Here is a 115,343-nt window from a genome sequence, read left to right as displayed (position 1 = left end):
AGCGTGCCGATGACGTTGCCGAAGGCGTCGGTCTGCTGTCGCGCCTGCTGGTGCAGTTGGTGCTTGGCATCGGTCGCGAGGTCCTGGACGTGGTGCATCGCCTCGTTGGCGACGGTCCCCGCCTGCTCCTTCGCGGTGCCAGCGACCGCACCGGCCTGCTGCTTCGCGTCCTCGGCGACCTGGCGTCCCTCTTCCTTGGTGAGATCGACGGTCTCTGACGTGCCGCTGTCGGGAGTTGCCCCGTAGGTCTGTGGCTGTGCCACGGTGTCCCTCCGTTCTCGGTGTGGCCGAGCGCCTGTTGCCTCGGCCGGGCATCCAGCAAACGAGGTTTCGGCAGCGTCTGCGGAGCGGGTGGGGTGGCCCGACGTCGGGGGCGGTTGCCCCCTGGCATCGACGGCGCCGCGCCGGGGCCCGCTGGGGTATGGTCGGACGACCACATCGCCGGGCGCGGCGGGCCTCAGAAGCCCGAATTCGCCGTCTCAGCGGCAAGCGGCGGGCAACTGGTCGGGCGAGGGGCTACCTCGTCCAGTTCAGGGCCCCAATCCGCGACGCCGTCGACCGCCGCGTGGTGATTCGCGCACACGAGCCGCACGTTTCCGATGGCCACGGCGGTCCGAATTCGCTGCAGACCGGCCGGTTCCGGCCGACGGGTGCGAGGTCGTTCCGCCGGGTGATCCCACGCCCGCTCCCCCGCTTGCTTCCTCGATCGAGATCCTGCCGTGCCCGACGTCCTCCCACTCGACGTCGCCGCCCTGTGGCAGCTCGCATGGCCCGCCGTGGCCATCGCCCTGCTCCGGGTCGCCGACGTGTCCCTCAACGTGTTCAAGGTCGTGTTCGTCGTCCAGCAGCGACGCTGGCTGGCGGCGGTCACCGCCGGACTCGAGGCCGGCACCTGGCTCGCGGCCGCCGGCATCGTGTTCGCCGACGTCACCCCGGTGCGTGCCGCGGGATTCGTCGTCGGCGTCGCCCTCGGCACGCTGATCGGGGTGCAGTTGACCGGTCACCTGCGGCTCGGGATGGCCACGGTCCGGGTCTACGCCGACGCGACCCGGACGGACGCCGACGGGCACCCGCTGGAGCTCGGCCACGCCATCGCCCGGGCGATCCATGCCGCCGGGTTCGGCGCCACGGTGTTCCGCGGCACCGGCTACAAGGGCGACGTCGACATGGTCCTGGCCACGGTGCGCCGCCGCGACGCCGACCACGTGCTCGCGATCGCACGCGACGTGGACGCCAGCTCGTTCGCCGCGATCGACAACGCCGTGCACCCCGCCCCCGTGCCGGGCGGATCACCCAGCGGACGGGTCTGATCAGGCGCCGACGGCGGGTCGCCAGCCGACACGGAGTTCGACGGGCAGGTGCGCGACCTCGTTCCAGCGCTCGAGCACGACCCGCGGGCCCTGCCAGGCCACCAGCTCGGTGACCGAGGCGTTGTGCACGGTGCCGAGCGTCCCGACAGGGAGCCCGAGCAGGGCGTGGCTGCCGTGCCAGATCGGTCCCCCGTGGGTCACCGCGATGGTGACTCCGCCCTCGTCGGTGCCGGCGAGCAGCTCGCGCAGCAGCGGTTCGACCCGGGCGAGAAAGACGCCGTCGGGCTCGCCGCCCACCTCGGCCAGCACGTCGTCGTCGTGGTCGCGCCATCGGCGCCACCGGGCCGGGTCGAGGCGCTCGACCTCGTCGCGCGTTCGACCTTCCCAGTCACCGAAGCTGCGTTCACGCAGACGGGGATCGACGACCGGGTCGATCGAGAGCGCGTCCAGCAGCGGTTGCGCGGTCTGTCGGCAGCGCCGGAGGTCGGAGACGACGACCCTGGCGGTCGGGTAGGCGTTCGCGAGGGCGCCCCCGACCTGGCGTGCCTGGGTCATGCCGCGGTCGGACAGTCCGGCGCACTGCTGGCCCTGGATCCGGCTGGCCGCGTTCCAGTTGGACTCGCCGTGGCGGACCAGGACCAGACGCCTCACACGTCCTCGCGGTGGCTGCCGGCACCGATCGGCGCCGGCGCTCCGCCGAGGCGCTCACCCGTCCGCGGGTCCCGCCGTGGCACGTCGGCCCAGAGCTTGTCGAGGGCGTAGAAGTCGCGCTCCTCGGTGGAGAACAGGTGGCAGACCAGGTCGCCGTAGTCGAGGACCAGCCAGCCTCCTTCGGCGGTGCCTTCGCGGCGGAGGGGCTTGCGGTCGTGGTCGAGCTGCAGGCGCCGCTCCACCGCGTCGGACACGGCCTTGAGCTGCCGGTCGCTGGCCGTGCTGACCAGCAGGAAGACGTCGACCAGCGCGAGCAGGTCGGCCACCTCGAGGATGGTCAGGTCGGTGGCCTTGAGGTCGTCGGCCGCATCGGCGGCGGCGACGGCGAGCGCGACGGCTTCGTCGGTTGCAGGCACGGGCGAGCTCTTCTTCGTCGGGTGGTGCAGGAAGGTCCCCGCGGCGGCGCGGACCCGGACAGGGAACCACAGCGGCGCGTGCCGTGCGAGGCCGCCGACGTCCTACCGCGAGGCGGTGTCGGCGGCGTAGTCCGCCCCGACGACCACCGTGAGGTCGATCCCCTCGGGTGCCGCCGCGACGCGTTCGATCACCCCGAGACCGAGCAGGTCGCGCAGGTCGGCGGCGGCGGCGACGACCTCCGGTGCGTCGCGATGCACCAGGATGCGCGTGCTCTCCGCGCCCTCGCCCCGCGCCGGGCCGGCGAAGGTCGAGAATCCGCCGGGGGCGGCCAGTTCGGCCACCTCGACGGCCAGGTCCGGCCGGCCGCTGTGGTCGACGACGCGGACCACCAGTTCGCGCTGGCGTGACACCTCGGTCGGGCTGGCCGAGGTCGCGGCCCGCGTGGTCGTGAGCTCGGCCGGCAGGACGAAACGCCCGGTCGCCGTCGCCACGACCGCCATCAGTGCCAGCGCGGCCAGGAGTACGGCAAGCGCCGTCGCCAACCGCAGCAGCGGTGAGCGCCCGCGACGTTCCGCCTGTCGCTGGAGTCGCTGCAGCCGGCGTCGGCGCGCGGCGGACATCGTCCGCCGGGCTGGTTTCGCGCCCCGCTGCTTCACCACTCGACTCCGTACAGGCGTTGTTCTCGCACGTACCTGTCGACACGATCGGGAACGAGGTAACGGGTCGCGCGCCCCGCGGCGTACCGGTCGCGCAACTCGGTCGACGACACCGCCACGGCGGGCACCGCCAGGCGCTCGACGCCCGCGGAACCGGCGAGGTGCAGGTCGTGCCCCGGGCGCGTGACGACCACGAAGCGCGCCAGGGGACGGGCGTCGTCGATGCGGTGCCACTCCCCCATGCGCGCGGTCGCGTCGGCCCCGAGCAGGAAGCACCACTCGGTGTGGGGCTCGCTGGCGTGCAGTTCCTCGAGGGTGTCGACGGTGTAGGTCGGCCCCGCACGGCGGGTCTCGCGGGCGTCGACGGTGAGGAAGCGGTCCTCGACGGTGGCCAGCCGCGCCATCTCGACCCGGTGGCGGGCCGGCGTGACGACGGGTTTCATCCACGGGTCGCCGGCGACCAGCAGCCGTACCTCGTCCAGCTCGAGGTCGATCCGCGCCGATTCGGCGACGACCAGGTGCCCGAGGTGTGGCGGATCGAAGGTCCCACCGAGCAGCCCGACGCGGCGCAGCATGCTCAACCGTTCCCGGTGGCGGCTTGGAACCGGAACCGCAGCTGCTCCCGTACGTCGCCCGGCAGCGCCGGCAGCTCGTCACGCGGCACCGAGTAGGTGGCGAGGTCGAACAGGTCGGTGAAGACCCGGTGGCGACGCGCGGCCGCCTCGAGGTACTCGTGTCCGGAGGTTCCGCCCGTGCCGATGCGTCCCCCGATGGTGCGGTGGACGAGCTGGGCATGGGCGTTGCGGAACGCGTTGAAGCCGATGTCGAGGTCGACCAGGGTGCGCAGCAGCCGGTGGGGGGTGTGGAAGGCGGGCTCGTCGCGGTAGAGCGAGATGAGCAGGGCCGCCAGGAAGGCCTCGTGCGACAGGCGGCGCTTGCCCTGGGCGCGCAGTTCCTCCCAGCGATCGCGGTCGAACAGGGTCGCGAAGGTCTCGACCGTGGTCTCGAAGGCGTCCAGCTGCTGTTGGCGGCTCACCTCGTCCAGGCTGGCGTTGGAGGCGATCAGGGCGCGGTCACGTTCGATCATGGCCGTGACCGCGTCGCGGTAGGCGGACCAGAAGTCGAAGTCGCCGAAGCGCAGGAACGGGGTGCGGGCCAACCAGGCGTCCAGGGCACCCAGCAGGGTCGGCTCGGATTCGGAGGCGGCGACCCGCTCGGCGTGTTCGCGCGACAGGCGCGACGTGTAGTGGGATCCCTGGATCTTCATCCGCTTGGCCGGGTCGAGGCCGAGGCGGTTCTCGACGAGGCGGAACTGCAGCGACTGGAACCCGCTGGCGGGGATGAGCAGGTCGCGGAAGTCCAGGAAGTCCAGCGGTGTCATCGTCTCGAGGACCGCGAACTGCTGGACGAGCAGCGGCTGGATCTCCTTGATGCGCTCGAGGCGGTGGAGCACCTGCCCCATCTCGCGTTCGTCGACGGGCGCGGCGGCCAGCGTGTCGACGACCGCGTCGAGTTCCCACAGGATCTGCTTGAACCACAGCTCGAAGGCCTGGTGGGTGACGATGAACAACATCTCGTCGTGCGCCGGGGCTCCGCCGTCCTCGATCGACGCGAGCCGCTGCGCGCCGAGCAGGTCATCGAGTCCGAGGTAGTCCCAGTAGTAGCGCACCGATCCGACTCTCCCGCTGGACGAGGATCCGGATCGCGACGCTATCGCGTGGGGGTCGCTGGCCGGTGCCGAGCCGCGAGCCGATCACTCAGTCGCGTCCCACGATGGCGGTGACGGCGACGGCCCCCGCGACGAGCACGCCGGCGAGCGCGACCCACAGCCACGCCGGCGGATGCAGGCCGCCGTCGTCGCCCTCCCCGGAAGCCGCCGGCACCACACTGATGCGCTCCGACCCGACCGTGAGCACGACGCCGGGTGCCGGTTCGTCCAGCTGTGCCACCAGCCCGTCGACCTCGTCGGGCGCGACCGGGGTGATCGGTTCGCAGCCCATGATCGCGTTCGGCTCGTGCCGGATCGGGACGAAGTAGGTCGTGCCGACCTCGAAGGGATAGCCCGACATCCACCCGGGGTCGGACATCTCGATCCGAACCGACTCGGCCCCGACGTCGCCGTAGGTCGCGTGCACCTCGAGATGGACGGTCGTGGCTCCGTGGGTCGCGCTGCCCTCGCGCTCGTCGGTGTCGACGTCGGTGACCGTGCCGAGCACCGCCCCGCGGTAGTCCTCGTCGAAGTCACGCAGCGTTCCCAAGCGCTCCTCCCCCGCCAGGATCGCCGCCGCCGACGCATCCTCGTGCCCCACACACGACAGCGCCGTCGCAGGGCTCGCCGCAACCAGCACGACCAGCGCGACTCCCACCGCCAGCACCGCCCACCGAACCGTCACCACGGCAACACACCTCCACGGGCCCGTCCCCCGTGGGACGTCGGCGACCCGACCCCGGTTCCCCGCCGACGAGCTAGGCGATCCGCTCGACGAACGCGGCCAGCTGCTTGAGGTTGCGCACCTCCACCATGTCCTCGACGAAGCGCGCGTACGACGAGGAGATCGAGTCGCCGGTGTCCCAGAACTGGATCGGTTCGGGATTGAGCCAGTACAGGCGGCGAGCCCGCCGGGCGAGATCCTGCAGCACCCAGGCATTGGCCTGGCGGTAGTTGTTGCGCGCGTCGCCGAGGATGATGACGGTGGAGCGGGGGGTGAGGTCGCGGGCGTACTCGGCGTGGAAGCGCTCGAGGGAGTGGCCGTAGTCGGAGTGCCCGTCGAGCCAGACCAGTTCGGCCTCGGACATCATCCGCCGCATCGCGTCTGCGGCGTCGCCCTGTTCGAACAGGGCGGTGACCTCGTCGAGGGTGTCGATGAACGCGAACGAGCGCACCTTGCTGAACTGTTCCTGCAGCGCGTGGACGAACATCAGGGTGAACCGGGCGAACGAGGCCACCGATCCGGAGACGTCGCAGATGAGGAACAGCTCCGGCTTGTGGGGCCGGCGCGGCTTGAACTTCGGGTCGAACGGCACCCCGCCGGTGGCCAGCGACTGGCGCACCGTGCGCCGCACGTCGAGCCGGCCATCCTTGCCGTGCCGCCGCTTCACCGACACGCGGGTGGCCAGCTTGCGCGCGAGCGGCCGGATCTGGGCCCGGAGCTGGGCCTGGTCCTCGGCGGAGAGGTGGAAGAAGTCGAGTTCCTCGACGGGCGGACGCGTCATGCGGTCGGCAACCTGGTCGAGGCCGCGTTGGGCGGCCGCACGACGCCGGATCTCGGCTTCGACCTCCTGCTGGAAGGTGCGCAGCCTGGCCTCGAACTCGTCCCGGTACAGCCGCTCCTGCAGGGGGGTGAGTTGGCCTTCGTCGTCGACGGCACGGCCGAGCATGTCCCGCAGGAGCTGTTGCAGGTCGACGGCGCGGAACACCTTGTACTGGAAGTAGGACACGCCGCCGTCCCGCCCCTCGACCCTGCCGAACTGGTCGACGGCGAGACGGGCCATGCGCCGGACCGCCTCGTCGCCGCCCTCCATCAGTTCGTCGAGCAGGTCCTGGAGGTAGTCGTCGGGATCGGTCTCGTCGGCCGGTTCGTCGGTGACCGGCGGGGTGTCGTCCGCGGCCGCCTTCCGTGCCGGGAAGTACAGCTCGAACAGGTCGTCGAAGGCGCGTCGCTGGGTCTGGGAGGTGACCGTCACGGCGGCCAGCGCCTCACGTAGCTGGGTGCGTTCGAGCAGGTCGAGATGGGGCAGGGTCCGCACCGCGTCGATCGCCTCGGACTGCGTGGGGCCGACGCCGGCACGGCGCAGCGCCTGCACGAAGTCCAGCACCCGCTGGAGGAAGCCGTTGAGCGGCGGCGGGCCCTCGGCCAACACGTGTGCGACACGCTCGTCCACGACTGCCTCCCGGTCCGTGTCCAGCCTACGGAGCGGCGAACACCACGGCAGCCGCACCGTCACCACTGGCCACGAGCAGGACCGTGGCCCCGTCGACGACGACGGCGTCGACGAGCAGTGCCGGCTCGACGTCGTGGGCCAGCAGCGTCAGCTCGTCGGCCCCCGCGACGACCAGGCCACGCCCCACGGTTGCCAGTACCTCTTCGCCGCCGGGGACCACGGCGCCCCGACCGTCGAAGCCGCTGCCGTCGGGATCGGGCTGTCCGGCGCTGCCGCGGTCGCTGCCGTCGTCGGCCTCGCGAATCACCACGTCGATGTGGTCGCCGCGGTCGAGCAACACCGTGACCGCGTCGGCGTCGACGTGCGCGGCGACGGGCACGGAACCGTGCACGTCGGTGGCCCAGCGCATGGCGCCGTCCGCGGCGTCCATGGCGACCAGGGTCGATCGGCCGCGGTCGTCGTCGCGCGAGAGTGACACCAGCACCGTGTCGCCGCCGACGGCGACCACCTCCGCCCACACGGGGGTGTCGCCGTCGGGCGCGACCTCGGCCACCGCGTCGAGTTCGACGCTCCAACGGAGCTGGCCGCCGTCGCGCGTGAAGGCGCTCAGGATCGGCGCGGTGTCGTCGAGGGTGGCCCGCCGGCCGACGACGACGAGGTCGAGGCCCATGGCCCCGTCGAGGCGCGCGCCGCTGACGCCGGGTGGGATCGCCGGTGTGTCGAGATCGGCGATCCAGACCTGGCCCTGCTGTGCGTCCCGGAGTTCGACCGTCGGGACGTCGCCGTCCTCCTCGACCCGGAACAGCAGCAACTGCCCCTCACCGGCGGCGAGCAGGAAGGCGAAGGGGGTGGCGACGGTGGCGGTGTCGAAACAGTCGCCACCCTCGAGACGCACGTCCAACGGCATGACCGCGTCGGTCTGACCGGTGCCGGGATTGGTCAGGGCGAGCGAGTAGAGGGTCGCGCCGTCGCCGACGACCGTTCCGTCCCCGACGTCGGCCGTCGCGCGGACGTCGGCTGCGGGGACGCCGAACACGGTGGTGGTGGCGCCGGTCGCCGCCACGAGCCCGGACCCCGGACCCCCGGCCGGCGAGAGGCCCTCCGCACCTGACACGTCGAGCGCACCGGCGAGCGGGCCGAGCCGGTCGGCGAGCGGACCACGCAGGTACTCGGTCAGCGCCAGCCGCTCGTCGTCGAACAGGTCCGGGAGCGCTTCTGCGAGCACACGGTCGACGTCCTCGCCGGCGGCGCGGGGCAACACGGGGTCGGGGCCGATGCGCCCGCAGGCCGAACGCGTGAAGAAGGCCGCGGTGACCGCCCCGACGAGCATCAGGACCACCATGGAGACGGCCCCGATGACCAGCACGCGCCGGTCGGCGGACAGCGGGTCGTCGCTGTGGCCGCGGACCGGGTCGAGGTCCGGGGGAACCGGGGAGTCAGTCACCTGGCGCGCGCCCTCAGTTCATCTCGGGACGTGGCGGCAGGCGCAGGTGCCCGACGGCCTTCTCGACGTCCTGCTGGTACTTGAGCAGCACGTTCATGGTGCTGCGTGCGACGGGCTCGTCGACGGTGTCGAAGCCGAGCTCGAGCAGGGTGCGGGCCCAGTCGAGGGTCTCGGAGATCGACGGCGGCTTCTTCAGCTCGAGCTGTCGCAGGCTCCGGACGATCCGGACGAGCTGGTCCGCGAGGTGCTCGGGTGCCTCGGGTACGCGGGAGAGCACGATCTGCTTCTCGCGCTCGACCGACGGGTAGTCGAGGTGGAGGTAGAGACAGCGCCGCTTGAGCGCTTCGGACAGCTCGCGGGTGTTGTTGGACGTGAGCACCACGAAGGGGTGTCGCGTGCCCTTCACCGTCCCGAGTTCGGGAATCGTGACCTGGAAGTCCGAGAGGATCTCGAGCAGGAGGGCCTCGAACTCGAAGTCGACCTTGTCGACCTCGTCGATCAGGAGCACGACGTCACCGGGATGGCGGAGCGCACGCAGCAGCGGGCGCTCCAGCAGGTAGTCCTCGCCGAACAGGTCGTCCTCGACGGCGTCCCAACTCGCGCTGCCGTTCCCGCCGTCGCCGCCGCGCGCGTGGGTGATCCGCAGCAGCTGCTTCTTGTAGTTCCACTCGTACAGCGCCTTGGCCTCGTCGAGGCCCTCGTAGCACTGCAGGCGGATCAGCTCGGCGCCGCGCGCCTCGGCCACCGCCTTGGCGAGCTCGGTCTTGCCGACGCCGGCCGGGCCTTCGACCAGCACCGGCTTGCGCAGCCGCTCGGCCAGGTAGGTCACGGTCTCGATCGCGTCGTCCGGCAGGTAGCCGACGGCCGACAACCGCTCGCGGACGTCGACGACGCCGCTGAACTCGCTCGGGGAGGTGGGCACCACGGGGCCATTCGCTACGGCGGGAGGAGCCGGCCACCAGGGCCGGCGGAAGCAGGCGATCGCCCCGCAGGCTACGGCAGGTCGGTCACGGCCCACCAACCGGATCCGCCCCCCGCCCGGCGTGCTTCACCGGGAGGCCGCGGCGGGTGCGGGATGTGCCCACAGATGCGCCAGCAGCGCCGGCACCACCTCACCGTCGACGTGCACGGGTGGAAGGTCGTGTCCCATTCCCGCCACCACCTCGAGCCGGGCACCCGCCACCGCTCGGGCGGTGGCCTCGCCGCCGGAGACGTCGATGAGTGGATCGCGGTCGCCGTGCACCACCAGGGTCGGCAGCTGGACGGCGGCCAGTCGGGCGGTGCGGTCGCCGTCGGCGCGGATCGCCAGGAGCTGCCGGGCCGTGCCGTGCGGGTGCACGCCCCGGTCCCAGCTCACGGCGGCCCGGGCCCGCGCCGCGGCGTCGACCCGGTCCGGGGTGCCGATCGTCGTCGCAACGGCCACGACATGGTCGAGGTAGTCGTCGCGGTCCCGGACGGGGGTCGGCGTGGTCAGCACCCACCTCGCCTGTGGGTGCGTGCGTCCGACGCCGTGACCCCCGGTCGTCGACATGATGGAGGTGAGCGTGGCGACCCGGGCACCGTGGCCGAAGGCGAGGTGCTGGGCGACCATGCCGCCCATCGACAGGCCGACCACGTGCACTTGCGCGACCCCGTACCGGTCGAGAAGGCGACGAGGTCGCTGGCGAGGTCGGCCAGGCCGTAGGGCGGCATGGGCCAGCCGTCCGGCGCACGCGGCAGCTCCAGCACCGTGCCGGGCAGCACGCTGGAGCGACCGCTGTCGCGGTTGTCGGCCGCGATGGTGCGGTAGCCGGCGGCGTGCAGGCCGTCGAGGAACTGCGGGGTCCAGGCCGTGCGCTGCATACCGAGCCCTGCCACCAGCAGCACGGTCCCCGCCGCCTCGTCGGCCTCCGGTCCGCCGACCCAGACGTCCAGCACGACGGGCCGAGCAGCCACCGTGCCCACCACGACGGCGTCACCCACGAGCGGACCCGCGACGAGATCGTGGCCGGGACCGGAACCGGCCCTCACGGGCCTGTGCCCCGCTGCGCGTCGTCGCGATCTACCAGGGCGTCGAGCACGAGCTCGGCCGTGACGAGGTTGGTTGCCAGCGGGACGCCGTGGATGTCGCACAGCTTGAGCAGCGCCTGGATGTCGGGTTCGTGGGGATGCGCCGTCATGGGATCGCGCAGGAAGAGCACGCCGAGGACACCGCCGACCACCAGCCGTGCCCCGATCTGCACGTCTCCCCCGACCGGGCCGGACTCCACGCGTTCGACCTCGAGGCCGGTCGCGTCGGCGATGCGCCCGCCGGTCGTGCCGGTGGCCAGCAGGGGGAACCGGGCCAGATCCGCCCGGCGACGCTCGGCGAACGCGACCAGGTCGTTCTTGCGCGCGTCGTGGGCGATCAGCGCGAGCGCGGCATCGGGCTGCACCGTCGCCAACGAGGGGTCTCCTGTCCGGGCGGCGGCACCGTACACGTCGCCGGGCGCCTCGCCGGCCCGCCGCGCCGAGGCGGACTACCGTGCTGGGCGTCCCCCGCCCCGATCAGGGAGAGTCGAAGTGCGCGCGGTCACGTTCGAGGAGTTCGGCGGTCCCGAGGTCCTGCGGTTGCAGGACGTGGAGGAGCCGACGCCGGGTCCGGGCCAGCTGCTGGTCGAGGTGGCGGTGGCCGGGGTGAACTTCATCGACACCTACCAGCGCACCGGCGTGTACGCCCTCGACCTGCCGAGCGGTCTCGGGCTCGAGGGCGCCGGCATCGTCCGTGCGGTCGGCGAGGGGGTCACCAACCGCCGCGAAGGCGACCGGGTGGCATGGACCGACCAGCTCGGCTCGTACGCCCAGCTGGCGACGGTCGCCGCCGAGCGGACGGTCCCCGTGCCGGAGCGGGTCGACCTCGACACGGCCGCGGCGCTGATGCTGCAGGGCCTCACCGCCCACTACCTGACCAGTTCGACCTTCACGCTCGGCAGCGACCACACCGCGCTGATGTACGCGGCGGCGGGGGGCGTGGGCCGGCTGCTGCTGCAGCTCGCCAAGCGGCGTGGCGCCCGGGTGCTCGCGTGCACGTCGACCGACGAGAAGGAGGCCGAGGTCCGGCGTCTCGGCGCCGACGAGGTCATCCGCTACCGCGACGTCGACATCGCCGCCACCGTCCGCGAGCTCACCAACGGCGTCGGGGTCGACGTGGTCTACGACTCGGTGGGGGCCGACACGTTCGAAGCCTCGCTGGACTCGCTGCGACCGCGCGGGATGATGGTGCTCTACGGCGCCTCGTCCGGCCCCGTGCCCCCGATCGACCCGCAGATCCTCAATCCCAAGGGATCGCTGTTCCTGACCCGGCCGACGCTGAAGGACTACGTCGACACGCCGGACAGCCTCGAGTGGCGGGCGAACGCGCTCTTCGAGCTGGTGGCCCAGGAACAGCTCGAGGTGCACATCCACGACCGCTACCCCCTCGACGACGTCCAGCAGGCCCACATCGACCTCGAGTCGGGGAACACGGCCGGCAAGCTGCTGCTGCACCCGTGACGCCACCGCACCCGTGAGCGACGAGACGGCGGCGACGCTCGATCCCGACCCGGACGAGGAACCGACCGCGCGCGAGCGGCTGGCCGCGGTCGTCGAGCGGCGCCTCGACCTGCCCATGGCGGCACTGGCCGTCGTCTGGGCCGCGCTGGTCGGCTACGAGCTGATCGCGCCGGGCCGGATCCTGCCGGTGCTGACCACGGTCGGCAACGTCATCTGGGTCGTGTTCGTCGCCGAGTTCGTGCTGAAGCTGGTGCTGTCCGGACATCCGTTGCGCTTCCTGCGCCGGCGCTGGCCCTCGGTGCTGTTCCTGGTGCTCCCGGTACTGCGCGTGCTGCGCATCGCCCGTGCCCTGCGCGTCGTGCGCGTGCTCCCGGCCGCACGCGTGCTCGGGTCCTCGTACCGGGCGCTCGGGACGGCCCGCGGGCTGCTGACCGGCCGATTGCAGTTCCTCGGCGTCACGACCGGGATCGTGACCCTGGGCGGTGGGCAACTGTTGTACGTGCTCGAGCGGGGCCGCGAGGGCGGCGTGGCGTCGCTGGGTGACGCGTTGTACTGGTCGGCCAACCTCGCGATCGCCTCGAACCTGGTGCACCAGCCGGTCAGCCTGGCCGGCCGGCTGCTGAGCCTGGTGCTGTCGATCTACGCGCTGGTGGTGTTCGCGTCGCTCGCCGGGACACTCGGCGCGTTCTTCGTCGAGTCGCGCCAGGAGCGGGCCGCCCTCGAGGACGAAGGAGAACCGTCATGAGCGACACGACCCCCCGAACCGCCGCGGTGGAGGCGGCCGAGGCGCTCGGCCTCGCGCACGAGGTCCGCGTCATCGAGCGCGCCCGCAGCGTCGAGGAGGCAGCCGACCGGCTCGGTGTGCCGGTCGAACACCTGTACAAGACCCTGGTGGTGCGTCGCGGCCAGGACGACCACCTGCTCGTGCTGGTCCCCGGCCCGTCGCAACTCGACTGGGCGAAGCTGCGGGCGCACCTCGGCGTGTCGCGACTCTCGCTGCCCGACGCCGACGAGGCGCGCGAGGCCACCGGCTATGAGCGCGGCACCATCACCCCGCTCGGGACGCGGCAGCCGTTGCCGGTGATCGTCGACGCGGCGGCCACCGGTGCCGAACGGATCGCGATCGGCGGCGGTGCGCACGGCGTGTCCCTGCTGCTCTCGCCCACCGAGCTGGTGGCCGCCGTCGCCGCCGAGGTCGTCGACGTCACCCGGAACTGAACCACCCAGAGGAGTGCTGCTGTGCGTGCCATCCGCATCACCGAGTTCGGCGGGCCCGAGGTCCTCCAGGTCGTCGACGACGAACCCGAACCGTCACCCTTTCCCGGCGGCGTCGTCCTCGACGTCGCCCACGCCGGGCTGAACTACGCCGACACCCACCAGGCGGAGAACTCCTACCTCGCCCCCGCCAGCCTGCCGCTGGTGCCGGGGGCGGAGGTCGTCGGAACCACGCCCGACGGCCGGCGTGTCGTCGCGCTGCTGGCGGGTGGCGGCTACGCGCAGCGTGCCGCGGCGGCCGAGGCACTGACGTTCGAGGTACCCGACGGCGTCGACGACGGCCAGGCGCTCGCCCTGGTGCTCCAGGGCGCCACGGCCTGGCACCTGTTGCGGACCTCGGCGCGGCTGTCGGAGGGCGAATCCGTGGTCGTGCACGCCGCCGCCGGTGGCGTCGGCACCCTGGCGGTGCAGCTGGCGCGGCACTGGGGGGGCGGGCGGGTGATCGCGGTCGCGTCGTCCGAGGACAAGCGCCGGCTCGCGCTGGACCTCGGTGCCGACGTCGCGGTCGACGCCGGCGAGGCCGACCTCAAGGGCGCGATCGAGGACGCCGCGGACGGCAAGGTCGACGTCGTGCTGGAGATGGTCGGCGGCACGACGACCGACCAGAGCCTGGCGGCGCTGGCACCGTTCGGCCGGCTCGTGTTCTTCGGCATGGCGTCCCGCACGCCGCCGTCGCCGGTCGACCTCGGTCAGCTGATGCGTCGCTCGCGCGGCGTCATCGGCTTCTGGCTCGCCCACGCGATGAGCGATCCGCAGCGGCACCTCGCCGCCCCGATGCAGGAGCTGTTCGCGCTGACCGCGTCGGGCACGTTGCGCCCGGTGGTCGGCGGCACCTATCCGCTCGCGGACGCCGCGCAGGCCCACCGCGACCTGCGCGAACGGCGCTCTGTCGGCAAGTTGCTGCTCGACCCGAACACATGAGGAGTGACGGCCGTTCACCGCGGGAGCTGGCGGAGAAGTTCGGCCGGTTCGCCCCCGCCTGCGAGCAACGCAGCCCGCTGTACGGCCACCTCGCCCGAGCGGCCGCCCACGACCTCGACGTGGCTGGCCTGCTGGCGGCCGCGCCGACGTCCGGACTCGCCCACCCCACCCTGCTGTTCGCGGCGGTACACGACCTGGTCCTGCGGGGGGAGGCTCCCGAGCTCGCCGCCTGGTACCCGACCGCTGGCGGTACGCGGTCCCTGACCGACGGCGACCCGTGGCCGGTGTTCCGCGCCGCCGTGTTGCAACGCCGTGCCGCCGTCGAGGAATGCATCCGCACCCGCCGCACCCAGACCAACGAGGTGGGTCGCAGCACCGCGCTGCTCGCGGCGTTGCGACTGGTCGAACGCGACGCCGGCCGGCCGCTGGCGTGGCTGGACGTCGGCACCTCGGCCGGCCTGACGATGCGTCTCCGACACTTCCGCCACGACCTCGTCGGCGACGGCGTCGTTTCGGCCAGCCTCGGCCCGGCGGACGCAACGGTGCGACTGCGGTGCGACGTCGAGGGACAGCCGCCGTTCGACGCGTTGCCGGAGTTCGCCTGGCGGGCCGGCCTCGACGCGGCACCGGTCGAGGCCGCCGACGCCGACGCGGCCGGCTGGCTGCAGGCCTGTGTGTGGCCGGAACAGACCGATCGGCTGGATCGGCTGCGCGCCGCGCTGCAGGTCGCCGCTCGGGATCCGGTGCCGATCCACGCCGGGGACGCGGTGGGCGACCTCGCGGGCGTCGCCGCGCAGGCACCGTCGGACGCGCACCTGGTGATCAGCCACACCTGGGTGCTCGCCTACCTCGAGCGCGACGCGCGGGAGGCGTTCGACGACGCCGTGGCTTCGATCGGCGCCGACCGCGACCTCGACCGCATCGGCATGGAGAGCGGCGGGATCGTGCCGGGGACCAGGCCGGACGAGGTCGCGCGGTCCTGGCTCGGGCGCACGACGTGGCGTGACGGTGACCGGCACGACGCCGTGGTCGCCGAGGTCGACGACCATGGACGCTGGCTGCGGTGGGGTGTCGGCCCACGCTGAGATCTCTCTCAGCCTCCTGTCAGCGAGCGCTCAGCTGCGGCGGGCACGGTGTCCTCAAGCAACCAGGAAGGGACCTCCCCCATGAAGCACCTCTCCCGTTGGAAGACCGTGACGGCCGCGACGGCCACCGCGGCGCTCGCCGCCGGCGCATTGGGCCTGACCGCCGCCGTGGCCGGCAACGGCCCCGAGCCCGAACCGATCGCGCTGCAGGCCGAGGACCGACTCGGCGACCGGGTCGGCGCCGACTCGGCCGACTCCCCCGCCAGCCCGGCTTCGGCGGTCTCGACCGACTCGGTCACATCGCCACGCTCGGCCCCGTCCCCCGCCTCGACCGCCTCCCCGGTGTCGGCGGCGACGGCGGCCAGCCCGCCCTCCGCGCCGAGCCCGGCCTCGATCGACTCGCCGGATGCCGTCGCCGCGCCGACGGCCCGCGACACCGCCCGTGCGCAGGTCTCCGCCGACAGCTCGCCGAGCGTTGCCTCCCCGGCATCCGCGCCATCGCCCGCCACCCCGGACTCGCCGCCGAGCCCCGACACCCCGCCCTCGCCGGACAGCCCGCCGAGCGCCGACAGCCCCGACTCGGTCGACTCCCCGGACTCGATCGACAGCTGAGCCACCCGACGGGCCCAGGTGGCCCGACGCGATGCCCCGTCTGCCCCGGCGGGGCATCGCCATGTCCAGCGCCGGACACCGACGGGACGCGTCACCGCGCTGCGGCGAGCGCCTTGGCGACACGCACCTCGGTCTCGGTCTCCCACCCGGGGTCCTGGGCGCGGTGGGGACCGGTCGCCAGGGCGATCCAGGCGCCGGCGGTCGCCAGGGCGAGGGGACGGTCGCCGACCACGGGTCGGTAGGCCTCGGCGACCGCTGCAGCGTAGTCGCGCGCCCGGTCCGCCAGCTCGGGCCAGACGTGCCCGATGACCTCGAGGTGCGCGACGAGGTTGCCCGCATCCGTCACGAGGTGTCCGGGGCCGGCACCGTCGACGTCCAGCACGCCGGTGACGGCCCCGTCGGCCAGCAGCAGCTGCCCGTCGTGCAGATCACCGTGCACCGGCACCAGCGGCGCATCGAGCCCGACGATCTCGGCGGCGAGCCGCTGCAGGTCGGCGGCCGCCCCGGGCACGTACCGGCCGAGGAAGTCGAGGTGGCGGGTGGGATCCGCGAAGGCACGCGGATCACGCCGGCTGCGCAGCCCACTCGCCGCGAACTGATGGGACAGCTCCAGCAGCGCCTGCGGCTCCGGCAGGGGCAGTCCGCCGACGACCGCCTCACGCAGGGTCGCCCCGGCCATGGCCTCGAACGCCACGATGCCCTGCCGCGACGCGACCCCGACCACGCGTGGCACGGGCACCGTCGTCCGCAGCTGTCGGTGGAGTTCGGCGAGCTCGTCGGCGCGGCGTCCCGCCAGGACCTTCAGGTAGAGCAGACGTCCGCTCGCGCGCGCGTCCGCGCCGGTGGTCGCCGGATCGGTCACCGTCACCTCGACCACGGCACGACGCGTCGGCCGGTAGGCGCGGGTTCGTAGACCTACCTCCCCGGGCGGCCCGTCGAGGGTGTCGAGGAGTTCGCGGACCCGCTGGTAGTGCACCGCCGGCGCGAGCCCGGGCAGGAACGGATCGTTGGGGAAGCGCCACACCGCGACGGCGTCGGCGCCCTGCTGCAGGACGAAGCTGTCGGCCGGCAGCGGCTTGGCGTCGACGTGGGCGACCAGGAGCACCTCGTGGTGCTGGTCACCCGTCGCCAGGGTGGCGGCGTAGACGTGGGTCACCGACCGGCCCGGGCGGTGGTGCACGCTCCGGAGGGTGGCCTGGACGAGCCGGGCTCCGGCCTGACGGCTGGCCTCTCGCAGCACCTCGAGAGCGCCGTCGCCCTCGAGGTGGCGGGCCGCCGCCAAGGGGTCGCGCCCAGCCGTCGGTCGTTCGCCCACGCGCGCTCCTGTCGTTCGGTCCGGCCGCAGGGCGCAGCCAAGTCCCCGCCGCTGGCCCGCGCCTGAGGGTGGGATGAGAAGCTTCTCAGCTACCGCGCCGAACGTCGGCGGGTCCTGCACACTGCCACCATGAACGTATTGATCGTCGAGGACGAAGCGCGCATCGCGGCCTTCGTCGAGCGCGGGCTCAAGGCCGAGGGGTTCGGGGTACAGATCGCCCCCGACGGTGAGACCGGCTATGCCCTGGCCTGCAACGAGGACATCGACCTCGTGGTGCTCGACCTGATGTTGCCCGGCCTGTCCGGCGAAGAGGTGCTCGCACGGTTGCGGCAGCGGCGTCCGGACGTCCCCGTGATCATCCTGACCGCCCGTGACGCGGTCGAGGACCGGGTGCGCAACCTCAACAACGGCGCCGACGACTACGTCACCAAGCCGTTCAGCTTCGTCGAGCTGCTCGCGCGCATCCATGCCCGTCTCCGCGCCCGGGACCAGGTCAGCGCCACCGAACTGACCGCCGGTGGCGTCACACTGGACCTGAGGACGCGCACAGCCCGGATCGAGGGCCACGAGGTCTCGCTGACCGCGCGCGAGTTCGCGCTGCTCGAGAACTTCATGCGTCACCCCAACCAGGTGCTGTCCCAGGTCCAGTTGATGGACCGGGTCTGGGGCTACGACTTCGATCCCGGTTCCAACGTCGTCGAGGTCTACGTCGGGTACCTGCGCCGGAAGCTGCGCAAGGACCTGATCGAGACCGTCCGGGGTGCCGGCTACCGCCTGCGGACCTCGTGATGGACCGCCTGCGCCGCTCGCTGCGCTTCCTCCGGGTCCGGGTCCCGGCCACCGCGATGGCCGTGTTCGCGGTCAGCCTCGCCGTGGCGGCGGTGCTCGCCTACGAACTGCTGCTCCAGGACGGCCGTCGCGACATCGACATCGTCATCGCCCGCGAGCAGGAGCGCTTCGCGCTGTCGATGTCCGAACTGCTCGCCGACGCGCAGGAGGACCTGCCGGGGGCGAGCGACGACGAGGCGCTGCGCGCGGCCGTGACCCGCTACCTGCAGCTCAATCCCGCGACGCCGTCGTACTGGGCCATCGTGACGTTCGCCGACGGCCATCAGCAGGCCGCGGCGAACGGGCCGCCCGAGCTCGAGCCGCTCTTCCACGCGGGCGCACTGCCCCAGGGCCGGCTGAACGTGCGCGAGACGATCCCGACCGAGGCCGGTGACGTTCGCACGGCCACGGTCCCGATCCTCCTCGGCGGCGACCGGGTCGGCACGCTGCAGATCGTCGCGCCGTTGGCGCCGGTCCGCGCCGAGGCGATGGAGGCCGCCGGACTGGTGGCCGCCGCGGCCGGCGTGTCGCTGCTGCTCGGGGGCATCCTGCTGGCGGCGACGCTGTGGCGCTCGCTCGCCCCGCTGGGCCAGCTGGCGGCGACCGCCCGCAACACCAACCTGCGCTCCCTCGACGCCCGCGTCGACGAGCCCGACGGCGACGACGAAGTCGGCCTGCTCGCGCGCGAGTTCAACACCATGCTCGCCCGCCTGGCGGCGGCCTCGGACCAACAGCGCGAGTTCATGGCCAGCATCGGGCACGAACTCCGCACGCCCATCACGATCGCTCGAGGCCACCTCGAGGTGCTCGAGAGCGTCGGTGCCGGCGACCGGGCACTGACGTCCGAGACCGTCGCCATCCTGCAGGACGAGTTGCGGCGGATGGGCCGGCTGGTCGAGGACCTGATGGCGATCGCCCGCTCGGGGATGGACGACTTCGCCCGCCGACGGCCCGTCGAACTCGTGCACTGGTTCGAGGAGCTCGAGCTGCGGCTCTCGGGGACGCCGAGCGGCCGTCAGGTCCGCATCCAGCCCCCGCCACCGGTCACGCTGCAGGCCGACCCCGACCGCCTCGCCCAGGCGGTGCTGAACCTGGTCTCCAACGCCGAGGTGCACACCCCGCCCGGCACCGACATCCGGGTCGAGGCCGGTCTCCGCCCGCGACACGTGGTCGTGGCCGTACACGACGACGGACCCGGCATTCCCGAGGAAATCCGTGACCAGGTGTTCGCCCCCTTCGTGCGCGCCGGCGAGGCACCCTCGTCCACCGGGCTGGGTCTGAGCGTCGTCAAGGCGGTCGTCGACGCCCACGACGGCGAGGTGGTGCTCGACACCGGGGCCCACGGGACCCGGATCGAACTGCTGCTGCCCTGGCAGCCGGCGGCGGACGAGACAGAACTACTCGAGGACCGACCTCGTGAGGCGACCGCGCCGAGCGTGCCCGCGCAGCCGCCGTCGACGACGGCGCCGGTCCAGACGCTGGTGCCCGACACGTCGGCCGCTGCCGCGGAGCAGCGCGCGCCGAGGGCGCCGACGTCCGACACCCTCCGCCTCCCACGCGAGGCCGACGACACCCTTCCCACCCTGCGCGTCCGACGCCCCGACTGAGGGAGGCTGCTGATGGATTCCGCACGCCGCTGGCAGGTCGCCTCGCTGGTCACCGCCGCCGCCAGCATCGGCATGGGCGCACTCGCGATCCAGCGCCCGTCGGTGCAGACGATCGAGCCGATCGACCTCGACGTGAGCAGCGCGCACGCGGCCGAGCGGATCGAACTGGTGCCGCAATTGCCCAGTGAGCGCAACGCCGTCATCGTCGCACCGGACCTGCTGGAGCGGGCCCCGACCCCGGCGACCCCGACGACCGCGGCGTCGACGACGACGCCGGCCTCCACGGCCACCCCGGCCACCGCGGCCTCGATCGACTCGCCCGACGACGGCCCCACCGCGACCGCGTCGCCGGCCCCTTCGCCGACGGTCCGCTCCCCCGCGCCCGCACCGACGCAGGCGGCCGACAGTCCGGACAGCGTGGACAGCGTCGACAGCATCGACAGCTGACACACCCGGCCGTGCCGGGCGGTGCCAGGGCTATCCTCGCCGGCATGCGCCCCTGGGTCCTGCCGTTCGTCGCCGGCGCCACCGCGGTGGCGTTGATCGCCACCAGCATCGGCCTGATCGTCCAGACCCGCAGGGCGGCGGCGGCAGAGGAACGGGCCGAGCAGCTGGCGAGCGAGGTCGACCAGCTGCGGGAGCGGGTCCGGGACCTCGAGGCCGGGCGCGCTCCCGACGACGACGGGGCAGGTCTCGGCGGGCTGCTCGACGGGCTGCTCGACGGCAGCGACGGGCTCGGGGGGCTGCTCGGCGGCCTGCTCGGTGGTGGCGACCTCGGCGGTCTGATCGGCGCCGACGCCCAGCCCGGCATGGCCTGCATGGTCGCCGACGGCGGCCTGTCCGGTGGTCTGCCGGGGTTGCTGGGTGACGGGGGCCTCGACGGACTGCTCGACGGCGACCTCGGTGGTCTCCTCGGCGACGGCGGCCTGGGCGGGCTGCTCGGGCGGGAGGGGAACACCGGTGCGTCGCCGGCCGAGCCGCTCCCCGACGATCCCGATGCGCTGGTAGCGGCCCTGGTCCCGCAGGTGGCCGCGGACCGCGGGCTGGCGTGGACCGATCCCGTCGAGGTCGACTTCCTCACGGGAACGCAGCTCCGGGAGCGCCTGGACGCCCTGTTGGCCGAGGACGCCGACCCGGCGCGCGACGACGCCTACGAGCGGCTGCTCGTCGCGTTGGGAGCCGTCCCCCCGGACACCGACCTCGCGGCGGTCCGTCGAGAGCTCCTGGGTGAGCAGGTGGCCGGCTTCTACGCGCCGGACACCGGCGAACTGGTGGTGCGGGTCCCCGACGACGGCGCGGTCGGCACGCTCGACAAGATCACCCTGGTGCACGAACTGCAGCACGCCCTGGCCGACCAGGCGCTCGGCCTGCCCGACCTCGAGGCGCTCGAGGGCTCGGACCGCATCCTGGCGGCGCAGGCGGTCGTTGAGGGCGACGCGACACTGTTCATGAACCGGTGGGCACTGCGCAACGTCGCGGTCGAGGACCAGCTCGAGGCGGCGACCGGCGAGGACGCGGCCCGCGCACAGGCCGGGCTCGACGGGGTGCCGCCCTACCTCCAGCGCGAGCTGCTGTTCCCCTACACCGAAGGCCTGGACTGGGTCTGTGACCGCTGGCTCGAGAATGGCTGGGACGGCGTCGACGCGGCCTACGCGGACCCGCCGACGACGACTGCGGAGATCCTGTTCGGTGCGCATGCCGGTCCGCCCGACGATCTCGCGGGTCCCGCCGCGCCCGACGGGTTCGATGAGCTGCTGCGGGACGAGTTCGGCGCCGCCCCGCTGCTGTGGCTGTTCGAGGCGCCAGGGGGCGACGAGACCGCGGCCTTGCCCGAGGCCCGCCTCGCGGCGTCCGCCTGGGCCGGCGGTGCGGTGACGGTCTCCGGGAACGGGGACGCGACCGCGGTCGGCGTGACGCTGGGCGACGGGACCGGGACCCTGTGCGAGGACGTGGCGAGCTGGTACGCCGCCGCCTTCCCCGACGCGTCGGGCACCACGTCGGGAGCAGAGCGCACGTTCCGTTCGGCCCGGCAGGCAGCCGTCCTGGTGTGCGAGGACCGGTCGGTCCAGCTCGGGATCGGACCCGACGCGGACGTCGCCCGGGCCGCCGCCGGTTAGCGACGGACGGTCACAGCAGGACCAGGTCGTCGCGGTGCACGACCTCGCGCGCGAAGCCGGACCCGAACGCCTCGGCGGCGGCCGACGTGGAACGTCCCGCGATGCGCCGCAGGTCGGTGACCGCGTAGTTGCTCAGACCGCGGGCGACCACGCGTCCGTCGGGACCGAGGACCTCGACGGCGTCGCCGACGGCGAAGTCGCCGTCGGCGTGGACGACCCCGACCGACAGCAACGACGCCCCACCGACCCGCAGCGCGTGGACGGCGCCCTCGTTGACGCTGATCTGCCCGTGAACGCGCAGGGCGAAGCCGATCCACAACCGCCGGGCCTCGAGGCGCTGTTCCTGGGCGACGAACCAGGTACCGACGTCGCGCCCGTCGAGCACGTCGGCGAGGACGTCGGGGCGGCGGGCGTTCGCGACCACGGCGTGCGCAGCCGAACGAACGGCGACCCGCGCCGAGCCGACCTTCGTGCGCATCCCGCCCGAGCCGACGTAGGAACCGACGCCGCCGATGGAGGCGTCGTCGAGCGCATCGACGTCGTCGACGCGGGCGATCAGGCCGACCTCGGACGAGACGCGTGGGTCGCCGTCGAACAACCCGTCGACGTCACTGAGCAGGACCAGCAGCTGCGCCTCGAGCATCGAGGCGACCAACGCCGCGAGGTGGTCGTTGTCGCCGTAGGACAGCTCCTCGGTGGCGACGGCGTCGTTCTCGTTGATGACCGGCATCGCCCCGAGCTCGAGCAGGCGCCGCAGGGTCGTACGGGCGTTGAGGTAGCGGGCCCGACGGACGAAGTCGTCCTGGCTGAGCAGGATCTGCGCCGCGGCGCGGTCGTGCCGCGCCAGCACCTGCTGGTACTCGTGGATCAGCTCACCCTGTCCGACGGCGGCACAGGCCTGCAGTGTCGGCAGGTCGGTGGGGCGGCGCTCGAGGCCGAGCAGTCCCATGCCGGCGGCGACGGCCCCCGACGAGACCAGCACCACCTGCGTGCCGGCCTCCTGGGCGGCGACGAGCTGTTCGGCGACGGCCGCGACCTGGGCCCGGTCGAGCCGGCCATCGGGACCGCGGAGCGACGAGGACCCGACCTTGACCACGGCCAGCCGGGGGCGCTCGAAGCGAACGCCCGTGCCCGTCACGGTGTCGCCCCGCCGAGGTCGTCGGGCTCCGACCCGGGGGGCAGGGACGTCGTCGTGTCCCACTCCGGCTCGAGCTCGTCGGGGTCGACGTCCTCGGGGTCGTGTTCACCGGCCAGGATCGCCTCCCGTTCCTCGGCCGGGAGATCGTCGAGATCGGGATCGAAGTCGAAGACCAGCTCGCTGATGACGACCTCGTCGCCCTTGCGGGCGCCCGCGTCGACGAGCGCCTTCTCGACGCCGGCGCGGCGCAGGCGACCCTGCAGATAACGGACCGCTTCCCAGTCCTCCAGCGGCAGCATCTGCACCCAGCGCTCGATGCGGGCTCCGGTCACCTCGTAGCCCTCGTCGGTCCGGGTCACCTCGAAGTCGCGCCGGCGCTGACCGAGTCGCAGCACGACCTCCTCGTCGACGACCGGCGTCTCGACCACGATGTCGCCACGGACCTCGCGCTCGGCGGCCACGAGGACACCGAGGCGGTAACGCAGCGTGTCCAGGCCCGTGCCGGCGACGGCGGACACCGGCAGCACCTCCTCGCCGGCCTCCTCCAGCTGTTCGCGCACGAGGTCGGCCATCGCCTGGCCGTCGGGCAGGTCGAGCTTGTTCAGCACCACCAGCTGGGGACGCTCGAGCAAGGACGGGTCGTGCTTGCGCAGCTCCTCGCGCAGCGCCGCGAGGTCGCGCACCGGGTCGCGGTCGGGGTCCATCGGCACGGCGTCCAGCACGTGGAGCAGCACCAGGCAGCGCTCGATGTGACGCAGGAAACGGATGCCAAGGCCCTTGCCCTCGGCCGCGCCCTCGATCAGGCCCGGGACGTCGGCGAGCACCACGTCGATCGGTTGCCCGTCGGCGTCCTCGCCGGCGCGCATGACCCCGAGGTGGGGGGTCAGCGTCGTGAACGGCCACGCCTCGATGCGCGGACGCGCCGAGGACAGCCTCGCGACCAGCGACGACTTGCCGGCCGACGGGAAGCCGACCAGTCCGACGTCGGCGATCATCTTCAGTTCCAGCCGCAGCGAGCGGTCGCCGACCTTCTCCCCCCGTTCGGCGAAGCGGGGCAGCCGCCGGTAGCGCGTCGTGAACGCGGTGTTGCCGCGGCCGCCACGCCCACCGCGACCGGCCACCCAGCGCTGACCGTCATCGACGAGGTCGGCCAGGACGGCGCCCGTGTCGCGGTCACGCACGACCGTGCCGAGCGGCACGCTGATGACCTCGTCGCGCCCCTCGGCGCCGGTGCGGTTCTGCCCCGACCCGTGGCCGCCGTCACCACCGCGACGGTGCGGGGTGCGGTGCAGGTCGAGCAGCGAGGTGGTGTTGCGATCGGCCACGAACACCACGTCGCCGCCGCGGCCGCCGTCGCCACCGTCTGGCCCGCCGCGCGGCACGTGCGCTTCACGGCGCATGGAGACCGAGCCGTTGCCGCCGTCGCCGCCGCGCACGTGCACCGTGCACTCGTCGACAAAGCTCGGGGTGTCCACGTCAGGCTCCGCTCGTGTGCGTGGTGGGTCGGACAGCGACGGAAAAGGGCGGCCACGACGGGCCGCCCTTGATCCGTTGCTGCAACGTCGCGGTCGTCAGTCCTGGGTCGGCAGGACCGAGACGGTGGTGCGGGTGCGCGTCTTGTGGAAGCTGACGGCACCGTCGGCGAGCGCGAACAGCGTGTCGTCGCCGCCACGGCCCACGTTCTCGCCGGGGTGGACCTTGGTGCCGCGCTGGCGGACGATGATGCCGCCGGCACGGATGGTCTCGCCGCCGTACTTCTTCACGCCGAGGCGCTTCGCGTTGGAATCGCGGCCGTTGTTGGACGAGCCGCCGCCCTTCTTGTGCGCCATGTCAGATCTCCTCGATGCGGACGGTCGTCCGGTGCTGGCGGTGCCCCCGCCGCTTGTGCTGCCGGGACTTGTTCTTGTAGGTGAACACCCGGATGCGCTGGCCCTTGTCGTGACCGGTGATGGTGCCCTTGACGGCCCGGCCGTCGAGGTCACCGCCGGTGGTGACGTCACCGTCGTCGCCGACGACGAGCACCGGGACGAGCTCGACGGCGTCGCCGACCTCGCCGGCCAACTTCTCGATGACGACTTCCTGACCGGGCTTGACCCGGTACTGCTTGCCGCCCGTGGCGATGACCGCGTACACGGTGGCCTCCTGGCTTTCGATGCCGCCCCGAGCACGAGGCGAGTGGACGTGAAAAGGTCGGTCCGTCGCGTTCCCGGGAGCCTTCCCGGCCGCATGCCAGCGCACAGGGCGTGGCGGAGTCGGTCGTGCGAGGACCGGGCGTCGGGCGAAGGGGCGAGACGGGCGCGCGAAGCAACCGCGTGGGACGACGCGCGTCGGAGCAAGGTACCGGCGGCACGTACGGCTGGTCAACCGGGGCCCGTAGTCTGCCGTCCACACGCGCACGGGCGTCCCGCCGCCCCTGACCGAAGGACCGACGTGAGCTCCACCTGCGCCGACGCGACCCGCCTCGCGAAGGAGGCGCCGGCCGGCACCGCGCCGACGGCACGGGGCTGGGTGTGCGTGGAGCAGGGCGGCGCATGGGGTCGCAAGGCGGAGCGCGAATCCGGTCTCGACCCCGAGGTCGCCGCCCACCTGTCCGGCGCCGTCGAGGACCTGCCGGTCCGCCTGCAGCTGATCCGGCGTCCCCGCCGACAGGCCCGTGCGACGCCGGGTGCCATGGACCGGGTCGCCCAGCGGCGGACCGTCCTGCTCGCACATGCCGGGCCGCAGCCGTGGCTCGAGGAGCTCGAGGTGGACGACGTGCGCATGTTGCTGGCGCTGGATCCGTCCGTGTGCGACTCCCCCACCCCGCCGGGCCTCGGGCGTCGCGTCGACGAGCCGCGCTACCTCGTGTGCACGCACGCCAAACGCGACCGTTGCTGCGCCACCTACGGACGTCCGATCGCCGACACCCTGGCCGCCCTGCACCCCCACCGGACATGGGAGGTGTCGCACGTCGGCGGCCACCGGTTCGCGGCGAACCTGCTGGTGCTGCCGTACGGCACGGTGCACGGGGGACTCGACGTCGCCGCCGCGGTCCGCGTCGTCGACCTGCTCGCCGCCGGGCGCCTCGAGCTGTCCACCGCCCGTGGCCGCTCCGGCCTGCCGCGCCCTGCGCAGGCCGCCGAGCTGCTGGTTCGCGAGCGGCTCGGGCTGGACCACCTCGACGCGGTGGTGGTCGACGGGGTCGCCGACCTCGGCGACGACCGGGCCGAGGTCGGCCTGCGGGCGGAGGGCACCGACTTCGTCGCCGAGGTGGTCCGCGAACCGACGGGCGTCCCACGTCCGCTGTCGTGCGACAGCGACGACGCCGAGGACCCCGGCGTCTACCGGCTGGTCGCGCTCACGCCGGCCGGGGACCGCTGATGTCGCGGCTGCCGCTCCGTGTCGCGCCGATCGCGCATCGGTGCGGGATCTGCGCGACATGGACCGCCAGGCGCGACAGGGTCAGCCGCGCAACGCGTGCCAGCTGATCGCGGGCAGCAGGCGCCGGTCCCCCGTCGCGGTCAATTCGACCAGCTTGGGCGCGAGCTTCGCCAACGCCCGGTGGCTGTGGAACCACACCGGCTTGAGCGGCGGGCGGAACGGTCCGCGCACGACCGCCTTCTCGACGTCCTCGAGCAGGAAGGTGTTGTGCACGACGCCGGTTCCCGACTGGATGTCCTGCGGGGTCGAGCCGGGGTAGGGACCCCAGCTGGTGGAAGCCATGCCGTAGGGCACGGCCGACCAGTGGTTGACCACGACCGACCCGTAGCGCAGGCGGTCGATGGCACGCTCGACCGCCATGGCGATCTCGGGGTCCTTCATCGAGTCCGGGTGGACCAGGATCGACGCCGACAGCGTCCCCCACAGGGTCTCGTTGCAGAATTCCACGGCGGCGTCGAGGTAGTCGCCGACCGCACGCGGCGCGTCCAGCGCCACCTCGCCGAACACGCCACAGAACGACTCGGTGGTGAACGCCACGTCGTCGAGGTCGTCGGGATCGAGGTCGGGGATGAGGGTGAACGGCAGCCGGTCGTCGTCGCCCTCGCCGGGGGCGGTCCCGTACCACTCGGCCGTGGGATGGGCGGCGGTGAACTGCCGCCACCGCTCGACCGCGCCCGGGTAGTAGGGCACGCGGGGCTCGGCCCGACGCAGTGAGTCGCGGATGGCGTTGACGAGCTTGCGCCGCTTGGCCCACTGGCGGTGCTGGACGACGACCCGTGCGGCGACACAGTTGAAGCCGCCGTTGTTGACCAGCATCGACGCGATGTTCTCGCCGTGGAAAGCGAGGTCCTTCTCGCTCCAGGGTCCGGGTACCACGATCACCGGACTGACGTTGCCGAGCTCGGCCGTGACGGGTTTGGTCGACCTCGGCTCGCCCGCCGCCTTGCGACGTGCGCCCTCCTCGCCGGTGCCGAAGACGATGGCCTCGTAGGTCTTGTCCGACCCCGTGACGTGGATGGTGTCGACCGCGTCGTGTGTCGTCAGGTACTCGCCGACCTCCTGCCCGCCGTAGACGATGCGGAGGAACCCTTCGCGCACCAGCGGCTGGAACGCGGCCCCGATGTGGGGGCCGAGGTGGGCGTTGACCGGGTTCATCTTCAGCACGACGACGCGGTTGCGGGCGAACAGTTCGTACAGCGCGTCCATCGGCCCGATCGACGAGACGTTGCCTGCCCCGAGGACCAGCGAAACGGTCGGCGCGGACGTCTGCGGGTCGCGGTAGACGCGGCCGATGCGCGCGACGGCCTGGTCCAGGGAGACGTCCGGCTGCAGCCGCACCTCGCCGGTGAACCCGGTGAACAGCAGCTGGTCGACCCAGTCGACGGGAAACACCTTCGCGACGACCTGCCCGTTCGGCGCGACCTCGAGCGACGGCGGCTGCGGACGCCCGGTGTCACGGACCTGTTCGAGGGTGCGGACCAGCAGCTGCAGGTTGCGGATCACCAGGAGCGGACCGGAGATCCAGTCCTCGCCCATCAGCGGCGAGTCCCGCCGGATCCCCTTGGCCTCGGCCGCGGCCAGCGTCCACGCCGGGGCGGCCTCCAGGGCGTCGTCGACGAGCTCCGCCAGGAGTTCGAGGCGGGCGTCGACGTCGGTGGCGATCCACGCCGCGGCGCGCTCGCGCAGCGTCGCGAGGGCGGCGTCGAGGTCGTGTGTGGCGGTCGGTGCGACCTCGTGCCCGGGTTCGGGGATCGCCAGGGTCCCCGTCGAATTCGCCGTCGCCACCACAGGCTCCTCGCCCACCCGTCCCACCCCCGCGGTGGGTCCGGGGCGAGGGTAGCCAGCCGCTGCGACGCCCCGACACCGAGGGTCATCCGGCGCGGTCGCGGCTCGCAGCCGTCAGCTGGAGGTGCCCGCCCGCCAGCTCAGGTGCAGCCCCGCGTAGACACCACCGGCATCGACGAGGTCGCGGTGGGGTCCGCGCTCGACGACCCGGCCCTGGTCGAACACCAGCACCTCGTCGGCCGCCTCCGCGGTGGACAGGCGGTGGGCGATCGTGATCGTGGTCCGTCCGCTGGTGAGACCGACCAGCGCCCGCTGGAGCCGGACCTCGGTGGCCGGGTCGACCGCCGAGGTCGCCTCGTCGAGGACCAGCAGGTCCGGGTTGGCCACGTAGGCCCGCGCCAGTGCGACCAGCTGCCGTTCACCGGCGGAGAGCGCGTTGCCGCGCTCCCCCACCGGGGTCTGCAGACCCCGGGGCAGCTCCGCGACCCAGTCGGCCAGGCCGAGCTCGACCATCGCCAGCTCGAGGTCCTCCGCGTCGATGCTGGGCTGTCCCTGGCGCACGTTGTCGGCGATCGTGCCGTCGAAGAGCATGCCGTCCTGGGGCACCATCACCACGCGTCGGCGGAGCGAGTCGAAGCGGACCCGGTCCAGCGGGACCCCGCCGAGCAGGACCCGTCCCTCGGACGGATCCATCAGCCGCGTGAGCAACTTGGCGAAGGTGGTCTTGCCCGAGCCCGTCTCACCGACGACCGCGACCCGCGTCTGGGGCGCGATGACGAGATCGATGTCATGGAGCACCTGGGGGCCCGTGGCGTTGCGCCCGGTCTCCCCGGGACGCGGGTAGCGGAAGGCGACGTGCTCGAACGCGACCCCGATGGGTCCCTTCGGCAGCGCCTCGCCCTCCTCGCCCGGGTCGGCGACGTCGGGATCGAGGTCGAGCACGTCGAGCACCCGCCGCCAGCCGGCGACGGCGTTCTGGCCCTCGTTGATGACCTCGGTCGCCATCAGGACCGGTTCGACGAACAGCGCGATGAGGAACAGGAACGCGAGCACGGTGCCCGGCGTGACCTGGTCGTCGATGCCCAGCGCCACGCCGGCGATGACCACGCCGGCGGTCGCGATGCCGGCGAACACCTCGCCGCTGCCGGAGAACGACGCCGACAGCCGGCCGGCGCGCAGGGCGGCGAGCCGGTGGTCCTCGATGCGCCGGTCCAGGCGGCTCTGGGTGCGGCGCTCGATGCCGTAGGCCCGGACCACCGGCGCGCCGACCACGGTCTCGGCCAGCGCCCCGAGCATGACGCCGACGCGCTCGCGGACGGCGAGGTAGGCGTCGGTGAGCCGGACCTGGAACCAGCGGGCCAGGAACAGAAACGGCAGGAAGACCACCAGCACGACGACGGTGAGCCGCCACGAGTAGTACAGCATCACCAGCAGCGACACCGTCAGCTGCCCGGTCGCGGTGATCAGGTTGAGGCCGGCCCACTGCATGAACCGACTGATCTCGTCGATGTCGGTCGTGACCCGGGCCGTGAGGCCGCCGCGTTGCTGGGTCGCCTGGTGCAGCATCGACAGGTCGTGGATGTGCCGGAAGGCGCGCACGCGCAGATTCGACAGCGCCGTCTCGACCACGGTCGCCAGACGCCAGTTCATCCAACCGCTGGCGAGCGCGGTCAGCAGCACCGCGACGCCCGCCAGGATCACCGCGTTGCGGACGGCGAGCATGTCCACGCCGCCGGCGGCGGGATTGAGACCGTCGTCGATCGTGCGTTGCACGGCGATGGGGACGATCGCGCGCCCGGCGGTGGCGAAGAACGCCAGCACGAGCGTGCCGGGCAGCCCGACGCGCAGCTCGGGGCTGAGCGAGATGCCGCGGACCAGGGTTCGCCACGCACCCTCGGTGGGGGCCGGCTGGACGACCTGCGGGGGCGCCGTCATCGCGTACCTCCCTCGGCGTGCGCGCGACGTTCCTCGTGCGCCTCGAGGGCCTGCCGCTCGTAGGCGGTGACCAGGGCGGCGTAGGCGGGCACCTCGCGCAGCAGGTCGTCGTGGGTGCCGCGCCCCTCGATGCGTCCCTCGCGGACGAAGACCACCTCGTCGGCCAGCGCGATCGAACCGCGCCGGTAGGCCACGACGACCACCGTCGACGGCAGGGCCGCGTCCGAGAGGCCACGCAGGATCTCGGACTCGACCGAGGGATCGACCGCCGAGGTGGCGTCGTCGAGCACCAGCAGCCGGGGTTTGCGGATCAGGGCCCGCGCCAACGCGATCCGCTGCCGTTGGCCGCCGGACAGGGTCGCGCCGCGCTCGCCGACCTCGGTGTCGTAGCCGGCGTCGAGGGTGCTGATGAAGTCGTGCGCCTGGGCCAGGCGGGCGGCTGCCTCGACCTCTTCGTCGGTGTAGTCGCCCCCCAGGGTGATGTTCTCGCGCACGGAGTCGTCGAACAGGAACGCCTCCTGGAACACGATCGCGACGTCGGCGGCGAGCTGGTCGCGGTCGAGGTCCTTCACGTCGCGACCGTCGAAGCGGACCAAACCGGCGTCGGGGTCGTAGAGGCGCACCAGCAACGACGCGACCGTGGACTTGCCCGCCCCGGTCGGCCCGACGAGCGCCACCGTGCTGCCAGCCTCGACGTCGAAGGTGACCGCCTCGACCCCGCGGGTGGTCGCGGCGTCGGGGTCGACGGCGAGGTCCCCGGTCCCGGGCGGGACCTGGCCGGCGACCGGCTCGGCCTCCGGACGGCCGGCGGCGAGGTCGGGCGAGCCCTCGGAGAGGTCTTCGCGGGCACTGCTCGGATGCAGGAAGCTGACGTCGTCCAGCCCGCTCTGGGCCCCGCCCTCGCGGCGCTCACGGTGGCGGCCGTAGACCATGTCGCCGACCGCGTCGAGGACCCGCTGCACCCGGTCCCAGCCGACCACGGCACGGGGCAGCTCGCCGAGCAGCCAGCCGAACACCCGGATCGGCAGGGCGACGAGGCGGAACAGGTAGGCGAAGGTCACCAGCGCGCCGGCGTTGAGTGCCCCGTCGCGGACCCGCATGGCCCCCACCAGCAGCACGAGCAGGATCGCGACGTTGGGCAGGGCCTCGATCACCGGGTCGAAGAACGCGCGCAGGCGTCCGACGACGATCATCTTGTCGCGCAGGTCCTCGGAGATGCCGCGGAACTTGTCCGCCTCGGCCGCCTCGCGACCCATCGTCTTGACCACGAGGGCGGCGTCGAAGGACTCATGCGCGACCTCGGAGACGTCGGCGCGTGCCTGTTGGGCGACGGTCGCGGCGTGGCGCATGCGACGCTGGTAGTACCAGTTGGCGAGCGCCAGCAACGGCCCGACCGAGAACCCGATCGCGGCGAGGAACGGGTCGGTGAACACCAGGAGGCCGGCGGTGGCCACCAGCATCAGCGAGGCGCCGAACGCCATCGGCAGCGGGGCCGCGACGAAGAAGGCGGACTCGACGTCGGCGTTGGCGTTGGACAGCAGTTCGCCGGTGGGATGGCGCCGGTGCCACGAAATCGGCAGTTGTAGGTACCGACGGGTGACGCGGCGGCGGTACATCGCCTGCAGGCCGTACTGGGCCACGTAGGCCCCGTAGCGGCGTCCGAAGACCCCGATCGCCTTCAGCGTCGCGACGCCGACGATGGCCGCCACCGCGGTCACCAGCAGGCCGCGGTCGGTCTCACCGGCCGCGAACGACGGCAGGATGACGTTGTCGGTGACCCAGCCGAGCACCAGCGACGACGCCACGGTCATGCCGGCGAAGACGGTCGAGCCGGCCATGCCCCAGGCGAACGGCTTGGGCGCCGACCGCAGCGCCTGGGCGATCACGACCGCGCCGCGACGGATGACACCGTCGCGGGCGCGTGGGGTGGGGCGGGAGTTGACAGCGCTCATCGTGCGGAGATTACCGGCTCGGTTCGAAGGGTCTCGACGCTGCCGCCCCGTTGGTTCGGGAACGGTCGAACGCCAGGCGGGGGCGTCGGCGACACTCGTGCGGGTCACCCCGTGGTTACGGTCGGGGTGACCCGCACACATGCGAACATGGGTGGGTTCAGTCGATCTCGCTGACGATGCCGCGACCCTCGCAGGCCTTGCAGCTGTGGCTGAACGACTCGACCAGGCCCTGGCTGACGTTCTTGCGGGTCATCTGCACCAACCCGAGTTTCGAGACGTCGGACACGCGCGTCTTTGTCCGGTCGCGCAGCAGTTCACGCTTCAGCCGGCGGACGACCTGCTCCTGGTTCGACTTGAGCAGCATGTCGATGAAGTCGATGACGATGATGCCGCCCATGTCGCGCAACCGCAGCTGGCGCACGATCTCGTCGGCGGCCTCGAGGTTGGTCTTGAGCACGACCTCCTCGAGGTTGGTGTCGCCGCTGCCGGTGAACTTGCCGGTGTTGACGTCGATGACCTTCATCGCCTCGGTGGTCTCGATGATGAGGTAGCCGCCGGACGGCAACCACACCTTCTTGCCCATCGCCTTGCGCAACTGGTCGGACACGTCGTAGGCGTCGAACAGTGCCGGCAGGTCCTTGCGCCGCTCGCGGGCGGCCTCGAGGTCGACGGTCCCGCGGTCGAGCTCGGCCTGTACCTCGGGGGCCGGCGTCTTGTCGGCCGGGTCCTCACCCTCCCCCGCGGTGGCGTCGGCATCGGCGTCGTCGGCCGGGCTGGTGCCGTCCGCCGACGGCGCACCGGCGGCCTTCGACCGCGCGTCCGTGGTCGGTGCGCCGTACAGCTCGACCTTGTCCAACAGCTCGGGCGCCACCTCCTCGAGGTAGTCGCGCACCTGGGTGTAGAGGTCCTCGTCGTCGACGATGCAGCGCTCGAACTCCGGACCGAAGTTGTCGCGGATCACCTTGACGACCAGCGGGGGCTCCTCGTAGACGGTCGTGAGCGCCTTCGCCCCCTCGGCGGCGTCCTCGACGCGCTGCCACTTGGCGAGCAGGCGCTCGAGGTCGGCCGTGATCTGCTCGTCGGTGGCGCCCTCGGCCGCCGTGCGCACGATGACGCCGTGCTCGGACGGCTTGACCTTCTTGACCAGCTTGCGCAGGCGGTCGCGCTCGCGATCGGTGAGCTTGCGCGAGATTCCGAACAGGTCGGAGTTCGGCGCCAGCACCATGTAGCGGCCGGCGAGCGACAGGTGCATGGTCAGGCGGGGCCCCTTGGATCCCATCGGGTCCTTGGTGACCTGCACCAACACCTTCTGGCCCGGCTTGAGGACGTTCTCGATGCGCTCCTCGGCGCCCTCCTCGAGGTCGAGCTCGTCGTAGAGGACCTCACCGGCGTACAACACGCCGTTGCGACCTTTGCCGATGTCGAGGAAGGCGGCCTCCATGCCCGGCAGGACGTTCTGCACCCGTGCCATGTAGATGTTGCCGACGTAGGTGACGTCCTCCTTGCGGGTGACGTAGTGCTCGACCACGGTGCGGTCCTCGAGCACCGCGATCTGGGTCCGGTCGGCCCGGGCGGTCACCAGCATGGTGCGCGGCGGCCCCTCGAGGATGGCGCGGCGGACCTCCTCGGACACCCCACCGGGGCGTTGCCCGCGGCCGCGTCCGTTGCCACCGCCGTTGCCACCCCCGCCGTTGCGGCTCTTGCGCTTGGCGGCGAGGCGGGTGCCGCCCTTGGCCATGGCCGCTTCGACGCTGTCCTCGTCGTGATGCGCGTCGTCGTCGGAGGACGTCGACACCTGCTCCTTGCGACGGCTCCCCGCCGTCCGCGACGCCGGTTCGTCGTCCGCCCGCGTGTCGTCGTCGGACGGCCGTGCCTCACCACCGTTGCCGTCGCCTCGGCCGTTGCCGCCCCGGCCACCGCCGCGTCCGCGACCGCCCCGTCCGCGACGCCCACGCCGGCGTCGGCGTCGGCCGCCCTCGTCGTCACCGGCGTCGTCCGTGGTGTCGCGGTCGGCGGACGACCGCTGGTCCGTGTCGCGGCCGGCATCGCCGCCGCGCTTCCCGCCGTCGCCGCGTTCGTCGGCGTCATCGCCGTCGCTGCCGTCGGTGTCCGTCTTCGGTGCGGCCCGGCGGCCTCGCCCTCGAGGCGTGTCGTCGCGGTCCTGCGAGGAAGACGCGACCTCGGGCGCGTCGCCCTCGGGCGCGTCGGTCGTGTCCGCCGTCGCCTTCTTCCTCGACGTGGTCTTTCGCCCGCTGCTCTTGCGCGACGAGGTCTTGCGCCCGCGCGCCGGCGCATCGGAGACGGCTTCCCCGGCACCAGCAGCGTCGCCCGCCGCCGCAGCGTCGGACGACGCGTGCTCGGAGGACGCGCTCGCTTCCTTCGCGGCGTCGGAGGCACGACTGCGCGAACGCGTGCGCGTCGAGGTCGTGCCGCGTGAGCGGCTGCGGTTGCGGGTGCTCTCGGTGCGGGGGGACTCCTCGGTGTCGGGGGTCTCGGACTCGGTGGGATCGGTCACTTGGGGGCTCGCTTGGTCAGGCGGCCTCCGCATCGACGTGCAGGACCAGCGGTTCGACCTGGCCACTGAGGGCCTCGCGCAGGCCGTCGGTGACGTGCTCGCCCTGCGCCACCCTGCGGGTGGTCGGAGGGTCGGCGACGTCGCCGCGTCCGAGCGCGGACAGCAGGTCGTGGGGTCGAACGGTGGGGCCGTCGTTGCGGAGCACCGCACGGAGAACGGTGCGGGCGCTGGCCGGCGCGGCGGTGCCGCCCGGCTCGGCGCGATGCGACACGGCGATGGCGAGTACGGCGGGTCGCACGTCGATCGTCCGGTCGCCATCAGGGCGGTGTCGGACGACCTCGGCGTGCTCGGCCGCCAGCAGCTCGTCGCTGCGTCGTCGGAGCAGGTCCGCCAATGCGGCGGCGTCGGCACTGGGCCATTCCTGCTCCCAGAGGGTGGCCCGCAACATGCGTGCCAGCTTCGGCGCGCCGTCGGGCACTTCCAGGTAGGTCGTGATGTCCATGCCCTCGGGGAGGGTCGCGGACAGCCGCGCCAGGTCCCGGTCCGGGACGATCGGGGCGGCGAAGGTCAATTCGGCGTACTCGCCCGTCGAGGTGTAGCCGACGGACAACGCATCGGGGAACGACACCTTCGCGTGCGGGGTGAATCCCTCGGAGTACGCGATCGGAAGATCGACCCGGCGCAGTGCCCGCTCCCAGACCGAGGTCAGGTCGCGCGCCGAGACGAAGCGCGTGCGACCTTCCTTGGTCCACCGGATGCGGATCCGCTGCTGCGGCACGGGTCCTCCAGGTCGGGTTGATCCGGCGCGGCGGTCGCCGCGCGTGACCGGCGGTGCGGGTTGTTCGCTCCCCTGGGCTCGTGGCACCGGGCGGAGCGCGAACCCTAGCCGCCGGAGGCGTATCGCTCGGGCGTGGTCGGCAGGGTGTCCTTTCCACCCAGGCCGGAGGGGAGCACCGGAAGCTGGAAGCCGCCGGTGTAGCCGGTGTCGTGCTCGATGCTCAGCCCCGGGCAGACACCGCAGTCGTAACAGGGCGACCAGCGGCAGTCGTCGAGTTGCTTGTCGGCGCGGGCATCCTGCCAGTCCTCCCACAGCCAGCCCTTCTCCAGGCCGCTGTCGAGGTGGTCCCAGGGCAGGGCCTCGTTCTCGTCGCGCTCCCGGTAGCTGAACCAGTCCAGCGACACGCCGGTCTCGTCCATGGCCTGCTGCCAGGTCGCCAGGGTCGGCATCTCGTGCCAGCCGTCGAAGCGGGCGCCGAGACGCCAGGCACGCTCGACGGCGGGCGCGACACGACGGTCGCCGCGTGCGAGCAGGCCCTCGATGACCCCTTCCTCGGGATCGTTGGTGCGCAGCTTCAGGTTCCCGTGGTCCTTGATGGCGTGACGGATCAGCGACAGCTTCCGCCGGATCTCGTCCGGCGAGTCCTGCGGCGCCCACTGGAACGGCGTGTGGGGCTTGGGCACGAAGCCGCCGACCGAGATGGTGACCTTGTTCGCGCGGCCGTAGCGGCGCGCGACCTCGTAGGTCTTGATGCCGAGGTCGGCGATGGCGAGCACGTCCTCGTCGGTCTCGGTGGGCAGCCCGACCATGAAGTAGAGCTTGATGTGACGCCAACCCTCGCTGAAGGCGGTCTCGGCCGTCCGCAGCAGGTCCGCCTCGGACACCATCTTGTTGATCACGGCGCGCATGCGCTCGGAGCCGGCCTCCGGCGCGAACGTGAGCCCGGTGCGCCGACCGTTGCGCGACAGCTCGTTCGACAGGGTCACGTTGAAGGCGTCGACGCGGGTCGAGGGCAGCGACAGCGACGTGACGGTGCCCTCGTAGGCGTCGGCGAGGTCGCGGGCGATGGGGCCGATGGCGGAGTGGTCGGCCGAGGACAGCGACAGCAGGCCGACCTCTTCGAAACCGGTGTTGCGCACCCCTTCCTCGACCAGCTTCTGCACCGTCTCGGGGCGACGTTCGCGGACCGGGCGCGTGATCATGCCGGCCTGACAGAAACGGCATCCGCGGGTGCAGCCGCGGAAGATCTCGACGCTGAAGCGCTCGTGCACCGTCTCGGTCATCGGCACGATCTGCTGCTTCGGGTACTGCCACTCCTCGAGGTCCTGGATCGTGCGCTTCGGCACGATCGACGGGACCCCCGGCTCGGTCGGGACCGTGGCCTTGAGCCGGCCGTCGTCGGTGTAGCGGGGGGTGTAGAAGGCGGGGACGTAGACCCCCTCGACCCGGGCGAGTTCGCGCAGGAGCTGGCGGCGGTCCGCACCGTCGGCGTGCTTCCACGCGCGGACCACGTCGTCGATCTCCAGCGTCACCTGCTCACCGTCGCCCATGACGGCCGCATCGATGAAGGGCGCCAGCGGCTCGGGGTTGTAGGCGGCATGGCCACCGACGAGGACGACCGGGTCCTCGGCCGTGCGCTGGTCGGCGTGGATGGGGACGGCGCCGAGGTCGAGCAGGTTGAGCAGGTTGGTGTGGCCGAGCTCGTGCGGTAGGGAGACCCCGAGCACGTCGAACGCCCACACCGGGCGGTGCTCCTCGAGCGAGAACGCCGGGATGCCGTGCTCGCGCATCAGCGCCTCGAGGTCGGTCCACGGCGCGTAGAGGCGCTCCGCCGACGACGTCGCCCGTTCGTTGAGCAGCTCGTAGAGGATCTGGATGCCCTGGTTGGGCTGGCCCACCTCGTAGGTGTCGGGGTAGCACAGCAGCCACCGCGTCTGGACCGCCGTCCACGGGGTCACGACCTGGTTGTGCTCGCCGCCGACGTACTGCGCCGGTTTGCGCACCAGCGGCAGCAGCGGCTCGAGGGCGGCGTAGTACCCGGGCGGGACCCGGGCGGCGTCACCCGGACGGCGGTACGCGGCCCGCTCGCCGCGCGCGGGAGTGGCGGGTACGGGCGTCGTCGGCGCGGTGCCGAGCATGGTGCCTCCGAGACCGGTGAGTGGGTGCGGCCGGTCCGGGACGATTCGACGACGCATGGACCGTGGGCGGCGCACCTGGCAGCGGGACCCCGGGCCGGCGAGCGCGTGCGATGCCCTGGCCGGGGTCTCGATCGCCGTTCAGCGTACCAATGCCCTCGGTACCCGCACACGGGCCGCGGGGCGTCAGCCGTGCCCCAACCTCGTGCCGACGGTGCGGGCCACGACCGCGGCGAGCAGTGCCAGCAGGGCGAGCGCGACCGGGATGGCGGCCAGCCCGATGAGCGAGCCCACCAAGCCGACGAGGAACGGCGACAACGACGCGCCGATGATGGCCGCCAGGATCGCGGCGGTGGTCGCGCCCTGGGCATCCGGCAGGGCCCGCGGCAGCCACACCATGGCCGTCGGGAAGACCGGGGCGAAGAACAACCCGGCCGCGACCAGCGCGTAGGGCGCCAGCCTCGGCACGCTCGCCAGGCCGAGCGCCACGGCGGCCAGGGGCAGCACGATCTGCACCAGTCGCCCCGGACGGATGCGGTGGAGCACGAGCGCGAACAGGAACCGTCCGCCCGTGATGGCGAGCCAGAAGCCCGACGTCCACCTGGCGGCCGCGCCCTGGTCCCAGCCGCGGAACTCGACGTAGGTCGCGAGCCAGGTCGCCGTCGCGGCCTCGACCGCGACATAGGTGCCGAACACGAGCGAGAACGCCAGGACGTGACGCCGTGGGGTCGGCGACCCCCGCAGGTCGATCGCTGCCGCCGGCGGGGTGGCGGTCGCCGCCATCGGCACGATCGCGAGCAGGGCGAGCATTCCGACGACGAGGAAGGCGACGCGGTGACCCACCAGCGACAGCACCAGGGGAAGGGTCACCGCCCCGACGCCGAACACGCCGTGCATGCACACCACGACGGTCGGCGTGCGCGGCCCCGTGTCGCGCGGATAGACCGAGTTCATCCCGTTGGAGAGCACCCCGAAGCCGACCCCGACCAGTACCGCGGTGGCGAGCACGAGCGCCATCGACGGTGCCGCGGCGAGCGCGACGGCGCCGATCGCGAGCACGCCCGCGCCCGCGGCCAGCAGGCGCGCCGAGACACCACGTCGCGTCGCGGCGGCCCACCCGAGGACGCCGACGAGCGCGGCGAGCGGATGGACGGACGCCGGCAGCCCCGAGGTGAACTCGCTGACCTCGAACAGGCGCCGGAACGCCGGCGCGGACGGACCGTAGAGGGCGGCGACGCCGCCGGAGACGAAGAAGCCGAGGAAGCCGCCGAGCAGCGCGGCGCGGGGCAACCGGAACGCGGTCGGTTCCGTGACGGTCCGGCTGTCGGTCACCGGTTCAGAACCGACGCATGTGGACGTTGAGCAGCAACCCGACCAGGCCGAACCACACGATCAGCGACGTGCCGCCGTAGCTGATGAAGGGCAGCGGGAGCCCGGTGACCGGCATGATGCCGACGTTCATGCCGACGTTGATGAAGACCTGCAGTGCGAGCATCGCCACGACCCCGGAGGCGAGCAGCGTGCCGAACAGGTCCTTGGACAGCATCGCGATCCGCAACCCGCGCCAGATGAGGACCAGGAACAGGGCGAGCACGATGCTGGCGCCGAAGAACCCGAACTCCTCGCCCACGACCGTGAAGATGAAGTCCGTGTGGTTCTCCGGGACGAAGGCCAGCGACGTCTGGGTGCCCTGGAACAGGCCCTTGCCGAACACCTGCCCGGAACCGATCGCGATCTCGGACTGCTCGGTCTGGAAGCGCAGGTTCCGATCGAGGCTCGGGTCACCGGCCCGGGCGAAGGCGGTCAACCGGTTGAGCTGGTACTGGTCGAGCAGGTCCTGGGTGATGGCGAACACGGCGGCGGCGATCCCCGCCACCCCCAGTCCCGCGAGGTAACGCGTCGGGACCCGCCCGACCAGGAACAGCACCGCGAGCATCCAGATGAACACCAGCGAGGTGCCGAGGTCGGGCTGGAGGAAGACCAGCCCCATCGGGATCAGGGTCAGCACCAGCGAGACCGCCACCGTGGGCAGCCAGGGCTCTCCCTTACGCTCGTGGATCCAGGCGGCCACCGTGATCAACACGGCGACCTTCGCGATCTCCGAGGGCTGCAGTTGGAAGCCGCCCAGCACGATCCAGCGCTGCGACCCGCCCCGCGCGGTCCCGAGCCCGGTCAGGACCAGGACCAGGAAGCCCAGCGAGGCGGCGTACAGCACGACCGCGTAACTGCGCAGGTGGCGGTAGTCGATGACCGCCGCACCGACCAGCACGACGATGCCGATCACCAGCGCCATCAGTTGGCGGCTGACGTACCAGGTCGTCGGCAGGCCCTGTTGGTTGAGCGCCGCGAGCTTGGCGCTGTAGATCATCACGAGCCCGATGGCGCTGAGCCCGAGGGCCGTGAGCACCAGGATGGGGTCGAGGTGCTTGACCGGCGCATAGGCGTCCTGCCAGCGAGCCTGCACGCGCTCGCGCATCATCTTCTCGGCGCGGTCCTGCCCGAATCCTGCTTCCACGGTCACCTCCCTCCTCTCCATCACTCGTTGCCACGTGCGGTCGCCCGTGGCGGGATCGCCTGCGCGATCGAACCACCCGGTGTCGAGAAACGATCAGTCGTAGATGGGGTCGCCCGAGTCGAACTGGTTGTCCTCGGCGTCGACGATGCCGAAGATGTGCTCGAAGATGTTGCGTGCGATCGGAGCCGCGGTCTGCGAGCCGCCACCACCTTCCTCGACGTTGACGACGACCACGTACTGCGGGTCGTTCGCCGGGGCGTACGCGGCGAACCACGCGTAGGGCACCTTGGGCTTGAGTTCGGCGGTCCCCGTCTTGCCGGCGATCGGGATCTCGTCGAGCGGGAACGGGGTGCCACGCTGGAACGCGCCGTACGCGGTGCCGCGCTCGTGCATGACGACCTCCTCGAGGCCGCGCCGGATGGCGGCGAGTTCGGCGTCGTCGAGGCCGAGCTCGCTCACGACCTCCGGGACGATCTCACGGACCACCTCGCCGTCCGCCCCGACGATCCGCATCCCGAGCAGCGGTTGGTGGATCGTCCCGCCGTTGGCGATCGCGGCGTAGTGCGCCGCGACCTGCAGGGGGGTGGTCAGGATCTCGCCCTGTCCGATCGAGCTGTTGACCGCGTCCCCGCCGCGCCAGGCACCGCCGGAGACGCAGTTGTCCTCGAGCACCGCGCGACGGTACGAGCCGGGCTCGGACTCCTCGGCCTGCGCGCACCACAGGTCGCGGCGCTCGAGCCAGCGCTGCTGCTTCAGGGCACGGCTTGGCACGTAGCCGGTCAGCTCCGAGGGCAGGTCGATGCCGAGGCGCCGGCCGAAACCGAACCGCTCGGCGACCTCGGGCAGGATCTCGTTGGGTTCGGTCTGGCTCTGCTCACGCTGCCACTGGCGATAGGCGAGATCGTAGAAGTAGGTGTCGCAGGAGCGCCGGAGCGCCTGCGCCAGGGCCATCGGCCCCTCGTCGACGTTGTTCCAGTTGCGGAAGGTGATCCCGCCCACCTCGTAGGAGCCCGGACACGGCACCGTCGTCTCGGGCCCGGTCAGGCCCGCCTCCATGAACGCGGCGCCGGTGACCGTCTTGAACACCGACCCGGGTGGGTACTCGCCCTGGATGTTGCGGTTGAGCATGGGCGCGTGGGTGTCCTCGTCCCCGGCGGCGAGGTCGGGGAACAGGTAGCGCGCGTACTCGCTGGACAGCCCACCGACGAACTCGCTCGGATCGAAGGTCGGATACGACGCCATGGCGAGCACCCGCCCGTCGCGCGGGTCGAGCACCACCGCCGAACCGGCGGGCGAGGGCAGGTTGCGGCCGCTGGCGGTGTGGATCTCGTCGCGGCTGGCCACGATCCCGTCGGCGAGCAGGGTCTCGACCGCCTGCTGCAGGTCGAGGTCGAGCGAGGTGACCAGGTCGTTGCCGGACCTGGCCTCGGTCTCGGCCACGACGTCGATGACGGTGTTGCGGGCCGTGACCTCGAGGGTGCGCCGGCCCGGACGCCCCCGCAGGTCGGCCTCGTAGACCGCCTCGAGCCCCGTTCGGCCCACCTGCTCACCGCCGCGGTACTCCGCGAAGGCGGGGTCGGCGAGCTGCTCCCGGCTGATCTGGTTGAGGTAGCCGACGAGGTGGGCGGCGAGCTCGCCGTGCGGATACGTGCGGACCGGCAGCACCTCGGCGATCACGCCCGGGAACAACTCCTGCTGGCTGCGGACGGCGTACACCACCTCCTGGGTCACGTCGAAGGCGATCGGGATGTGCCCGAGGGGGCTGTAGTGCTGGCTGGTCATCCGCTCGACGACGGCCTCGCGGTCGAGCTGCAACAGCTGCGAGAGGCGCTCGAGCACCTTCTCGGCGGTCTCGTCGGCCGGTTCGCCGGCCCCGTCGAGCAGCAGCTGGCGGTCGGCGCTGATGGTCAACGATGGCCGGTTCTTGACCAGCTCGTCCCCCTCGCGGTCGAGCATCCGCCCCCGCGGCGCGTCGACGTAGACCGTCCGGAGCCGGTTGGTGTCGGCCAGCTCGGCGAAGCGGTCACCGGCGAGCACCTGCAGAAACCACAGCCGCGAGAACAACGCCAGGAACAGGGCGATCACGAGGACCGTGAGGAACGTCAAGCGCAGGGCGGACGAGGAATCGGAGTTCGCCATGTGGCTCACTGGAGGGGTGCGAGGGGCTGCACGAACACGGATGACGGAGGGGCCCGCCGGTGGGCCACGGACCGGCGCGGCCCACGGTACCAAGCCCGGTCAATCCACCAGACCCGGCCCCGACAGCGGGAACCGACTGGAGAGGACGCGGACGGCCGCCAGCACGATCGGCGCCAGCAGGGTGTTGTAGAGCGCGACGGCGAAGGAGCCCTGCAGCAGCAACAGCGGGGTGATGCGGTCCTCGCCGAGCAGCAGAGCGAGCACGCCGTAGGAGGCCGTGCCCAGCAGGCCGGTCAGGAAGGCCAGGATCACGGGGGCGGTGACGGATTCCGGCGCGACGTAGGGGCGGGCGAGCCCGACCGTGAACCCGATGGCGGTGTAGACCAGCGCGGCCAGACCGACCGGCGACTGGGACACGAGCAGGTCGACCAGCAGGCCGGCCGAGAAGCCGACCCGCAGCCCGGCGAGGGGCCCGTCGCGCAGGCCGATGGCCAGCGTCACCAGCAGCAGCAGGTCCGGACGGAACCCACCGAGGCTGACGAACGGGAACAGCGCGGTCTGCAGCAGCGCGGCGGTCACCAGCAGCAGCGCGACGACGAGCACGCGCAGGATCACGTTCCGTCCTCGCCGGCGTTCCCGTCACCGTCGCCACCCTCACCCTCGCCGTCCTCATCGTCGGCCGCGGCGTCCTCGTCCTCGCGCCCGTCCGCCGTGGCGGGTCCCGGCGGCGGGGTGAACACCGGGTCGGGCGCCTCGTCGAACGGCGGCAGGTCCGCCACCGGTTCGCTGGTCACCACCAGTACGTGGTGGATCCGGGTGAAGTCCACGAACGGGCGCACCTGCACGTCGAGCACCAACCCGGCCGAGACCTCGCCGATGGCGGAGACGGACCCGATCGGGATGCCGCCGGGAAAAGCGCCCGACTGGTAGGCGGACGTGACGATCTCGTCGCCCACCTCGAGGGTGGCCTCGGGGTCGAACGGCTGGAACAGCATCGGTTCACCACCGCGCCCGATGACGGTGCCGGTCTCGCCGTTGGCGGCGTGGCGCGCCGGCGCTCCGAAGTTGGGGTCGATGGCCAGCAGCACGCGTGAGGCGCGCTCCTCGACCTGGATGACGCGACCGACCAACCCGTCGCCATTGATGACGGGCATGTCGCGCTCGATGCCGTCGGCGCGACCGACGTCGATGACCACGGTCCACTCGAAGCCGGTGGGACCGAGGGCGACGACCCGGGCGGCGACCGCCTCCACGCCGGTGTGGTCGCGCATCCCGAGCAGTTCGCGCAGGTCGTCGTTCTCGCGCTGGATGTCGGCGACCGACCGCCGGCGCTCGCGCAGCGCCTCGACCTCACGGCGCAACTGCTCGTTCTCCGAGCGGGCGCGGAAGAGTTCACCGACGCCGCCGGCGGCGTCACCGATCGGGCGGACCAGCGTGACCAGACCGTCCTGGACGGGCCGGAACAGGGCGGTCAGGCCGCCCCGCAGCCCTTCGAGCGGCCCGTCGTCGCCGGACCGGAAGTCGACGGTGACCAGCACCAGCGACAGCAGGACCAGGACGACGAGCAGCAGACGTGCACGTCGACGTTGGAACACCGCCCGGTACTAGTGGCGCGACGAGGAGATCAGGACCTTCTTCAAGGCTTCGAACTCCTCGAGGCACTTGCCCGACCCGATGGCCACCGAGGACAGCGGGTTCTCGGTGATGTGGATCGGCATCCCGGTCTCGTGCTTGAGCCGCTCGTCGAGCCCGCGCAGCAGACCGCCGCCACCGGTGAGCACGATGCCCTTGTCCATGATGTCGGCCGCGAGTTCCGGCGGCGTCTTGTCGAGGGTGTTCTTGACCGCGTCGATGACGGCGTTGACCGGTTCCTCGATCGCCTTCCGGATCTCGTCGGCGCTGACGATGATCGTCTTGGGGAGCCCCGAGACCAGGTCGCGACCGCGGATCTCGGCGTGCGGCTCGTCGGCGAGCGGGAACGCCGAGCCGATCGCCATCTTGATCTCCTCGGCGGTGCGCTCGCCGAGCATCAGCGAGTACTCCTTCTTGACGTAGGAGATGATCGCGTCGTCGAGTTCGTCGCCGCCGATGCGGATCGACTGGCTGGTGACGATGCCGCCCAGCGAGATCACGGCGACCTCGGTGGTCCCACCACCGATGTCGACCACCATGTTGCCGGCCGGTTCGTGCACCGGCAGGCCCGAGCCGATGGCGGCGGCCATGGGCTCCTCGATGATGTAGGCGGCGCGGGCGCCGGCCTGAATGGTGGCTTCCTCGACCGCACGCTGCTCGACGCCGGTGATCCCGGAGGGCACACACACCACGACGCGCGGCTTGGCCAGGAACCGGCGCTTGTGCACCGCCTGGATGAAGTAGCGCAGCATCTTCTCGGTGACGTCGAAGTCGGCGATGACGCCGTCCTTGAGCGGCCGGATCGCCATGATGTGGCCGGGCGTGCGGCCGATCATCCGCTTGGCCTCGGCGCCGACGGCGAGGATGGCGCCGTTCTTGGTGTTGATGGCCACGACCGAGGGCTCGTTGAGGACGATGCCCCGGCCACGCACGTACACGAGCGTGTTGGCGGTACCGAGGTCCACGGCCATGTCACGGCCGAGGAACTGGAAGGTGTTGCCGATGTTCGCAGCCACGGGAAAACCTGCCGGGCTCGGGGAATGGGGGACGAACGGCCGCTGCACCGACGCGAGCGGGGACCGCTGTGCCGCACCGGGGCACGCGCACCAGCGTACGCCCCTTGGGCCGCGGCGATGCTAACACCTGCAGGCAGGACCCGCGTCCTAGTGACGGCCCGCGCGGGTCGCCGTCCGTCGGGTCGCGCCGGAGGGTGCGGACGTGGGCCGGGCATCAGATCACGCCGCGTCGGGCCAGGCTGACCCAGTCGGCGCCGCCGACGACGAGGTGGTCGAGCAGGGCGACCCCCAGCAGCTCCCCCGCCCGGGCAAGTCGCCGGGTCACCAGTTCGTCGTCCTGCGACGGCTCGGGGTCACCGGAGGGATGGTTGTGCGCCAGCACCAGCGCCGAGGCGTTGGCGAGCAACGCGTCCCGGAAGACCTCGCGCGGGGCCATGAACGTGTGGTCGATCGAGCCGATGCTGACCGTCGTCGTGCCGAGCAGCCGGTGCTTGGTGTCGAGGAACGCCGCGACACAACGCTCGCGGTCGCGCACGGCCAGCTGGGGGACGAGCACGTCCGCCGCCGCTTCGGGGCCGGTCACCGCGGTCCGCCCGGGCGGTCCGGCGACGAACGCCGTCGGGGCGCAGGCCGCACAGGGGGTGTCGAGGTGCGCCACGGCGCCCGAGGCGGCGCCGTGGCGCCAGACGGCGGCGGATGCGGGGTGGGTGGTGGCGGCGACGGTGTCCAAGCGCGGGCTCCTGGGCGGTGGAACAGGCCGAAGCCTGCCCCACGGCCGGTCACCCCCGTGCCCGGGCCGTCGTCAGCCTGTGGACCGCGGCCACCGCGTGGCACGGCAGCCGCGGACCGCGACGACCGTCACCGCCGCCGGCTCAGAACCGGCCGGGGAAGAAGATGCCGAGCTCGCGCTGGGCGCTCTCGGTCCCATCGGAGCCGTGCACGATGTTCTCGCCGATCTGGGTCGCGAAGTCGCCGCGGATGCTGCCGGGCGTCGCCTCGAGCGGGTTGGTGGCGCCCATCAGCGTGCGCATGCCGGCGATCGCACCCTCGCCCGAAACGCACATTGCGACCAGCGGCGCCGAGGTGATGAAGTCGACCAGCTCACCGAAGAACGGCCTGTCCGCATGCTCGGCGTAGTGCTCCTCGGCCTTCTCGCGCTCGAGGGTGCGCAGTTCCATGGCTTCGAGCGTGAAGCCCTTGCGCTCGATACGGGCGACGACCTCGCCGACCAGGCCGCGCTTGACGCCGTCGGGCTTGACGAGGATGAGGGTGCGTTCGATGGCCACGGGGGCAGTCCTTGCATCGGGAGGAAAGGGATGGGGCGCGGAAGCGTGCCCGGTCGGGCACGGCGGCGACAACTCGCCGATCAGGGGTCCTCGTCGATCAGCCGGTCGAGGGCCCGCTGGAAGGCGTCGTCGTCGGCGAGCAACGCCGACAGCTCGTCGGCCTCGTCGGCGAGGTCGCCCCGCATGTCGGCGTCGTCGAGGTCGTCGGGTTCGAGCACGACCTCGTCGCCGTCGTCCTCGACCGGCAGGTAGCGGTCGCGGGCGGCGCCCACGGTGTGCAGCGAGCCGACGACCAGGATGCCGTCGCCCTCGCCGGCGACGCTCTCGGCGAGCGCCAGCGCGGCGCCGACGTCGTCGGCCACCTCGACGGCGGTGCCCGTGCCGTCCCACACCTCGACCGCCGCGTCCCGCATGCGGGCGAGGTCGGCGGCGCGCGGCGAGTCGGCCACCGTGACGACCACGTGCGAGGCGACGTCGCGGAACGCGCGCAGGATGCCGGGGATGTCCTTGTCGTCGAGGCACGCGGCGACGAGCACCAACTCGCGGAAGCCGAACGCCTCGTCGAGGGCCGCGGCGGACGCCCGTGCACCGTGCGGGTTGTGGGCGCCGTCGAGGACGATGGTGGGCTCGCGGTGGACGATCTCGAGCCGACCCGGGACGACGACCGCCCCGAGGCCGTGGCGGACGACGTCGTCCTCCATGGCGGCGAAGCTGTCGCGTGTCAGTGCGACGAAGGCCGCCAGGGCCAGCGACGCGTTGCGGGCCTGGTGCTCGCCGAACAGGGGCAGCAGCACGTCGTCGACGGTGCGCTCGCCGACCCGAAGCTCGAGCAGTTGTCCGCCGATGGCGACGCGACGGTCGACGACGTCGAAGTCCTCGCCGGCGCGCCAGAGCGTGGCGCCGGCGGCGGCTACGGCCTCGTCGATGACCGCGTCGACCTCGGGGTGTTGGCGCGCGACGACCACGTGCGCGCCCGGCTTGATGATGCCGACCTTCTCCGTGGCGATCTCGGCGGGTGTCCCGCCGAGCTGGGGGTGGTCGAGGTCGATCTCGTTGATCACGGCGACCTCGCCACGGACGAGGTTGGTCGCGTCCCAACGGCCTCCCATGCCGACCTCGAAGATGCCGACGTCGACGGGGACGTCGGCGAACCACCAGTAGGCCATGGCGGTCAGCTGCTCGAAGAACGTGACCCGGTCGGCGCCGGGACCACCGGCCTCGCGGGCGGCCTGGTCGAGCAGGTCGGTGAGCAGCTCGACCTCGTCGTGGACTGCGGCGAAGCGCGCCTCGGAGATCGGGCGGCCGGCCAGCGACAGGCGCTCGCGGATGGTCTGCAGGTGCGGCGAGGTGTAGGTGCCGGCCGACAGCCCGGCGGCCGAGCACAGGGCGCCGACCATGCGCACGACCGACCCCTTGCCGTTGGTGCCCGTGACGTGCACCGAGGGATAGGCGAGCTGGGGATCGCCGAGGAGCTGGGCCAGGCGGGTGATGCGCGACAGGTCCGGGATCATGCGTCCGGGCCCACGGGAACCGAGCACCTCGAGGGCGCGGGCGAAGTCGGGGTCGGTCGGGGTCAACACGGGCCTCGGCAGGAACGGTGGGAGTTGCGTCCGAGGCTAGTGGGTGTCGGCGTCAGGCCCGGGCGCCCGCCGTCGCGGCGGCCGCGGCCCGGCGCGCCTCGCGGGCGGCACGCTTGTCCTCGTAGCGGGTCGCGAGCTGGTCGAGCCCCTCGAGGAAGCCGGCGAGTTGCTCGCGTGCCTGTTCGGCGGCCTCGTCGAGCCCCTCGAGCTCGAAGATCCGCCAGTGGCGCAGCAACGGCCACACGACCTCGTCGTGGTGGACCCGCAGGTCGTAGATGCCGGCCGTGGCGATCTCGACCGACTTGCGCTGGAAGTTGCGCATGCCCGCCCCCGGCATCTCGAAGGCCATCACCTCGGCGGCGATGGCTTCCACCGCGCGCGACGGGTCGAGCCGCATGGAGGCGGTCAGCAGGTTGCGGTAGAAGATCATGTGCAGGTTCTCGTCCTTCGAGATCCGCGCCATGATCCGGTCCGCCACGGGGTCCTGCGAATAGCGGCCGGTGTTGCGGTGACTGATCCGGGTCGCGAGCTCCTGGAACGACACGTAGGCCATGCCGCGCAGGGTGTCCTTGCCGTCCTTGTCGTACCCGGTCATGACCTGCTGCATCCGGCCGCGCTCGAGTTCGACCGGATCCATGGCGCGGGTGACGACGAGGTAGTCGCGCAGCACGATCGAGTGACGGCCCTCCTCGGCGGTCCAGCGGTGGACCCAGTTGATCCAGGCCCCGTCACCGTGCCCGAACATCTCGTGGATCTCGCGGTGGTAGCTCGGCAGGTTGTCCTCGGTCAGCAGGTTGACCTCGAAGGCCGTCTGCGCGACGCCGGTGAGGCGGGACTGGTCCGGCGTCCACGGGTCCTTGTCGAAGTCACGACCCATCGAGTACGGGATGTAGTCGTGCGGGAACCACTCGTCGGCGATCTGTTCGTGCCGACGCAGCTCCTCCTCGGCCACGGGCTCGAGCTCGGCGAGCAACTCTCGGTCGGTCAGGCGGACGGCCATGCACGGCTCCAGGCGGGGCGGGAGAAGGGGCTACGTCACCGTAAGTTACGGGACCGTAGCCCCATGTCAACCGTCCAACGCCGACAGCGCGTCGACCTGCTCGCGCAGCTGGCCGATCTGCAGGCGCAGCTCCTCGCGGCGCTCACGCTCCCGGTCCACGACCTCGGCGGGCGCACGTTCGACGAAGGACGCGTTGCCGAGCTTGCCCTCGACCCGCTGCAACTCCCCCTCGGCCTTGGCCAGCTCGCGGTTGAGCCGGCCGAGCTCCGCCTCGACGTCGATCAGGCCGGCGAGCGCCACCTGCGCGCTCCCGCTGCCGAACACGATCGTCGACGTCCCGGGACGCTCCTCGATCGCGTCGACGAACGTCAGGCCCGACAGCCCCGCCAGCCAGCGGACCAGGACCTCCTGCGACTCCAGCAGCTCGCGCTGCCCGCTGGCGATCGTGATCCCGAACCTCGCCGAGGGCACGATGCCGTTCTGCGAGCGGAACTTGCGCACCTCGGACACCAGGTCCTGCACCACGTCGAAGTCGTGCTCGGCCTCGGGGTCGTGGCTGTCGCGCGCCGACGGCCACGACGCGACCATCAGCGAGTCCGTCCCACCCTCGGCTCCCGTCAGCACCCGCCACAGCGCTTCGGTGACGAAGGGCATGACGGGCGCGAGCAACCGGAGCAGGTCGTCGAGGACCACGGCCAGGACCCGTCGGGCCACGTCGGCGGCCGCCGCGTCGTCACCGGACAGGCGCACCTTGATGGCCTCGAGGTACCAGTCGGCGAGCTCGTCCCAGGCGAAGTGGTACAGCGAGCGGCTGACGACGGGCCAGTCGTAGGCGTCGTATCCGGCATCGGCTTCCGCGCGCACCGACGCCAGCCGCGACAGGATCCAGCGGTCCTCGAGGGTCAGGTCATCGGCCGGCGGCAGCGCACCGGGACGGGTCCCCTCCAGCCGTTGCAAGGCGAACGAGCCCACGTTCCACAGCTTGTTGGCGAACCGCTTGGCACCCTCGACCCACTCCTCGGCCAGCGGCACGTCCGCACCCGGCCCCGCGGAGCGCAGCAGCGCGAAGCGGGTCGCATCCGCGCCGTAGCGGTCGATGAGGAGCAGCGGATCCATCACGTTGCCGAACGACTTCGACATCTTCTTGCCGAACTCGTCGCGGACCAGGCCGTGGTTGTGCACCACCCGGAAGGGGACCTCGTCGTGCAGCCACAGGCTGATCATCACCATCCGACTGACCCAGAAGGTGTTGATGTCGTAGCCCGTGACCAGCACCGAGGTCGGGAACCAGGTGTCGAGCTCCGGCGTCGAGGTGTCCGGGCCCTCCCATCCCAGCGTCGTGAAGGGCCACAGCTGTGAGCTGAACCAGGTGTCGAGGACGTCGGCGTCCTGCACCCAGCCGTTCCGGTCGAGGTCGGTCCGCGACACCTCGATCTCGCCGTCGGGGCCATACCAGGCCGGGATGCGGTGACCCCACCAGATCTGACGCGAGATGCACCAGTCATGCAGGTTGTCGAGCCACTCGAGGAACGGCTTGGCGCGGCTCTCGGGCACGAACGCGATGCGACCGTCCCGGATCGCCTGCGCCGCCTTGTCCGCCAGCGGCCGCACCGACACGAACCACTGGTCCGACAGGCGCGGCTCGACCGGGGTCTTGCACCGTTCGCAGCGGCCGACCGCGTGGGTGTGGTCCTCGACGCCGACGAGCAGGCCGAGGTCGTCGAGGGCCGACTTCACCTCGCGGCGCGCCTCGAAGCGGTCCATGCCGGCGAACCGGTCCCCCACCACGTCGGTGAGTCGCGCGTCGTCGTCCATGATGTCGATCATCGGCAGGTCGTGACGTTGCGCGATCGCGTAGTCGTTGGGGTCGTGGGCCGGGGTGATCTTGACCGCGCCGGAGCCGAACTCGGGGTCGACGTAGTCGTCGGCGACGATGGGGAAGGTGCGGTCCTGGAACGGGTGGCGGACCTCGCGGCCGACGAGGCCGGCGTAGCGCTCGTCCTCGGGATGGACCGCGATGGCGGTGTCGCCGAGCATCGTCTCGGCGCGGGTCGTCGCCACCTCGATGGCGTCAGGACCGTCGCCGGCGCCCTCGGTGTCCACCAGCGGGTAGCGGAAGGTGGCCAGCTCGCCGGTCGTGTCCTCGTGTTCGACCTCGATGTCGGACAGGGCGGTCCGGCACCTCGGACACCAGTTGATGAGGCGGTTGCCGCGGTAGATCAGGCCCTGCTCGTACAGCGAGACGAACACCTCGCGCACCGCCCGTGAGCGCGCCTCGTCGAAGGTGAACGCCTCGCGTTCCCAGTCGCACGACGCCCCCAGCCTGCGCAGCTGCTGCAGGATGACGCCGCCGGATTCCTCGCGCCAGCGCCAGGTGCGCTCGAGAAAGGCTTCGCGTCCCAGTTCGTGGCGGTCGGTGCCCTCGTCCGCGAGCTGCTTCTCCACCACGTTCTGGGTCGCGATCCCGGCGTGGTCGGTGCCCGGGATCCAGACCGCGTTCTTGCCCTGCATGCGGGCCCGCCGGACCAGGACGTCTTGGATGGCGTTGTCCAGCGCGTGCCCGATGTGCAGGGAGCCGGTCACGTTCGGTGGCGGGATCACGATCGCGTACGGCTCGCCGGGCGCGTCCGGCTCCGCGTGGAACAGCCCCGCCGCGATCCAGTCGGCGTACAACGCGGGCTCCACGGCGGCGGGGTCGTAGGCCTTGGACAACTCGGTCACGGCGGCTGGCTTTCGGCAGGCTCGAACGTCGGCGTCCCGCGCGATGCGCGGCATCGGTCGAGCGTAGCGATGGCCGCCAGCCCACCCGAGCCGATCCCGGTCGATGCGCGCACCGCCGGACTCGCGGGCCCGGGCCCCGTGCGTCAGCCCTGGGCGCGCGACCCCCGCCAGACCGGTGCCCGCCAGGCCGGGACGTCCTCCGCCCACACCCGCGGCGCCACCGACCCGTCGGCGGGGACGACCAGCAGGCGCCGGGCGGTGTCGACCAGCAGGAGCCAGTCGCCGTCGGGCGAGCGCACCGACGCCTGGATCGCATACGACTCCGGCGCCCGGGTACGCCACAGCTCACGCCCCGACGCGCCGTTCCTCACCACGAGCTGACCGTCCAGGCGCTCGACCTCGATGGCGTCACGCTCGCCGGCCGGAAGCGGGTCGTGGTCTTCGTCGTCCGCGGTCTCGGTCGCCGCGCCCGTCACGAGGTCGACCCGCACCAGGCGCCGACCGCCGTCCCAACGGCGGACGACGACGGCGTCCTCGGCGAAGCCGTCGATCTCGACGCTGCCCGTGCCGCACCACGGTTCGTCGACGCCACCGTCCGGCCGCGCCACGTGGACGCACGTCCCGGTGTCCTTCCAGGCGGTCCAGGCCACCTCCGTCGGCGGGGTCGGCGACGGGACGTCGGCGACGCGTTCCAGGGCCGGTGGGCGCTGAACCCCGAAGACGAGGACCAGTGCGACCGTGACCACGACGACGGAGGCGGCGAGCAGCAGCAGTCGCCGGCTGCGCGTGTCCACCCTGGCGAGGTCGGCACCCGATCCGGTCATCGCCGCACCTCCGCGAGGTCGGCCCCGTCGTCGATGTGCCGTCGTGCCCGGCCGAGCCCGACGGACAGCAACACCAGCAGCATCCCGACCAGCAGCAGCAGCGCCGGGGCGCCGATCGTGTCCCCGAACCATTCGAACACCAGCCTCGGCATGGTGAAGAACAGCCCGAGGGCGCCGACGACGAGGTGATGCAGTTCCTCACGATGCACGGCGAGTGCGACGAGCGCCGTGGCGGCGAGCGTGCCGAACAGCAGGGTCGCCGAGGGGAGGGTCGCAAAGGTCGACTGGCACGCCATCAGCGCGACGGCGGCCCCGGCCGCCTCGCCGACCCGGCGCGGCGGCAGCCATCCGCCCGCCGCGAGAGCGAACCAGGCGGCACCCAGCCCGATGCCCGCGAGCCCGTACCAGCCACCGTCCACGGGCAGACGGGGCAGTGAGAGCAGGCACCCGAGGAGGCTGGCGACGGACACCAGCAACGTCAGCTGCGGCAGCGGGCGCGGGCGCAGCAGATGGAGCGGGGTCGCCACGGCGACGGCCACCGCGGCGACCAGGACGCCGGCGGAAGCGTTGCGCACATCGAACAAATCGCCGGTCGCGATCGCGGCGGCCCAGGCCGCGGCGGCGACCCCGGCCGCGCCCAGCAGGCTGGCCAACCGTTGGACGGGCTCGCGCGCGACGTCGCGGATCGCGAGGGCCGCGCCGACGAGCACCGCGGCCAGCACCGCGGCGAGGGTGAACCTCGCACCGTCGGTCAGTTGCTGCCACAGCTCGCTGAACAGCAGGACGATGGCGCCCAGCGCCAACGCGGCGCCGACGTACCCGAGCGCCTCGGAGGCGAGTCCGCGGCGTTCCTTCCCCGACATCGGGTTCGTGCCGTCCGCGTCGGACGCTTCGAAGGCGAGAATGGCGGACACCTGCTGCTCGCTGATGAGACCGGCCCGGTGCCAGGCACGCACGCTGGTGTCGAGGTCGGACATTCGGACTCCTCGCTGCACGGGGTCGGGTTCGGCCAGCATCCCTTCCTGCGCCCGCGAGCGGCAGGGGGGTCAGCCCCCAGACGGTGCTGAGGGATCCGCCGCATCCACCACGGTGGCCGGATCCACGTTGCCGCCACAGACCAGCACGCCGACCCGCTCACCGGGTCGCGGGCGGTAGCGGCCCGAGGTCAGCGCGGCGAGTGCGACCGCCCCGCCCGGCTCGGCCGCCAGGCGGGCGGCTGCCCACAGGCGTCGTTGGGCCTGTACGACCTCGGCGTCCGAGACGAGCAGGGCGTCGTCGACCCACGGCTGCGCCGCCCAGGCCAGCGCGCCGAGGCGGCGCGCACCGAGCGACGACGCGGCCAGACCGCCGACCTCGACGTCGACGGGACGACCGGCGGCCCTGGCGGCATGCATCGCCGGCGTGCCGTCGGTCTCCACGCCGACGAGTCGGATCTCGTCGGTCACCCAGGCGGCGGCGCCGGCGATCAGCCCACCACCACCGACCGCCACGAGCAACGTGTCGAGGCCGGGAGCATCCGCCAGCAGCTCCGCCGTGGCGGTGCCCTGCCCTGCGACGACCTCGGGCTGGTCGTAGGCGTGGGCAGACAGCGCGCCGGTGGCCGCGACGTGGGCGTCCGCGGCGGCCAACGCCTCGGCGTAGTAGCCGGGAACGACGTGGACGTCGGCCCCGAGCTCGGCCAGCGGTCGCAGCTTGGCGGGTGGGGACGATTCGGGCACGAAGACGGCGGCGCGGTGGCCGAGCCGACGCGCCGCCCACGCGACCGCGAGCCCGAAGTTGCCCCCCGAGGCGGCGACGACCCCGGCCTCGGGCACGTCGGCGCCGGTCAACAACGACATCGCGCCACGGACCTTGAACGAACCGGTCGGCTGCAAGAGGTCGAGCTTGGCGTGCAGCCGCACCCCGATGCCGAGGGCATCGGGCTCCAGGGTCAGCACCGGCGTCCGTCGCACCGCGCCGGCGATGCGTTCGGCCGCGGCCCCGACGTCCTCGCGCGTGACGGCATCCATGCCACGACGCTACCCGCGCCGGTCGAACGAGCCGCTCAGGCGGAACGTTCCTGGGGCTCTTCGAGCTTGCGCAGCTTGCTGTGCGGCACCAGGGTCGGATTGACCTTCTCGCGGACGGTCTCGGCGGTGATCACGCACCGACTGACGTCCTCGCGCGAGGGCAGCTCGTACATGGTGTTGAGCAGGACTTCCTCGAGGATGGCGCGCAGGCCGCGGGCGCCGGTCTGACGCAGGATCGCCAGGTCGGCGATCTCGCCCAGGGCGTCCTCCTCGAATTCGAGCTCGACCCCGTCGTACTCAAAGAACTTGCGGTACTGCTTGGTCAGGGCATTACGCGGCCCGGTCAGGATGTCGACCAGCGCGTCGCGCTCCAACGGTTCGACCGACGACACGATCGGGAGGCGGCCGATGAACTCGGGGATCAGCCCGTAGCGCACCAGGTCCTCGGGTAGGACGTTGCGCAACAGCTGGGCCAGGTCGTCGCCGCGCGAGGCGGCCACCTCGGCACCGAACCCGACCCCACGACGGCCCTGCCGCTGTTCGACGACCTGCTCGAGGCCGGCGAACGCCCCGCCGCAGATGAACAGGATGTTGGCCGTGTCGATCTGGATGAATTCCTGGTGCGGGTGCTTGCGTCCCCCCTGGGGCGGGACGCTTGCGACGGTCCCCTCGAGGATCTTGAGCAGCGCCTGCTGCACGCCTTCGCCCGACACGTCACGGGTGATCGACGGGTTGTCGGACTTGCGGGCGATCTTGTCGACCTCGTCGATGTAGATGATGCCCGTCTCGGCCTTCTTGACGTCGAAGTCGGCCGCCTGGATCAGCTTGAGCAGGATGTTTTCGACGTCCTCACCGACGTAGCCGGCCTCGGTCAGCGCCGTGGCGTCGGCGATCGCGAACGGGACGTTGAGCAGCTTGGCCAGCGTCTGGGCCAGCAGCGTCTTGCCCGAGCCGGTGGGACCGAGCAGCAGGATGTTGGACTTCTGCAGCTCGACGTCCTCGCCGCCCGCGCTGGCCGAACCGACCTGGATGCGCTTGTAGTGGTTGTAGACGGCGACCGCGAGGGTCTTCTTGGCGGCGTCCTGCCCGACCACGTACTCGTTGAGGAACGAGTAGATCTCCTTGGGCTTGGGCAGCTCGTCGAGTTGGAGGTCGGCCGGCTCGGCGAGCTCCTCCTCGATGATCTCGTTGCACAGGTCGATGCACTCGTCACAGATGTAGACGCTCGGTCCGGCGATGAGCTTCTTGACCTGCTTCTGCGACTTGCCGCAGAAGGAGCACTTCAGGAGGGCATCTCCCTCGCCGAACTTCGCCATCGCGGCCCTCCGTGTCTCGAGCGGAACGCGAGCAGATCGCCCGCACCGTCGGCTTCCCCCGACCGGCGCCCACCGCTCGTCGGCGATGGTAACGACCGTCGTCGTCGCGTGCTGTCAGGCCGTGGCGGTACGCACCGGCGGTCGGCTGGCCGCGCACCCGGGTCGACTCAGCGGACGGCGCGTTCCTGGGCCTTCCGGGTCGCGATGATGTCGTCGACGATGCCGTAGTCCTTGGCGGCCTGCGCGTCGAGGATGAAGTCGCGGTCGGTGTCGAGGTTGATCTGCTCGGCGGTCTTGCCGGTCTTCTCGGCCAGGATCTCGTTGAGCAGGTCGCGCATGCGCAGGATCTCGCGCGCCTGGATCTCGATGTCGACCGACTGGCCCTCGGCACCGCCGGAGGGCTGGTGGAGCAGCACGCGGGCGTGGGGCAGCGCGAGCCGCTTGCCCGGCGTTCCAGCGGCGAGCAGCACGGCGGCGGCGGAGGCCGCCTGACCCATGCAGATGGTCTGCACGTCGGGCTTGATGAACTCCATCGTGTCGTAGATGGCGAACAGCGCCGTGATCGATCCGCCCGGGGAGTTGATGTAAAGCGCGATGTCCTTCTCCGGGTCCTCGGACTCGAGGTGCAGCAGCTGGGCCATGATGACGTTGGCGATCTCGTCGTTGACCGGCGTGCCGAGGAAGATGATCCGCTGCTGCAGCAGGCGCGAGTAGATGTCGAACGCGCGCTCGCCGCGGTTGGTCTGCTCGATGACGGTCGGGACCAGGTAGTTGGTCGGCGACGGCGTCGCTTGGATGAAGTCCACCGCGGTTCCTCTCGCTACGTCGGCCGCCTCGCGGACGAGGTTGGGCGGGTCCGCCCCCGTGGGGCGATGCTGGCCGGCGACTGTACCCGTGCGGTCCGGGGCTTCCGCGGGGTTGCGTCCGTGTGCCTCATGGGGATCCGGCCGCGGTCGCGACGTGGCCGCTGCCCCGGCCGATCGGACGAGCGGCGCACCGTGCCCGACCGCGGGGCCCCTACCGTCGCGGTGGAGGACCGACCCGTTTCTTCTGCCTGCCCATCTTCAGGAGCATCCGTGCGACTTCGACAAGCAACCGCCGCGGCCGCCGCCGCGGTGCTGCTCGCCGCCTGCGGCGGCGCCGCCGACGAGAGCGATCCCGAGGCGGCTCCCGGGACCGACGAGGACGCGACGACCGCCGATCCCTCACCGGACGACCCGGCCGCACAACCCGATCTGCCCGACCCCGAGGAGTTCATCACCGACGGCGAGTTCCGGGGACAGGGCGTCGTGCTCCCCCTCCCCGACGGCTGGAGCGTCGACGAGATCGCGTTGCTGCAGGGGCTGGTGGTGGCCGTCTCGGACGACGACGCGAGCCAGCAGCTCGCAGCGCAGGCCGTCGACGCCAGCGCCCTGAGCGAGCAGGAGGAGGTCGAGTTCGACGACCTGCTCGAGATGCAGCGCACGCAGTTCGAACAGCTCGACGCCGACATCGCGCCGACCGTCGACGAGGCGATCGAGATCGAGGGCGCCGAGCAGGCCCACCGCCTGCGGTTCGAGGACGTCGCCCTGCCCGACCAGCCCGAGTTCTGGCTCGACCTGATCCTCGCCGACAACGGCGACGGCCGGATCGCGCTGTTCAACTACGCCGCACCGAGCGACAGCTTCGACGAGTCGATCGCCGACCTGATGCTCGAGGGTGCCGGGATCGATCCCGACAGCGAGCCGCCCGCGCCACAGCCGATGATGCCCGAGGAGGGCCTCGGCGAGGAACCGACCGGCGACGAGCCGGCCGGACCCGACACCGATGGGGGCGAGGGCGACGACGGCTGACCGCGACCCGCGAAACGACGACGGGCGCCCGCCGAGATGGCGGGCGCCCGTCGTGTTGCGTGGAGGTCAGTCCTCGGTCGGCTCGGCGTCGGCTCCAGCGTCCGCCTCGGCGTCGACGTCTGCTGCGGCGGCGTCCGCTTCGGCGGCGGCCGGGTCGTCGAGCAGCCCCAGCTCGATCAGCACCTCATCGGACGGACCACCGTCGATGTCGGCGGCGGCGACGATGTGGTCGATGGTCTTGCGCCGCAGGATGTCGCCGACCAGCGCCGGCAGGCTGCCCTGCTGTTGGATGACCTGGGCGATCTCCTGCGGGGAGACGCCGTTGGACTGGGCGTGCCGCACGATCTCCTGGTCGATGTCACCGGGCTGCAGGTCGAGGTCGAGGCGGCTCGCGAGCGCGTCGAGGACCAGCTGGGCCTTGACGGTCTCCTCCGCCTGCGTCTGGGCGTTGGCCTCGAACTCCTCGCGTGAGCTGCCCTCCATCGCGAACAGCTGGTCGACCTCGATGCCAAACCGTTCGGCCTGGTGTTCGAGCTGGTGGATCCGCCCCTGCTTGTCGGCCTCGACCATCGAGGGCGGCAGCGGCACGTCCACGCGGGCGAGGTAGGCCTCGAGGATGCGGCCGCGCAGCTCGTGCTGCGCCTCCTCGACCTTGCGGCGCAGCAGCGAGTTGCGCAGGTCCTGCTTCAGCTCGTCGAGGGTGTCGAAGCCCGAGGCCGTCTGGGCGAAGTCGTCGTCGAGCTCCGGCAGGGTCTTCTCGCGCACGTCCTTGACGGTGACGAAGAACGTGGCCTGCTCGCCGCCGTGCTCGGGGAACTCCTCGGGCAGCGCGTCCTCGTAGGAGAACTCGTCGCCGGCGCTCTTGCCGATCAATTCGTCGTCGAGCTTGGGGGTGACGCCCTGCGACCCGATCTCGTAGAGCGCGTCCTCGACCCGGCCGGACTCGAGGTCGGTCCCGTCGACCTCGACCCGCAGGTCCAGGGTCACCATGTCGCCCGAGGCGGCGGCACGCTCGACCTCGTCGACCTCGGCGAAGCGCTCGCGCAGCTGCTCGAGCTGGGTGGCGACGTCCTCGTCCTCGACGTCCCACTCGGGGAAGCTGACGTTGATGCCGTCGGGCTCGGGGGCGTCGAAGCTCGGGCGCACCTCGATCGTGGCGGTGAACGTGCATCCCTCGGTCTCGTCGAAGTGCTCGACGTCGACCTCGGGCTGGCTGACCGCGTCGATCTCCTCGGTGCGCAGCGCCTCGACGTAGTAGTCCGACAGCGCGCCCTCCATCGCGGTCTGGGCGATGACGCCCTCGCCGAAGCGCTGCTCGATCAGGCGGCGCGGCGCCTTGCCCGGCCTGAAGCCGGGCAGGTTGACCTGCTTGGCGAGCTCACGGGCGGCGCGGTCGAACGCCTGCTTCACGCGCTTCGGCTCGACCTCGACGGTCAGCTTGACCTTCACGGGGTCGAGGGTTTCGACGGACGTCTTCACGATGGGTGGCTTTCGTCTGCATTCGGGCCGACGACACCGGGGCGCTCGTGCTTCGAGCGCCGCCGACGTCCTGTGCGGCGCGGTCGGGATCCCCGTGCCTGGCAACGTGGTGCGGGAGCCGGCGGTGCCTCGTTGGACGAGCAGGCACCGCGGCAGGCGGGTGCGCCGGCCGCGACCGGTCGGGACCCGAATGGTTCCATCTGGAGCGCGAACTGTCCATTCCACTCCGGCGGCAGCGTGCTGCCACGTCGCCGGTCGGCGGTAGGCTCCGCGCGCCACGGGGTGTGGCGCAGCTTGGTAGCGCGCCTGCTTTGGGAGCAGGAGGCCGTCGGTTCGAATCCGGCCACCCCGACCACGAGGCCGAAGGACGTCGTGCGCACGAGGTCCGGTCGCTCGCACACGGGCCGCCCGGCACCCTACGCGCGAGCTTGGGGGAATCATCGGCGAGGACGAGCGGGCAGGGCCGGTTCGGGGTGGCATGGTGGCTGGCCGCGCACGCCGGCCACTCGTCGTGCTGTTTCTCGCCTCGATGGTGTTCACGATCGGCGACGGCAGCATCCAGATCCTGATCGCTCCACACCTGCAGGGGCAGGGCATCACCACCACCAGGATCGGCCCGATCGTCGCCGCCTACAGCGTCGGCGCGTTGTTCTTCCGCTTCGTCACCGGCGCGGTGTATCGCGCCGACCGGATCCGCTACCTGGTGCCAGGGGGCTGCCTACTCCAGTCGCTGTCATTCGTCGTCCTTGCGAACAGCTCGTCCGCCGGGGTGCTCGCCGCCGCGACGGCCACTAACGGCATCGGCTTCGCGATCGCGTCGACCGGCGGCCTGGCCGCCGTGATGGAACTTCGACCTGCCAGCGACGCTGGTGTGCTGATGGGGTGGTACACGGGCTGCATCGGCGCGGGGTACGCCATATCGAGCTTTCTCGGGGGCTTCGCCGGCGACACGCTCGGCATCCCCCGCGCCATTTCCGTCCTGGCGGTCCTGCCGGTCGTGGCGGCCGCCGGCCTGGCGGCAGCGGCCTGGCACATCACTGACGACGTGCACGACACACCCCCGGCCGCTGCGGCCCCTCGCCGTCCCCGAGGAGTCCGGGCGCTCGGCCGCCTGAGCCCGTTCGTACTGCTCGCGTTCTTCTGCGCGCTCCACATCAACCTCCTCAGTGGCGTGTTGCATGCGTACTTCCCGCTGTACGGACTTGCGATCGGGCTCAGCCTCACGCAGGTCGGCTCGTTGTCGGGGACGAGCTCGGCCGTCAGTTCGGCGCTCCGGTTCGCGACACCCGCCCTCTTCAGGCGTGTGCCGTACCGTCGGTTGTTGCCCTGGATGGTGCTGCTCGGGGGGCTGGCAACGGCGGCCCTGACGATCTCGCGACTGTTCGCCGTCCTGGCCGCGGCATGGATTGGCATCGGTGCGAGTCGGGCCATCCTGCGCGTAGCGTCAGCCGCCCTGGTCATGGACGCGTCGGCCGGTGCACAGAGGCGGCGCGGAGCCGCGTCCGGCGTCTACATGTCCGGTCTCGACATCGGCAAGATCGTCGGCCCGGTCCTGGGGGGGTTCTCGGTGGACGCGTTCGGCTACGAGGCGACCTTCCTGCTCGCCGGGCTCGGCATACCGATCGTGTTCTTCGCCTACTACGGCTGGTTGAAGGCCCGCGGGACCCCCGCGACCGCCTGAGTTCAGCGGTACTGGCACACCACGTCGACGAGGGCGGGAAGCCCGGTCTCGGTCACGTATTCCGCGGCTCGTCGTACGGCCTCCTGGACCTGGTCGGGATCGTCGATCGGTCCCTCGGCGTGCCAACCGAATGCCTTCGCAATGGCGGCGAAATCTGGTGCCGGGTTGTCGATCTCCATGCCCAGGTAGGCCAGGTCGAGGTCGGTCCCGCGCGCACGAGCCATCCGTTCCTGGTGCTCCCAGTCGTTGTAGTACGCGCGGTTGTTGAACATCACGACCAGCATCGGCAGCTTGTAGTAAGAGGCGACCCAGAGGGCGCCCGGGTCGAACATGAGGTCGCCGTCCGGTTGGAGGTCGACGACCAATCTCCCGGACCCCTTGTGCGCGAGCGCGACCCCGAGCGACATCGAGATCTGCGTCGCGGTGCCGAGTTCCCGCCCGGGGTGGCGGTACGGCTCGTCGAAGTCCCAGATCCGGAGCGCCCAGTTCTTCACCGTGCCGGCGGTGAGAACCCAGTCGTAGTCCTTGATGACCTCCCACACCTCCGAGGTGAACCTGGGCGTGCTGACCGGAGAGGCGTCCCAGTTCGCCGCCGCCGTCGCTCGCCAGCCCTCCCACAGTTCATCGTGGATCCGTCCGAGTTCCTGTCGGCGCGCCTCGCGGGCGTCTCGTCGCTCCGGTTCCGCCGCCTCCAGTTCGCGACAGAGCGCCAGCAACTGGGGTAGTGCAACGACCGTGTCCGCCGTCACCTGCACGTCGGTGGCGTGAAGTTGGGCGAAGTCGTGCAGCCAGGCGGACAGCTCGATGTCGTGGAACCCGAGGTCGAGGATCTTTGCATCCTCGGGAATCTGCGACGTCACGCGCCGCGTGGTCTTGTCGAGCTCCTGCGTCGGCTTTCCCATGTCCTTGACGTCGACGAAGAAGACGACGTCGGCTGACGAGAGCGCGTCGGACTCGGTGATGTTCAACGGGTGCCGATTGGGGAAGTTGAGGCGCCAGTTGGTGTCGATGACCCCGATCCCGAGCAGCTCCGCGAGTTCGACGAGCTGGTGGAACGCGTCGGGATCACGGCCGGCGTAGCCCGTCACCATGATCGGGCGTTCTGCCGCAACCAGCACCTCGGCCAGCTCCCGCAAGGCAGCGGGATCGGGGCCGATCCGGGACGGGACCTTGTAACGCGTGACGTCCAGGGGCTCGATGTCCTCCTCGAGTCGGTCCTCCTGGAGACCGGCGTCGAGGGTCAGGTACACCGGCCCGGCGGGCTCGCTGACCGCGACGCGGTAGCCGCGAGCGACGGTCTCGTGGACGGAATGGATGCTCGTCGGTTGCTCGTCCCACTTCGTGTAGTCGCGGACCACGTTGCCTTGGACGTTCGCCGTGTGGATCCAGTCGATGTTGGGCCGGCGGCGCTCGTACGCCATGGGTCCCGTACCGCCGAAGACGATGACGGGCACGCGGTCGACGTACGCGTAGTAGATGCCCATGGTTCCTTGGAGCAGGCCGACCACGTTGTGGAGGATGACCGCCATGGGTTCGCCGGACGCCTTGGCATATCCGTGCGCGAGACTCACGGCGATCTTCTCGTGGGGACATTCGATGAGTTCGGGCGAGTTTCCGCCGTAGTTGACGATCGAGTCGTGCAAGCCGCGGAAGGTCGCGCCCGGGTTCATGGCGGCGTACTTCAGGCCGTAGGCCTGCATGGCGTCGACCATCACGTCGGACCCGTACTCGCGGGGGTACTTCTTGGAGCCGCTTTCGCCTTCGCCCATGTCGACCACTCCCTCGGCACGCACGAGTGACGATCGGGGATCCCGCAGGTGCCGACGGCGCGATCCCCGAGCTACGCAAGCACGAACGAGCGATAAGGTCAAACCATTAGCCCGGCGGCTGCGCCCACACCCAGCGATGACGCGCATGCAATGGGGCTCCAGCGTGCCGAGAGGGTGTGGCAGGCATGGAGGACACGGTCCTCCGACACGATGCGTCCCGACGCGGACAGGCCCCATCGATCAGCGTGCCGCCGGTGCCGGAGAGGGCCACCCGTACGGAGACCTCACGCGCTCGGTTGCCCCTGACGCAGCTGAATGGGGGCTCACCGCCGGCGCGAGCCCTCCTGCTTGGTCACGTGCTTGTCGATCTGCCGGAAGAGGTCGTCTCGCACCTCGGCAATGGCGTCATCGAGTCGAGCCTCGGCCGATGTCGCCACCAGTTTCGGCAGGCCGCTGATCCAGCACTCGAGGACCACCCGTTGCTGGTCGGTGTCGCGCCCCTTTGCCGAGATCTCGAGTTCGACCTGCTGGGGGTCCCACCGCTTAAACCGGCGATCGAGCTTGCCGGACAGGATGTCCACGAGTCGGCCGCGATCCTCGGACGTGAACTCGGGCACGATGCGAAGCCGGTCGGCAACGGTGGTCATGGATTTCCTCACGGGTTCGGCGCATGTTGGCCCGGCCGACCATAGAAGGCCGTGGTCACCCGCGGCGGTGTCCACTGCCGCCACCCGCCGGCATCCGGACACGCCCGTCGTGTTCGCTACCCTCCCGGACGCCTCGCGGGTGTAGCTCAATGGCTAGAGCTCCAGTCTTCCAAACTGGTGATGAGGGTTCGATTCCCTTCACCCGCTCCACGACACCTCGTCGCCGCGAGTTCGCTCAGGGTTTGTAGACCTGGGTGAACCATTCGGTCGGAACCTCCCGTCCGCCCCCGGCCGCACAGACCGCCTCGTAGACCGCATGTGCGACGGCGGTGAACTGGATGCCCAGTCCCGAGCTCGCGCCGGTGCCGCCACCCGTGAACAGGGTGAGTTGCTCAGGCGCCGTCCGCCCCGCCCGACCGGTGACGACGTCACCGAGTTCGACCATCTTGGCGCGAATGTGCTCGGCCGGTCGTTTTCGGTTCGCCGCCTCGACGGGTGCGTGTCCGGTCGCGTAGTGGAAGGTGGCTTCCTCCCGGCTGCGCACGCCGATGACATCGGCGCGTTCGAGCGTGGCGTCATCGAGTTCACCTCCCTGGACGGAGCCCACATGCTGCCCCGGTTGAAGCCAGGTCGCATCGATCACCGGATCGTGGGAGTTGGTGGCCAGAGCGACGATGTCAGCCCCCTCCACCGCGTCTCGGGCGGAACGAACCGGCCGCACCTCCACGCCCAACCGCGCCGTGAACTCCTCACAGAACGAGCGACAGCGGGTCTCGTTCGGGCTGTAGACGCGGTAGTCGGTGATGTCGCCTCGTTCGTGGAGGCCGAGCAGTTGTGCCCCCGCTTGCCAACCCGTACCGATCAGGCCCACTCGGCGCGCGCGGGGAGCAGCGAGGTGGCGCGCCGCGAGCGCGCTCGTGGCACCCACACGCATCCGTTGGAGGTAACCGTCCTGGATGATGGCCAACGGAACGAGCGTGGCGATGTCGAACAGCAACACCATCCCGACGTAACGGCCGCCCGGCGCCGCAGGGATCTTCGTCCTGCGTCGACGGCCGCCGCGCTCGAACTCATGCGTGAGGTCCGACGAGAGCCGGATGGCGTGCACGCCCAGGTCGGCAATCGCCCCATCCATGGACTTGAAGAGATAGTGATGTCCGTCGCCCAGGTCGGTGTAGGTGTGCGACCTCGGCCGATTGACCGCGCCACCGCTGGCGTAGGCACGGAACGCCGTGTCGAGGGCCTCGATGCATGCACCCATGCCGAGCACCTGTTCCACGGCGTCGTTGTCGATGATGAGGGTCACGTCGCCTGCCCACCTTCTCGATGGTATAACCATTGACCATATCGTCTCGGAGAAGCCGCATGCCTGGTATGGCCCGAAAGGTGGGCAATCTGCGCATTCTCGTGGCCTTTCTCGGCATCGGCGCCACCACGTTCGGCGGCATGTGGGCGGCAACACACAAGCTCGAAGCCGACCTCGTAACCCATCGTCAATGGCTCACCCGTGACGAACTCCAAGGTTTGCTGGTCGTCTCGACCCTCATTCCCGCCCCGAAGTTCCTCTCGCTGGGCGGACTCGTCGGCTTCAAGATGCATGGTTGGTCCGGCGCCGCCAGCGCGATCGTCGGCCTCATCGCTCCGGGAGCCTCGATGGTCGTGGCGGGCGCCGCACTGGTGCGGCCGGAGTTGCTGGAAGGTGCTCTGGCACCGCTGAACACCGCGGTCGGCACGGCGATAGTGGGGCTGCTGTTCGGCAACGCGTATCACCAACTTCGAAGTGGACGCCTGCCGAAGCGGCAACGCACCGTCGGCGTGGCCCTGAGCATCGTCATTTTCGGCACCATCGTGGCTGGGGTGCCGCTGATCGTCGCGGCGTTCGTCGGATTCGGCGTCGGCGCCGCATTCATACGCCCCGCGGCAGCGAGCAGTGAGCCCGTGGAGCGTTCCGATGACGGCTAGCGTGCCCCTGTTCGAGATCTTCTTCTTCGTCGCGCTGTCGAGCCTGTTCTCGTTCGGAGGCGGCAACGGCCAGATTCCCGTGGTGCAGGCGCAGTGGGTGGAGTCAGGCCTGCTCAGCCCCGGCGGATTCTCCATGGCGCTGGCGTTCAGTCACCTCACGCCGGGCCCGAAGGCCGGGTTCATCGCCGGCGTGGGGTATTACCTCGCCGGAGTCCCTGGGGCCATCATCGCCGTCGCCGGATTGGCTCTGCCAACCTGCCTCGGAGCGGCCGGGGTGAGCTACGCGGCCGCGCGACTGCAACGACTGGTCCGACTCGTCACACCGTCCTCGGGATTCGTGCTCGCCGCCCTCATCGCCGCCGCCGCGTGGGGAACGGCCAAGCCGATGCGACTCGGGATCGCCGAAGTGTCGGCCGTGATCGTCATCGCCGCGTTGGTGGCGTGGCGCAACGCCAGCCCGGTCCTGCTCGTCCTCGGAGCCGTGCTCGTGGGGGGCCTTTGGTCAGGGGTCCAGCTACTCATCGGCTGACCTGAGCCGCAGAGAGCCGGGGCGGACGGTTCGCAGCGCCCAGAGGGCACCAGCGGCCGGCTGCACGCCGGCGTGCCGAGTGGTAGATTGAGAAAATCTTCACGAGCGCGCACTTCTGCAAGCGCGCCGCCGCGAGCCGCACAACGCTCGCCGGACACACCTTCTCCCGTAAAGGCGTCTCTGCATGACCACGTCCGTCAAACGTACGTTCGCTCCGCACGGCCGCCGTGAGATCCGTCCCCTGCAGCTGCCGCCAATGCCCACGGCGCCGGAAGCGCATGAGGCGCCGGCCGAGACCCCCCGCCACCGCGGGCTCGCGGCACTGGCCGACGCGCAGTCGCTCCGTCTCCACGATCGGTTCGTGCTGTTCTTGCGATGAATCCGCCCGAGCATGCGGATGGCGCCGGTGGACCGTGTCCACCGGCGCCATCATGACGCGGGCCTGTGGCGTTCAGACGCCGGCCGGCACCGACTGCTGCTGTTGGGCGGCCGTGTACTCGGGAGCATCCTCGAGGTAGGCGACCTGGTCGTACCCGAGGTAGCGGAACAGTCGGTTCTGCACCGAGAGCAAGCTCACGGGCGTGCCGTCGGCAGCGAAGTGCTGGTGGATGGTGTTCTGCGGGATGTAGACGGTGTCGCCAGCCGTGAACTCGTGGCGCGTCGGCACCTTGGCGATACGTGCGTAGTACTTGTCGGCGATCTCGGCCTCGACCTCCCAGTGCAGGCTGTAGCCACTGCCCTCCTGGATGTAGATCACCTCGTCGGCCATGTGCCAGTGCTTCGCCGAGCGGCTGCCGGCGGCGATCTCCTGCTGATAGACGTCGACGCTGTGGCAGCGGACGTCCATGCCCGGCTCGGAGAGCTTGCGAACGCGCCCGTCGCGCGTCGTCTCCCACTTGGTGTGCTCTGGCTTGACCACCTTGTTGAGGTCCAGCACGCCAGGGGTCCAGATCTGCGACCACTCCTCGCGAGGACCGAAGCGGTCCTCATCGGGCACCGGCGCGGGGTCGGGGGCGCCCTTCGGCCCGCTCTTCGCCTGCTGGATCAGCCCCATGAACATCCAGGTGGACTTCGCCTTCATGACCAGGGCGACAGCCTTCTCGTCGCTGTCGTTGAAGTGGCGATGGACCGAGTCGGTGTGGACGACGACGAGGTCGTCCTTTTCCCACCGGTACTGCTTGCCATCGTGTTCCTCGTATCCCTTACCTTCGAGGATGTAGAACACGGCTTCGTTCTGGTGGCCGTGACCGTGATTGGAGGAGTGCGGAGGCAGTTCGACGAAGTGCACCTGGATCGTCTGGGTCAGAAATTCCTCGTCCCCCGGGCCGATCCTCCACCAGGTCCGCGAGTCGGCCGAATCACCCGAGTGGCCCACACTGGCGTCGTCGACGACGACCGTGTCGTTGCGTACGCGCTCGTTGTCGAGCTGTTCCCGGCGGAATTCGCCGAGACCGTACTTCTCGGAAACGAGACCGCGGACAAACGTCCGACCCTTCTTACCCATGACGACACTCCCTTGCTCGACTGCCTTGCTCGGCTGCGTGCTCATGGCAAGCTACCATAATGTCGGACCATTTGACCAGAGGGCTGGGGCTGATGAGTGCACCGGTGACGACCGAACTGTTCACGAAGGTGTCGACGGGGCGTGCCTCGGCGGACGTGGTCGCACAGATCCATGCCGCCCTGCAGTCGGGGCAGTTGAGCCCGGGTGACCGGCTACCCCCGGAGCGCGAACTCGCCGCCCAGCTGGGCGTCAGCCGGGTGACGGTGCGAGACGCCTTACGGGTGCTGGAAGCCAACGGCCTGGTGGCGATCCGGGTCGGAGCGCACGGAGGCGCCTTCGTCACCGCCCCCGAACCCGACCACGTCAGCGAGGGACTCGCCAACCTGCTCATGATGTCGCAGGTCTCCCCTGCCGACATCACCGAAGCGCGGATGGTGTTCGAACTCGGTGCGTTGAAGCTCGTGTGCGAGCGCGCCACAAGCGACGACCTGGCGGCACTCACGGAGATCTGCGACCGGTCGGAGCACGCCCTACGCCAAGGCACGTTCGACGTCGCACTCTCCGCGGAGTTTCACATCCGCTTGGCGCAGAGCAGTCACAATGTCGCCATCAGCCTGGTGACCGAGGCCTTCCAGGAACCGATGCTGCGCTCGCTGGTCAAGGCGAAGGCGATCGATCCGCACATGGGCGACCCGGGTGTCCACGAGCACCGACGCCTCGTGGCGGCGATCGCCGACGGTGACGTTCGCGGCGCCAAACGCGTCATGCGCCAGCACCTCGGCCGAACGGCGCAACGAATCCGGAGTGAGAAACCGGCACGACGCACCCCCCGGGCTGACGGGATGGGGTGAGGCAGGGTCGGATCGCGAACAAGTAGTGTGTCGGAAACGCCACCGGAGCATCACTGTGTCCGTGTCCTCCTTTCTCACGCCCGTCACGGGCGGCCGCATGTCGGGTCAGATCGTCAACCAGATCTCCGACCTGATTCGAAAGGGGCAACTGCGTCCGGGTGACCGCCTGCCGGCCGAGCGCGAACTGGTCAGCACCTTCGGTGTCAGCCGGGTGACGGTCCGCGACGCCTTGCGCGTGCTCGAGGTCATGGGGCTGGTGGAGATCCGGGTCGGGTCGGCCGGCGGCGCGTTCGTCACGACGCCGACGCCGGACGTGATCGGGGAAACGCTGTCCAACATGCTGGTGATGCGCAGCTTCGAACCGGAGCAGATCGCCGAAGTGCGCCTGGTCATCGAACTCGGGATCTTCGCCCTGGTGGTGGAACGCATCACCGACGAGGACATCGCAGACCTCCGGCAGATGTGCGTGGAGTCGAAGCGCAAGCTGCGGACCGGCGGCTACGACACGCAGCTGTCCATGGCATTCCACAGCCGCCTCGCCGAAGCCGCGCACAATCCCGCCATCAGCATGCTCTCCGAGTCGTTCTCCGGCCCCCTGGCCATGGGTGCCATGCGGTCGAAAGAGGTGCGTAGGAACGCACACAAGAAGACGGTCGAGGAGCACACCGAGATCGTCGACGCACTGGAAGCCGGGGATGCGGACCGGGCGCGACTCACCCTCATCGCGCACCTGCTCCGCGGACGTACCGCTGCGGACGGTACGGAACGGTTGCTCGGCCGCGCCGTCCAGGCCAACCGTTGACCGGTGCTCGATCGCCCTACGCGGAACCGCTCCGAAGCAGCGCCCCTCCGTCCACCAGCAACTCGGCGCCGGTGACGAAACCTGCGGATTCGGAGGCCATGAAGAGGACGGCGCCGGCGATGTCGTCCGGAGTTGCCCCGCGACCGAGTGCATTGTCGCGTTGCCGATCCACCGGTTCCTGATCCTCCCCGACGGGTGAACCCACCTTGTTCGGACTGACGGTGTTCACCCTGACGCCGAACTGGCCCAGTTGCGCGGCACAGGAGCGGGTCAGCGCCATGAGACCGGCCTTTGCGACACCGTAGGCCACGGCATTTCCGCGTCCGACGTGCGCTGAGGTCGACCCGATGTTGACGATGCATCCTCCGCCGCGGGCCTTCATCGCCGCGCCCACGTGTTTGGTGCACAGGTAGGCGCTCGTGAGCGTCACCCTGAGGACGTCGTTCCAGACGTCGAGATCGAGGTCGAGCACCGTGTGTCCGCGGTCGGTTGCCGCCACGTTGTTGACCAGAACGTCGATGCTTCCGAAGGCCGCAAGGCTCGCCTCGACCATGGCGGCCACGGAGTGCTCGTCAGCGACGTCCGTAGGGATGAATCGCGCCGCACCGGCGCGGTGATCGTTCAACTGGCGGGCGAGCTGCGAACCCCGGCTGGAGTCCCGTTCGGCGATCACGACGTTGGCACCGGCGGCCACGAAACGTTCCGCAATTGCCTGACCGACGTTCCGACCGGCACCGGTGACCACGGCGACCTTGCCGTCGAAGGTCGGCCCGCCGCCCGGTGGGGAGACCTTGGATGTGTCCGGATCCGTGGATGACATGCTGTCGGCGCCGCCTACTCATTCGTGGGGATGAGCGAGCACCATTCAGGCGGCAGCACGATGGAGATTTCGGTGTTCGGTGGGATGCTGAGATCGGTGTGGCACCGGGCCTGGAGGTCGACCTTGCCCACCTCGATCTTGTGTTCCACAGAGTCGCCGAGGAACGCGCGAGCAGTCACCTTGCCGGCCCACACCCCCGGTCGCGACTCGACGGGGCGGCCTTCCTCGATCTGCACGTGTTCGGGACGGATGGCGACGGTCACCCTCGCCCCGGGGCCGAGGTCATACTGCGACGTCGCGATGATCTCGCCCTCGTCCGTCTGTACCGTGTAACGCTCGCTGTCGACCCGACGCCCGACGACCCCGTCGAAGAAGTTGGAGCTGCCGATGAAGTCGGCCACGAACTTCGATGCCGGCCGGTTGTAGACGTCGCGTGGCCTGCCGACCTGCTCGATCACTCCCCCATTCATGACCGCGATCACGTTGGACATCGCCAACGCTTCGACCTGGTCGTGTGTGACGTAGATCGCGGTGATGTTGAGATCGCGCTGCAGCCGCTTGAGTTCGAAGCGCATCTCCTCGCGGAGCTTGGCGTCGAGGTTCGACAGCGGCTCGTCGAGTAGCAGCAAGGGTGGCTGCATGACGAGTGCTCGGGCGAGCGCCAGGCGCTGCTGTTGCCCACCGGAGAGGTCGGTTGCCTGCCTTCCCGCGAGGTGATCGAGTTGCACCACGGCGAGAACACGTTCGACCCGTTCAGTCATCTCCGACTTGCCCAGTCGCTTGTTCCGGCTCTCGACGGTCAGCGGGAAGGCGACGTTGTCGTAGACGTTCATGTGGGGCCAGATGGCGTACGACTGGAACACCATGCCGAGGCCGCGCTTGTTCGCCGGCACCTGTACCTGCTTCTCGGAGTCGTAGAAGGTGCGGTCTCCGACGATGATCCTGCCCGAGTCGGGGTCCTCGAGCCCAGCGACGCTGCGCAACGTGGTGGTCTTCCCACAGCCGGACGGACCGAGCAGGGTGTACAGCTGCCCCTCCTCGACCGTTATCGAGACGTTGTCGACCGCGAGCACCCGGTTGGCCTTGTCGCCCTTCGGTCCCGGGTAGGACTTCACCAGGTCGTTGATGGTGAGCATGTTGTCTGGCTCCTTGGAACGTTCGACACGGTTCTGGTGCGTCCGTCAGGACTTGACGCCGATGTTCGCGCCGAGCCTCTGCGCCGCGTAGACCAAGATGACGAGCGAGCCGATGAGCAGGGTCCCCAGCGCGGCCAACTCGGTGAACTGTCCGTTCTCGTACTGCTCGAAGATCATGACCGCGAGCACTTCGTTACCCGGCGAGTACAGCAGGATCGAACTCGACAATTCGCGCACCGAGGTCATGACGATGTAGATCCATCCGGCGACCAGCCCCGGTACCAGCAACGGCAGGTTGATGCGCCGGAAGGTCTGCCACCAGCTCGCGCCGCTGACCTGGGCCGACTCCTCGAGCTCACCGCCGATCTGGTACATCGACGTCGAGGCGTAGCGCATCCCGTACGGCATGTAGCGGGTCACGTACGAGATGAGCAGGATCCACATCGTGCCGTAGATGGCGATGGGGAAGCGCAGGTAGACGAACAGCAGCGCGACACCGAGCACCAGGCCGGGGATGACGAGGGGGACGAATGCGAGGTTGTCGACCATCCAGCGACCGGGCAACTTCGACCGCACCACCAACCAGGACGCCACCGCGGTGCCGAACATCACCAGCGTGGCCGACCCGATCCCGAGGATGAAGGAGTTCCGGAAGGCGCGCATCGTCTGTGAGTGGTCGAAGACGTAGCGGTAGTTGTCCAGGGACAGGTTCGTCATCGTCTCGAAGGACGGAACCTGGTAGAAGGGTTGCGTCGACATGTACAACAGGATGAACGCGGGCAGCACGATGGCGATGAAGAAGTAGAACAGCAGGGCGCCGCCGATCACACCACGAAAACGCCCCAGGGGCATCGGACGCGGACGGAATCCCTTTCCGGTCACGGTCTGGAACTGCTTGCCACGGCGGCTGTACCGCGTCTGGAAGTAGATGCCGACCGAGGTGATGAGCAGCAGCGAGATCGAGTAGGCGCCCGCCTGGCCATAATCAGCGGGGTGCTGGCTCAGCACGCGCCAGATGCGCGAGGTGAAGACCCAGATGCCCTTGGGCATCCCGAGCAGCGCCGGGGTCTCGAACGCCTCGATGTTCTTGACCGCCATGATGAGGAAGGCCGCGAACAGGGCGGGCTTGGCCAGTGGCAGCGTGACCTTCCGGAAGACGTGCGGCAGGCTGGCACCGCTCATCAGTGCCGACTCCTCGAGCGAGGGGTCCATGGAGCGGAATGCTGCCACCATCAGCAGGAACACCAGGGGTGCGTTGTCCATCCCCTGGACCACGATCATGCCGGTCAGGGTGAAGACGTCGAAGGTGCCCGGTCCGAAGAAGGGCTCGAGCCAACGGTTGATCAGGCCGATGCGTGGGCTGGCCAGGAAGATCCAGGCGATCGTGTAGAGGATGCCCGGGATGATCAGCGGGATCAGAGATCCTGCGAAGATCAGGCGCTTGAGCGGCACGTCGGTGCGCTCGGTCAGGAATGCCAGCAGCGTGCCCATCACCACGGAGACCAGCGTTGCGCCGGTGGCGAAGATCATCGAGTTGTAGACGAGTTCGCCGAGGCCGGTCGTGCCGTAGGCACGCTCGAACGCCGCGCCGGTGAGTCCGGTCGAGTCGAAGAACGTGCCCCACAGCAGGTAGAGCAGGGGCACCAGCGACAGGTACCCGATGACGAGCACCACCGCGACGATGATGAGTGTCTTCGGGTCGCGGAGCTTCTGCCAGTCGAAGCGCATCCGTTTCGGCTTCGGCGGTGGCCCATCCGTCGGCAGTGGATCGAGCGCCGGCCGGTCCGTGATTGGGGCCTGTGACACCGGTGACCTCCCAGGGTAGGACGCGCTCGGCGTCCGGACAGCTACGTCTCCGACCTCTCCCGGTCGAAGTTGGTCTCGGGGGCGTGCGCCCTGAGGCAGCACGCCCCCGAGAGGTCAATCACTCGCGGACGGCGGATCCGGAGGCGCGGACGACCTCTTCGTACAGGCCCTCCCACTTCTCGCGCTCCTCCTCGAGCTTGAGCAGGTCGACGCCGATGGTGCGGATGTCGTCGGGAAGACCGGCGTCGATCGCCGTACTGCCGGGCGTGCGACCGACGTCGGCCAGGAACTGCTGACCGTCGGTGAGCATGTACTCGACCAGGAGCAGCGAAGCGGCAGGTCGCGTCGTGGTGGAGACGATTCCGACGCCGTTGGGACGGATGACCACCGGTTCGACGGGCGGCTGCCAGTCCATCGGACCGTCGGCGTGGCGTGCGGTGTGGTGGTGGTAGAGCGAGGTGTGGACGTCGTATTCACCCGCGACGACGAGCTCGGCACCCAGCGAGTGACCGCGGATGACCGAAGCGCCGCTGGCGGCTTCCTTGAACAGCTCGACCGCCTCTTCCTCCGTCATGCCGAGTTCTCCGACGAAGTACTGGTCGACGAGCGTGGCGAACCAGTCGAAGTCGTCGACGTCCATCGCCAGCGTGCCGGAGAAATTGGTGAAGGCCTCCTCGTACGAGGTCGGTGCCTCCTCGGGACTGACGCGGTTGGTGTTCCAGCCGACGATGAAGGCGTTGACGTACGGCGCCAGCCAGTCGTCGAAGCGACCAGCCTCGACGATGTCGTCGGCGATCGGGGTGTCCAGGGTGAGCAACAGATCCTCCCCGGAGAGGATCAGCATCTCCGGACCGTTGATCTGCACGACGTCGGATCCGGCAAAGCCTGCATCCGACTCCTGGAGAATGCGGTTCATGACGGTGGACGCACCGGCTCGGTAGTGGCTGATGCTGACGCCGGTGTCCTCCTCGAAGGCGTCGATCACCGGGCCGATGTCGTCGATGTTGGTCGAGCCGTAGAAGGAGACCTCGCCGCCCTCCTCGAGCGCGAGTTCGATCAGGCGCTCGCGTCGGGCATCGGGGTCGAGTCCCTCGAGCTCGGCCGTGACCTCGTCGAGGGCGGCCTGCGACGAGTCGGGATCGGCAGCCTCCTCGGCGGTCTCCGGGTCGACGGTCTCGACTTCCTCGGCGTCCTCACCGGAACCGGCGACGGGTTGGGTCTCGTCCGCCGTCGGCGGGGCCGAACAGGCCGCGACCATCGATACCACGGTCAGCAAACTCGCCGCTACCAGCGGTCGGATTCGTCCTCTTCCCACGAAGCTGCTCCCTCTCCCAGATGGTGCCGGTGAATGACCGGCCATCGTATGGTCCTACCATTCGGCCTTCATGTCAAGCCCATTCCCACGCCGCGTACTCGCGGCGCGGCGGCCCCAGGTCACTCCTCGGGGACGTCGGGGCGGGCGTCCGGCGCGACCGCCACGTCCGGAGCGGATTCCTCGACGTCCTCGTGAGGTTCATCGACCTCGTAGTCGCGGATGCGTCCACCCGTGACGAACAGGGCGCCTGAAACCGCCATCGGCACGAGTCCGCCGACCGTGAGCGCGCCGATCGGGCCGAGCAGGCTGGCGAGCCAGCCGATGTTGAGGTTGCCGAGCGCCGGGCCACCTCGCGAAGCCATCTGGTAGATGGACGTGACTCGTCCACGAATCTCGTCGGGCGTCTCCAGCTGCACGGCCGCGTGCCGCACGGTGGTTGCCATCGCGTCGAACAATCCGAGGCCGGTGGCGGCCGCGATTGCGGCGACGAACGCCACCGTCACCGGCAGGAGACCGGCCCAGACGAGGGCGACCGCCATGGCTCCGTAGGCCACGGTCGCCGCCAACACCACACGACCCGCCCGCAGGCGGTGCATCATACGGAAGATGATCGCCGACCCGATCAGGGCACCTGCCGAGGGAGCGGCACTCAGGATCCCGTACCCGGTGGCACCGACCGCCAGGACGTCGGTGGCCAGGGCGGGAAGCAGAACCCGGTAGGCGCCGAACACGGTCGCCGACAGATCGAGCGCCATCAGCTGCAGGATGATCGGGCGTCCGCGGACGAACCGCACACCCTCGCCGATGCTCGACCAGAGGTTCTTGCTCGGCTTCGTGGCCGCCACCGGAGGGATCCGGATCAGGAACAGCGCGAGGATGATCGCCACGTACGTCACGACGTCCAGCAGGTACATCGCTTCCGGCCCCCACACGGCCATGAGGACGCCCGCGATCGCCGGTCCGATCAGGATCGCTACTTCCCGCGAAGGGTTGAGGAGCGCAAAGGCGTGCACGAGTTGCTCCCGCGGCACCAGCGCCGGGATCAGCGCGTCACGCGCCGGCCGCTCGAACGATCCGGCAGCCGTGTTGAACAACACCGCGAGGATGATGTGCCACACCTCGACCGCACCGATCAGCGTCACCACCGCCAGGGTGAGGCTGGCAAGCAGCGACAGCGACTGCGCCAACTGCAGCAACCGTCGACGGTCGAGGCGGTCGGCGATCGCACCGCCCAGGGGTGAGAGCACGAGCAGGGCGACCGCCTGCGCGAGGCCCACGAATCCGACCTGAAGACTCGAGCCGCTCAGGAGGTACACGTGATAGAGCACCGCCGCGAACGTGCCACGCGTACCGATCTCGGAGAGCACCACTCCAGACCAGTACAGGTTGAAGTCGCGGTGTCGCAGTACTGCGGGCCGTGCCATCGCATTCCCTTGCCGTCGATCCCGGTACTAGGAGTCGCGCCACATGGCCTGGATCTCGGACACGGTCCGAACCCGGGCCATGCGTGGAAACACGTGGTCGAGGAAGAACTCGCGCTGACGCTCGAAGCCCGTTTGCCCGTCACGGACGATGACCACGTTGTAGTCCATGTCGCGGGCGCCGAACGCGGTACTGGCGATACCGACATGGGTCGAGCCGCCGGCCAGCAGGACGGTGTCCACGCCCCGGGACCGCAGACTGAGATCGAGCGGGGTCTGGAAGAACGCGTTCCAGCGATGCTTCGGTAGGTCGTAGTCCATCGGCTCTGGCGCGAATTCCTCCAGGACGCCCATCGACTCGGGCGGGTGCGCGAAGCGATGGGCGGGCTGGTAGGTGTCGTCGTACGGACGGAACTCGCTGTCGGTGTCGGTCACCACCCGGCTGTAATCGGAACCGTCTGGCCGATGGTCCGCACGGGCGTAGAAGATGGGGACCCCGAAGTCGCGACATGACCGGATCAATCGCCGGATCGGTTCGACGGCCCCGGCGGCCTCGATCTTGGGGCGGTAACACTCGAGCATGTCGAAGACGACCAATCCGGTCTTCGTCGGATCGAGGTACTGCATCGCAACCCCTGTCTATTGGTCCGACAGTTATACCAGATGAGCGCTGGCGCGCCTGAATGCCTGCTGTGTTTCAACCCGGGGTGAGGGCGAGTCCGGGTGGTGGCTTGCGCGCACCGCTGATGGAGCCAGGTGGAAAGAGCGCGTCGAGTCGTTCGCGCACGTCGTCGTCGAGTTCGAGTTCGAGGGCGCCCAGGTTCTCTTCGAGTAGCTGCCGTCGCGAACTCCCGGGAAGGGCGACCACGCCGTGCGCGAGCACCCAGGCCAGTGCCACCTGCGCCGGTGTCGCGCCGAGCTCAGCCGCGAGACGGCGTAGTTCCTCGACGCGCCGCAGATTGCCCGGTCGATGCTCGTCCTGCATCCGCGGTCCGCGGGCCAGCCGATTGCCTTCCGGCAGTTCCCGGGGAGCGCCATACCGGCCGGTGAGAAGACCGATGCCGAGTGGGCTGTAGGCGACGAACGTCGAGCCACCCCTGAGACAAGCCGGCAACACGCCGCGCTCGACATCGCGTGTCGTCAGGCTGTACTCGCTCTGGACCGCGGCGATCGGATGGACGGACCTCGCGCGCTCCAAGGTGCCCACATCCACTTCCGAGAGACCCAGCTGCACGACCTTGCCGGCGGTCACGAGTTCGGCCATGGCTCCGACGGTCTCCTCGACCGGGACGCCGGGGTCGACGCGGTGCAGGTAGTAGAGATCGATGCGGTCGGTTCCGAGCCGGGTGAGACTCGCCTCGCACGCGGCATGGACGTACGCCGGCGAGCCGTCGACCACCCGCTCGTCGCGACCTGGCTTGCCGACGAAACCGAACTTGGTCGCGATCACGACCTCGTCGCGGACGTGGCGCAGCGCCTCACCCACGAGCACCTCGTTGTGTCCGCGCCCATAGCGGTCGGCCGTGTCGAACATCCGGACGCCGGCTTCGAATGCGTGCTGCAGCGTTGCGCGAGCGTCCCGCTCCGATCTGCCGGGATGGGTCATGCTCATACAGCCCAGCGCCAGGGGTGGCAGCGACCGGCCCGCGAAGGGCACGTCGGGCCAACGGAACCGCCCTGCACTGGCCGAGGTCGACGCGGCGTGTTCGGACATGGTCGGTTCCGATCCGTCGGACGCGTTGTCGCCCAACACGGGGAGGTGCATGCGCGCCGCCGCCAGGGCCAGCAGCACGGTGGTCATGGACATGGCCGTGACCGCTCGCCCCGCGCCTACCACCTCGGCGACGGTGCCGCTGATGAAGGCGCCGACGGGTTTCATCGCGACCGCCAGGACATACAGCGCGACGACTCTGCCGCGCACCCACGCCGGCGCCGACAGCTGGACGGTGGCGTTGAGCGTGGTCATGGTCCAGACCCATGCCAACCCCGTCAGTGTGAGCGCAGCTCCAGCCGCGAGGGCACCGTCGGCCATGCCGAAGGCCATGGCACCCAGGCCGAAGATGCCCATGGTGACGGGGACCATGTGGGGGCCCCACCGCATCGCCATCCGTTCGCGGGACACCGTCGCCAGGAGGGCGCCCGCGCCGAAGATGCCGTACAGCACGCCGAACCCGCGAGCCCCGATGCCGAGTTCCTCGGCGACCACGGATGGCAGCAGCGCCTGCACGCTCGCTGAGCTGAGGGTGAACAGCGCGGTGATGACGAGCAGTCGTCGCAGCCCGCGTTGCGAGCGGACGAACCGAATCCCTTCGGCGGCCGAGTTCCTCCCGGCCGCCCGGCGGGCGTCTGCGGTCTCGCGATCGCGAGGCAACGTCCGCAACACGGCCATGACCAGCAGGAACGACACGGCATTGCCGGCGAAGGCGAGTTCGGCCACCTCGAGCGCGACGAGCAGCCCGCCGATGCTGGGCCCTACGACGCGAGCAGCATGGTGCGCGCCGGAATTCAGCGTGATCGCCTGCGCACGCATGGCGGCGGGCACGAGGTCCGGCACCATGGTCTGGTGGGACGGCTTGTCGATCGCGGAGCCGACACCGAGCAACAGGGTGAAGGCGAGCAACCAATTCGGCGTCAAGGCTCCCATGGCGACGACGACGGCGAGACTTCCCGTGGCCAGCGCGCTGACCGCCTGGGCCACCAGCATGATGGTGCGGCGGTCGATGACGTCCGAGAGCGCGCCGGCCGGCAGGGTGAGCACCAGTCTGGGCAGCAGCAGGGCCGACGTCACCAGGCTGACCATCAGTGGCGACCGCGTCATCTCGTGCATCAACCACGGTGCGGCACTCAGCTGGAGGTAGGTGCCGAGATGGCTGACGGTCATCGCCATCCAGACACGGCGATAGGCGGGCACGCGCAACGGCGCCATGGCCGGCCCGCTCCCCCTCCGCGCACCTCGATACCGACGCTTCACGACCTCGCCTTCAAGACTTGATTGGTATAACCATATGTCACGAGTCGCCGAAGGAGCGCTGCATGCTGTTGCTACGGAACGATGACGTGCGTGAGGTACTCGACATGCCGACCACGCTGCGCGCCCTTCGGGTGGGCTACGCCGACCTGGCCGTCGGCGACGCCGCGTACATCCCCCGGATCGATCTGTACGCACCGACCGGTGGGGAGCACGACTACTACCGGTTCGGCAGCATGACGGGGGCATGCCGCAGCTACGGCGTCCTCGCCACGCGGCTCAAATCCGACATCGTCTCCTGGCCCGACGGCCGCACCGAGGAGAAGTACTGCGTCGCGCCCGGGACCTACTCCGGCATGATCATCCTGTACGCCACGAGCAACGGTGAACCGCTCGCGCTGATCCAGGACGGATACCTGCAGCACATGCGGGTGGGCGGCAGCGCCGGTATCGGCGTCGACGTGCTCGCACGACCGGACGCGCGCACGCTCGGGCTGTTGGGGTCCGGCGGCATGGCGCGCACCTACGTCGAAGCGATCATGCAGGTACGGAGGCTCGAGGAGGTGCGCGTCTTCAGCCCGACGCGCAGCAACCGCGATCGATTCGCCCGTCAGGCCGTCGAGGAGTTGGGACTGCGGGTGGTGGCTGTCGACGAGGCCGAAAAGGCCGTGCGCGGTGCCGACATCGTTGCGACCGCCACGGACTCGATGGGGCCCACGTTCGATGCCACATGGGTCGCCCCTGGAGCCCACGTCACGTGCGTGACCCGTCGCGAACTCGGCCAGCAGTTGCTCGACCTCGCCGATCCGATCGTGCAGTTGGGCGTCAGTACCGTCCCCTACGGTGCGGCCGTGCCGGGCATGCAGTGGCCACGGGGCAGCCTCGCCGCCTACGTCGCCGGCAGTCCGGATGAGCGTCGGCGTATCCCGGCCGGACGAGGCACCGAGCGTGGGGTATACCCCTCGCTCGTCGATCTGCACACGGGGCGGCATCCCGGCCGAACCTCTGATGAGCAGATCTCGCTCTTCGTCACCACGGGGACGCAGGGGCTGCAGTTCGCGGCCGTCGGCGGGCTGACACTGCAGCTGGCACGCGAGCGAGGACTCGGGCATGCGTTCCCGACCGAGTGGTTTCTCGAGGACATCCGCAACTGACGCGCGGTGTCGACCGACTCAGGCGTCCCAGTCCTCGTCGGCGAGCAGTCGCGCCACCCGCTCCGGAGTGATCGACAGCATCTCCTCACGAGACATCTCGGCTGCGGGCATGCGATGTCCCACGGTGGCCGCCATGTCCATGGCATCCTCCAGGTCCTTGGCATGCCAGGTGAACTTCATCTTCTCCAGTTCACGCAGCGTCCTGCTGTCGACGCTGGCGTCCATCAGTGCTCGCCGCATACGACTGACGTCGACGCCGAGCTTCGCACCCAGCGCCAAGGCTTCCGTGATGACGACGACCTCTCCCCAGTGGATGAGGTTGTTCACCGTCTTGCCCACCTGCCCCGCGCCGATGCCACCGAGGTGGTGGATCGTGCTGCTGATGAGTTCGAGGGCGGGTCGCGCCCGCTGCAGTGCGGCGACGTCACCGCCCACCAGCAGCGTCATCGTGCCCTGCTCGGCGCCACGGATACCGCCCGTCATGGGTGCATCGATGAGGTGGACCCCCGCCTCCCGTGCCCGTTCCTCGAGTTCGGCACAGGTGTCGGGCCTGAGCGAACTGCACAGGACGACGACCGAGCCCGGCCGGGCCGTGGATAGCACGCCGTCCGATCCGGCGACGACCTCGCGTGCGTCCTCGTTCGTCGGCACGATCACCAGGATGACATCGCTGTCGGCGGCCACCTCCGCGGCGGTGGCGGCGGCCGTCGCGCCCTGCTCGACCGCAACGGCAACCGCGGATGCGTCGAGATCGTTACAGGTCAGCCGAACGCCTGCCTGCAGCAGGTTTCGGGCGACGGGCGCTCCCATCAGGCCGAGCCCGATGAGCCCTACGCGCGGGCTGTTCATGTCCATTGCGGATACTCCTTCGACACACTGCGGGCGGGCGGAGCGGCTTGCCACCTCGGTGCTAGACCCGCGCCTTGCCGCCGTGGCGTGGGTCTTCGCTGAAGACCAGCGACTTGATCGTGACGGGCACCGTGTTGGAGGGATGCCGCAGGCGCCCGAGGTCGATGAAATCGAAGTCCCACAGGCTGAGCCCGTCGATGACCAGCAGGTCGGCACGCACGCCGAACTCCTCGTCGAGCAACCGTCCGAGCGTCATGGCCACGTCGCCATCGAGCATGAGGTACAGCGGATGGCCGCCGTCGATACGCGTACGCAGCCCTTGGGCGACACCCGCAGCGAAGGCGTGCAGCCGCTCGTAGGCCGGCGGACCGGAGAAGTGGAGCGCGAGCGCCACCTCGGCATCCGGATGGTCCTTGTCGAACGCCGCGAGGTGGTCCCGAACGGCCGTCGCGATATCGGCCGGCAGGATCTCGTCGTCGAGCACGTACGGCGGCCTGACCACCTGCAGGTTGCGGCGCGGCAGCAGGGCATCGTGGTTGGAGATCCATCCGGTGTTGCCGCTCAACTGCACGCTGTACTCCGACGCTCCCAGCGCCGTCGCGCGGATGCACTCCCCTGCTGGGAGCAGTGGGACCCCGTGCGCATCGAACCGTTCTCGGAGTGCCCTGCCCAAGGGCCGGCCCAGATCGCCGAAATGCCGCTGTTCCCGGTCATAGACGTACTCGGCGACCCCCCCGGAGACCATCACCCCGTGGATCGGACCGAGGTCGGCGATGACGTCCGTCAGGTAGAGCTGCTCGACGGCGTCGTCGAGCGGTCGGTCCCAGATCGCCGACAGCAGCGCATCGGCCATGGTTTCGGCCACCTCGTCCAGTCGTTGCGGGTCGATGTGTTCGCCGACCTGCCAGGCGAAGCCGGCGCGGCGGGCATGTTCCGCGCCCGCGGGATCCAGCCGCACGATGCGGCCTTCCTCGTCGATGACCTGCAGCCGCCCGCCCACGTGAACGGCCGCGGTGGCGACGACGCGACCGTGGTCGACGACGGCAAGCTTGGTGGTCCCGCCGCCGATGTCGATGTTCAGCAGCCGGGTGCGCTGCTCGTAGGACGCCTTCGCCGCACCAGACCCGTACGCGGCAAGCATCGCCTCCATGTTGTGACCGGCGCTCGCGCAGACGAGCTCACCGCCGCGTTCAGCGAGGATCTGGGTGATTCGCTCGGCATTGCGCCGGCGAAGCGCCTCACCGGTCAGGATGACGACGCCCGTGTCCACGTCCTCGGGTCGCACGTTTGCGGCGGCATACGCTTCGTCGATGATCCCGCCGAGTTGCGCGGCATCGATCCGCTCGTCGTCGGCGTACGGCGTGAGCACCACCGGCGAGTGATACAGCGTGTCGCGGCGCACCACGATATAGCGGCTGGTGAGTTCCTCCCCGATCCGTCGCAGGTGCAGCCGGGAGAACACCACCTGCGTACCGGACGAACCGACATCCATGCCAACGCTGTGCAGGACGACGTTGTCCTGCTGCCAGATCGGGTTCTCTTCGATCGGGCTGAGAGCGTCGTGGTCGTGGTCGTGGTGATGGTCGGGAGAATACGGCGAGTGCACTCGACCGTCGGGCTCGCCGCTGGGCGCCGTCACGGTCCGGATCAGGCAGGCGCGTCGGCGTGGTCCGGCTTGGGCGGAAGGTCCTCGAGTTCGGCCTCGTAGACCTCGTCCATGGCCGGTTCGAGACCCACCTCGGCGAGCGCGTCACGGAAGGTCGAACGCACCAACTCGGATTCGTCGGCGTAGTCGATCTGGTCACCCCCGATTCGCTGGCTGATCCAGGCCTTCGGCACTCCTTGCGCGTTGCGCACCGAGACGACCTCGTGCTTGAACGCGAGGTAGCGAGCCGGCTCCGTGCCGCTGTTGAAGTGCTGGTGGAACCACATGTTCGGCGGCACGATCATCGCCCCTGGCCCCCACTCGTAACGACGCGGTTCTTCACCTTCGGGCCACATCAGGCTGTATCCGGTGCCGGACAGGATGATCACGTGCGCACCAGGGCCATGACGGTGCGCCTTCTTGTACGTCGCGGTCGGGAACTGGGAGATGTGGCTGTTCATCGACCCCTTGGCCATGGCAAAACGAATGTGGCCGCCACCCGCTCCGCGTTCCTTGGCTTCGATCAGCGGGAGGTTGACCGCGTCCGCGACGAAGTTGGTGTCCAGGAGCAAACCCTTCTGCTCCCCCTTCGGGGCGAAGTAGTCGGGCTCACCGTTGAACCGGTTCGTGAAGTCGTGCGCGGTACCGAACACGAAGTCGACGTCGTCGTAGAGGTTCACCACGGGGGGCATGTTCGTCGACGAGACGAATCTCGCTGCCTTCTGGCCCGAGCCGTTGAAGTGCTGGTGGTTGGTGTTCAGGGGGATGGCGAACATCGAGCCCGCTTGCCACTCGAACGTCACCTCGGCCCCGGCGTCGTTCCAAACCCGAGTCGATCCCTGCCCTTCGAGGACGAGAATCATCTCCTCGAACAGCTGTCGCTGCGGGGCGAGCTTGCCCCCAGCCGGGATCTCGCACACGTAGCAGTCGTTGGAGGTGCGGGACGCCTCATGGTTGATGAACACGCCCTTGCCCCCCCGGCGATCCCATGGCTTGAGCTCGACGGTGCGGAGGTCGGGCACATAGTGCGCCGCGATGATCTCCAGACCCTCGGAGGCCACCCAGCGCGTGTAGGGCGTTTCCTTCTCCGTGGCGAACTTGGCCGCCATCTTGTCGTTGACGATCGCGTCCTTGACCATAACGAAGCCCTTCGCACTCGTTGTCGATCGGGCGCCGCCGACACGACGATGCCGGCCACCCGCGTTCCGACGAACCTATCAGAAGGTCCGTCAAAGGTCTAACCATTTGTCGCCCAGCGGAGTCACCGGCCCTCGCCGCCGCTGGCCTTCTCCGCATCGGCGCGAGGTGTTCGCAAGCCGTCGAGCAGCCGCTTCATCACCGGGCCGACCACGATGAGCAGCAGGAGCGCGAGCAACACCATCGTGATGGGCCGGCGCAGGAAGGCCGGGCCGAAGATCCGCATCGACAGCAGGTAGTTGGATTCCAGGATCGGGCCCAGCACGAATCCGATCAAGAAGATGGCGCGCGAGTAGCCGAACCTCTTGAGGAGCCACCCGAACAGCCCGAACCCGAACAACGTCAGGATGTCGCCCAGACGACTCGAGGACGAGTAGGCACCGAACACACTGAGCACGAGGATCGGCGGCACGAGCAGTGACGCTCGCAACTGCGTCAGCTTGGCGATTCCCGGCGTCACGCCGAGACAGACCACGGCCGTGATCAGGTTGGCGAAGACCAGGATCCAGATGATCATCCAGACGATGTCGACGTTCTGCGTCAGCATCTCCGGACCCGGCTGGATACCGAACGCGAGAAACGCGGCGATGACGATCGCCATCGACGAACTTCCGGGGATGCCGAACGCCAGGGTCGGGATCAGGGCCCCGCCCTCTTTCGAATTGGTGGCGGCGTCCGCGGCGATGACGCCCTCGATGGCGCCCTTCCCGAAGTTCTCGCGGTTCTTCGACGTCTTCGCGACCTGCGCGTAGCCGACGAACTGCGCGGCCGAGTCGCCCAGTCCCGGGGCCATGCCCACCCAGAGCCCAGCGATGGAACTCTGCAGCGTGGCCTGCCAGTGGCGGAAGACGTCCGTTGCGCCACGGAGCATCTGGTGCGCCCACCCGACGGGGTGCTTGGCGCCACTGATCGCCCCACCTCGCTCGATGAGCGCCAGCATCTCGGTGATCGCATACAGGCCGAGGACGATGGGGACGAGCGGGAGGCCGTCCCACAAGAACAGCTCACCGAACGTGTAGCGCTGCTGGGCGGTGCTGTTCTCCAGCCCGACGAAGGCCAGCATGAGGCCCAGGCCTCCGGAGATGAGGCCCTTGAGCGGGTCGCCTCCCCCGACGAACGCCATGAACACCATGGCGACGAGGATCAAGGCGAAGAACTCCGGAGGCCGGAACGCGAGCACGATCGGTCGCAGGACCGGCAGCGAGAGTGCGAGGACGGCTGCGCCGATGAGGCCGCCCACGGCCGAGGCCACGAGGCCGGCGGACACGGCGCGTACGCCTTCGCCACGCCGCGACATCGGAAAGCCGTCGAAGGTGCTGGCGACCCCGGATGCCGAACCCGGGATGCCGAACAGGATCGCCGTGATCGTGTTCCCGGTACCGCTGACGACGTTCACACCGAGGATCATCGCGATGCCCGCGACGGGATCCAACGTGAGCGCGAACGGCAGGATCACGGCGATGGCGAACAGCCCACCGAGTCCCGGGGTGATGACGACCACCGTCGAGAACAACACCCCGAGCAGCATGTACACGAAGACGGTCGGGCTGAGCAGGGCCAGCCCGTCGAGCGGAGCCATCAGCGCCCCCCTGCGCGTGCCGTCGACATCGCGTCAAGCGCCTGCCTGCGCACCCTCATGCCAACCACTCCCACAGGAAGCCGCCGAAGATCCGCACCTCGAGCACCCTGATGAAGAACCCATAGACGACGGCGAGTGTCCCGGCCGTGACGGCACCGATGACCCACCACGGCTCGCGTCCGTAACGACGCATGAACGCCGCGGCGAACAACGGCACCGTCGGGAGCAGACCCAGCAGGAGCACGGAGCCTGCGAGGAAGAGCACCCACCCGATCGCCTTCATCCCGGTCGTGCCCTCGGCCCGTGGTGGCGCCTGCCTCGCCATCTCCGCCGACTCGAGGGCCTCGGGCGCATCGGCGGCATCCGCAGCAACGCGGGCGAGCTCGGTGTCGTCCTCGAGACTGGGATCCGGTCGAGCCATGGCGACGCGGATCACCTGCATCGCGATCAGGACCAGTGTCGGGCCGCCGACCACCAGCGGGATGCGCCGCGCCTGTTCGGCGAACCCGAGCGCGGCGAAGACCATCCACCCCACGAGCGCGAGGAGGGTCACTGCGAAGATCAGCGGCGACCACCGCCGTAGGCCCGCCGCCGAGACGTCGTGACCCGTCATGTACCGAAACTCCTCGTTGGCCGGGGTGGCGCGGGCGAACGTCGCGCCACCCCGGTCCTGAACGTCCTACTGCTCCTGGAGGGCCTGGAACACCGACTCCGGCGCATTGACGACGACCTGGATCCGCTCGGCGAGCTCCTCGCCCGTGAGGAAACCGATCGGCCGGTTCTGCGATTCGGCTTCGGCCAGGAACTCCTCACTCGTGAAGACGTTCTCGATCGCCTGCCGCAATTCGTTCAGGATGTCGTCCGGAAGTCCCGGGGGTGCGAGCAGCGCCCGCCCGAGGTCGATGACGGCGGTGTGCGTTTCCGCGATGACGCGCTGATCTTCGTCCTCGACATATTCCAGCACCGTCGGGACGTCGGGGAAGTCCTCTGCGCGCTCGTTCGCGATCATCGCGATCGGCACCTGGTCGCCGGCTTCGATGTCGGGGACGTGGCTGTCGAGGGTTCCGATGGTGCCCTGCAGCTCCCCTGCCGCCAGCGCCAGGCCGATCTCTTCACTGCCGTCGAAGCCGGACACGAGCTCTCCGGGAATCCCCAGGCTGGCGCGCAGCAACAACGCATCGGTGTGCGTCGAACCGCCCGGACCGGTCGTGCCGTACCGGAACCCCTCGGGGTCGGCGAGCAGGTCCTCCATCGACTCGTACCCGGAGTCGGCTGCGGCCACGAGGACCTTCGGCTCGCCGGCGACTCTCCCGAGGGCACTGAACTCGCCGTACTCGAATTCCATGCCCTCGGCACCGGTGAGCACGTTGCCACCCGTACCGGATCCATTCGCCAACGCGATGGTGGTCCCGTCCGGCTCAGCCGCGTACAGGTTGTTGAGCGAGACGAGCCCGCCCGCCCCCGGCTGGTTCTCGACGACCACGTTCGCGCCCAATTCCTCGGCGAGGAACGGCGCGATCATGCGGGCATACGAGTCGTATCCGCCGCCCGGGCTGACGCCGACGACGAAGGTGATCGTCTCGCCGGCCAACAGACCCTCGCCAGTTGCGTCGCCATCACCGTCGCCCTGTTCCGGGGCGTCAGCAGGCTGGTCCGACTCGTCGGTCGGCGTGGCCGTCTGTCCATCGGTTCCACATGCGGCCAGCAGCAGGCCGCATGCCGCCATGATGCCCACCGCCCGGTGCATTCCGCGATGCCTCACGCTACGCATGTCGCTCCCTCGTGCAGGTGTCCCCTCGAAAGGGTCGAATGGTATGACCCTATGGCCTCCGCTCCGGTCGGTCAAGAATGCTCGTGCGGCGCCTTCACGGCCAACACTGCGCAGGGGGCTCTCAACAGCAGCTGTTGCGAGGTGCTGCCGAGAACGAGCTTGCCCACCGGACTCCGACGCCGCGCGCCGATGACCAGCATTTCGGCTCCCAGCGCCCCGACCTCCTCCAGCAGCACGTCGGCGGCTTCGCGGCCTTCGAGACGCAGTTCCGCCCCACCATCGAGGCCCAGCGAAGCGATCTGCTGGTCGATCTGCGCGAGTCGGGCGCGCATCCGCTCGATCGCCTCCGGCGGCTCGTTCCGGAGGCCGATCCTGGCCACGTGTCGGACGTGAAGCGCCGCGCCACGCAAGGTGGCCTCGGCGAGCCCCACCTCGAGCGCAGCATTGCCCGCTCCGGTGTCGGCGTACCCGACGACGATGTTCATGTCGACCTTCCTGGCTCAGTTGACGTCTCGAGGACACGATAGGAGCGCACCTGCGCCCCGAACACCGCCACCCCGGCTGCGTACACGATGGGAACGATCCCGCCCAGCGTCAATGCTGCTGCCGGTCCCAACAAGGCCGCCATCCATCCCACGTTGGCGTCGCCGAGTGCCGGACCGCCGCGAGACGCCACCTGGACCAGAGAGGTGACCCGCCCACGCATCGCGTCTGGAGTCTCGAGCTGCACCGCCGCGTGCCGGATGGCGCTCGCCAGTGCATCCATCGCACCGATGCCAAGGCCGGCAACCAGCGCCATCGACAGGGTCGGCGACTGGGCGAGCGCTATGCACGCCAGGCCGTAGGCCGCGGTGCCGAGCAGCACCAATGGACCTGCCGGTGCGCGCGTCAGCAGCGGCAGGATGGCCGCCGTACCGATGAGGGCTCCCGCCGAAGGCGCCGCCGCCAACAGCCCGTAGGCGATCTCCCCGGCCCCCAGGATGTCGACCGCGAGGGCAGGCAGGATGACCCGCCAGCCGGCGAGCAGGGTCGTCGACAGGTCGAGCGAGAGCAGTTGCCAGATCAGTGATCGGCGGCGCAGATAGCTGGCTCCCTCGCGCATGCTCCGGAGCACGGGCATCGCCCTCGCGGCGGAGACGTCGAGGCGAGGCACCCGCAAGAGGCTCAGCACCACAATGAGCACGACGTAGGTCATCGCGTCGAAGAGGTACATGGCCGCCGGACCGCTCACCGCCAGCAGGAGGCCGCCCAGTGCCGGACCGGCCAGGATGGCGAGTTCGCGCGTGGGGTTGACCAGCGCGAAGGCCTGCGGCAACTGTGCACGAGGCACCAGGGCCGGTATGAGCGCCGTTCTGGTGGGGTGATCGAAGGTCGAGGAGGCCGTATTCACGAGGACCGCCACGTAGATGTGCCAGGCCGCAATCGTCCCGCCGAGGGAGAGCCCGGCGAGCGCAAGGCTCGCGAACAGGGACACGATCTGTGTCGCCTGCAGTAGCCGGCGACGGTCGACGCGGTCCGCGAAGGTTCCACCCAGGGGCGAGAGCGTCACCACGGCGATCCCCTGGACGAGCCCCACGATGCCGACGAGGGCCGTGGACCCGGTGAGGTCGTAGACGTGGAACAGGTTCACCGCAGTGGTTCCACGAACCCCGATCTGGGACAGCGCGACCCCCGCCCAATAGAGGTTGAAGTCTCGGTTGCGCAGCAGTGGCGGCAGCCGTGCGGACACGTGGTCGCCCCCCGTGGCGTGACGCTAGATCAGGAAGGACTCGACCGACTCCGGGGCGAACAACTCCTCCGGCGTCAGGCGCACCTTCGACAACCCCTGCTCGTGGTGGTAGCGAAGAAAGGTGTCGAGCACCTCGCGATTCGGCTCGAGGCCGTAGGACCAGTAGTCGTCGCCGAGCAGGTCGCGTGCCTCCTCGAGATACTGGTTCAGCCACGGCAGCATGAACCGGAGCGCCGACGAATCGTAGAGTCGGTCGAACACCTCGGCCTTTGCGCGTACGAACGCCTTCGTCAGCGACTGGGCGACCCATCGGTTGGCCTCGTAGACGTCGCGGCGCAACGCGACGACGTGCATGATCGGGAAGATGCCGGTCGCGGCGAAATAGTCCTTCTCGGCCTGCACGACATCGGGGAAGAGTCGGGCGACCCGGGGATCGCGATCGGCGAACGGACGAGGGATCCGCGGCGAGTACAGCGCGTCGATCTCCCCCTCCGCCAGCATCTGCGACAACGTCTGCGTGGCCTCGATCGGTACCACCCTGATGTTGTCCGGAAGCTCGATGCGCGCCTTTTCGATCCGGCCGGCCTGCTCCTGACCGCCGGTCCGGTAGAGCACCGAGTCGACCGGCACGTCGTAGCGGTCCGCGAGCATGCCCCGAATCCAGACATTGGCGCTCAGTTGGTACTCCGGAACGCCGACCACCTTTCCGCGCAGGTCCTCTGGTCGCTCGATCCCCGAACGGGTGTTGATGTAGATCCCGCCGTGCCGGAACATCCGTGACGGGAAGACCGGCAGCGCGATGAACGGCGCGGGATCGCGCTGGAGCGAGACGACGTAGGACGAGAACGACATCTCGGCCACCTCGAACTCCTGGTGGCGCATCATGCGGAAGAACGTCTCCTCGACGGGGAGCCGCAGATAGGTCAGATCGATCCCGTCGGGCTTCACGGTCTCGTCGTGCAGCGCCCTGGTTCGGTCGTAGTCACCGCAGGCCAGCGTCAACGTCAGGTTGCCCACATCGTTCCCTTCTCGTCGTTCGAACGCCCCCACTCCGCGTGTTCAGCGGCCGTGGGCCACGAGCAGCGTGTCCAGACGCGGATACACCCGGCGGGCGTTCCCCTCGAACAGCCGTGCGCGTTCGTCGTCGCCGAGCCCGAGCGCATCGACGTATCGCTTCGTGTCGTCCCAACCGGATCCGGTCTCTGGATTGGTGCCGCGGACGGCGCCGAGCATCTCGGAAGCGAACAGCAGACGGTCGGTGCCGACGACCCGATGCAGCAGTTCGACGCCAGCCTGGTGATAGACGCAGGTGTCGAAGTACACGTTGCGCATCACGTGCTCCTCCAGCGGCGGGCGCTCCATGCGAGCGGCCAAGCCGTGGAAACGGCCCCAGTGGTAGGGCACCGCTCCCCCGCCGTGCGGGATCACGAAACGCAGCGTTGGAAAGCGCCCGAACAAGTCACCCTCGAGCAGTTGCATGAAGACGGCGGTGTCCGCGTTGAGGTAGTGCGCCCCCAGGGTGTGGAAATTGTCGTTGCAGGAACTCGAGACGTGGATCATGGCCGGCACGTCGAGGTCGACCATCGCCTCGTACAGCGGAAACCAGTACTCGTCGGTCATCGGCGGGCCGTTCCAGTGGCCACCCGACGGATCCGGGTTCACGTTGCAGCCGACGAAGCCGAGTTCGTCCACGCAGCGGCGCAGTTCGGTGACGACGGGGCCCAGTGGCCCGCCTGGCGTCTGCGGGAGCTGACAGACACCGGCGAAGTGTTGCGGGAACAGCCGGGTCACCCGGTGCACGAGGTCGTTGTTCGCCCGGGCCCAATCCGTCGCTGTCGCCTCGTCCGGGACATGATGTTCCATGCCGGATGCCTTGGGTGAGAGCAGCATCAGATCGCCACCGCGCTCTCGCAGCACCCGCAACTGGTTCCGCTCCACCGATTCCCGGATCTGTTCGTCGCTGATCGCCGCCAGGATCGGCCGCTCCCGGCCCGGCTCGCCGCGCCGCGCCAGTTGTCGATCGCGGAATTCCCGAAGTTGCGATGGTGCCGTCGTGTAGTGGCCATGGACGTCGATGATCATCGATGGGGTCTCCCTGTCGGTTCGCGGCTCAGACGTCCTCGGGGTGGTCGACGTAGCGCAGGCCCTTCCGCTCCAGCCGTTCCCGCATCCCGTGGACGTCGAGGCTGAGTTCACCGGCGGCATAGCGCTCGCGACCCCGCGCCTCCTTCTCCTCCCGCGCCTGGGATGACGCCAACACCTCCCGCGCGCGGAGCCGCGGCACGACCACCACACCGTCGTCGTCGGCAACGACGACATCCCCCGGCTGCACGGCCTGACCGGCACACACGATCGGCACATTGACGCTACCGAGGGTCTCCTTCACCGTTCCCTCGGCTGACACACACTTCGACCAGACCGGGAATCCCATGGCCGTGAGCTCGCTCACGTCGCGACACCCCGCATCGATGACGAGACCCCGGACGCCGCGAACCTGGAGTGCCGTCGCGAGGAGCTCACCGAAGTAGCCGGCATCGGAGAACGACGTGGGAGCGACGACCAGTACGTCACCGTCCTGGCACCACTCGACCGCGACGTGCAGCATCCAGTTGTCCGCCGGCGCCGTGCTGACGGTGACGGCTGAGCCGGCGACATGGGCCCCGGAGTAGATGGGGGCGATCTGCGGAGCCAGCAGGCCGGTGCGACCCTGGGCTTCGTGGACCGTCGCGACGCCGACGCCGGAGAAAGCGTCGACGACATCACGATCGGCACGCGGAATGTTGCGGACGACGACGCTCACGCCTGTCCCTCCCATGGCAGCAGCGACACATGGATGACGTCCTGCTCCACCTCGCCGCCGACAGCCCGAATGGCCCGGTCGACCTGGTCGAGACCGAACGTGTGTGTCGACAGCTTCTCGAGGGGAAACCGGTGCGACGCGAGCTGACGTAGTGCGAGCTCGCACGCGCGGTAGCTGTGCCCGCGGGCACTCTTGATGGTGATCGCCTTCTCCGTGAGCTTCTTGATCGGGAAGTCCGGGAAAGCCGCGAGTTCGCCCTGGATGAGCATGGTCCCTTCACGCCGCTTCAGCGCGTCGATACCGAGCAGCACCGGGGCCGTACCAGCCCCCGCCGTGCAGTCCAGTACGTAGTCGACGCCCACCCCGTTCGTCGCTTCCATGATCTTTCCGAGGGGGTCGTCGGTGAGCACGTCCACCGTGACGTCCGCGCCCAACTCCTCCGCCAGCTCCAGGCGCGCTCGGTCCCTGGTCGTGCCGGTCACGATGATCTTGGAGGCACCCGCCTGGCTGCAGGCGACGACCTGGGACAGGCCCTGCTGCCCCGGCCCCTGGATCAGAACCTTCGCGTCGTAGCCGATGCCCGCGGCGATGAGGGCCCATTCGATGCCGTTGGACAACGGTGTGACGATGCCGGCCAGTTCGGCCGAGACGTTCGTCGGAACCCGGTGGATCACGGCATTCCACGGCAGATACATGAACTGGGAGAACCCGCCCCACAACGTGCCCGGATGCTCCGACGAGGTGTAGCCGTAGCGGCGCGCGTCGGGATTGGTTCGCCAGTCGGTCTTCTCGCAGTGACGGTATTCGCCGAGGTGGCACCAGTCGCAGCGGTAGCACGCGACGTAGTGCTCGACGAAGATGCGGTCGCCGACCTCCAGGCCGTGCCGTTCCAGGAACTTGGGCCCGGCGTCGGCGAGCACACCGATGTTCTCGTGTCCCATGATGACCGGGTCGGTGAACGGCGGCTTGGCATACATCTTGACATCGGTGCCGCAGATGCCCGCGACCTCCACGCGCATCAGCGCGGAGTCGGCGTCGATGGACGGTCGGGCAAACTCGCGCAACTCCGTCGTGCCGGGGGCGGTACGTACCGCCGCCAAGACCGTCTCCGCCATGCTGCGCTCCTCGCCCGTCTGTCTCGTGGCGTTACACTCTATGCGAAGGTCCAATGGTCTGTCATTTGGAGGACGGGTACATGGCGGAACTGCGACTCACGGCCGTCAGCCGGAGCCAGGGGAACAATGCCGACCTGAAGGCCGGCGTCGTCGCGCCCTCGACGTGTTCCCTCGACTTCGAGGAGGTACCGGTCCTGGTGCATGCCTTCAGGCGCATGGTGCGTGAGTTGAGCTACGACGTCTGCGAACTGGCGTTCACGACCTACCTGTGCGCGAAGGCCCACGGTGCACGCTTCACGGCGCTCCCGATCTTCTTGGTGCGGGACCTGCACCACGGCGCCATCCTGCACGACACCACGCGTCCGTCGCCGCCGCCGTCAGACCTCGCTGGTCGCCGGATCGGCGTCAACCGCGGCTACACCGTGACCACCGGCGTCTGGGCACGCGCGATCCTGCAGGACGAATACGGCGTCGACCTCGATACGGTGACGTGGGTGCGGTCCGACGAGGAGCACGTGGCCGGATACCGCCCGCCCCCGAACGTCGAGGACCTGCACGAGGGCGAGGATCTGTCCCAACTCCTCCTCGACGGGCATGTGGACGCCGTGGTCGGTGGGCTCAAGACCGACGACGAGCGGATCGGTCCACTGCTGCCGGATGCCGACGAAGCGGGCTTCCAGGCATTGGCGGAGCGGGACCTGTACCCCATCAACCACCTCGTCGTCGTGCGCGACGATCTGCTCGCCGAGCATCCCGGGTTGGCAGCCGACCTGTTCGAGGCGTTCGCAGCGTCGAAGCGTCGCTACGTGGAGCGCCTCGAAGCCGATGAGCTCGAGGCGCCGACCCGGGTCGATGCGATGCACCGCCGGGTCATGGAACTGACGGGCGGAGATCCGCTGCCGTACGGGATCGCGCCCAACCGGGCCATGATCGACGAGCTGCTCCGACATGCCGTCACACAACACATCTTGGATCGCCCCCCGACGATGGAGGAGTTGTTCGCTGCCGGCACCCACGAGCTCATCGGCTGAACACCGGGAGGACTGCGCTGATGCACATCGCCATCGCCGCCGATCACAACGGGATCGAGTTCAAGAGCGACCTGACCGCGTGGTTGCAGGCCGAGGGACATACCGTCGACGACCACGGCGGCCACGATGCGTCCCCTGTCGACTACCCCCCGCTCTGCCAGGCGGTGGCTCGGCGCATCTTGGACGGCACGGCCGACCGTGGAATCTTCATAGGAGGAACGGGCTCTGGCGAGCACATCGCTTTCAACAAGATGGCCGGCATCCGGGCCGGCCTGGGCCAGGATCCGCTGACGACGGAGATCTCACGGGCGCACAACGACGCGAACGTCCTGGTGCTCGGAGCCAAGGTGGTCTCCCTCGAACGGGCGCGCGACCTGGTCGCGTTGTGGCTGGCCACGCCGTTCAAGGGGGGCCGTCACCAGCGCCGCCTCGACCAGATCGCGGCGCTCGAACGCGGCGAGACGCTCCCGGTGTCAGACACGTCATAGCGCTGGCTCACTCGTTGCGCAGCTCGAGCGCCGGAAAGAGCCGCTCGATGTCGACCGGCTGGTCGAGGAACCGTTGCTCCACCAGATACCCGACGAATGCCTCCAGCGGCACGCGGTTGGCTTCCAGGCCGTACGGCCATGGGTCGCCACCGAACACCTCATCGATCTCTTCGATGTCGGCATGCAGCCACGGCAGCGTGTAGCGCGCCGTGCCGGAGAAGCGCATCTGCTCCAGACACCAGGTCTTGGCCGCCTCGAATGCCTTGAACAGCGACTCCGACAGCCACGGATGCCGTTCCAGCAACTCCTCACGGATGACGATGGTGTGCATCATGGGGAAGATCCCCGTGTCTGCATAGAACTGGCGCTCGACCGTCCGGTAGTCCGGAAAGAGACGCCGCACGTCCGGCGACGTCGAGAACGACCGCGGCTGACGAGCCCCGAGGTAGGCGTCGATTTCGCCGGTTGCCAGCAATTCATCGAGGCTGACGTCCGCACCCACGAATTCGATGTCCAACTCACCTCGCGGGCGCAGATCCAGGACGTCGGGGGTCCTTGGCGCGTTCACGCCGCCCTCGCGCCAGGCGATCGTGCCGAGATCGACGCCGTACTGGGACGAGAGGATCCCCCGAATCCAGACGCCGGCAGTCTGGTGGTACTCCTGCACCCCGACCCGCTTGCCGGCGAGATCGAGCGGGTGCTCGATGCCCGACGCGGCATGGACGAAGATGTAGCCGTGACGGAACATCCGCGAGGGGAAGACCGGCAGCGCCACGAAAGGAAACTCGCCTCGGGTACGCAACTGCGTGTACAGCGACAACGACATCTCGGACACATCGAACGATTGCCGCTTGACCATGCGAGCGAACAGTTCGGGCGGCGATTGGATCGGCACATAGGTGAGCGCCACGCCCTCCGGCTGTACCAGGCCTTCCCGCAGCGCCTCCATGCGGTCATAGGGGCCACACGCCAACGTCACGGGAACCTTCGTGGTCATGCCTTCTCCTGACCGTGGTGTACGGCTCGTGTCGGCTCGCGCTTCGGCGTGCCCGGCCCACGCTCGAGGATGCGATCGTCGAAATCCTGATGCGTCATGCGCGATATCGCTTCGAGCTCGAGTGGATCCAGCGCGATGACGGTGTCCGTCTCGGGGTCGGTGACCAGCACGCGCACGCCGTTCGCCGTTCGATCTATCCCGAGCCAGACGGTCGCGAACTCGTTGCGCAGGACGAGATACGGCCGACCGTCGCGCTGGCGTAGGGCGACGTCGTCGGCGCCCCGGCGCCCACCGACGAGGCCGCTCAGCAATCCCACGTCGTCATCGCACATCCATGGGCCTCCCTCGCACCTCAGACGATGAATGTCAGGTTGTACTGCGGCAGCTCGCGGGCCAGGAGCCGCACGGTCTTCTCGGCGATCAGCCACTGCCCCTCGGCGCCATGCCGCAGGACATATTCGCAGCGACCGGGGAAGGATCGGACGTCACCCAGACCGACCTGTGACGGATCACCGATGCGAACCTCGTGGACCACGAGATGACACGCCACCCGCGCCCAGTCTGCCGTCGTCTCGACCACTCGGACATTGGTGATGTCGTGTTGGGTCCTCGAAGGTGGCAGTTGTGCATGGGCAGCCGTGTCCATGAGCCGGAAGACCCGCTCCTCCATTCGAGCCCGGTCGTCGAAGATCAGCGACGGTTCTCGGGCGGGATCCTCGACCCCCATCGGCAGCCAGTAGATCGCGTCGTCGGTGAAGAGTTCGAGCCACGCGTCGAACGCTCGCGCATCGAGACGTGCCGCCTCCTCGAACAGCACCGCCTCAGCGCGTTCGGTCGACAGGGCGGCCCCGGATGCCCCGTCGGAGATCACGACGGCCCCTCCCCCGAAAGCATCATTCGTCTCCACTCGCGGTAGATGGCGCGTTGTGGAGCTTCGTCGGTGGAGTGCCCGATCCGCTCGCCGTTGTCCGCGACCCGCTCGCGCTCCAGACCTCGGGAGAAGTCCAGCCAGCGTGGCACCTCGGCCTGAACACCGGTCTGATTGAGCACGAAGATCTCGATGTCGTCGGTCGCACCGAAACTGGAGGGGCCGAAGAAGCGCTCGTGCTCGCGCAGCCGCTCGGTGTTGATGGCGTCGTCGATGCCTTCGATCCGCGTCGGGATGGTGTCGACGATCGTGGACGTCGGCGAGATCGGCCGGATGACGCGAATGTGCGACTCGAAGAGATAGACGCTGGGAAAGATGAGCAGGTTGCGCTGCGTGAGGATGTCCTGGAGGCGAGCGGAACCGTGCGCCTCGACCAGGGAACGGCGGTACTCGTCACGACTCGCATAGTCGAACGTGCCCAACATGCCATCTTCGCGCTCGAGCAGGCCGTCACCGCGAGGCAGTCCCTTCGCGGAAGCGTTGCTGCCGAGCCGGTTGCGGGCCCGCACGACGTCCTGTCGTGAGCGATCGCCGGCGCGGTGCAGGATCTTGACGAACGAGTCGTGCACGTAGTTTCCGTGGTAGCCGTCCACGCCGTTCTCGAGCTGAAACTTCCAGTTGCCGGGATAGGAATACCGATGGACGCCCTCGGCGACGGACATCTGCCCGGTCGGCGACCGGTCCGCCCACTGGTCGATGTACCAGGCACTCGGGCCCAGCCGCTCCTGCAACGCCGGGGCGGCGGGGTCGAGATTCGCGAAGATGAGCCCGCGATATGCCTCGAGCCGAGGGACGGGAACCAGGTCCAGTTCGGAAGTGTCGAAGTGACTGCCGTACCCGGACTTCTGTGCCATGCCGACCAGCGTGCCGTCGTTTCGGTAGACCCAGTTGTGGTACGGACATCGGAAGTGGTTGGCGTGACCACGGTCGTCACGACAGAGGGCAGCACCGCGATGCATGCACCGGTTGAAGACCGCATGGATGCCGCCATCTTCTCCTCGGCTGAGGATGATCGGCTCGCGAGCCAACACGGCGGTGCGGTAGTCGCCTGGCTCGCGGATCTCTGACTCGTGACCGACGTACAGCCACGATCGGCGCCAAATGCGGTCCATCTCGAGCGCGAACAGGTGTGCGTCGGTGTACACCCGTCCGTCGACACGGAAGCGGTACGGCTCGTCGAGGACGAGATCGTCGAGGGGGAACGGGTCGTCGTCCTGCGACGCCTGTTGCCCCGGCACGCGGTTGTGCTCCTGCGAGCGGGTCATGCGTGCGCTTCGAGGAAGCCCGCGATCCTCGACGGTGCAGAAGTCGCGGTCTGCTCCTCGACCGGGACGTCCCAGTACTCGGCGCGCGGCAGGCACTCGTGGAGATAGTGGGCTGCGGACGTGGCGTGCGAGCCGTCGTTGCCGGGAACGACGAGTGCGGGGACGTCGAGCAGCATCAGGTCCTCGGGTTCAGGGCCGGGAACCGAGTCGCGGTCGAACATCGCGCGTGAGAGCCCGGTCACCAGTATGCGGTAGGCCTCCGGGTCGTAGTCGGCATACCGCTCCGCGAAGCCGGGATCGTTGCGGATCACGGAGACCCAGGGGCCGAGTCGGGGGTCCTTCGAGAATCCGTCCTCGCTGGAGCGAGCCAGTTCGACGACGCCTCCGAGCCCCTCCTCCTCCACGAACGCGAGGTGCCGCTCGAATCGCGCACGACTGGTCATGCGGTACCTCGCGCCCCCCGCCGGGGAGTACAGGACCATGCTGGCGACCCGAGCGGGATAGGCGACCGCGAAGGACGCCACGACCGAGCAGCCGACACAGCCTCCCATCAGGTGGGCGCGTTCGATGTCGAGGTGGTCGAGCAGGCCGCGCCCCTGCTCGACGTAGTGCGCCCAGGTGAGGCGTTCGACCCGTCCGCCGGAGCGGCCGGACTCGCGACGATCGAAGAGGATGCAGGTGTGGCGGCGCGGCAACTCGTCGAGCAGTCGAATCCGGCGGTACACCCCGAGATCTGACCAGTTGTCGGCCACCGCGTTGAAGCCCCCCGGCGAGAACATCAGCAGCGGGGGGCCTTCTCCGACCAACCGGTACTCGGTCTGGATTCCGTCGATGGTGACCGTCGGCACGAGCTGTCCCTTCGCTGCGGAGCGATTACTGCGGCGGCGTTACGGGAATGCCGCCCTTGATCTGGCGTCCCGCGCGGACATCCGCGGCGTAGGCCTGGATCGCCTCGTACGTGATCTGTGCCACGTTGGCATAGGTGTCCGCCGGCGAATCAAGATTCTTCGCGGCGTACCCGATGGCGGCATGAGCCATCCGGATACGTCCGTCGAGCCAGGGCCCCCCGCCGAAGCCGCCGAGGACGGGGATGGAGACCGCAGCCACCACCTCAGGGCCGACGACCGGTCCGGAGTTGGTGAAATTGAGCAGCGACGCACCCGCCTCCTCGAGCATCCGGGCCTGGGCGACCATCTCCTCGGTCATCTCGGGCGGGACCTGGACGTCGGCGGCCGCCTGGTAGTCGATGCCATGGCGCAGGGCGGTCTGCGGCGTAATGCCGAACTGGGCGAACACGGGTATCCCCGCGCGATCGATGGCTTCGACCGCTTCGGGAAACTCGGCCGCACCATCGAGTTTCACGATGTCCACGCCGGCCTCCTTCACGAGCCGGATGGCGGCCCGCACGGCCGCGTCCGGGCCCTCCTGGAGGGGACCGAAAGGAAAGTCACAGCTCACCAGTGCCCGCGAGACGCCGCGACGGACCGCCTGGGCCACCACGAGCAGTTGCTCCATGGTGATCTCGAGGGGATTGGCCTGTCCCCAGAGATTCACGCCCACCGTGTCGCCGACCGACACGATGTCGACCCCCGCGCGATCGACGATCCGGGCGATCTGGTAGTCCCAGGCCACCGCACACACCGCCTTGCGGCCATCGCGCTTCATCTGCTGCACGGCAGGCAGGGTGATCCGGTCCTCGGAACTCATGTCACTCACTTCTTCGGAAGACGGCCGTGGGCGGGCATGACTCAGGCGCGCAAGGCGGCCAGCACCTCCGGCAGGTCGTCCTTGTCGTTGGAGACGAGCAGCACCATGGCGTACGGCCGCAGCATCGAGACCGTGCGGTCGATCCGGCCGGCTTCACCGTTGCCGTTCGGGACGACGAGCCCGGCCGTCATGATGCCGCGTCGCGCGCAGGCGGCACCGATCATCAAGGCGGCCTCGGCATGGTCGTCCGCTGTCGCGATCATGACGGCCACGTCCGCACCGTCGAGTTCGTCGCTGAGCCGCGACTCGCGGCCGTCAGCGGTTCGCAGAACCGCGTCCACCGTCGTCCGCCCCCGCACCACCGCGTCGACGGTGAGTTCCTGGCCCTCACCCATCGGCAGTGAGGACTCGTACGTCAGGAAGTGGGCGCCGTGCCAGGGACGATCCTCGGCTGTCGCGGCGACGAGAGCCGCGGCGCCCGGATCGAGCGCGATGACACGCGTCGCGCGGGGCGCCGGCTCCGGTCCGTTGATACGGAACCGGGCCTCGGCGGCCGTCGCCGCCCGGGCGCAACTGTTGAGCAGTGTCGGGTTGCGCATGTTCACACCGACGTCTGGCGAACACCCGGTCGGACCCTGAGGTCTTCGCGGCTGCCCTCGATGAATGGCTGGTCCTCGGGAAGGACGATCGCCACGGATCGAATCTGGTGATGTGCGGGATCCACCCCGGGCGGCGTCGTGCCGTGATCACGTAGCGCCTCGGCGGCGCGGCGCAACTTCTGGCGGGCCTTGATGATGCCCGTATCCGTGGACACCAGGCGTTCCTTGGTGCGATCGACGATCGGCCCCATGCTCTCCTGCAACGAGGCATCCTGCATCGCGATGCCCTTGACCCCGGAGAACGTGTCGCCGCGCTTCTGCGCCTCACGATCCATCAGGTAGTCGTTGTCCTTGTTCTGCAGCGGACGGAAGCTTCCGGGCTCGTATTCGTTGTGCACGCCGTGTCCGTCCTTCATCGCCTGGACCTCATCGGGCGTGAGCGCGCGTACCGGGTGATAGTCGAACGTGAAGACCCAGCAGTTCTCGTCGTCGATGGGCACCCAGAAGTGGCCGTGCACGGGGTGGTCGCCACGCGGCGGGACCATGGTGAACGCGGGCATGACCCAGGGCGTGATACGCCAGTAGTAGTGACCCTCTTCGGCGTTACGGCGCGCTCCGATGAACAGGCCGCCGTCGGCGTCGACGACCTCGAAGAAGGGCCGCATGTCGTTGAGGTTGTACTCGTTGCCCTTGGCGCCCTTGAACAGGGGGTCGTTCTTCAAGCCGCCGCTGTGGAGCCAGGAGACATGGCTGGAGTCGATACCGCCTTCGAGGGCCTGGAGCCAGTTGCTCTCCTGCCAGCGCTTCGAAGTGAAGGTCTGCTCCGGCGGGACGACCGCGAACTCCCACTCCGGCAGCGGCGGTTGCGACTCGGGGTCACCCATGTAGGCCCAGAGGATGTCACCCACCTTGACGAGGGGGTAGCTGGTCAGCTTCACCTTCTCACAGAAGCCGCTCTCGGCCGGCTCCGACGGCACATCGATGCACTGCCCGGTGACGTCGTACTTCCAGCCGTGGTAGGCGCAGCGGAGGCCGTTGCCCTCGTTCTTGCCGAACCACATCGAAACCCCGCGATGGGCGCAGAACTCGTCCATCAAGCCATAGTTTCCGTCATCGTCACGGAAGGCGATCATGCGTTCCGACAGCAGCTTGACCCGCACCGGCGGGCTGCCAGGCTCGGGCAACTCCTCGGCCAGCAGGGCGGGAAGCCAATACTGGCGGAAGAGCGCGCCCATGGGCGTTCCCGGACCGGTCTGCGTCAGCAGCTCGTTGATCTCCTGCTTGAGCATCGAACGTCCTGTCTGTTCTCGCGCGTGGCCGTACGACGCGCCTCGCCCAGAGCGAACTAAAGGTAGTACCATTGTTCCACTTGCTTCCGCTCCGGTCAACCGCGCTCGACTCCCGTGGAGGAGGACGTCATGCAGGACGATCTGCGCGACCTGGTCGCCACCGGCTGCCGGGTTCTCGGATCGGAAGGCCACGGCGATCTGATCTGGGGACACGTCTCGGCGCGAGATCCCGAGGGTCGCGGCACATGGATGAAGGCGGCCACCTGGGGATTCGAGGAAGTGACCCGCGACGACGTGGTGCTCCTGACGCGCGATGGGTCGGTCATCGCCGGATCCGGTCGCCGCCATGCCGAGTTCCCCATCCATACGGAAATCCTGGCGGCACGACCCGACGTCGGCAGCGTCGTGCACACGCACGCGCCCCACGCCGTGGCCCTGGCGGCCACGGGATCACCGTTGCTGCCGATCTCCCATGAAGGCACGCTGTTCACGCCGCCCGAGGTTCCCCGGTTCGAGGAAACGGGCGACCTGATCCTGACAGCCGAACTCGGCGCACGTGTCGCCGCCACCCTCGGGGACCAGCGCGCCCTGTTCCTCGTCAACCACGGCATCGTGGCGACGGGCCGGGACGTCCCCACGGCGGTGCTCGGCGCCATCCTGCTCGAGCGGGCATGCCGAACCCAGCTGCTGGCTGTCGGCGCGGCTTCCACGCTCGCCGCCTCCGATGATGACGAGGCCCTGCGCAAGCGGGACCATTGCTACAACGACGCATTGCTCGAACAGGCATGGGACTACCTCGTCCGCCGCCTGCCCGGCGACTCCGGTTCGGCCGGCAGGCGCCCGGGCCGGCGCCCGTTCAGGCGGCGGAACGTCCGAACCTGACCTGGTGGGTCCATGCGGTGATGCCCGCGAGGAGCAGACCGCCGGCGGCGAACGCGCCGGCGAAGCCCGTGACCGCGACCATGCCACCGAAGAGCATCGGCTGGATCACCTGACCGATGCGATTCGCCGTCAGGCGCAGGCCCATGGCGAGGCCGCGCTCCGCGCGATCCGTATGCCTGGCCATCAGTTCGACGGTTACCGGCGGATTGACACCGAGCCCCAGGCTGGAGAGGACCGCGAGCGTCGCCCAGGCCCAGAACCCGTGGATGAACGGAACCAGGGTCATCGGCACGATCGCCAACCACATGCTCACGAGGAGTACGGCTCGGGCACCGAGGCGCCGCAGCAGCCAGGGCAGCGGCATGCGAATCACCAACGACGCGACCCCCATGATGGACAGGATCAGCCCAATGCGTGGAATGGACAGGCCGGCGCGTTCGAGGTAGAGCGGAAAGAACGATCCCTTGACCCCCCCGACGAACAGCGCCACGAAGCTCGACAGCAGTGTGGCCCGCACCGGACCCGAGGCCCACATGGTTTGGACACCGCTGCGGATGGAGCCGGGCGTACCTCGTGAGCTGGCCGTGACCCGCGGGGCGAGGCCGATCAACACGATCGAAATCGCGCCACAGGCGAGGTAGAACACCCCGACGGCGCCGAAACCGTGCCGGTCGTAGAGGGCCGCTCCCACGACCGGCCCGAACGCCAAGCCGCCACCCCATGCCAGGGAGAAGACGGCGAGCTGCTTGGTGAGGAAGCGGCCTCGGCCACCCGCACTCGCCATCGCTTGCAACGAGATCCACGTCGCCAGCTCGGACAAGCCGATGCCGGCGGTGAGGAAGGCCACCATGGCCGTGGTGGAAGCGCGCGCGAATCCGAGGCCGAGCAGGACCATGCCGCCGAATCCGCCCAACAGCACGCGCCGGACCCCGATGCGATCCACGAGGCGGCCGCCCGGGATGGCCAGCCCGAGCGCACTCAGGGGGAACAACGCCAGGACCACGCCGATCAGCGCTTCGTTGGCGCCGAGGTCGTCGAGTCGCAGCGGCAGCAGCGGTCGAAGTGCGTGCGCGCCGGTCCAGTACAGCAGCGTTGCGGCCGACACCAGCGCCCAACGCGACCGCAGGACGTCGAGATAGCTGACCGGCGTTTCCGCTTGATCGTCCAGTTGACGACGCATCATCCACTTCGGCAAGACCGGTGCTGAGCGGCACAACTCCGCCCGACGAGCACATTGGTACTACCATAACTCCATTGCTGAGGATCGTCTATCCCACCGCCTGCCGGAGATCTTGGCGGGGGCGCGAGCGGATCCGGTGGGCGGTGCGCTCCAGATGTTCGGCCAGCACTGCTCGCGCGCCTGCTCGGTCTCGCCGCTCGATCGCCTCGATGAGCGCGCGATGCTCGGACAGTCCCCGTGGGCCGTGCTTGGGGTCCGTCGCCCGCGCCCGGAGCAGGTTGAGCAGGATGGCGCCGTGCAACGAGTCGAACAGCAACGTCATGGCCAGGTTGTGCGCCGAGCCGGCGAGCCGGACATGGAACTCGGCGGACAGTCGGGGGTGGTAGGCGCCTGCGGCGATCGCCTCCTCGGTGCGGTCACAGATTTCGCGAAGCGCTGCGAAATCTTCCTCCGTCGCACGCTCGACCGCCAGATCGAGGATGGTCAGCTCGATCCGCGACCGCGTCTCCTCGAGCTCCCACGGCTCGACCGCCGACAGTTGCAGCATGCGACCCAGGTTCTGCCCGAGCCGGTCCGGCTGTGGCGCGGTCACGAACGCCCCGCCTCGGGCGCCCATGCGAACCTCGACGAGCCCGGTCGCTTCGAGAATGCGCAGGGCGTCGCGAACCGTCACGCGGCTGACACCGAAGCGCTCGGTCAGATCTCGCTCGGTCGGGAGCCGGTCCCCAACCTCCAGATGGCCCGACTCGATGGCAGCCTCGATCTGCTGGACGATCTCGGCGGACACGCGATTGGTGCGAACCGGTCGGAACATCCCCGAATCCACCAATGTCGTCTCCCGTTCGGCGCCGGACCCTAGCGGGCCACAGGCTCTGCAGCGTGACGCCGCCGGGCCCGGAGTTCGAACCACATTGGTATGACCTTATACAGTCATGCGGCGGAGAGGCCGGGCGAAGGCATGCCGCTGAGAAGGAGCTGAGCGTGACGAAGAGCTACCAGGTGATCATCGTGGGCGGCGGGCCCGTCGGCGTCGGTCTCGCCGTCGACCTCGGCCGGCGCGGCATCACCTGCGCCGTCATCGAGCGCCGCACCGAGTTGTCGGGCATCCCGAAGGGGCAGGGGCTCGCGCAACGAACGCTCGAGCACTTCTACTTCTGGGGTATCGCGGACGAGATCCGCGCAGCACGAGCAATGCCACCGGGCTATCCCATCGGCCAGGTGACCGTCTACGACAACCTGATGGGCGAATACTGGCACGCGCCCCCTGGCCGTGAACTGGTCCAGTCCTATTACTTCCAGGCGAACGAACGCTTGCCGCAGTACCGCACCGAGGAGGTCCTTCGACGCCGGATGGCACAGCTGCCCGAGGTCGACAGCTACATCGGTTGGACCGCGACGGACATCGAGCAACACGCCGACGGGGTGCATGTGACGATGGAACGGGGGAGTGAACGGCGGCATCTGGCCGGCGACTACGTCGCCGGCTGTGACGGCGGCCATTCGCTGGTACGCGAACAAGCGGACATCCAGAGGAGTGGAACCGACTGGGGAGAACTGGTCGCGTTGGCCGTCTTCCGCTCCCCCGAGCTGCACGCGGCGCTCGAGCGGTTTCCCGACCGGTCGACCTACCGCGTCCTGCACCCCGAGCTCGAGGGCTACTGGATGTTCTTCGGGCGCGTCGATGTCGGTGAAGAGTTCTTCTTCCACGCACCGGTGCCCCGTGGCACGGATACGAGCGACTTCGACGTCACCGGTCTGCTGCACCGCGCCGCAGGTTTTCCGTTCGATTTCGAACTCGAGCACGTCGGATTCTGGGACCTGCGCGTTCAGGTGGCACAGCGGTATCGCGCCGGTCGCGTCTTCATCGCCGGCGATGCTGCCCACACGCACCCTCCCTACGGAGGTTTCGGTCTCAACAACGGCCTCGAGGACGCGGTAAACCTCAGCTGGAAGCTGGCAGCGGTCATCGAGGGTTGGGGAGGGGACCAACTCCTCGACTCGTACAGCCTGGAGCGGCAAGCCATCTTCCGGGACGTCGGCGAGGACATCATCGGAGGCTGGATCCGCGATGACCGGGAGTTCCTGCAGCGCTACCGCCCCGACCGCGATCCCGAGGAGTTCGCCCGCAACTTCGAGGAGGTCACCAAGGGCTTCGGGAAGCGGCTGCGCAACTTCGAGCCGCACTACGAAGGCTCGCCGGTAGTCGTGGGACCACCAGACGGCGTCATCAGCGCACACGGCCACCATGCTCTCGATGCCCGCCCCGGCCATCATCTCACGCCGCAGGTCCTGTCGTCCGGCGAGAACGTCTTCGAGCGACTGGGACTGGGATTCACGTTGCTGGCGTTCGATGCCCAGGACGCCGACGTCCATGCCTTCCACGACGCCGCGCGCGCGTCGGGCGTGCCGCTCGACATCGTGCGTGACAGCTTCGCGGACGGGCGCGCCTCGTACGCGGCCCGACTGGTGCTTGTTCGTCCCGACCAGTTCGTCGTCTGGACCGGTGACACCGCGCCGGAAGAACCCGAATCCGTCCTTCGCAAGGTGACGGGCCGAAGTTGATGGCCGGTGATCGCCGGGAGGCGCCGGCCCCCTAGGATCCCGTCGTCTGCAACCCCGATGGCATGGAGAATCGAACGTGTCGAGCGCCGCCTACCAGACCGACCACCGCGTCCTGACCGACGTCCTGCCGGGTGCCCGGGTCCGCGACGTCGCGCTGTCGGTCGGGTTCGCGCTCGCCATCGCCGCCTCCGCCCAGGTGGCGTTCGCGTTGCCGGGGACCACGGTGCCCTTCACCGGACAGACCTTCGCCGTGCTCGCCGGTGCGATCGCGCTCGGACGCACCCGCGCCGCGGCCGGGTCGCTGCTCTACCTCGCCCTCGGCGTCGTCGGCCTGCCCTGGTTCGCCGGTGGCGGCCCGCACACCATCGGCTACGTGGTCGGCTTCGTGGTGGCGGCCGCGCTCGTCGGCGGCATCGTCCGGCGGACGGGATCGCGTACGCCGGTGCAGGTCGTCACCGCGATGGCGCTCGGCAATCTCGTCATCTATGCCTGCGGGGCGACCGGCCTGGCGCTCGTGCTCGGTCTCTCCCCCGCCGCCGCCGTCGCGGCCGGCGTGGTGCCGTTCCTGGCCGGTGACGCGCTCAAGCTGGTGGCCGCCGCCGCGGTCGTCCCGGCCTGCTGGAAGCTGGTCGACGCCGTCGAGCGTCGGTGACGGTCAGCGCTTCGGCATCACGATCCAGAGCACGAGGTAGGCCAGCTCGCCCGCACCGAACAGGCCGGTCAGCACGAACACCAGGCGCACCATGCCGGGGCTCCAGCCGTAGTGCTGGGCGATGCCCGAGCACACTCCGGCGAGCATGCGTCCCTGTCCGGCGCGGGGTCGATCGAGACGGCGGCTGGCCATGGGTGCTGCTCCTCGTCGCTGACGGGACCCGCGGCTGCGGATCCGGTTCACTGGTCCACCCTGCCACGTGCTCGTCGCGGCCGAACGGGGACGACGTGACCGAACGCAAGCCCTCCGGCGTCAGCTGGGAGTCGTGGATCGAGCGCCAGATCCGCCAGGCGCAGGAGCGCGGGGACTTCGACGCGCTGCCCGGGGCGGGTCGGCCGATTCCCGACCTGCACACGCCGCGCGACGAGAACTGGTGGCTCAAGAAGAAGATCGAGCGGGAGCGCATCGCGACCCTGCCCCCGGCGCTGGCGATCCGGCACGAACGCGACGAGACGATGGAGCGGGTCACCCGCGCGCGCACGGAACGCGAGGTCCGCGCGCTCGTCGAAGCACTCAACGTGCGCATCCGACGGGTGAACGCGACCGTCACGTTCGGGCCGTCGACCTCGGTGGCGGCGCTCGACGTCGACGACGTCGTGGCCGCCTGGCGCCGCGGCCACGAGCCCGCCGCACGGGGGAACGCCGACGGGAGCGTCAGCCCCGCAACGCCTCACTGATCGGCGTGTCCCCGCTCGCGAGCACGTACGTGCGTCCGATCGTGGCCGGCTCGGCGAGCGCGACGGCGACCGCCGCGGCCACGTCCTCGCGCGGGATCTTCGCGTCCCGGTCGGCCGCGAGGGCCACGTGCCCGGTCCCCGGCTCGTCGGTGAGCCCGACCGGGCGCAGGACGGTGTGGTCGAGGCCGCTGGCGACGAGTTCGTCGTCGGCGCGCCCCTTGGCACGCAGGTAGACGTCGAACACCTCGTCGCCGGGGTGGGAGGAATCGGCACCGACCGCGCTGATCATCACGTAACGCGGGACACGGGCGAACTTCGCGGCCTCGATCAGCGTCACGGCCCCGCCGAAGTCGACCGTCTCCTTGCGCTCGGCCCCGCTGCCGGGACCCGCCCCCGCGGCGAACACCACGGCGTCCGCGCCGGCGATGACCTCGGCGAGGGTGGGCGCGTCGGCCGCCTCGACGTCGCACAGGACCGGCTCGCCACCGTGTACGCGCACCGCCTCGAACTGCTCGCGCTTGCGGACGATCGAGATCGCCTCGTCGCCGTTCTGCGTCAGGATCCTGGCGAGATGGCGGGCGATCTTGCCGTGCCCTCCGACGATGGCGACACGCATGGCGGCAGCTTTCCGTTCGGGGGCGTCCGACGACGGTAACCGCGACGGTAGGCTACGGGTTCGGGCGGCACCTGGCCGCTCGACGCGACGACACCCGGGGAGCTCGGGACAGCCGGGCTGAGAGGGTGACCGCCACGCGACGCGTGCCAGACGGCACGTGACGCCTGAGCGTCACCGACCCGCGGAACCTGAGCCGGGTAATGCCGGCGGAGGGAGGTGTGACGATGCTGACCGATGCCCCGCGACCCGCGGACGGTGCCCCGGCCGACGTCGTCGTGCTCGTCGGCGGTGATCCCCTGCCGATGGAGCGCATCCCGCCGCTTCCCGACCGCGCCTTCGTCATCGCCGCCGACTCCGGGCTGCACCTGGCGGCACAGTTCGACCTTCCCGTCCACCTCGTCGTCGGCGACCTCGACTCCGTGCAGCCCGAGTACCTCGCGGAGTACCGCGCGGCGGGCGTCCCCATCCACCGGCATCCGGTGGCCAAAGACCGCACGGACCTCGCGATCGCGCTCGACGCCGCACGGCAGTTCGCCCCGGCGCGGGTGACGCTGCTCGGCGGGCACGGCGGCCGGCTCGACCACCTGCTCGGCAACGCGCTGGTGCTGGGCGCCGACGTCTACCGCGACCTGACGCTCACGGCGCAGGTGGGCGAGGCGACCATCACCGTCGTCCGTGGCGAACGCGAACTCCTGGGCCGTCGGGGCGACTACGTCAGCCTGCTGCCGGTCCAGGGCGCCGCGACCGGTATCACCACGACGGGGCTGCGGTTCGCGCTCGCCGACGAGACCCTTCCCGCGGGTTCGACCCGTGGCATCAGCAACCAGTTCACGACCGACCGGGCGACCGTGTCCGTGCGTGCCGGCGTCCTGCTGGCCGTGCAGCCCGGAAGCGCCGGACCCGACATCTGAGGAGTGCCCATGTCCCTGTCGAAGCGGTGGACGACCCCTTCCGCACGGCTGCGCCCACTGGCCGCGGTCCTGGCCGCGACCCTGGTGGCCGTCGCCTGCGGTGACGCCGATCCGGCGGTCGAGCAACCGGACGCGGTCGAGGACGAGACCGGCCCGGGCGACGACACGCCGCCGGAGGACCTTCCCGAACAGGTCACGCTCGTGCTCGTGACCCACGACTCCTTCGACGTCGAGGAAGAGGTCCTGGCCACGTTCACCGAACAGACGGGCGTCCGGGTCGACATCGCCCCGGCCGGCGACGCCGGTGCAACCGTGAACCAGGCCATCCTGACCAAGGACGCGCCGCTGGGCGACGTGCTGTTCGGGGTCGACAACACGTTCCTCTCGCGCGCGCTGGACGAGGAGTTGTTCGTCGCCTACGAGTCACCCGCACTGGCCGACGTCGACCCGCAGTTCGTGCTCGACGAGGAGCACCGCGTCACCCCGGTCGACTTCGGCGACGTGTGCCTCAACTACGACCGGGCCTGGTTCGAGGAGTCGGACCTCGAGGTGCCGGCCAGCCTGCAGGACCTGACGTCCGAGACGTACGCCGGGCTGCTCACGGTCATGAACCCCGCCACCTCCTCCCCCGGGCTCGCCTTCCTGCTCGCCACGGTCGAGGAGTTCGGCGAAGACGGCTACCTCGACTTCTGGTCCGACCTGCGCGCCAACGACGTGCTGGTGACCGACGGGTGGTCGGAGGCCTACTACGAGGAGTTCAGCGCCACCGGCGAGGGCGATCGGCCGCTCGTGGTCTCGTACGCGTCCAGCCCGCCCGCCGAGGTCTACTTCGCCGACCCGCAGCCCGACGAGCCGCCGACCGGGGTCATCGAGGCGTCGTGCTTCCGACAGGTGGAGTTCGCCGGGATCCTGCAGGGCACCGAGCACGAGGACGAGGCCCGGCTGCTGATCGACTTCCTGCTCAGCCGCGAGTTCCAGGAGAACCTGCCGCTGACCATGTTCGTGTTCCCGGTGGTCACGGACGCGCAGCTGCCCGAGGTCTTCGCCACGCACGCGGTCGTCCCCGACGACGCCTACCAGCTCGAGCCGGACGCGATCGGTGAGGGCCGCGAGGAGTGGATCGACGGCTGGACGCGCACGGTCATCCGGTGACCGTCGCGGGTCGGGCGGGACGGTGGCTGGTACTGCTCGTACCAGCGGCGTTCCTGCTGGTGTTCTTCGTGCTCCCGGTCGGCACCATCCTGCTGACCGGGCTGCGCCCCGAGGGTCGCGTCGACCTCGGGGCGCTGCCGGGCATCATCGGTGACCCGGTGGTGGCTCGGGTGGCCTGGTTCACGCTGTGGCAGGCGGCGGCGTCGACCGCGCTCACCCTGCTGGTGGGACTGCCGGGTGCCTACGTCCTGGCCCGGATGGACTTCCCCGGCCGCAACCTGCTGCGCGCCGCGATCACGGTGCCGTTCGTGCTTCCGACGGTGGTCGTCGGCTCCGCCTTCCTCGCGCTGCTCGGTCCGCGCAGTCCGCTCAACACCGCGCTCGTCGCCGTGCTGGGCGACGCCGCGCCAGCCCTCGACCTGCGCCGCACGGTCACGGCGATCCTGATCGCGCACGTGTTCTTCAACTACGCCGTGATCGTGCGCACCGTCGGCGGTCTCTGGAGCCACCTCGATCCCCGCCTCGAGGAGGCCGCCCGCACGCTGGGCGCATCGCGGTGGCAGGTGTTCCGCGAGGTGTCCTGGCCCCTGGTGCGCCCCGCCGTGTCCTCGGCCGCGGCGATCGTGTTCCTGTTCACGTTCACCTCGTTCGGCGTCGTGCTGATCCTCGGAGGGCCGGCGCGGGCGACGCTCGAGGTCGAGATCTACCGTGCCACCGTCCAGTTGCTCGACCTGCCGCTGGCGTCCGTCCTCGCCCTGCTCCAGCTCGCCGCCGTCACCGCGGCGTTGCTCGTCTACGGCCGGCTGCAGCGACGGGCCACCAGCCAGCCCCTGCGCAGTGCCGCATCGACCGCGCGGCGCGTCCGTACCCGCGGGGAACGCGCCTTCCTCGGCGCCAACCTGCTCGTGGTCGCCGTCCTGCTGCTGCTCCCGCTCGCGGTGCTGGTCGAGCGCTCGCTGGCGACGGGCGCCGGCTACGGCTTCGACCACTACGCGGCGTTGTTCGGTCCTCAGCGCAACACCGTGCTGGCCATCGCGCCCGTGGACGCCATCCGCAACTCGGTGGTGTACGGGCTCGGCGCCACGGTCGTCGCGCTCGTCGTCGGAGGCTGTGCCGCCGTCGCCGCCTCGCGGCCCGGCTGGCCGGGTCGCGCCCTCGACCGCGCGCTGATGCTGCCGCTGGGCACCTCGGCCGCCACGGTGGGATTCGGGTTCCTGCTGGCACTGGCCCGCCCGCCGCTGGACCTGCGGGGCTCGCGGCTGCTGATCCCGGCCGCGCAGGCGCTGATCGCGGTGCCGTTCGTCGTGCGGACGCTGCTGCCGGTCCTGCGTTCGATCGATCAGCGGCTGCGCGAGGCGGCCGCGACCCTCGGCGCACCGCCCCGCCGGGTCTGGCGTGAGGTCGACTTCCCCATCGTCGGGCGGGCCGCCATGGCCGCCGCGGGGTTCTCGTTCGCGATCGCCGTCGGCGAGTTCGGCGCGACGGTGTTCCTCGCGCGCGGGCAGACCCCGACCATGCCGGTGGCCATCTTCCGACTGCTGGGGCGGCCCGGCGTCACCAACTTCGGGCAGGCGATGGCGATGGCGACCATCCTCATGCTCGTCACGGCCGCCGCGATCGCCCTCATCGACCGCCTGCGCGTCGGTCAGGTGGGACGGTTCTGATGCTGACGTTGCGCGACGTGCAGGTGCGCTACGGCGACCGCCGTGCGGTCGACGGGGTCGACCTCGAGGTCGGCGAAGGGGAGATCGTCGCCGTCCTCGGACCCAGCGGGTGCGGCAAGTCGACGCTGCTGCGTGCGGTCGCCGGTCTCGAGCCGTTGACGGGGGGCCAGGTCGTCCTCGACGGCCGTCCCCTCGACGGACTGCGGCCCGACCAGCGGCCCGTCGGCCTGATGTTCCAGGACCATGCCCTGTTCCCCCACCGCGATGTCGGCGACAACGTCGGGTTCGGTCCGCGCATGCAGCGCCTGCCGCAGGAGCAGGTGCGCGCGCGGGTACGCGAAGCACTCGACCTCGTCGATCTGGCCGGCGCGGAGCGACGCGCCGTCACCGAGCTCTCGGGTGGCGAGCAGCAGCGCGTCGCGCTGGCCAGGGCGCTGGCCGTGCATCCGCGGCTGCTGATGCTCGACGAACCGCTGGGTTCGCTCGACCGTGCCCTGCGCGACCAGCTGCTGGTGCAGCTGCCCGACGTCTTCGCCCGGGTCGGGTGCGGCGTCCTCTACGTCACCCACGACCAGGACGAGGCGCTGACCCTCGCCGACCGCGTCGCGGTCATGCGCGCCGGCCGGCTCGTGCAGGTCGACCGGCCCGGCGTCCTGTGGAACCGTCCGGTGGACGAGTTCGTGGCGCGATTCCTCGGCCTGCAGCAGATCATCGACGTCGAGGTGCGTGCCGGCGAGGCCGACACCGCACTGGGGCGGCTGCCGCTGCCCGGCGCGCCGGACGGGCCCGGCCGCCTGCTCGTGCTCCCGGACGCACTGTCGGCCGGCGCGGACGGGACGTTCGGGGACGTACGCGACGGGGACATGGGGCACGGGACGGTCGACGTCGACGCGACCGTCGTGCGCCGCCGGTTCGCGGCCGACCGCAGCCTGTTGGTCGTCGCGGCCGCCGGTCGCGAGTGGGAGGTGCCGGCGCCTCGGGACGGCGACCACGTCGCTGGCGAGCACATCCAGGTGCGCCTCGACCCGCGCCGCCTGCACCTGTTCGCACCCGCTGCGAGCAGCGGGTAGGCCGCTCGCTCGCCTACCTTGGCCGCATGCAGCGCGCGACCAGCCAGGACAGGAGCCTTCCGTGCCCGACGGCGCGACGCCGACCGGACCCGCCGACGACGACCTCGTCGACCTCGCCTCGGAGCCGCACACCGGCTACGCGGCCGCACTGACGCGCCTGAACCGACTGCTGCTCGACGGTCAGCGCCTGCACGAAGTCCTGGCCGGGGTCGTGGAGGGCGTCCGACTCGCCGTACCCTCGCTGGCGGCCGTGAGCGTCACCACCATCGGCGAGGACGGCACCTACACCACCGCCGTCGCCACCGACCAACACGCCATCGCGGTCGACCAGGTCGAGTACGACCTGCACCTCGGCCCCTGTGTCCTGGCGCTGGAGACCGGTGAGGACCAGTTCGTCGACGACGTCCGCACCGACACGCGTTGGGGTCCGTTCAACGACAAGGCCCGCGAAGAGGGGTTCCTGAGCGCCGCCGGGATCGCCCTCAACGCCAATGGCCGCACCTACGGCGCACTCAACCTCTTCTCCGACGAGTCGGCCGGCATCGGTCCCGACACCCGTCGGCTGTGCAACCGTCTCGCGCCGTCGTTGGCCGCCACCCTCGCCAACGCGCGGGCCCACCTCGCCGCAGAACGCCTGTCCGAGCAGCTGCAGCAGCAGTTGGAGGCCATCGCGGTGCTGCACCAGGCCGTCGGGGTCCTGATGGCCGAGCGGGGTTGCGATCCGGAGACGGCCGGCGCGCTGCTCGAGCGCGCCGCCGAGGCGACCAATCGCACCGTCCGTGACGTCGCGACCCAGATCGTCGGCAGCGTCGCGGACAGCTCCGCGTAGGGGCGCCGAGGTCAGGTCTGCGCGGCGGCCTCGCGCTGCCGCTGACGGGCGTGCTCTGCACCCAGGGCGATCGGTGCCGCGACGGCCTCGTCGGGGATCGCGAACGCGTCGACCAGCAGTTCGGCGAAGGGACGCAGCTGCGTGCACAGTCCGTTCACCGCCGCCGTGATGGCCTTCGACCGCTGGGCGTTGAACCGCCCGTGCTCGAGGAACCAACCGCGCTCCGTCTCGATGGTGGCCAGGGCGTGCAGGTCGCAGAGCCGGTCGAGCAGCGCCGCCACCTCGGCGTCCTCGCACGCGTCGACGGAGGCCGCGAAACGCTCGAGAACGACGCGGTCGACGTGGGCCCGGGCGGCCAGCAGCACGTGGTCCTGGACCTCGTTGAAGACGTCGAAGGCGTCGCGACCCGCGTCGACGCCGGCCTTGAGGCGCCGGGCGACGCCGGCCATGACGTGCTGTTCGCGCCACGCGAGCGTCTGCAGCTGCCACGCGCGGTCGTGCAGGTCGGTGTCCTCGTCACGGCTGACGATCCCGGTGATCGACTGCCACACCTGGCGGGCGGCGGTGCGCTCGACCAGCGTCTCGACCACCTGGTCGGCGACGAAACGGACGGTGCCGAGGGTGTCGAGCGACCCGAAGTCGTCGCGGTAGTCGGTCAACAGCCCCTTGGCCACCAGTTGCAGCAGGACGGTGTTGTCGCCCTCGAAGGTGGTGAAGATGTCGGTGTCGGCCTTCAGCTCCGTGAGGCGGTTCTCGGACAGATAGCCGTTGCCACCGCAGGCCTCGCGACAGACCTGGATGGTGTTGCTGGCGTGCCACGTGGTCGCGGTCTTGATGCCGGCGGCCAACGCCTCGAGCTCGCGCCGGTCGGGCAGCTCGTCGGCGGCGACGTCGACGTCGAACGACTCGTGCAGCAGGTGCAGCAGGTGCTGCTGCGCGGCGTGCAGCGCATAGGTGTGGGCCAGCAGCGGCAGCAGGCGGCGCTGATGCTGCCGGAAGTCGAACAACACGACCTCGCGCTCGGTGTCGGGTGCCTTGAACTGGCGTCGGACACCGGCGTAGCGGACCGCGATGGTCATCGCCGTCTTCGCCGCCGACAGGCCGGAGCCGGAGATGCTCGCGCGGCCGGTGACCAGCGTGCCGAGCATCGTGAAGAACCGACGGGTGGCGTTCTCGATCGGGCTGGCGTACGTGCCGTCCTCATCGACGTGACCGAAGCGGTCGAGCAGGTTCTCGCGCGGGACGCGAACCCCGTGGAAGCTCAGTCGGCCGTTGTCGACGCCGTTGAGGCCGCCCTTGTGGCCGCAGTCCTCGATCGTCACGCCCGGCAGCGGCTGGTGATCCTCGTCGCGGATCGGCACCAGGAAGCAGTGCACGCCATGGGACGCACCCTTCGTGACGAGCTGGGCGAACACCGCGGCCATCCTCCCGTCGCGGGCGGCGTTGCCGATGTAGTCCTTGCGCGCGTCCTCGTCAGGGGTGTCGATCACCCACTCCTGCGCGTCGACGTCGAAGGTCGCGGTGGTCCGCAACGACTGCACGTCGGAGCCGTGCCCGGTCTCGGTCATGGCGAAGCAGCCGGGCAGGTCGAGGGTGATGATGTCGGGGAGGTAGGTCGCGCGGTGGTCGTCGTTGCCGAGTTGCATGATCGCGCCGCCGAACAGCCCCCACTGCACCCCGGCCTTGACCAGCAGCGACAGGTCGCCGTGGGCGAGCACCTCGAAGGACGTCAGGGCGCCGCCGAGGTCGCCACCACCGCCGTACTCCTCGGGGAAGAGCAGGCGTGGACCGTCGGTCTTCGCGAGGTGGTGCGCCTGCTCGAGGGTGCGTTCGCGATGCTCCTCCATGGTCAACCCCGGGCGCGGATGCAGCAACGGGTGTCGCAGCTCGTCGCGCGTGCGGGCGCGGACGTCGGCCCAGCGGCCGTCGAGGTGGGCCTGCACCCGCTCGGCGGTCACGCCGTCCGGGTCGAGCTCGGGCAGGTGCTCGGTGGCGCTCATCGAAGGTCCTCCGGGGCGTCGAGGGTGCCGGTCAGGAACAGGCAGCGGCCGGATCGGTCGTGCAGGCGGAAGCGCGCCGCGGTGCCGTCGCGTTCGACGCGCAGCGCGACCGTCGACGGCAGCGGCAGGGGTTGCTTGAAAGCGACCTGCAGATCGGCCGGGCCGGCGATGCGGTCGGCGACGGCGGCGACCGAACGCGCCGCGGTCCACATGCCGTGGGCGATGGGACGCGAGAAGCCGCCGAGGCGGGCGGTCACGGGCCACAGGTGGATCGGGTTTCGGTCACCGGAGACGGCGCCGTAGCGCCGGCCGAGGTCCCCGGGCAGGCGCCAGGTCGCGGTGGCCGGTCCGTTGGTCGCAGCCGCACGATCGGCACCGCCCTCGCCTGCGTCGGCGGTGGGGGCACCGTCCGGCGGGAGCGCGTCCGACGGCGCGCCGTTCCCGCCGCGCCGCAGGTACGTGCTGGTGCCCGTCCACACCGCGCGCCCGTCCCGCGCGAACTCGGCGACGACGTCGAACTGGCGTCCTCTGCGGTGCGGCCGCAGTGCCGTTGCCCGCACCTGCACGTCGAGGTGGTCGCCGACCCGGACGGCCGACGTCTGCTGGATCCGCTGGGCGACGTGGACCAGCCCGGGAAGGGCGAAGGGGAAGTCGTCGGCGACCATGAGGTGGATGGCCAGCGGAAACGCCAGCACGTGTGGATAGGTCAGCGGCACCTCGTCGGCGAGGCCGAACCCACAGACGCGCGCATAGGCGGCCACCTCGTCCGGGCCGACCTCGACGTCGCCCACCTCGACCGAGCGGCCGGGCAGCACATCGGACGGTCGGCCTGGCAACGGCGGCGGCACGAGGGCGCGGAGCGATCGGGCGTAGAGGCGACCGAGCGACGGCACGGCGGGAAGTTCGATGGGGGCGTCGGTGTCCTGGTCGGCGGCGGTGCGGCGCACGTCAGGCTCCCAGCAGGCTCTGGCCGCAGACACGCACGACCTGCCCGTTGACGGCTCCCGAGCGGACGTCGGCGAGCCAGGACACGGCCTCGGCGACGTCGACGGGACGCCCGCCCTGCCCGAGGCTGCTCATGCGGCGGCCCGCCTCGC

107 protein-coding genes, 2 tRNA genes, 2 pseudogenes and 1 riboswitch (2 of these 112 running past the window's edge) are annotated in these 115,343 nt (G+C 70.2%); of the genes and pseudogenes, 31 read left to right on the top strand and 80 right to left on the bottom strand.

Annotation, left to right across the window (positions count from 1 at the left end; all coding sequences use genetic code 11):
- Window positions 1-263, bottom strand: partial view of a hypothetical protein gene (locus ACERMF_RS14450; RefSeq protein WP_373669815.1) — the 5' end (the start) only. 532 nt of this gene lie to the left of the window's left edge; the window shows 263 of its 795 coding nt (coding positions 1-263); the start codon lies at window positions 261-263; its stop codon lies off the left edge, out of view.
- 456 nt (window positions 264-719) lie between these two features.
- Between ACERMF_RS14450 and ACERMF_RS14445 the strand changes: the two genes are divergently transcribed.
- Window positions 720-1,310 carry a DUF5698 domain-containing protein gene (locus ACERMF_RS14445; RefSeq protein WP_373669814.1) on the top strand — a complete coding sequence of 197 codons (591 nt, stop codon included), beginning with the start codon at window positions 720-722 and terminating at the stop codon, window positions 1,308-1,310.
- On the opposite strand, the gene ACERMF_RS14440 is transcribed toward ACERMF_RS14445, so the two are convergent.
- The 11 genes from ACERMF_RS14440 to ACERMF_RS14390 all read right to left on the bottom strand — a co-directional run bounded on the left by ACERMF_RS14440 (window position 1,311) and on the right by ACERMF_RS14390 (window position 10,783).
- Complete coding sequence (locus tag ACERMF_RS14440) at window positions 1,311-1,961, bottom strand: histidine phosphatase family protein (protein ID WP_373669813.1); 651 nt, start codon at window positions 1,959-1,961, stop codon at window positions 1,311-1,313.
- On the bottom strand, window positions 1,958-2,377 hold the full coding sequence (rsfS, locus tag ACERMF_RS14435; protein WP_373669812.1) for a ribosome silencing factor: 420 nt from the start codon (window positions 2,375-2,377) through the stop codon (window positions 1,958-1,960). The genes ACERMF_RS14440 and rsfS overlap by 4 nt, the downstream gene beginning before the upstream one ends.
- 102 nt (window positions 2,378-2,479) lie before the next feature.
- Window positions 2,480-2,998 carry a LytR C-terminal domain-containing protein gene (locus tag ACERMF_RS14430; protein ID WP_373669811.1) on the bottom strand — a complete coding sequence of 173 codons (519 nt, stop codon included), beginning with the start codon at window positions 2,996-2,998 and terminating at the stop codon, window positions 2,480-2,482.
- A 32-nt stretch (window positions 2,999-3,030) separates the two neighbouring features.
- Complete coding sequence (gene nadD, locus ACERMF_RS14425; protein ID WP_373669810.1) at window positions 3,031-3,609, bottom strand: nicotinate-nucleotide adenylyltransferase; 579 nt, start codon at window positions 3,607-3,609, stop codon at window positions 3,031-3,033.
- Between the two features lie 2 nt (window positions 3,610-3,611).
- Window positions 3,612-4,703: a tryptophan 2,3-dioxygenase family protein gene (locus ACERMF_RS14420; protein WP_373669809.1), complete on the bottom strand. Its 1,092-nt coding sequence runs from the start codon at window positions 4,701-4,703 to the stop codon at window positions 3,612-3,614.
- Between the two features lie 88 nt (window positions 4,704-4,791).
- Entirely contained in the window at window positions 4,792-5,430 is a 639-nt protein-coding gene (locus tag ACERMF_RS14415; protein ID WP_373669808.1) for a hypothetical protein, read from the bottom strand.
- 70 nt (window positions 5,431-5,500) lie between these two features.
- Entirely contained in the window at window positions 5,501-6,916 is a 1,416-nt protein-coding gene (locus ACERMF_RS14410; RefSeq protein WP_373669807.1) for a VWA domain-containing protein, read from the bottom strand.
- Between the two features lie 25 nt (window positions 6,917-6,941).
- On the bottom strand, window positions 6,942-8,360 hold the full coding sequence (locus ACERMF_RS14405; RefSeq protein ID WP_373669805.1) for a hypothetical protein: 1,419 nt from the start codon (window positions 8,358-8,360) through the stop codon (window positions 6,942-6,944).
- Between the two features lie 13 nt (window positions 8,361-8,373).
- The gene (locus tag ACERMF_RS14400) at window positions 8,374-9,285 is read right to left on the bottom strand and encodes an AAA family ATPase (protein WP_373669804.1); all 912 of its coding nucleotides are present in this window, start codon (window positions 9,283-9,285) and stop codon (window positions 8,374-8,376) included.
- 123 nt (window positions 9,286-9,408) lie between these two features.
- Window positions 9,409-9,951 carry an alpha/beta fold hydrolase gene (locus ACERMF_RS14395; protein ID WP_373669803.1) on the bottom strand — a complete coding sequence of 181 codons (543 nt, stop codon included), beginning with the start codon at window positions 9,949-9,951 and terminating at the stop codon, window positions 9,409-9,411.
- Between the two features lie 415 nt (window positions 9,952-10,366).
- Window positions 10,367-10,783, bottom strand: a complete 417-nt coding sequence (locus ACERMF_RS14390; RefSeq protein WP_373669802.1) for a methylglyoxal synthase — start codon at window positions 10,781-10,783, stop codon at window positions 10,367-10,369.
- Between the two features lie 118 nt (window positions 10,784-10,901).
- Between ACERMF_RS14390 and ACERMF_RS14385 the strand changes: the two genes are divergently transcribed.
- From ACERMF_RS14385 to ACERMF_RS14365, 5 genes are read left to right on the top strand one after another with little or no spacing between them, the layout of a single operon-like run.
- Window positions 10,902-11,870 (top strand): quinone oxidoreductase, encoded by a 969-nt coding sequence (locus ACERMF_RS14385; RefSeq protein ID WP_373669801.1) that lies wholly within the window; start codon window positions 10,902-10,904, stop codon window positions 11,868-11,870.
- 13 nt (window positions 11,871-11,883) lie between these two features.
- Complete coding sequence (locus tag ACERMF_RS14380; protein WP_373669800.1) at window positions 11,884-12,615, top strand: hypothetical protein; 732 nt, start codon at window positions 11,884-11,886, stop codon at window positions 12,613-12,615.
- Window positions 12,612-13,088 carry an aminoacyl-tRNA deacylase gene (locus ACERMF_RS14375; RefSeq protein ID WP_373669799.1) on the top strand — a complete coding sequence of 159 codons (477 nt, stop codon included), beginning with the start codon at window positions 12,612-12,614 and terminating at the stop codon, window positions 13,086-13,088. Before ACERMF_RS14380 ends, ACERMF_RS14375 begins: the two co-directional genes overlap by 4 nt.
- Window positions 13,089-13,109: 21 nt before the next feature.
- Window positions 13,110-14,066 (top strand): zinc-binding alcohol dehydrogenase family protein, encoded by a 957-nt coding sequence (locus ACERMF_RS14370; protein ID WP_373669798.1) that lies wholly within the window; start codon window positions 13,110-13,112, stop codon window positions 14,064-14,066.
- Window positions 14,063-15,151 carry a DUF2332 domain-containing protein gene (locus tag ACERMF_RS14365; protein ID WP_373669797.1) on the top strand — a complete coding sequence of 363 codons (1,089 nt, stop codon included), beginning with the start codon at window positions 14,063-14,065 and terminating at the stop codon, window positions 15,149-15,151. Before ACERMF_RS14370 ends, ACERMF_RS14365 begins: the two co-directional genes overlap by 4 nt.
- Window positions 15,152-15,159: 8 nt before the next feature.
- Here the strand turns inward: ACERMF_RS14365 and ACERMF_RS14360 are convergent, their stop codons facing one another.
- Window positions 15,160-15,768, bottom strand: coding sequence for a hypothetical protein (locus tag ACERMF_RS14360; RefSeq protein ID WP_373669796.1), 609 nt, complete (start codon window positions 15,766-15,768; stop codon window positions 15,160-15,162).
- Window positions 15,769-15,854: 86 nt separating this feature from the next.
- A complete protein-coding gene (locus ACERMF_RS14355; RefSeq protein WP_373669795.1) occupies window positions 15,855-17,078 on the bottom strand; it encodes a phosphotransferase in 1,224 nt (407 codons plus the stop codon).
- Between the two features lie 129 nt (window positions 17,079-17,207).
- Here ACERMF_RS14355 and ACERMF_RS14350 point away from each other — a divergent pair, with 129 nt between their 5' ends.
- Genes ACERMF_RS14350 through ACERMF_RS14335 form a run of 4 tightly spaced genes read left to right on the top strand, consistent with a single transcriptional unit; the run spans window position 17,208 to window position 21,630 of the window.
- Window positions 17,208-17,867, top strand: coding sequence for a response regulator transcription factor (locus tag ACERMF_RS14350; RefSeq protein ID WP_373669794.1), 660 nt, complete (start codon window positions 17,208-17,210; stop codon window positions 17,865-17,867).
- Window positions 17,867-19,513 carry an ATP-binding protein gene (locus ACERMF_RS14345; RefSeq protein WP_373669793.1) on the top strand — a complete coding sequence of 549 codons (1,647 nt, stop codon included), beginning with the start codon at window positions 17,867-17,869 and terminating at the stop codon, window positions 19,511-19,513. Before ACERMF_RS14350 ends, ACERMF_RS14345 begins: the two co-directional genes overlap by 1 nt.
- A gap of 12 nt (window positions 19,514-19,525) precedes the next feature.
- Complete coding sequence (locus ACERMF_RS14340; protein WP_373669792.1) at window positions 19,526-19,960, top strand: hypothetical protein; 435 nt, start codon at window positions 19,526-19,528, stop codon at window positions 19,958-19,960.
- A gap of 44 nt (window positions 19,961-20,004) precedes the next feature.
- Complete coding sequence (locus ACERMF_RS14335) at window positions 20,005-21,630, top strand: hypothetical protein (protein WP_373669791.1); 1,626 nt, start codon at window positions 20,005-20,007, stop codon at window positions 21,628-21,630.
- 10 nt (window positions 21,631-21,640) lie between these two features.
- Here ACERMF_RS14335 and proB read toward each other — a convergent pair whose 3' ends face one another.
- The 4 genes from proB to rplU all read right to left on the bottom strand — a co-directional run bounded on the left by proB (window position 21,641) and on the right by rplU (window position 24,901).
- Complete coding sequence (gene proB, locus ACERMF_RS14330) at window positions 21,641-22,768, bottom strand: glutamate 5-kinase (RefSeq protein WP_373669790.1); 1,128 nt, start codon at window positions 22,766-22,768, stop codon at window positions 21,641-21,643.
- Window positions 22,765-24,243 carry a GTPase ObgE gene (gene obgE, locus ACERMF_RS14325; protein WP_373669789.1) on the bottom strand — a complete coding sequence of 493 codons (1,479 nt, stop codon included), beginning with the start codon at window positions 24,241-24,243 and terminating at the stop codon, window positions 22,765-22,767. Before obgE ends, proB begins: the two co-directional genes overlap by 4 nt.
- Window positions 24,244-24,339: 96 nt before the next feature.
- Window positions 24,340-24,597 carry a 50S ribosomal protein L27 gene (gene rpmA / locus ACERMF_RS14320; protein ID WP_130649110.1) on the bottom strand — a complete coding sequence of 86 codons (258 nt, stop codon included), beginning with the start codon at window positions 24,595-24,597 and terminating at the stop codon, window positions 24,340-24,342.
- 1 nt (window position 24,598) lies between these two features.
- Entirely contained in the window at window positions 24,599-24,901 is a 303-nt protein-coding gene (gene rplU / locus ACERMF_RS14315) for a 50S ribosomal protein L21 (RefSeq protein ID WP_373669788.1), read from the bottom strand.
- Between the two features lie 297 nt (window positions 24,902-25,198).
- Between rplU and ACERMF_RS14310 the strand changes: the two genes are divergently transcribed.
- Window positions 25,199-26,128 carry a sucrase ferredoxin gene (locus ACERMF_RS14310; protein WP_373669787.1) on the top strand — a complete coding sequence of 310 codons (930 nt, stop codon included), beginning with the start codon at window positions 25,199-25,201 and terminating at the stop codon, window positions 26,126-26,128.
- A gap of 81 nt (window positions 26,129-26,209) precedes the next feature.
- Here ACERMF_RS14310 and ACERMF_RS14305 read toward each other — a convergent pair whose 3' ends face one another.
- From ACERMF_RS14305 to ACERMF_RS14195, 23 genes and pseudogenes are all read right to left on the bottom strand, one after another.
- Window positions 26,210-27,973 (bottom strand): aldehyde dehydrogenase family protein, encoded by a 1,764-nt coding sequence (locus ACERMF_RS14305; RefSeq protein ID WP_373669786.1) that lies wholly within the window; start codon window positions 27,971-27,973, stop codon window positions 26,210-26,212.
- Window positions 27,974-28,087: 114 nt separating this feature from the next.
- Entirely contained in the window at window positions 28,088-29,908 is a 1,821-nt protein-coding gene (locus ACERMF_RS14300) for an ABC transporter ATP-binding protein (protein WP_373669785.1), read from the bottom strand.
- A complete protein-coding gene (locus tag ACERMF_RS14295; RefSeq protein ID WP_373669784.1) occupies window positions 29,905-31,860 on the bottom strand; it encodes an ABC transporter ATP-binding protein in 1,956 nt (651 codons plus the stop codon). The genes ACERMF_RS14300 and ACERMF_RS14295 overlap by 4 nt, the downstream gene beginning before the upstream one ends.
- A 160-nt stretch (window positions 31,861-32,020) precedes the next feature.
- Window positions 32,021-32,458: pseudogene (locus ACERMF_RS14290) on the bottom strand (ribonuclease E/G); the annotation flags it as partial.
- Window positions 32,459-32,704: 246 nt separating this feature from the next.
- Window positions 32,705-33,112, bottom strand: a pseudogene (locus ACERMF_RS14285) (ribonuclease E/G); the annotation flags it as partial.
- Between the two features lie 1,279 nt (window positions 33,113-34,391).
- Entirely contained in the window at window positions 34,392-35,153 is a 762-nt protein-coding gene (locus ACERMF_RS14280; protein ID WP_373669783.1) for a TIGR03936 family radical SAM-associated protein, read from the bottom strand.
- Window positions 35,154-35,257: 104 nt separating this feature from the next.
- Window positions 35,258-37,291, bottom strand: a complete 2,034-nt coding sequence (locus ACERMF_RS14275; protein WP_373669782.1) for a TIGR03960 family B12-binding radical SAM protein — start codon at window positions 37,289-37,291, stop codon at window positions 35,258-35,260.
- 183 nt (window positions 37,292-37,474) lie between these two features.
- Complete coding sequence (locus ACERMF_RS14270) at window positions 37,475-38,620, bottom strand: sugar MFS transporter (protein WP_373669781.1); 1,146 nt, start codon at window positions 38,618-38,620, stop codon at window positions 37,475-37,477.
- A gap of 4 nt (window positions 38,621-38,624) precedes the next feature.
- Complete coding sequence (rodA, locus tag ACERMF_RS14265; protein WP_373669780.1) at window positions 38,625-39,809, bottom strand: rod shape-determining protein RodA; 1,185 nt, start codon at window positions 39,807-39,809, stop codon at window positions 38,625-38,627.
- An 87-nt stretch (window positions 39,810-39,896) separates the two neighbouring features.
- A complete protein-coding gene (gene mrdA, locus ACERMF_RS14260; RefSeq protein ID WP_373669779.1) occupies window positions 39,897-41,942 on the bottom strand; it encodes a penicillin-binding protein 2 in 2,046 nt (681 codons plus the stop codon).
- 99 nt (window positions 41,943-42,041) lie between these two features.
- Window positions 42,042-42,557, bottom strand: a complete 516-nt coding sequence (mreD, locus tag ACERMF_RS14255) for a rod shape-determining protein MreD (protein ID WP_373669778.1) — start codon at window positions 42,555-42,557, stop codon at window positions 42,042-42,044.
- A complete protein-coding gene (gene mreC / locus ACERMF_RS14250) occupies window positions 42,554-43,537 on the bottom strand; it encodes a rod shape-determining protein MreC (protein WP_373669777.1) in 984 nt (327 codons plus the stop codon). Before mreC ends, mreD begins: the two co-directional genes overlap by 4 nt.
- 9 nt (window positions 43,538-43,546) lie before the next feature.
- A complete protein-coding gene (locus tag ACERMF_RS14245) occupies window positions 43,547-44,578 on the bottom strand; it encodes a rod shape-determining protein (protein ID WP_373669913.1) in 1,032 nt (343 codons plus the stop codon).
- 226 nt (window positions 44,579-44,804) lie between these two features.
- Window positions 44,805-45,320 carry a DNA repair protein RadC gene (radC, locus tag ACERMF_RS14240; protein WP_373669776.1) on the bottom strand — a complete coding sequence of 172 codons (516 nt, stop codon included), beginning with the start codon at window positions 45,318-45,320 and terminating at the stop codon, window positions 44,805-44,807.
- 142 nt (window positions 45,321-45,462) lie between these two features.
- Window positions 45,463-45,876, bottom strand: a complete 414-nt coding sequence (ndk, locus tag ACERMF_RS14235; RefSeq protein WP_373669775.1) for a nucleoside-diphosphate kinase — start codon at window positions 45,874-45,876, stop codon at window positions 45,463-45,465.
- A gap of 80 nt (window positions 45,877-45,956) precedes the next feature.
- On the bottom strand, window positions 45,957-47,456 hold the full coding sequence (locus ACERMF_RS14230) for a folylpolyglutamate synthase/dihydrofolate synthase family protein (protein WP_373669774.1): 1,500 nt from the start codon (window positions 47,454-47,456) through the stop codon (window positions 45,957-45,959).
- A 52-nt stretch (window positions 47,457-47,508) separates the two neighbouring features.
- Window positions 47,509-48,456, bottom strand: coding sequence for an acyl-ACP desaturase (locus ACERMF_RS14225; protein WP_373669773.1), 948 nt, complete (start codon window positions 48,454-48,456; stop codon window positions 47,509-47,511).
- A gap of 66 nt (window positions 48,457-48,522) precedes the next feature.
- A complete protein-coding gene (locus ACERMF_RS14220) occupies window positions 48,523-51,231 on the bottom strand; it encodes a valine--tRNA ligase (RefSeq protein WP_373669772.1) in 2,709 nt (902 codons plus the stop codon).
- An 89-nt stretch (window positions 51,232-51,320) separates the two neighbouring features.
- Window positions 51,321-52,001, bottom strand: coding sequence for a hypothetical protein (locus ACERMF_RS14215; protein WP_373669771.1), 681 nt, complete (start codon window positions 51,999-52,001; stop codon window positions 51,321-51,323).
- Window positions 51,998-52,978 (bottom strand): DUF2157 domain-containing protein, encoded by a 981-nt coding sequence (locus ACERMF_RS14210; RefSeq protein WP_373669770.1) that lies wholly within the window; start codon window positions 52,976-52,978, stop codon window positions 51,998-52,000. Before ACERMF_RS14210 ends, ACERMF_RS14215 begins: the two co-directional genes overlap by 4 nt.
- A gap of 69 nt (window positions 52,979-53,047) precedes the next feature.
- Window positions 53,048-54,010, bottom strand: a complete 963-nt coding sequence (locus ACERMF_RS14205; RefSeq protein ID WP_373669769.1) for a serine/threonine dehydratase — start codon at window positions 54,008-54,010, stop codon at window positions 53,048-53,050.
- A 35-nt stretch (window positions 54,011-54,045) separates the two neighbouring features.
- Window positions 54,046-55,326: an ATP-dependent Clp protease ATP-binding subunit ClpX gene (gene clpX, locus ACERMF_RS14200; RefSeq protein ID WP_373669768.1), complete on the bottom strand. Its 1,281-nt coding sequence runs from the start codon at window positions 55,324-55,326 to the stop codon at window positions 54,046-54,048.
- Window positions 55,327-55,493: 167 nt separating this feature from the next.
- Window positions 55,494-56,132: an ATP-dependent Clp protease proteolytic subunit gene (locus tag ACERMF_RS14195; RefSeq protein ID WP_373669767.1), complete on the bottom strand. Its 639-nt coding sequence runs from the start codon at window positions 56,130-56,132 to the stop codon at window positions 55,494-55,496.
- Between the two features lie 270 nt (window positions 56,133-56,402).
- On the opposite strand from ACERMF_RS14195, the gene ACERMF_RS14190 reads away from it, so the two are divergent.
- A complete protein-coding gene (locus tag ACERMF_RS14190) occupies window positions 56,403-57,158 on the top strand; it encodes a hypothetical protein (protein WP_373669766.1) in 756 nt (251 codons plus the stop codon).
- Between the two features lie 66 nt (window positions 57,159-57,224).
- Here the strand turns inward: ACERMF_RS14190 and tig are convergent, their stop codons facing one another.
- Window positions 57,225-58,637 carry a trigger factor gene (gene tig / locus ACERMF_RS14185; RefSeq protein ID WP_373669765.1) on the bottom strand — a complete coding sequence of 471 codons (1,413 nt, stop codon included), beginning with the start codon at window positions 58,635-58,637 and terminating at the stop codon, window positions 57,225-57,227.
- Window positions 58,638-58,915: 278 nt separating this feature from the next.
- Here tig and ACERMF_RS14180 point away from each other — a divergent pair.
- Window positions 58,916-58,992: transfer RNA gene (locus tag ACERMF_RS14180), tRNA-Pro, on the top strand.
- A 126-nt stretch (window positions 58,993-59,118) separates the two neighbouring features.
- Window positions 59,119-60,318, top strand: a complete 1,200-nt coding sequence (locus tag ACERMF_RS14175; RefSeq protein WP_373669764.1) for an MFS transporter — start codon at window positions 59,119-59,121, stop codon at window positions 60,316-60,318.
- 2 nt (window positions 60,319-60,320) lie between these two features.
- Here the strand turns inward: ACERMF_RS14175 and ACERMF_RS14170 are convergent, their stop codons facing one another.
- Window positions 60,321-62,087 carry a thiamine pyrophosphate-binding protein gene (locus ACERMF_RS14170; RefSeq protein WP_373669763.1) on the bottom strand — a complete coding sequence of 589 codons (1,767 nt, stop codon included), beginning with the start codon at window positions 62,085-62,087 and terminating at the stop codon, window positions 60,321-60,323.
- A 323-nt stretch (window positions 62,088-62,410) separates the two neighbouring features.
- Window positions 62,411-62,734: an HPF/RaiA family ribosome-associated protein gene (locus ACERMF_RS14165; protein ID WP_373669762.1), complete on the bottom strand. Its 324-nt coding sequence runs from the start codon at window positions 62,732-62,734 to the stop codon at window positions 62,411-62,413.
- Window positions 62,735-62,869: 135 nt separating this feature from the next.
- Between ACERMF_RS14165 and ACERMF_RS14160 the strand changes: the two genes are divergently transcribed.
- Window positions 62,870-62,944 (top strand) — tRNA-Gly (locus ACERMF_RS14160).
- A gap of 25 nt (window positions 62,945-62,969) precedes the next feature.
- Here ACERMF_RS14160 and ACERMF_RS14155 read toward each other — a convergent pair.
- Window positions 62,970-64,040: an ornithine cyclodeaminase family protein gene (locus tag ACERMF_RS14155; protein WP_373669761.1), complete on the bottom strand. Its 1,071-nt coding sequence runs from the start codon at window positions 64,038-64,040 to the stop codon at window positions 62,970-62,972.
- Window positions 64,041-64,120: 80 nt separating this feature from the next.
- Here ACERMF_RS14155 and ACERMF_RS14150 point away from each other — a divergent pair, with 80 nt between their 5' ends.
- Both ACERMF_RS14150 and ACERMF_RS14145 read left to right on the top strand, forming a co-directional pair.
- On the top strand, window positions 64,121-64,696 hold the full coding sequence (locus ACERMF_RS14150) for a chromate transporter (protein WP_373669760.1): 576 nt from the start codon (window positions 64,121-64,123) through the stop codon (window positions 64,694-64,696).
- Window positions 64,686-65,225, top strand: coding sequence for a chromate transporter (locus ACERMF_RS14145; RefSeq protein ID WP_373669759.1), 540 nt, complete (start codon window positions 64,686-64,688; stop codon window positions 65,223-65,225). The genes ACERMF_RS14150 and ACERMF_RS14145 overlap by 11 nt, the downstream gene beginning before the upstream one ends.
- A 451-nt stretch (window positions 65,226-65,676) precedes the next feature.
- Here the strand turns inward: ACERMF_RS14145 and ACERMF_RS14140 are convergent, their stop codons facing one another.
- Window positions 65,677-66,729 (bottom strand): cupin domain-containing protein, encoded by a 1,053-nt coding sequence (locus ACERMF_RS14140; RefSeq protein WP_373669758.1) that lies wholly within the window; start codon window positions 66,727-66,729, stop codon window positions 65,677-65,679.
- A 92-nt stretch (window positions 66,730-66,821) separates the two neighbouring features.
- Between ACERMF_RS14140 and ACERMF_RS14135 the strand changes: the two genes are divergently transcribed.
- Both ACERMF_RS14135 and ACERMF_RS14130 read left to right on the top strand, forming a co-directional pair.
- Window positions 66,822-67,580, top strand: coding sequence for a FadR/GntR family transcriptional regulator (locus tag ACERMF_RS14135; protein WP_373669757.1), 759 nt, complete (start codon window positions 66,822-66,824; stop codon window positions 67,578-67,580).
- 55 nt (window positions 67,581-67,635) lie between these two features.
- Complete coding sequence (locus ACERMF_RS14130) at window positions 67,636-68,382, top strand: FadR/GntR family transcriptional regulator (protein WP_373669756.1); 747 nt, start codon at window positions 67,636-67,638, stop codon at window positions 68,380-68,382.
- Between the two features lie 16 nt (window positions 68,383-68,398).
- On the opposite strand, the gene ACERMF_RS14125 is transcribed toward ACERMF_RS14130, so the two are convergent.
- From ACERMF_RS14125 to ACERMF_RS14095, 7 genes are all read right to left on the bottom strand, one after another.
- Window positions 68,399-69,127 (bottom strand): SDR family NAD(P)-dependent oxidoreductase, encoded by a 729-nt coding sequence (locus tag ACERMF_RS14125; protein ID WP_373669755.1) that lies wholly within the window; start codon window positions 69,125-69,127, stop codon window positions 68,399-68,401.
- 89 nt (window positions 69,128-69,216) lie between these two features.
- Window positions 69,217-70,338, bottom strand: coding sequence for an ABC transporter ATP-binding protein (locus ACERMF_RS14120; protein WP_373669754.1), 1,122 nt, complete (start codon window positions 70,336-70,338; stop codon window positions 69,217-69,219).
- Window positions 70,339-70,383: 45 nt separating this feature from the next.
- Complete coding sequence (locus tag ACERMF_RS14115) at window positions 70,384-72,144, bottom strand: ABC transporter permease (protein WP_373669753.1); 1,761 nt, start codon at window positions 72,142-72,144, stop codon at window positions 70,384-70,386.
- A 118-nt stretch (window positions 72,145-72,262) separates the two neighbouring features.
- Complete coding sequence (locus ACERMF_RS14110) at window positions 72,263-73,411, bottom strand: ABC transporter substrate-binding protein (RefSeq protein ID WP_373669752.1); 1,149 nt, start codon at window positions 73,409-73,411, stop codon at window positions 72,263-72,265.
- Window positions 73,412-73,578: 167 nt separating this feature from the next.
- Complete coding sequence (locus tag ACERMF_RS14105) at window positions 73,579-74,883, bottom strand: MFS transporter (RefSeq protein ID WP_373669751.1); 1,305 nt, start codon at window positions 74,881-74,883, stop codon at window positions 73,579-73,581.
- A gap of 27 nt (window positions 74,884-74,910) precedes the next feature.
- A complete protein-coding gene (locus ACERMF_RS14100) occupies window positions 74,911-75,507 on the bottom strand; it encodes a cysteine hydrolase family protein (RefSeq protein WP_373669750.1) in 597 nt (198 codons plus the stop codon).
- Between the two features lie 70 nt (window positions 75,508-75,577).
- The gene (locus ACERMF_RS14095; RefSeq protein ID WP_373669749.1) at window positions 75,578-77,806 is read right to left on the bottom strand and encodes an aldo/keto reductase; all 2,229 of its coding nucleotides are present in this window, start codon (window positions 77,804-77,806) and stop codon (window positions 75,578-75,580) included.
- A gap of 107 nt (window positions 77,807-77,913) precedes the next feature.
- On the opposite strand from ACERMF_RS14095, the gene ACERMF_RS14090 reads away from it, so the two are divergent.
- The gene (locus ACERMF_RS14090) at window positions 77,914-79,002 is read left to right on the top strand and encodes an ornithine cyclodeaminase family protein (RefSeq protein WP_373669748.1); all 1,089 of its coding nucleotides are present in this window, start codon (window positions 77,914-77,916) and stop codon (window positions 79,000-79,002) included.
- 18 nt (window positions 79,003-79,020) lie between these two features.
- On the opposite strand, the gene ACERMF_RS14085 is transcribed toward ACERMF_RS14090, so the two are convergent.
- The 12 genes from ACERMF_RS14085 to ACERMF_RS14030 all read right to left on the bottom strand — a co-directional run bounded on the left by ACERMF_RS14085 (window position 79,021) and on the right by ACERMF_RS14030 (window position 91,687).
- Window positions 79,021-79,857, bottom strand: a complete 837-nt coding sequence (locus ACERMF_RS14085) for an NAD(P)-dependent oxidoreductase (protein ID WP_373669747.1) — start codon at window positions 79,855-79,857, stop codon at window positions 79,021-79,023.
- 55 nt (window positions 79,858-79,912) lie between these two features.
- Window positions 79,913-81,490: an ethanolamine ammonia-lyase reactivating factor EutA gene (locus ACERMF_RS14080; RefSeq protein ID WP_373669746.1), complete on the bottom strand. Its 1,578-nt coding sequence runs from the start codon at window positions 81,488-81,490 to the stop codon at window positions 79,913-79,915.
- 8 nt (window positions 81,491-81,498) lie between these two features.
- Window positions 81,499-82,635 (bottom strand): ethanolamine ammonia lyase-activating protein, encoded by a 1,137-nt coding sequence (locus ACERMF_RS14075; RefSeq protein WP_373669745.1) that lies wholly within the window; start codon window positions 82,633-82,635, stop codon window positions 81,499-81,501.
- Window positions 82,636-82,757: 122 nt separating this feature from the next.
- Window positions 82,758-84,272, bottom strand: a complete 1,515-nt coding sequence (locus ACERMF_RS14070; RefSeq protein ID WP_373669744.1) for a tripartite tricarboxylate transporter permease — start codon at window positions 84,270-84,272, stop codon at window positions 82,758-82,760.
- Between the two features lie 55 nt (window positions 84,273-84,327).
- Entirely contained in the window at window positions 84,328-84,885 is a 558-nt protein-coding gene (locus ACERMF_RS14065; RefSeq protein ID WP_373669743.1) for a tripartite tricarboxylate transporter TctB family protein, read from the bottom strand.
- 66 nt (window positions 84,886-84,951) lie between these two features.
- Window positions 84,952-86,043 carry a Bug family tripartite tricarboxylate transporter substrate binding protein gene (locus ACERMF_RS14060; protein ID WP_373669742.1) on the bottom strand — a complete coding sequence of 364 codons (1,092 nt, stop codon included), beginning with the start codon at window positions 86,041-86,043 and terminating at the stop codon, window positions 84,952-84,954.
- A gap of 71 nt (window positions 86,044-86,114) precedes the next feature.
- On the bottom strand, window positions 86,115-86,528 hold the full coding sequence (locus ACERMF_RS14055) for a universal stress protein (RefSeq protein WP_373669741.1): 414 nt from the start codon (window positions 86,526-86,528) through the stop codon (window positions 86,115-86,117).
- Window positions 86,525-87,772: an MFS transporter gene (locus ACERMF_RS14050; RefSeq protein WP_373669740.1), complete on the bottom strand. Its 1,248-nt coding sequence runs from the start codon at window positions 87,770-87,772 to the stop codon at window positions 86,525-86,527. The genes ACERMF_RS14055 and ACERMF_RS14050 overlap by 4 nt, the downstream gene beginning before the upstream one ends.
- 24 nt (window positions 87,773-87,796) lie before the next feature.
- On the bottom strand, window positions 87,797-88,789 hold the full coding sequence (locus ACERMF_RS14045) for an ABC transporter substrate-binding protein (protein WP_373669739.1): 993 nt from the start codon (window positions 88,787-88,789) through the stop codon (window positions 87,797-87,799).
- A gap of 42 nt (window positions 88,790-88,831) precedes the next feature.
- Window positions 88,832-89,854, bottom strand: a complete 1,023-nt coding sequence (locus ACERMF_RS14040) for an amidohydrolase family protein (RefSeq protein ID WP_373669738.1) — start codon at window positions 89,852-89,854, stop codon at window positions 88,832-88,834.
- A gap of 28 nt (window positions 89,855-89,882) precedes the next feature.
- Window positions 89,883-90,572 carry a 4-carboxy-4-hydroxy-2-oxoadipate aldolase/oxaloacetate decarboxylase gene (locus tag ACERMF_RS14035; protein WP_373669737.1) on the bottom strand — a complete coding sequence of 230 codons (690 nt, stop codon included), beginning with the start codon at window positions 90,570-90,572 and terminating at the stop codon, window positions 89,883-89,885.
- A complete protein-coding gene (locus ACERMF_RS14030) occupies window positions 90,569-91,687 on the bottom strand; it encodes a zinc-binding dehydrogenase (RefSeq protein WP_373669736.1) in 1,119 nt (372 codons plus the stop codon). The genes ACERMF_RS14035 and ACERMF_RS14030 overlap by 4 nt, the downstream gene beginning before the upstream one ends.
- 80 nt (window positions 91,688-91,767) lie before the next feature.
- On the opposite strand from ACERMF_RS14030, the gene ACERMF_RS14025 reads away from it, so the two are divergent.
- Together ACERMF_RS14025 and ACERMF_RS14020 are read left to right on the top strand one after the other, a co-directional pair.
- Window positions 91,768-92,718, top strand: coding sequence for an ABC transporter substrate-binding protein (locus ACERMF_RS14025; RefSeq protein ID WP_373669735.1), 951 nt, complete (start codon window positions 91,768-91,770; stop codon window positions 92,716-92,718).
- 20 nt (window positions 92,719-92,738) lie between these two features.
- Window positions 92,739-93,206 (top strand): RpiB/LacA/LacB family sugar-phosphate isomerase, encoded by a 468-nt coding sequence (locus ACERMF_RS14020; RefSeq protein ID WP_373669734.1) that lies wholly within the window; start codon window positions 92,739-92,741, stop codon window positions 93,204-93,206.
- Window positions 93,207-93,213: 7 nt separating this feature from the next.
- Here ACERMF_RS14020 and ACERMF_RS14015 read toward each other — a convergent pair whose 3' ends face one another.
- Genes ACERMF_RS14015 through ACERMF_RS13980 form a run of 8 tightly spaced genes read right to left on the bottom strand, consistent with a single transcriptional unit; the run spans window position 93,214 to window position 99,991 of the window.
- A complete protein-coding gene (locus ACERMF_RS14015) occupies window positions 93,214-94,203 on the bottom strand; it encodes a PhnD/SsuA/transferrin family substrate-binding protein (RefSeq protein WP_373669733.1) in 990 nt (329 codons plus the stop codon).
- Window positions 94,200-94,535, bottom strand: coding sequence for a hypothetical protein (locus ACERMF_RS14010; protein ID WP_373669732.1), 336 nt, complete (start codon window positions 94,533-94,535; stop codon window positions 94,200-94,202). The genes ACERMF_RS14015 and ACERMF_RS14010 overlap by 4 nt, the downstream gene beginning before the upstream one ends.
- 20 nt (window positions 94,536-94,555) lie before the next feature.
- Complete coding sequence (locus tag ACERMF_RS14005; protein WP_373669731.1) at window positions 94,556-95,074, bottom strand: aromatic-ring-hydroxylating dioxygenase subunit beta; 519 nt, start codon at window positions 95,072-95,074, stop codon at window positions 94,556-94,558.
- Window positions 95,071-96,396: an aromatic ring-hydroxylating dioxygenase subunit alpha gene (locus ACERMF_RS14000; RefSeq protein WP_373669730.1), complete on the bottom strand. Its 1,326-nt coding sequence runs from the start codon at window positions 96,394-96,396 to the stop codon at window positions 95,071-95,073. The genes ACERMF_RS14005 and ACERMF_RS14000 overlap by 4 nt, the downstream gene beginning before the upstream one ends.
- Window positions 96,393-97,244 carry an alpha/beta fold hydrolase gene (locus tag ACERMF_RS13995; RefSeq protein ID WP_373669729.1) on the bottom strand — a complete coding sequence of 284 codons (852 nt, stop codon included), beginning with the start codon at window positions 97,242-97,244 and terminating at the stop codon, window positions 96,393-96,395. The genes ACERMF_RS14000 and ACERMF_RS13995 overlap by 4 nt, the downstream gene beginning before the upstream one ends.
- A gap of 25 nt (window positions 97,245-97,269) precedes the next feature.
- Window positions 97,270-98,103 (bottom strand): 3-methyl-2-oxobutanoate hydroxymethyltransferase, encoded by an 834-nt coding sequence (locus tag ACERMF_RS13990; protein ID WP_373669728.1) that lies wholly within the window; start codon window positions 98,101-98,103, stop codon window positions 97,270-97,272.
- Between the two features lie 41 nt (window positions 98,104-98,144).
- The gene (locus ACERMF_RS13985; protein WP_373669727.1) at window positions 98,145-98,702 is read right to left on the bottom strand and encodes a 3-methyl-2-oxobutanoate hydroxymethyltransferase; all 558 of its coding nucleotides are present in this window, start codon (window positions 98,700-98,702) and stop codon (window positions 98,145-98,147) included.
- 2 nt (window positions 98,703-98,704) lie between these two features.
- Window positions 98,705-99,991: a Rieske 2Fe-2S domain-containing protein gene (locus ACERMF_RS13980; protein ID WP_373669726.1), complete on the bottom strand. Its 1,287-nt coding sequence runs from the start codon at window positions 99,989-99,991 to the stop codon at window positions 98,705-98,707.
- 129 nt (window positions 99,992-100,120) lie between these two features.
- On the opposite strand from ACERMF_RS13980, the gene ACERMF_RS13975 reads away from it, so the two are divergent.
- A complete protein-coding gene (locus ACERMF_RS13975; protein WP_373669725.1) occupies window positions 100,121-100,873 on the top strand; it encodes a class II aldolase/adducin family protein in 753 nt (250 codons plus the stop codon).
- On the opposite strand, the gene ACERMF_RS13970 is transcribed toward ACERMF_RS13975, so the two are convergent.
- Both ACERMF_RS13970 and ACERMF_RS13965 read right to left on the bottom strand, forming a co-directional pair.
- Window positions 100,848-102,053 carry an MFS transporter gene (locus ACERMF_RS13970; RefSeq protein ID WP_373669724.1) on the bottom strand — a complete coding sequence of 402 codons (1,206 nt, stop codon included), beginning with the start codon at window positions 102,051-102,053 and terminating at the stop codon, window positions 100,848-100,850. The two genes, ACERMF_RS13975 and ACERMF_RS13970, sit on opposite strands and share 26 nt — an antisense overlap.
- Window positions 102,054-102,141: 88 nt before the next feature.
- A complete protein-coding gene (locus tag ACERMF_RS13965; protein ID WP_373669723.1) occupies window positions 102,142-102,867 on the bottom strand; it encodes a FadR/GntR family transcriptional regulator in 726 nt (241 codons plus the stop codon).
- Between the two features lie 167 nt (window positions 102,868-103,034).
- Between ACERMF_RS13965 and ACERMF_RS13960 the strand changes: the two genes are divergently transcribed.
- Together ACERMF_RS13960 and ACERMF_RS13955 are read left to right on the top strand one after the other, a co-directional pair.
- On the top strand, window positions 103,035-104,615 hold the full coding sequence (locus ACERMF_RS13960; protein ID WP_373669722.1) for an FAD-dependent monooxygenase: 1,581 nt from the start codon (window positions 103,035-103,037) through the stop codon (window positions 104,613-104,615).
- 76 nt (window positions 104,616-104,691) lie between these two features.
- Entirely contained in the window at window positions 104,692-105,267 is a 576-nt protein-coding gene (locus ACERMF_RS13955; RefSeq protein WP_373669721.1) for a biotin transporter BioY, read from the top strand.
- A gap of 3 nt (window positions 105,268-105,270) precedes the next feature.
- Here ACERMF_RS13955 and ACERMF_RS13950 read toward each other — a convergent pair whose 3' ends face one another.
- On the bottom strand, window positions 105,271-105,459 hold the full coding sequence (locus ACERMF_RS13950) for a PspC domain-containing protein (protein ID WP_373669720.1): 189 nt from the start codon (window positions 105,457-105,459) through the stop codon (window positions 105,271-105,273).
- Window positions 105,460-105,554: 95 nt separating this feature from the next.
- On the opposite strand from ACERMF_RS13950, the gene ACERMF_RS13945 reads away from it, so the two are divergent.
- Complete coding sequence (locus ACERMF_RS13945) at window positions 105,555-106,004, top strand: DUF1992 domain-containing protein (RefSeq protein WP_373669719.1); 450 nt, start codon at window positions 105,555-105,557, stop codon at window positions 106,002-106,004.
- On the opposite strand, the gene ACERMF_RS13940 is transcribed toward ACERMF_RS13945, so the two are convergent.
- Entirely contained in the window at window positions 105,982-106,620 is a 639-nt protein-coding gene (locus ACERMF_RS13940) for an SDR family oxidoreductase (protein WP_373669718.1), read from the bottom strand. The two genes, ACERMF_RS13945 and ACERMF_RS13940, sit on opposite strands and share 23 nt — an antisense overlap.
- Before the next feature lie 85 nt (window positions 106,621-106,705).
- Window positions 106,706-106,852: riboswitch (TPP riboswitch) on the top strand.
- Here ACERMF_RS13940 and ACERMF_RS13935 point away from each other — a divergent pair.
- The 5 genes from ACERMF_RS13935 (at window position 106,845) to ACERMF_RS13915 (ending at window position 112,246) form a co-directional block, all read left to right on the top strand.
- Complete coding sequence (locus ACERMF_RS13935) at window positions 106,845-107,531, top strand: thiamine diphosphokinase (RefSeq protein WP_373669717.1); 687 nt, start codon at window positions 106,845-106,847, stop codon at window positions 107,529-107,531. (Overlaps the previous riboswitch by 8 nt.)
- A 9-nt stretch (window positions 107,532-107,540) precedes the next feature.
- Complete coding sequence (locus ACERMF_RS13930) at window positions 107,541-108,683, top strand: thiamine ABC transporter substrate binding subunit (protein ID WP_373669716.1); 1,143 nt, start codon at window positions 107,541-107,543, stop codon at window positions 108,681-108,683.
- A gap of 32 nt (window positions 108,684-108,715) precedes the next feature.
- A complete protein-coding gene (locus tag ACERMF_RS13925) occupies window positions 108,716-110,347 on the top strand; it encodes an ABC transporter permease (protein ID WP_373669912.1) in 1,632 nt (543 codons plus the stop codon).
- On the top strand, window positions 110,347-111,417 hold the full coding sequence (locus ACERMF_RS13920) for an ABC transporter ATP-binding protein (RefSeq protein WP_373669715.1): 1,071 nt from the start codon (window positions 110,347-110,349) through the stop codon (window positions 111,415-111,417). Before ACERMF_RS13925 ends, ACERMF_RS13920 begins: the two co-directional genes overlap by 1 nt.
- A gap of 61 nt (window positions 111,418-111,478) precedes the next feature.
- Window positions 111,479-112,246, top strand: a complete 768-nt coding sequence (locus ACERMF_RS13915; protein ID WP_373669714.1) for an ANTAR domain-containing protein — start codon at window positions 111,479-111,481, stop codon at window positions 112,244-112,246.
- Between the two features lie 11 nt (window positions 112,247-112,257).
- Here ACERMF_RS13915 and ACERMF_RS13910 read toward each other — a convergent pair whose 3' ends face one another.
- The 3 genes in view from ACERMF_RS13910 to ACERMF_RS13900 are tightly spaced (at most 1 nt apart) and all read right to left on the bottom strand, a layout consistent with a single transcriptional unit that may run on beyond the window.
- A complete protein-coding gene (locus tag ACERMF_RS13910; RefSeq protein ID WP_373669713.1) occupies window positions 112,258-114,246 on the bottom strand; it encodes an acyl-CoA dehydrogenase in 1,989 nt (662 codons plus the stop codon).
- Window positions 114,243-115,193 carry a MaoC family dehydratase gene (locus tag ACERMF_RS13905; RefSeq protein ID WP_373669712.1) on the bottom strand — a complete coding sequence of 317 codons (951 nt, stop codon included), beginning with the start codon at window positions 115,191-115,193 and terminating at the stop codon, window positions 114,243-114,245. Before ACERMF_RS13905 ends, ACERMF_RS13910 begins: the two co-directional genes overlap by 4 nt.
- A 1-nt stretch (window position 115,194) precedes the next feature.
- Window positions 115,195-115,343: the final stretch of a 3-oxoacyl-ACP reductase gene (locus ACERMF_RS13900; RefSeq protein ID WP_373669711.1), read on the bottom strand. 1,222 nt of this gene lie beyond the right edge of the window; only the last 149 of its 1,371 coding nucleotides appear in the window; its start codon lies off the right edge, out of view — the gene reads right to left on this strand; the stop codon is at window positions 115,195-115,197.

It is taken from the genome of Egicoccus sp. AB-alg6-2, from assembly GCF_041821025.1.
Taxonomy (GTDB): Bacteria; Actinomycetota; Nitriliruptoria; order Nitriliruptorales; family Nitriliruptoraceae; genus Egicoccus.
The sequence above is the reverse complement of the archived record's forward strand: the minus strand, read 5'-3'. Positions and strand labels throughout refer to the sequence as shown.

Coding starts and splice junctions, on each gene's coding strand:
- ACERMF_RS14140 (WP_373669758.1), bottom strand. CDS start 66,729: ATGGGTAAGAAGGGTCGGACGTTTGTCCGCGGTCTCGTTTCCGAGAAG.
- ACERMF_RS14210 (WP_373669770.1), bottom strand. CDS start 52,978: ATGTCCGACCTCGACACCAGCGTGCGTGCCTGGCACCGGGCCGGTCTC.
- ACERMF_RS14120 (WP_373669754.1), bottom strand. CDS start 70,338: ATGCTCACCATCAACGACCTGGTGAAGTCCTACCCGGGACCGAAGGGC.
- ACERMF_RS14055 (WP_373669741.1), bottom strand. CDS start 86,528: ATGAACATCGTCGTCGGGTACGCCGACACCGGAGCGGGCAATGCTGCG.
- ACERMF_RS14060 (WP_373669742.1), bottom strand. CDS start 86,043: ATGCGTAGCGTGAGGCATCGCGGAATGCACCGGGCGGTGGGCATCATG.
- ACERMF_RS13950 (WP_373669720.1), bottom strand. CDS start 105,459: ATGGCCAGCCGCCGTCTCGATCGACCCCGCGCCGGACAGGGACGCATG.
- ACERMF_RS14105 (WP_373669751.1), bottom strand. CDS start 74,883: ATGGCACGGCCCGCAGTACTGCGACACCGCGACTTCAACCTGTACTGG.
- ACERMF_RS14375 (WP_373669799.1), top strand. CDS start 12,612: ATGAGCGACACGACCCCCCGAACCGCCGCGGTGGAGGCGGCCGAGGCG.
- ACERMF_RS14000 (WP_373669730.1), bottom strand. CDS start 96,396: ATGACCCGCTCGCAGGAGCACAACCGCGTGCCGGGGCAACAGGCGTCG.
- ACERMF_RS14010 (WP_373669732.1), bottom strand. CDS start 94,535: ATGTGCGATGACGACGTGGGATTGCTGAGCGGCCTCGTCGGTGGGCGC.
- ACERMF_RS14170 (WP_373669763.1), bottom strand. CDS start 62,087: ATGGGCGAAGGCGAAAGCGGCTCCAAGAAGTACCCCCGCGAGTACGGG.
- ACERMF_RS14095 (WP_373669749.1), bottom strand. CDS start 77,806: ATGGCGCCGTTGCGCGTGCCCGCCTATCGCCGTGTCTGGATGGCGATG.
- ACERMF_RS14205 (WP_373669769.1), bottom strand. CDS start 54,010: ATGGATGCCGTCACGCGCGAGGACGTCGGGGCCGCGGCCGAACGCATC.
- ACERMF_RS14215 (WP_373669771.1), bottom strand. CDS start 52,001: ATGACCGGATCGGGTGCCGACCTCGCCAGGGTGGACACGCGCAGCCGG.
- ACERMF_RS14350 (WP_373669794.1), top strand. CDS start 17,208: ATGAACGTATTGATCGTCGAGGACGAAGCGCGCATCGCGGCCTTCGTC.
- ACERMF_RS14135 (WP_373669757.1), top strand. CDS start 66,822: ATGAGTGCACCGGTGACGACCGAACTGTTCACGAAGGTGTCGACGGGG.
- ACERMF_RS14345 (WP_373669793.1), top strand. CDS start 17,867: ATGGACCGCCTGCGCCGCTCGCTGCGCTTCCTCCGGGTCCGGGTCCCG.
- ACERMF_RS14030 (WP_373669736.1), bottom strand. CDS start 91,687: ATGGCGGAGACGGTCTTGGCGGCGGTACGTACCGCCCCCGGCACGACG.
- ACERMF_RS13980 (WP_373669726.1), bottom strand. CDS start 99,991: ATGCTCAAGCAGGAGATCAACGAGCTGCTGACGCAGACCGGTCCGGGA.
- ACERMF_RS13970 (WP_373669724.1), bottom strand. CDS start 102,053: ATGCGTCGTCAACTGGACGATCAAGCGGAAACGCCGGTCAGCTATCTC.
- ACERMF_RS14295 (WP_373669784.1), bottom strand. CDS start 31,860: ATGAGCGCTGTCAACTCCCGCCCCACCCCACGCGCCCGCGACGGTGTC.
- ACERMF_RS14395 (WP_373669803.1), bottom strand. CDS start 9,951: ATGGTCGCCCAGCACCTCGCCTTCGGCCACGGTGCCCGGGTCGCCACG.
- ACERMF_RS14300 (WP_373669785.1), bottom strand. CDS start 29,908: ATGACGGCGCCCCCGCAGGTCGTCCAGCCGGCCCCCACCGAGGGTGCG.
- ACERMF_RS13920 (WP_373669715.1), top strand. CDS start 110,347: ATGCTGACGTTGCGCGACGTGCAGGTGCGCTACGGCGACCGCCGTGCG.
- ACERMF_RS14065 (WP_373669743.1), bottom strand. CDS start 84,885: ATGACGGGTCACGACGTCTCGGCGGCGGGCCTACGGCGGTGGTCGCCG.
- ACERMF_RS13910 (WP_373669713.1), bottom strand. CDS start 114,246: ATGAGCGCCACCGAGCACCTGCCCGAGCTCGACCCGGACGGCGTGACC.
- ACERMF_RS14335 (WP_373669791.1), top strand. CDS start 20,005: ATGCGCCCCTGGGTCCTGCCGTTCGTCGCCGGCGCCACCGCGGTGGCG.
- ACERMF_RS14070 (WP_373669744.1), bottom strand. CDS start 84,272: ATGGCTCCGCTCGACGGGCTGGCCCTGCTCAGCCCGACCGTCTTCGTG.
- ACERMF_RS13975 (WP_373669725.1), top strand. CDS start 100,121: ATGCAGGACGATCTGCGCGACCTGGTCGCCACCGGCTGCCGGGTTCTC.
- ACERMF_RS14090 (WP_373669748.1), top strand. CDS start 77,914: ATGCTGTTGCTACGGAACGATGACGTGCGTGAGGTACTCGACATGCCG.
- ACERMF_RS13940 (WP_373669718.1), bottom strand. CDS start 106,620: ATGCGTGTCGCCATCGTCGGAGGGCACGGCAAGATCGCCCGCCATCTC.
- ACERMF_RS14225 (WP_373669773.1), bottom strand. CDS start 48,456: ATGGCCGTCCGCCTGACCGACCGAGAGTTGCTCGCCGAGCTCGAGCCC.
- nadD (WP_373669810.1), bottom strand. CDS start 3,609: ATGCTGCGCCGCGTCGGGCTGCTCGGTGGGACCTTCGATCCGCCACAC.
- ACERMF_RS14025 (WP_373669735.1), top strand. CDS start 91,768: ATGGCGGAACTGCGACTCACGGCCGTCAGCCGGAGCCAGGGGAACAAT.
- ACERMF_RS14165 (WP_373669762.1), bottom strand. CDS start 62,734: ATGACCACCGTTGCCGACCGGCTTCGCATCGTGCCCGAGTTCACGTCC.
- mrdA (WP_373669779.1), bottom strand. CDS start 41,942: ATGGCGAACTCCGATTCCTCGTCCGCCCTGCGCTTGACGTTCCTCACG.
- ACERMF_RS13985 (WP_373669727.1), bottom strand. CDS start 98,702: ATGCGCAACCCGACACTGCTCAACAGTTGCGCCCGGGCGGCGACGGCC.
- ACERMF_RS14145 (WP_373669759.1), top strand. CDS start 64,686: ATGACGGCTAGCGTGCCCCTGTTCGAGATCTTCTTCTTCGTCGCGCTG.
- ACERMF_RS14015 (WP_373669733.1), bottom strand. CDS start 94,203: ATGACCACGAAGGTTCCCGTGACGTTGGCGTGTGGCCCCTATGACCGC.
- ACERMF_RS13935 (WP_373669717.1), top strand. CDS start 106,845: ATGCTGACCGATGCCCCGCGACCCGCGGACGGTGCCCCGGCCGACGTC.
- ACERMF_RS14275 (WP_373669782.1), bottom strand. CDS start 37,291: ATGCTCGGCACCGCGCCGACGACGCCCGTACCCGCCACTCCCGCGCGC.
- ACERMF_RS13930 (WP_373669716.1), top strand. CDS start 107,541: ATGTCCCTGTCGAAGCGGTGGACGACCCCTTCCGCACGGCTGCGCCCA.
- ACERMF_RS14340 (WP_373669792.1), top strand. CDS start 19,526: ATGGATTCCGCACGCCGCTGGCAGGTCGCCTCGCTGGTCACCGCCGCC.
- ACERMF_RS14020 (WP_373669734.1), top strand. CDS start 92,739: ATGCACATCGCCATCGCCGCCGATCACAACGGGATCGAGTTCAAGAGC.
- ACERMF_RS14100 (WP_373669750.1), bottom strand. CDS start 75,507: ATGCAGTACCTCGATCCGACGAAGACCGGATTGGTCGTCTTCGACATG.
- ACERMF_RS13965 (WP_373669723.1), bottom strand. CDS start 102,867: ATGTTCCGACCGGTTCGCACCAATCGCGTGTCCGCCGAGATCGTCCAG.
- ACERMF_RS14075 (WP_373669745.1), bottom strand. CDS start 82,635: ATGGTCAAGGACGCGATCGTCAACGACAAGATGGCGGCCAAGTTCGCC.
- ACERMF_RS14085 (WP_373669747.1), bottom strand. CDS start 79,857: ATGGACATGAACAGCCCGCGCGTAGGGCTCATCGGGCTCGGCCTGATG.
- ACERMF_RS13990 (WP_373669728.1), bottom strand. CDS start 98,103: ATGAGTTCCGAGGACCGGATCACCCTGCCTGCCGTGCAGCAGATGAAG.
- ACERMF_RS14040 (WP_373669738.1), bottom strand. CDS start 89,854: ATGATCATCGACGTCCATGGCCACTACACGACGGCACCATCGCAACTT.
- rpmA (WP_130649110.1), bottom strand. CDS start 24,597: ATGGCGCACAAGAAGGGCGGCGGCTCGTCCAACAACGGCCGCGATTCC.
- ACERMF_RS14365 (WP_373669797.1), top strand. CDS start 14,063: ATGAGGAGTGACGGCCGTTCACCGCGGGAGCTGGCGGAGAAGTTCGGC.
- ACERMF_RS14220 (WP_373669772.1), bottom strand. CDS start 51,231: ATGCCGCGCATCGCGCGGGACGCCGACGTTCGAGCCTGCCGAAAGCCA.
- ACERMF_RS14430 (WP_373669811.1), bottom strand. CDS start 2,998: ATGTCCGCCGCGCGCCGACGCCGGCTGCAGCGACTCCAGCGACAGGCG.
- clpX (WP_373669768.1), bottom strand. CDS start 55,326: ATGGCGAAGTTCGGCGAGGGAGATGCCCTCCTGAAGTGCTCCTTCTGC.